Raw genomic sequence first — 114,748 nt, 5'->3', positions numbered from 1 at the left:
CATACTTGCTGTTTTTTTTCTGACAATACTTCAGAGCGTACCGGCGACGGTGTGCTGCGAAGTATTATGCTCTTTAACAATCCGGAACAAGCTGAAAATTTGAAACGACGCACGTCGTGTTCCTCCGTAATAAGGAACACAGCACGATGCGTTCGGGTCTCTCAAAAGCTCATAACACGCAAGCGCAAAACGCCTGTGGGTTGTGAGGTTAAGCGACCAAGCGTACACGGTGGATGCCCTGGCAGTCAGAGGCGATGAAGGGCGTGCTAATCTGCGATAAGCGCCGGTAAGGTGATATGAACCGCTATAACCGGCGATACCCGAATGGGGAAACCCAGTGTGACTCGTCACACTATCATGCAGTGAATCCATAGCGGCATGAGGCGAACCGGGGGAACTGAAACATCTAAGTACCCCGAGGAAAAGAAATCAACCGAGATTCCCCCAGTAGCGGCGAGCGAACGGGGAGGAGCCCAGAACCTGCATCAGCTTGTGCATCAGTGGAAGCGTCTGGAAAGTCGCAGGGTACAGGGTGATACTCCCGTACACAAAGGTGCACAGGTTGTGAGTTCGATGAGTAAGGCGGGACACGTGGTATCCTGTCTGAATATGGGGGGACCATCCTCCAAGGCTAAATACTCCTGACTGACCGATAGTGAACCAGTACCGTGAGGGAAAGGCGAAAAGAACCCCGGCGAGGGGAGTGAAACAGAACCTGAAACCGTGTACGTACAAGCAGTGGGAGCACCTTCGTGGTGTGACTGCGTACCTTTTGTATAATGGGTCAGCGACTTATATTCTGTAGCAAGGTTAACCGTATAGGGGAGCCGCAGGGAAACCGAGTCTTAACTGGGCGTTAAGTTGCAGGGTATAGACCCGAAACCCGGTGATCTAGCCATGGGCAGGTTGAAGGTTGGGTAACACTAACTGGAGGACCGAACCGACTAATGTTGAAAAATTAGCGGATGACCTGTGGCTGGGGGTGAAAGGCCAATCAAACCGGGAGATAGCTGGTTCTCCCCGAAAGCTATTTAGGTAGCGCCTCGTGAACTCATCTCCGGGGGTAGAGCACTGTTTCGGCTAGGGGGCCATCCCGGCTTACCAACCCGATGCAAACTGCGAATACCGGAGAATGTTATCACGGGAGACACACGGCGGGTGCTAACGTCCGTCGTGAAGAGGGAAACAACCCAGACCGCCAGCTAAGGTCCCAAAGTCATGGTTAAGTGGGAAACGATGTGGGAAGGCACAGACAGCCAGGATGTTGGCTTAGAAGCAGCCATCATTTAAAGAAAGCGTAATAGCTCACTGGTCGAGTCGGCCTGCGCGGAAGATGTAACGGGGCTAAACCATGCACCGAAGCTGCGGCAGCGACGCGTAAGCGTTGCTGGGTAGGGGAGCGTTCTGTAAGCCGTTGAAGGTGTGCTGTGAGGCATGCTGGAGGTATCAGAAGTGCGAATGCTGACATAAGTAACGATAAACAAGGTGAAAAACCTTGTCGCCGGAAGACCAAGGGTTCCTGTTCAACGTTAATCGGAGCAGGGTGAGTCGACCCCTAAGGCGAGGCCGAAAGGCGTAGTCGATGGGAAACAGGTTAATATTCCTGTACTTGGTGTTACTGCGAAGGGGGGACGGAGAAGGCTATATCGGCCGGGCGACGGTTGTCCCGGTTTAAGCGTGTAGGTGTGTGCGCCAGGCAAATCCGGTGCACTTTACACTGAGGCGTGACGACGAGGCACTACGGTGCTGAAGTGATAAATGCCCTGCTTCCAGGAAAAGCCTCTAAGCATCAGGTAACACGAAATCGTACCCCAAACCGACACAGGTGGTCAGGTAGAGAATACCCAGGCGCTTGAGAGAACTCGGGTGAAGGAACTAGGCAAAATGGTGCCGTAACTTCGGGAGAAGGCACGCTGGCGCGTAGGTGAGGGGACTTGCTCCCGGAGCCGAGGCCAGTCGAAGATACCAGCTGGCTGCAACTGTTTATTAAAAACACAGCACTGTGCAAACACGAAAGTGGACGTATACGGTGTGACGCCTGCCCGGTGCCGGAAGGTTAATTGATGGGGTTATCCGTAAGGAGAAGCTCTTGATCGAAGCCCCGGTAAACGGCGGCCGTAACTATAACGGTCCTAAGGTAGCGAAATTCCTTGTCGGGTAAGTTCCGACCTGCACGAATGGCGTAATGATGGCCAGGCTGTCTCCACCCGAGACTCAGTGAAATTGAAATCGCTGTGAAGATGCAGTGTACCCGCGGCAAGACGGAAAGACCCCGTGAACCTTTACTACAGCTTGACACTGAACACTGAGCCTTGATGTGTAGGATAGGTGGGAGGCTTTGAAGCGTGGACGCCAGTCTGCGTGGAGCCGTCCTTGAAATACCACCCTTTAATGTTTGGTGTTCTAACGTGGGCCCGTGATCCGGGCTGCGGACAGTGTCTGGTGGGTAGTTTGACTGGGGCGGTCTCCTCCCAAAGCGTAACGGAGGAGCACGAAGGTTGGCTAATCCTGGTCGGACATCAGGAGGTTAGTGCAATGGCATAAGCCAGCTTGACTGCGAGAGTGACGGCTCGAGCAGGTGCGAAAGCAGGTCATAGTGATCCGGTGGTTCTGAATGGAAGGGCCATCGCTCAACGGATAAAAGGTACTCCGGGGATAACAGGCTGATACCGCCCAAGAGTTCATATCGACGGCGGTGTTTGGCACCTCGATGTCGGCTCATCACATCCTGGGGCTGAAGTAGGTCCCAAGGGTACGGCTGTTCGCCGTTTAAAGTGGTACGCGAGCTGGGTTTAGAACGTCGTGAGACAGTTCGGTCCCTATCTGCCGTGGGCGCTGGAGAATTGAGGGGGGTTGCTCCTAGTACGAGAGGACCGGAGTGAACGCACCGCTGGTGTCCGGGTTGTCACGCCAGTGGCACTGCCCGGTAGCTAAGTGCGGAAAAGATAAGTGCTGAAAGCATCTAAGCACGAAACTTGCCCCGAGATGAGTTCTCCCTGAGGCTTCGAGCCTCCTGAAGGGACGTTGAAGACGACGACGTTGATAGGCCGGGTGTGTAAGCGCAGCGATGCGTTGAGCTTACCGGTACTAATGACCCGTGAGGCTTAACCTTACAACGCCAGAGGCGTTTTGGTTGAGAGACAGAAAGAATTTTCAGCCTTGTTTACCGGATAACGCCGTGCGGCCCGAGAGGGCGGTGCGGCAGACAGAATCTGCCTGGCGGCTGTAGCGCGGTGGTCCCACCTGACCCCATGCCGAACTCAGAAGTGAAACGCCGTAGCGCCGATGGTAGTGTGGGGTCTCCCCATGCGAGAGTAGGGAACTGCCAGGCATCAATCAGGTGAAGAAGCCCCGTACGGAAGTACGGGGCTTTTTTACGTCCGTCGTCCGGGGAGGGCGGGGGCTGCCGGACCTCTGCGGGCTTCAGGGCAGAGCTCTGTTGCTGCCTGCCGGTCTCCTCCCTGGTCCGTTTACCTTGCCTCTGCATGTAAAAGGAAAGAATATGTCGTCAGCGGCCCTTTCCTGTCTATGCCTTTTAGCCCATGCTTTGCATCAATCTCTCCAGTGAATAGCTAAACAGACTGCGATCAAACCGCGCTGTTTAAACGTGCGGTTGGCAAAACGGCCTGGATGAAACGGATGCCCACCTCTACAAAGTTCTGCTGATACTTCACAATTGTTCCGCCTGTGTTGTTAGCTGTTTTAAACCGCTGAGCCTGCAACTCACATTCCATCAGCTTCCCCTGTCGTCATGCCCGCGACGGGATTTCTTTCTACCCGTTCAGCGTTCTGAGTGGCTGATATGCAGCGAAAAACGTCTTCGCACGCAAATTCCCTCTCAATCCGTTCATGATGCGGTAAACTACGGCCAGATTAACCCCGTGAAGGCCTTATCATGTCCAGCTCGTATACCTCCTTAAAAGCCGACAATACGCTCGGTCTTGATGTCAGCACACAAATTCGTATTGTCGCCGAAACGCCTGAAGCCATACTTGCGGCATGGCAGATGAGCCAGCGTAACCAGCAACCCTTTTTGATCCTGGGTGAAGGCAGCAATGTACTGTTTCTTGAGGACTTCGCGGGCATTGTGGTACTCAACCGCATCGCTGGAGTTGAAATACGCGACGAGAATGAGCGCTGGAAGCTGCATGTTGGCGCGGGTGAAAACTGGCATCAACTGGTAAAAATGACGCTGGAAAAAGGGATTTCCGGACTAGAGAACCTGGCCCTTATTCCCGGTATGGTCGGCTCTGCACCCATCCAGAATATCGGCGCCTATGGCGTTGAACTGAAAGATGTCTGTGAATATGTAGACGTGCTGAATTTGCAAACCAGCGTCACTGAGCGTTTAAGCCGTGACGATTGCCAGTTTGGCTATCGCGACAGCATTTTTAAACATCAGTACCAGTCGGGCTATACGATTGTTGCCGTCGGGTTTGCATTAACCAAACAGTGGCAACCGGTGCTGACGTATGGCGATTTAAAGACGCTTAATCCGGCGACTGCGAATGCCTGGGATGTGTTTCATGCCGTTTGCCATATGCGACAGAGCAAATTACCTGACCCCAAAATAACAGGCAATGTTGGCAGTTTTTTTAAAAATCCAGTGATTAGCCGCCAGCAGGCTGAAGTATTGCTTAATCACTATCCTGCGATGCCAAATTATCCCCAACCAGAGGGTACGGTAAAACTTGCCGCAGGCTGGTTAATCGATCAGTGTCAGCTTAAAGGCTGTCGCGTTGGCGGCGCGGAAGTTCATCAGCAGCAGGCATTAGTGCTGATTAATGCTGCCGATGCCACGCCAGGCGATATCGTTGCGCTGGCCAAAAAGGTGCGCGCACGCGTAGGTGAGAAATTTGATGTGTGGCTTGAGCCTGAGGTCCGTTTTATCCGGGCACAAGGTGAATGCAATGCGGTTGAGGTGATTGCATGAAAGACCACAGCGTACCGCTAAAGCTTATTGATATCCTGTCAGATGGCGAATTTCATTCTGGTGAGCAATTAGGTGAAACGCTCGGCATGAGCCGCGCAGCAATTAATAAACATATTCAGACGTTAAAAAGCTGGGGCCTTGAAGTGTATACGGTTACCGGGAAAGGCTACAGTTTCCCTGCACCGCTTCAGTTGCTCAATGAAGAGGCGATTCTTGGTCAGCTTTCTCAGCCCGATGTCGCCGTGATACCGGTTATCGATTCGACGAACCAGTATTTGCTTGAGCGTATGGATTCACTGCCTTCAGGTGCCGTTTGTGTGGCGGAATATCAACAAGCGGGACGCGGACGACGCGGGCGGCATTGGTTTTCTCCCTTCGGTGCTAATCTTTATATGTCTATGTACTGGCGTCTGGAGCAAGGGCCTGCTGCAGCGATGGGGCTCAGCCTGGTGATTGGTATTGTGATGGCAGAGACGCTTCAGTCATTAGGTGCGGAGGATGTTCGCGTAAAATGGCCGAATGATATTTACCTCCATGACAGAAAATTAGCAGGCATTTTAGTGGAGTTAACCGGTAAAACCGGGGATGCTGCGCAGATCGTAATGGGAGCGGGCATCAATTTAGCGATGCGAAATGCCGACGCGGCGCAAATCAATCAGGGCTGGATTAATCTGCAGGAAGCGGGCGTAACGCTTGATCGTAACGACCTGGCTGCAACGTTAATCAATCGCCTGCGTGAGGCACTACCTGTTTTTGAACAGGAAGGTCTGGCACCTTTTGTCGCACGCTGGGCAGGCTTAGACAACTTTATCAACCGTCCGGTCAGGTTACTGATGGGCGAGCGGGAAGTTCACGGCATTGCACGCGGCATTGATAATCAGGGTGGTTTGTTGCTGGAACAAGAGGGCGAAATTAAATCCTGGATGGGTGGGGAAATATCGCTGCGTCCCCTTTAAAAGTCTGTAAAGCCTGCTTTTAAGGCAGGCTTTATTGTCGTAACTTATTTTCTCAGGCGGACTTTTTCAACCGCATGATTACCACTTTTGGTCATAATCAAGCTGGCTCTTTCACGCGTAGGAAGAATATTTTCTTTCAGGTTCAGCCAGTTGATCTCTTTCCACAGTGATCCCGCGATCTTGATAGCCTCATCTTCAGGTAACTGTGCATAATGATGAAAATAAGAGTCAGGATCGGTGAAAGCGCCCTGGCGAAATTTCAGAAAGCGATTGATATACCAGTGCTGTAAAAGATCTTCTTCCGCATCGACATAGATAGAAAAATCGACAAAATCAGAAACAAATACGTGGTGCGGATCGTGGGGATAATCCATTCCACTTTGAAGAACGTTTAAGCCTTCCAGAATTAAAATATCGGGTTGTTGCACCACTTTATCCCCATCCGGAATAACGTCATAAATGAGATGGGAATAAACGGGCGCCGTCACCTGCTGGGCGCCAGACTTAAGGTCTGACACAAACTTAACTAACCGATGCATATCATAAGATTGAGGAAACCCTTTTTTCTTCATGAGACCGCGCTCTTTTAGTACCGAGTTCGGATGAAGGAAGCCATCAGTCGTAATTAACTCAACCTTACGGTGCTCAGGCCAGCGGCTGAGAAGCGCCTGTAAAACGCGGGCAGTCGTACTTTTCCCTACCGCAACGCTACCAGCAATACTGATAATGTAAGGGATCTTTTGCCCGTCTGTGCCCAGAAATTGTTCCAGCACAGCCTGGCGACGCACATTCGAACTTATATAGAAATTCAGCAAGCGTGAGAGCGGCAGATAGATTTCCGCCACCTCTTCAATAGAAAGGTCTTCGTTTATCCCTTTTAACTGAGCAATTTCATCCTCTGCCAGCGTCATGGGAACGGAGTCGCGTAATGACGCCCATTGTTCACGGGTGAACTGTAAATAAGGCGTGGTGAGTGATGTCGTTTTATCCATAAGTATACATTTGACTGCAGATTCAAACCAATCTGTACATTTTCACCGAAGATTACTCGGGCACGGTAGCGTAATGAATTGCGGGTCACAGAGTTATTAACGAGAACAATGGGCTGGAGGGTACCACCAGTATAGCTTTTAAAAGAAGTAAAAAATAAACGGGGATAAGCTTTCGTCGGCGCCTCCGCAATTTTAACAAATCCTTGATCAAGAGGCTTGATCTCTGTAATTACAGCATGCGATGTGACAGGTAAATCTTCAGCCCGGTGGGTAGCACGGATCAGGGCACGTAAACGGGCCTCCGCTCATTATCGTATGGTTCACTTAGCCAGCAGCCGGTTAACGAGCGGGTCTTTCATGATAGCGCGTGCAATGAATCCGTGGCTGTCTGTTACTTTATGCCGGACGTTAAGCCGCAAATAAGGTGCGTGTCAGGCGCGTCACTGTTTTGGGGCGTGCTTTCATTCCCCAGGTCATTTGTCTGAACATCCACAACGCACTTTATTGCCTTCAGAGACCAGTCTGCCCCAGGCACGGATACCTTCTGTACTCTCTTTCCCGTGACGAATAACCCTTACCACGACCCTTTCTCTGCCCTCGCATGGCGTGTGCATCAAATACCGTTGCTGCCAACATAAGGCCGCCACAGGCTTTGTGGTGTGCTTAAGCTGTCTGAGGGCCGAAGGAGAGAAGAAGCGCTTTAATCCGCCTGACCGGGTTTCTATGCAGGTTGAACCGGGAGGCACAGCGCGTTCTGACAACAGAAGGGACAAACATAATGACTTTCGGCGGCGTTCCAGTTGGTCGCAGCCGTCATCGGTGCGGACAGGGTGGAATCTGCACATCAAGCATCGGGCCGTTCTCATGTGTCATGTGACTTCTCTGTTGTACGTAGGCAGTACCTGTTCATATGCAACCTCGCTCATCTTCACCGCGTCGACATCAATACACATGCACTCGCGCGCCTGTCAGGCCAGTAACCGAACAGAGCAGCGCTGTCGGCCACAGAAAGCATACAAGCAATGCCTGATTCACGCGTATTGAAAGCGGTATTGTGCCAGTGTCCATTCCCACCTCTTTAGGTGCCAGTACGTTTTCTCTGCAACCCTGTCAACTTAACATCACTCATCGCTTACCCTGTGGTGACGTTTTTGCACAAACAAACCGATATCCACAAACAAAAACCGGCTGTCGATGGAAAACACCGGGCAATAAATAAGCAATCGAGACGAATTTTGCAGGATCAGCAAAAAAAGGGGGCGTGAAAAAAGCCATCCACCAAAGAATGAAATCGTGAAGACCAAATCCAGGGACAGAAGATGACGCGAAAATTTGACCAATAATTGGATGTTATTTCTGCAGAATAGGGGTAAATTGCGATGCTTTGCACAAATAGTAAGCGATAGAACAAAAACAGTGATTTTTTTGTTGCATCCTTCAGCCGACCTTCCTAGAATGCGCGTCACTTGATGCCGGCTTAGCTCAGTTGGTAGAGCAACTGACTTGTAATCAGTAGGTCACCAGTTCGATTCCGGTAGCCGGCACCATCAAGTAGGTGGGATTCCCGAGCGGCCAAAGGGAGCAGACTGTAAATCTGCCGTCACAGACTTCGAAGGTTCGAATCCTTCTCCCACCACCATCTCGACCCTCGGGTTGAGAACAGATAAACAACCTGTTTATCTGGCAGGTGAGTCACTTCTTCTCACCCTGAATTCAGATTGGGTGTAAGCTCAGTCAAAGTCAGCCAGCTTCGCTGGCAGGCTAAGAATAATAGGGGACTTCCCCTGTTATTCACAAGCTACAGAAAGAACAGGTAGCCGAGTTCCAGGATGCGGGCATCGTATAATGGCTATTACCTCAGCCTTCCAAGCTGATGATGCGGGTTCGATTCCCGCTGCCCGCTCCAGATGTGCTGATATGGCTCAGTTGGTAGAGCGCACCCTTGGTAAGGGTGAGGTCCCCAGTTCGACTCTGGGTATCAGCACCACTTCCTTTATCTCCCTCCTGATTTTCTCTGTAACTCCTTGCAGTCAGGCAATGCCTGGTTAATGTGACGATATCTTTGATATATCCGTGTCTTAGAGGGACAAGCGATGGCTAAAGAGCAATTTCAACGTAACAAACTGCACGTAAACGTGGGCACCATCGGTCACGTTGACCACGGTAAAACCACCCTGACTGCAGCAATCACCACCGTTCTGGCTAAAACCAACGGCGGCCAGGCGCGTGCGTTCGACCAGATCGACAGCACCCCTGAAGAAAAAGCACGTGGTATCACCATCAACACTGCACACGTTGAGTATGAAACCCCGTCTCGCCACTATGCACACGTTGACTGCCCGGGCCACGCCGACTATGTGAAAAACATGATCACCGGTGCTGCGCAGATGGACGGCGCGATCCTGGTTGTTGCTGCGACTGACGGCCCAATGCCGCAGACCCGTGAGCACATCCTGCTGGGTCGTCAGGTAGGCGTTCCTTACATCATCGTGTTCCTGAACAAGTGTGACATGGTTGATGACGAAGAGCTGCTGGAGCTGGTTGAGATGGAAGTCCGTGACCTGCTGTCACAGTACGACTTCCCGGGCGACGACACTCCAATCGTTCGCGGTTCAGCACTGAAAGCGCTGGAAGGCAACCCAGAGTGGGAAGAGAAGATCGTTGAGCTGGCTAACCACCTGGACAACTACATCCCGGATCCGGTTCGTGCTATCGACATGCCGTTCCTGCTGCCAATCGAAGACGTATTCTCAATCTCTGGCCGTGGTACTGTAGTAACCGGTCGTGTTGAGCGCGGTGTTGTTAAAGTCGGCGACGAAGTTGAAATCGTGGGTATCAAAGATACGGCGAAATCAACCTGTACCGGTGTTGAAATGTTCCGCAAACTGCTGGACCAGGGTCAGGCAGGCGAAAACTGTGGTGTTCTGCTGCGCGGTATCAAGCGTGAAGACATCCAGCGTGGTCAGGTTCTGGCGAAGCCAGGCACCATCAAGCCGCACACCAAGTTCGAGTCAGAAGTTTACGTTCTGTCTAAAGACGAAGGTGGCCGCCATACTCCGTTCTTCAAGGGCTACCGTCCACAGTTCTACTTCCGTACCACTGACGTGACCGGTTCAGTAGAGCTGCCAGAAGGCGTTGAAATGGTTATGCCAGGCGACAACATCAAAATGGTTGTTACCCTGATCCACCCAATCGCAATGGACGAAGGTCTGCGCTTCGCAATCCGCGAAGGTGGCCGTACCGTTGGCGCGGGCGTTGTTGCCAAAGTTATCGCTTAATTACCGATAATATTTGACGCAATGCACATGGAAAGGGCATCATTTGATGCCCTTTTTGTACGCTGTTTTATAGAACCTGACTCATCAGTGATTTTGCACCATAATCATTGCTGAGACAGGCTCTGTTATGCGGCGCTGGATACCGAGTTACGCCCCAAAAGCTCATTCGGTTTGGATGCCTCGCGATGCGGGGCAGAATAGTTTCTGAATTATTGTGGCAGGTTGGTTTATGAGTGCGAATACCGAAGCTCAAGGGAGCGGGCGCGGCCTCGAAGCGCTGAAATGGGTAGTGGTAGTCTTATTACTGCTTGCGGCGATCGTAGGTAACTACCTCTATCGTGATGTGACGTTACCTCTGCGTGCGTTGGCTGTTGTTATTTTGATTGCAGCAGCAGGCGGCATTGCGCTTTTAACGACCAAAGGCAAAGCGACCGTAGCCTTTGCACGTGAAGCAAGAACCGAAATGCGCAAGGTTATCTGGCCAACCCGCCAGGAGACACTGCATACCACGTTAATCGTTGCCGCGGTCACTGCCGTGATGTCACTGATTTTGTGGGGGCTGGATGGCATTCTGGTCCGTCTGGTATCGTTTATCACTGGCCTGAGGTTCTGAGATGTCTGAAGCTCCAAAAAAACGCTGGTACGTCGTGCAGGCGTTTTCCGGTTTTGAAGGCCGCGTAGCACAGTCGCTGCGTGAGCACATCAAATTGCACAACATGGAAGAGCTGTTTGGCGACGTCATGGTACCGACTGAAGAAGTGGTCGAGATCCGTGGTGGTCAACGCCGTAAAAGCGAACGTAAATTCTTCCCAGGCTACGTTCTGGTTCAGATGGTTATGAATGATGCCAGCTGGCACCTCGTTCGCAGCGTGCCACGCGTAATGGGTTTCATCGGTGGTACTTCTGACCGCCCTGCGCCAATCAGCGATAAAGAAGTTGATGCGATCATGAACCGCCTGCAGCAGGTAGGTGACAAGCCACGTCCGAAAACGCTGTTCGAACCGGGCGAAATGGTACGCGTCAACGATGGTCCGTTTGCCGACTTTAACGGCGTGGTCGAAGATGTCGATTATGAGAAGAGTCGTCTGACTGTTTCGGTCTCCATCTTTGGACGTGCAACACCTGTCGAACTCGACTTCGGTCAGGTGGAGAAAGGCTAACCTTTCTTTCACTATTTGGCTGTTGCAGCAGGCGCGAAATTAAACTATAATTTCGCGCCTTTTGTTTTTATGCGCTGGCAACAGCGTGTAAATCGTTACCACGGGGAGCCTTTTAAAGGCGCTATAACCCAATTGAGGAATTATCATGGCTAAGAAAGTACAAGCCTACGTCAAGCTGCAGGTTGCAGCTGGTATGGCGAACCCAAGTCCACCAGTTGGTCCAGCTCTGGGTCAGCAGGGTGTTAACATCATGGAATTCTGTAAAGCGTTTAACGCCAAAACAGAATCACTGGAAAAAGGCCTGCCTACTCCAGTTGTTATCACCGTATACAGCGACCGTTCTTTCACCTTCATTACCAAAACGCCTCCGGCTGCCGTTCTGCTGAAAAAAGCAGCGGGCATCAAGTCTGGTTCTGGTAAGCCGAACAAAGATAAAGTCGGTAAAGTGACTCGTGCTCAGGTACGTGAAATCGCAGAAACTAAAGCTGCGGACATGACTGGTTCTGACGTTGAAGCGATGACTCGCTCAATCGAAGGTACTGCTCGTTCCATGGGCCTGGTAGTAGAGGACTAAGAAATGGCAAAGCTGACCAAGCGCATGAGCGTTATTCGCGACAAAGTTGACGCGACTAAGCAGTACGATATTGCTGAAGCAATCGCATTACTGAAAGAGCTGGCTACCGCTAAGTTCGTTGAAAGCGTAGACGTTGCTGTTAACCTCGGCATCGACGCTCGTAAATCTGACCAGAACGTGCGCGGCGCGACCGTTCTGCCACACGGTACAGGTCGTTCTGTACGTGTAGCCGTCTTCACCCAGGGCGCAAACGCTGAAGCTGCTAAAGCAGCTGGCGCTGAGCTGGTAGGTATGGAAGATCTGGCTGAGCAGATCAAGAAAGGCGAAATGAACTTTGACGTTGTTATTGCATCTCCAGATGCAATGCGCGTTGTTGGCCAGTTAGGCCAGGTTCTGGGTCCACGTGGCCTGATGCCAAACCCGAAAGTCGGTACTGTAACCCCGAACGTTGCTGAAGCGGTTAAGAACGCTAAAGCAGGTCAGGTTCGTTATCGTAACGACAAAAACGGCATCATCCACACTACCATCGGTAAAGTGGACTTCGATGCTGACAAACTGAAAGAAAACCTGGAATCTCTGCTGGTTGCGCTGAAAAAAGCAAAACCTGCTCAGGCGAAAGGCGTGTACATCAAGAAAGTCAGCATCTCTACCACCATGGGCGCCGGCGTTGCCGTTGACCAGGCTGGTCTGAGCGCAGCGGCAAACTAATTGCTGCTTGAAACGGGCGAAAAATTCACCTAGAATCTTACGCCCGTTGTTCTGCATTCATGCAGATGTCATCGTGAGTAAGTCAGATTGTGCGAACGCAGCGACTGAGTCAGTCGCCTGAAACACAGTAAAGTGTTCAGCAGGCCTTATAAAGGCTGTCAGTGCAGGGCAATCTGAGCCACGATGTACAGCCGAATTTTAGGTTGGAGCCAGGCCTTATCCTGGCCTCCGTCCAAGACCGCAGGAGCTGCACATTTTCGGATGTAATGCTTAATACCCTGCGTAGACGGTGACAGAACCAAAAGAATTTTTCTTTACTGGATTCTGCTCACCGTGTAATAGCGCTTATTTTCCTTCGGGCGAATAAGTGAAGTGAGTTCCGGGGAAATCCATCCCCGGTCAAATCCAGGAGCTAAAGCTAATGGCATTAAATCTTCAAGACAAACAAGCGATTGTTGCTGAAGTCAGCGAAGTAGCCAAAGGTGCGCTTTCAGCGGTTGTTGCGGATTCTCGTGGCGTTACCGTTGATAAAATGACCGAACTGCGTAAAGCAGGCCGTGAAGCTGGCGTTTACATGCGTGTTGTTCGTAACACCCTGCTGCGCCGCGTCGTTGAAGGTACTCAGTTCGAGTGCCTGAAAGACACGTTTGTTGGTCCGACCCTGATTGCATATTCTATGGAACACCCGGGCGCTGCTGCTCGTCTGTTCAAAGATTTCGCGAAAGCGAATGCAAAATTTGAGGTCAAAGCTGCAGCCTTTGAAGGTGAGCTGATCACGGCGGCCAATATTGACCGTCTGGCAACGCTGCCGACCTACGAAGAAGCACTGGCACGTCTGATGTCGACCATGAAAGAAGCCGCTGCCGGCAAACTGGTTCGCACTCTGGCTGCTGTTCGCGATGCAAAAGAAGCGGCTTAAGGCCTCTCTTTTCTTCGTACTTGCTAACGTATAAACTTTTTCTGATTCTTAGGAACAATTGTTATGTCTATCACTAAAGACCAAATTCTGGAAGCCGTTGCCGCTATGTCCGTAATGGAAGTAGTTGAGCTGGTTTCTGCTATGGAAGAAAAATTCGGCGTTTCTGCTGCTGCTGCTGTAGCTGTTGCTGCTGGCCCAGCTGAAGCTGTTGAAGAGAAAACTGAATTCGACGTTATCCTGAAAGCTGTTGGCGCGAACAAAGTTGCAGTAATCAAAGCCGTTCGTACCGCAACTGGTCTGGGCCTGAAAGAAGCCAAAGATCTGGTTGAAGCAACTGGCGTGATCAAAGAAGGCATCAGCAAAGATGACGCAGCTGCACTTGAAGCTGCTCTGAAAGAAGCTGGCGCTGAAGTTGAAGTTAAGTAAGACAACCCTCGGGTTGCAGTCTGAGTAATATCAGACTGATGGCTGGTGACTTTTTGGTCACCAGCCTTTTTGCGCTCCAGGGCCTCAATGGGGTTTCGCACTGTTTGTCCATTGTTGCTCTTCAATATCTTTCTCTATCGACGACTTAATATACTGCTTTCCTGTGCGGGTTCCCTGCCCACGCTGAAGCAATGAAATGATTTAAGCGTGATAGAAAGAGGTATTGCACACACTGCCGGGCAGTGCGTGAATCAAACAAAATCGTGTTGCATGAACTGTCCTGTCAGGACGGACAGCGTGGGTCGACTTGTCAGCTAGCTGAGGAACCCTATGGTTTACTCCTATACCGAGAAAAAACGTATTCGTAAGGATTTTGGTAAACGTCCACAAGTTTTGGACATACCTTATCTCCTTTCTATCCAGCTTGATTCGTTTCAGAAGTTTATCGAGCAAGATCCAGAAGGTCAGTACGGACTGGAAGCTGCCTTCCGCTCTGTATTCCCTATCGCGAGCTACAGCGGCAACTCTGAGTTGCAGTATGTCAGCTATCGCTTAGGTGAACCTGTCTTTGACGTGAAAGAATGTCAGATCCGTGGCGTGACCTACTCGGCACCGCTGCGCGTCAAACTGCGTCTGGTGATCTATGAGCGCGAAGCGCCAGAAGGCACAGTAAAAGACATTAAAGAACAAGAAGTCTACATGGGTGAAATTCCACTCATGACAGACAACGGTACCTTTGTTATCAACGGTACTGAGCGTGTTATCGTTTCTCAGCTGCATCGTAGTCCTGGCGTATTCTTTGACAGCGATAAGGGTAAAACCCACTCATCGGGTAAAGTGCTGCATAACGCACGTATCATTCCTTACCGTGGTTCATGGCTGGACTTCGAGTTTGACCCGAAAGACAACCTTTTCGTCCGTATTGACCGTCGTCGTAAGCTGCCGGCCAGTATCATCCTGCGCGCACTGCATTACACCACTGCTGAAATCCTCGATATCTTCTTCGAGAAAGTGGTGTATGAAATTCGTGACAACAAGCTGCAGATGGAACTGGTGCCAGAGCGCCTGCGTGGTGAAACCGCGACCTTCGATATCGAATCGAACGGCACGGTCTACGTTGAGAAAGGGCGTCGCATCACTGCGCGTCACATTCGTCAGCTCGAAAAAGACGGTATCCAGCACATTGAAGTGCCTGTTGAATATATTGCAGGCAAAGTGGTCTCTAAAGATTATATCGATGAGAACACCGGTGAACTGATTATCGCAGCGAACATGGAGCTGTCGCTGGATCTGCTGGCCAAGCTGAGCCAGGCGGGTCACAAGCGTATCGAAACGCTGTTCACCAACGATCTGGATCACGGCCCTTATATCTCCGAGACCCTGCGCGTCGACCCAACCAACGATCGCCTGAGCGCGCTGGTTGAGATTTACCGCATGATGCGTCCTGGTGAGCCACCTACGCGTGAAGCAGCAGAGAACCTGTTCGAGAACCTGTTCTTCTCTGAAGATCGTTACGATCTTTCTGCTGTCGGCCGCATGAAGTTCAACCGTTCATTGCTGCGTGATGAAATCGAAGGTTCAGGTATCCTGAGCAAAGAAGACATCATCGAAGTGATGAAAAAGCTGATCGACATCCGTAACGGTAAAGGCGAAGTGGACGATATCGACCACCTCGGTAACCGTCGTATTCGTTCAGTGGGTGAAATGGCGGAAAACCAGTTCCGCGTCGGCCTGGTCCGTGTTGAGCGTGCAGTGAAAGAACGTCTTTCTCTGGGCGACCTCGACACATTGATGCCTCAGGACATGATCAACGCCAAGCCTATTTCGGCGGCGGTGAAAGAGTTCTTTGGTTCAAGCCAGCTGTCCCAGTTTATGGATCAGAACAACCCGTTGTCAGAGATTACGCACAAGCGTCGTATCTCTGCTCTCGGCCCGGGTGGTTTAACCCGTGAGCGTGCCGGCTTCGAAGTGCGTGACGTACACCCAACGCACTACGGTCGTGTCTGCCCAATCGAAACCCCTGAAGGTCCGAACATCGGTCTGATCAACTCCTTGTCTGTATATGCGCAGACCAACGAGTACGGTTTCCTGGAAACCCCTTATCGTCGCGTGATCGACGGTGTGGTTTCCGATGAAATTCATTACCTGTCTGCCATCGAAGAAGGTAACTATGTCATCGCTCAGGCGAACACCAATCTGTCAGAAGAAGGTGCGTTCGTTGATGACCTGGTGACCTGCCGTAGCAAAGGTGAATCGAGCCTGTTCAGCCGCGATCAGGTTGACTACATGGACGTTTCGACCCAACAGGTCGTTTCCGTCGGTGCGTCACTGATCCCGTTCCTGGAACACGATGATGCTAACCGCGCCCTGATGGGTGCGAACATGCAACGTCAGGCCGTTCCTACACTGCGTGCCGATAAGCCGCTGGTAGGGACCGGTATGGAGCGCGCGGTTGCCGTTGACTCCGGTGTTACCGCTGTGGCGAAACGTGGCGGTACCGTTCAGTACGTTGATGCATCACGTATCGTTATCAAAGTTAACGAAGACGAAATGTATCCGGGCGAAGCGGGCATCGACATCTACAACCTGACCAAATACACCCGTTCTAACCAGAACACCTGTATCAACCAGATGCCATGTGTATCTCTGGGCGAGCCAGTTGAGCGTGGTGATGTGCTGGCTGATGGCCCGTCTACCGATCTCGGTGAACTGGCGCTGGGTCAGAACATGCGCGTCGCGTTCATGCCGTGGAACGGTTACAACTTCGAAGACTCCATCTTAGTCTCCGAGCGCGTGGTGCAGGAAGATCGCTTCACGACCATCCACATTCAGGAACTGGCCTGTGTGTCTCGCGACACCAAGCTGGGGCCAGAAGAGATTACCGCTGACATCCCGAACGTGGGTGAGGCTGCACTCTCTAAACTGGATGAATCCGGTATCGTTTACATCGGTGCGGAAGTGACCGGTGGTGACATTCTGGTTGGTAAAGTGACGCCAAAAGGCGAAACCCAACTGACACCAGAAGAGAAACTGCTGCGTGCGATCTTCGGTGAGAAAGCGTCTGACGTGAAAGACTCTTCTCTGCGCGTGCCTAACGGTGTTTCGGGTACGGTTATCGACGTTCAGGTCTTCACCCGCGATGGCGTGGAAAAAGACAAACGTGCGCTGGAAATCGAAGAGATGCAGCTGAAGCAGGCGAAGAAAGACCTGTCTGAAGAGCTGCAGATTCTGGAAGCGGGCCTGTTCAGCCGTATCCAGTCTGTCCTGATTTCTGGTGGCGTTGAAGCAGACAAACTGGACAAGCTGCCGCGTGAGCGTTGGCTGGAACTGGGTCTGACTGACGAAGCCAAGCAAAACCAGCTGGAACAGCTGGCAGAGCAGTACGACGAACTGAAGCACGAGTTTGAGAAAAAACTCGAAGGCAAGCGTCGTAAAATCACACAAGGCGATGATCTGGCACCAGGCGTGCTGAAAATCGTTAAGGTTTATCTGGCCGTTAAACGTCAGATTCAGCCTGGTGATAAGATGGCAGGTCGTCACGGTAACAAAGGTGTTATCTCGAAGATCAACCCAATCGAAGACATGCCTTACGATGAGAACGGTACGCCGGTCGATATCGTACTGAACCCGCTGGGCGTACCTTCACGTATGAACATCGGTCAGATCCTTGAGACGCACTTAGGGATGGCAGCGAAAGGTATCGGCGAGAAAATTAACGCGATGCTGAAGAAGCAGGAAGAAGTCGCCAAACTGCGCGAATTCATCCAGCGTGCTTACGATCTGGGCACAGATGTGCGTCAGAAAGTTGACCTGAATACCTTTAGTGATGATGAAGTTCTGCGTCTGGCTGAAAACCTGAAAAAAGGTATGCCAATCGCCACGCCGGTGTTTGATGGTGCGAAAGAGAGCGAAATCAAAGAGCTGTTAGAGCTCGGCGGTCTGCCTTCTTCCGGTCAGATTACCCTGTTTGATGGTCGCACTGGTGAGCAGTTCGAACGTCAGGTAACCGTTGGTTATATGTACATGCTGAAACTCAACCACCTGGTTGATGACAAGATGCACGCACGTTCTACCGGTTCCTACAGCCTCGTTACTCAGCAGCCGCTGGGTGGTAAGGCACAGTTCGGTGGTCAGCGCTTCGGTGAGATGGAAGTATGGGCACTGGAAGCATACGGTGCGGCATATACCCTTCAGGAAATGCTTACCGTTAAGTCTGATGACGTTAACGGCCGTACCAAGATGTATAAGAACATCGTGGATGGCAACCATCAGATGGAACCTGGCATGCCAGAATCGTTCAACGTACTGTTGAAAGAGATTCGCTCGCTGGGTATCAACATCGAGCTGGAAGACGAGTAACCCTCAGTAGCAGGCTTCGGCCTGTAAGCGCAGGGTTAACGCGCTCGCATTTGTACTGGTTATGGGGCGTTCAATTTCGGTTGGACGCCCCTGAGTCTCACTCCGACGGGAGCTAATCCGTGAAAGACTTACTTAAGTTTCTGAAAGCGCAAACTAAGACCGAAGAGTTTGATGCGATCAAAATTGCGCTGGCTTCGCCAGACATGATCCGTTCATGGTCTTTTGGTGAAGTTAAAAAGCCGGAAACCATTAACTACCGTACCTTCAAGCCAGAGCGTGACGGTCTTTTCTGTGCCCGTATTTTTGGACCGGTAAAAGATTACGAATGCCTGTGCGGTAAGTACAAGCGTTTAAAACATCGTGGCGTAATCTGCGAGAAGTGTGGCGTAGAAGTTACACAGACCAAAGTACGTCGTGAGCGCATGGGCCACATTGAGCTGGCATCACCGACTGCGCACATTTGGTTCCTGAAATCACTGCCATCGCGTATCGGCTTGCTGCTGGATATGCCGCTGCGTGATATCGAGCGCGTGCTGTACTTCGAATCTTATGTTGTGATCGAAGGCGGCATGACTAACCTGGAAAAACGTCAGATTCTGACGGAAGAGCAGTACCTTGACGCGCTGGAAGAGTTCGGTGACGAATTCGACGCGAAGATGGGTGCAGAAGCTATCCAGGCGCTGCTGAAAAATATGGATCTGGAGCAAGAGTGCGAGCAGCTGCGTGAAGAGCTGAACGAAACCAACTCCGAGACCAAGCGTAAAAAACTGACCAAGCGTATCAAGCTGCTGGAAGCGTTCGTTCAGTCTGGTAATAAGCCAGAGTGGATGATCCTGACCGTTCTGCCGGTTCTGCCGCCTGATCTGCGTCCGCTGGTACCGCTGGATGGTGGTCGTTTCGCTACGTCGGATCTGAACGATCTGTATCGTCGCGTGATCAACCGTAACAACCGTCTGAAACGCCTGCTGGATCTGGCTGCGCCAGATATCATCGTACGTAACGAAAAACGTATGCTGCAGGAAGCGGTTGATGCCCTGCTGGATAACGGTCGTCGCGGTCGTGCGATCACCGGTTCTAACAAGCGTCCTCTGAAATCTTTGGCCGATATGATCAAAGGTAAGCAGGGTCGTTTCCGTCAGAACCTGCTCGGTAAGCGTGTCGACTACTCTGGTCGTTCTGTTATTACCGTTGGTCCATACCTGCGTCTGCATCAGTGCGGTCTGCCGAAGAAAATGGCACTGGAGCTGTTCAAACCGTTCATCTACGGCAAGCTGGAACTGCGTGGCTTGGCCACCACCATCAAAGCCGCGAAGAAGATGGTTGAGCGTGAAGAAGCTGTCGTTTGGGATATCCTGGACGAAGTCATCCGCGAACACCCGGTCCTGCTGAACCGTGCACCAACGCTGCACCGTTTAGGTATCCAGGCCTTTGAACCGGTTCTGATCGAAGGTAAAGCCATCCAGCTTCACCCGCTGGTTTGTGCGGCCTATAACGCCGACTTCGATGGTGACCAGATGGCTGTTCACGTACCGCTGACGCTGGAAGCCCAGCTGGAAGCGCGTGCGCTGATGATGTCGACCAACAACATTCTGTCACCGGCGAACGGCGAGCCAATCATCGTTCCTTCACAGGACGTTGTACTGGGTCTGTACTACATGACCCGCGACAAAGTGAATGCCAAAGGTGAAGGCATGGTGCTGACCGGCCCGAAAGAAGCTGAGCGTGTTTATCGCGCTGGCCTGGCCGAGCTGCATGCGCGCGTTAAAGTGCGTATCACTGAGTACAGCAAAAACGAGCAGGATGAGTTCGTTGCGAAAACCAGCTTGATCGACACCACCATTGGTCGTTCGATTCTGTGGATGATCGTACCGAAAGGTCTGCCTTTCTCCATCGTCAACCAGGCGCTGGGTAAAAAGGCTATCTCTAAAATGCTGAACACCTGTTATCGCATTTTGGGCCTGAAGCCGACCGTTATCTTTGCTGACCAGACCATGTACACCGGTTTCGCCTACGCCGCCCGTTCAGGTGCGTCTGTTGGTATCGACGACATGGTTATCCCAGCCAAGAAAGTGGAAATCATCTCTGAAGCCGAAGCCGAAGTGGCCGAAATTCAGGAACAGTTCCAGTCTGGTCTGGTTACCGCCGGCGAACGTTACAACAAAGTCATCGATATCTGGGCTGCCGCGAACGAGCGCGTAGCGAAGGCGATGATGGAAAACCTCTCAACCGAGACCGTGATTAACCGTGACGGCGAAGAAGAGAAACAGGTTTCCTTTAACAGCATCTTTATGATGGCCGACTCCGGTGCGCGTGGTTCTGCTGCACAGATTCGTCAGCTGGCCGGTATGCGTGGTCTGATGGCTAAGCCAGATGGCTCCATCATTGAAACGCCTATCACCGCGAACTTCCGTGAAGGTCTGAACGTACTTCAGTACTTCATCTCGACGCACGGTGCACGTAAAGGTCTGGCAGATACCGCACTGAAAACCGCGAACTCCGGTTATCTGACGCGTCGTCTGGTTGACGTTGCGCAGGATCTGGTTGTCACCGAAGACGACTGTGGTACACACGAAGGCATCATGATGACGCCAGTCATCGAAGGTGGCGACGTGAAAGAGCCACTGCGTGAGCGCGTTCTGGGCCGTGTAACGGCAGAAGACGTTCTGAAGCCTGGCACGGCTGACATTCTGGTTCCACGTAACACACTGCTCGATGAGCACTGGTGTGACGTGCTGGAACTGAACTCAGTAGACAGCGTGAAGGTGCGTTCGGTTGTAGGTTGTGAAACCGACTTTGGTGTGTGTGCGCATTGCTATGGTCGCGACCTGGCACGTGGTCACATCATCAACAAAGGCGAAGCAATCGGTGTTATCGCGGCACAGTCAATCGGTGAGCCGGGTACACAGCTGACGATGCGTACGTTCCACATCGGTGGTGCGGCATCTCGTGCGGCAGCTGAATCCAGCATTCAGGTGAAGAACAAAGGTACCATCAAGCTGACCAATGCTAAGTCGGTAACGAACTCAGCAGGCAAGCTGGTGATCACCTCGCGTAACGTTGAACTGAAAATGATCGACGAATTTGGCCGTACGAAAGAGAGCTATAAAGTTCCTTACGGTGCGACCATGGCGAAAGGTGATGGTGAGCAGGTTGCTGCGGGTGAAACCGTTGCAAACTGGGATCCGCATACCATGCCAGTTATCACAGAAGTGGGCGGTTTCATTCGCTTCACCGACATGATCGACGGTCAGACCATTACGCGTCAGACTGATGACTTAACAGGTCTGTCATCGCTGGTGGTTCTGGACTCTGCAGAACGTACCTCAGGTGGTAAAGATCTGCGTCCGGCACTGAAAATCGTTGATGCCAACGGCAATGATGTTCTGATCCCAGGTACCGATATGCCTGCTCAGTACTTCCTGCCAGGTAAAGCGATTGTACAGCTGGAAGATGGCGTGAAGATCAGCTCGGGTGATACCCTGGCGCGTGTTCCGCAGGAATCTGGCGGTACCAAGGATATTACCGGTGGTCTGCCACGCGTTGCTGACCTGTTCGAAGCGCGTCGTCCGAAAGAACCAGCAATCCTGGCGGAGATCAGCGGCATCATCTCCTTCGGTAAAGAAACCAAAGGTAAGCGTCGTCTGGTGATTACACCGCTGGATGGTAGCGATCCATACGAAGAGATGATTCCGAAATGGCGTCAGCTGAACGTGTTCGAAGGTGAACGTGTTGAGCGCGGTGACGTGGTTTCCGATGGTCCAGAGTCACCACATGACATCCTGCGTTTACGTGGCGTGCATGCGGTTACCCGTTACATCACTAACGAAGTGCAGGAAGTTTACCGTCTGCAAGGCGTTAAGATTAACGATAAGCACATCGAAGTCATCGTTCGTCAGATGCTGCGTAAAGCTACCATCATGAGCGCGGGCAGCACTGAGTTCCTGGAAGGTGAGCAGGCTGAATTCTCTCGCATCAAGATCTCTAACCGTGAACTTGAAGCGAACGGAAAAGTTGGCGCAACCTTCGTACGTGACCTGCTGGGTATCACTAAAGCGTCACTGGCAACCGAATCGTTCATCTCTGCAGCATCGTTCCAGGAAACTACACGTGTCCTGACCGAAGCGGCAGTAGCAGGCAAGCGCGACGAACTGCGCGGTCTGAAAGAGAACGTGATCGTGGGTCGTTTGATCCCGGCCGGTACCGGTTACGCTTATCACCAGGATCGTATGCGTCGTCGTGCGGCAGGCGAAGTGCCAGCTGCACCGCAGGTGACTGCTGACGAAGCATCCGCAAGCCTGGCGGAGTTACTGAACGCGGGTCTTGGCGGTAACAACGACGAGTAATCGTCAAACGCCTGATAAAAAACCCTGCTCCGGCAGGGTTTTTTTTGCCTGTGAGATCAGGCTGTCTTGTACAGGCGGCACCGGCATTCATAACGCGTACTGTCGTGAAGAGTGTTTTCCGAAGTCCGTCCTGTTAACGAATTCGACTCACGCCTGTTTCCAGGCGAGCCGTAATTAAAAGCGTTTATTGATATCGCTTCTCTTTAACCCGATATCTTTCAGCGCACTGTCGCTCAGTCTGCATAAAATCATGCGGGTTTCGCGCCGACACTGCCAGCGACGAAAATGATGCCAGATAAAGCGAAACAGGCTGAGTGAAACTGCAAAGGGTTTAGCGCTACGATTTTCCTCATATTCCATGATCCTGCCCTCAGTAAGTAACCTGAGAAATATTTTCATGCAGATACAATTTCCAATACAGATGCACCCGAAGCAATTATTTAACATACAGATTGCCGTCAGCGTGGACTGAATGGTAGAAATACAGGCTGTCTGTACTGTTTTGTCGGGTCATCAACCTGGCTGAGGTCGATCATGACGCGCTATCAACATTTAGCCACATTGCTGGAAAAACGTATTGAACAGGGGTTGTACCAAAGTGGCGAACGCCTGCCCTCCGTTCGGAGTTTGAGCGTCGAACATGGTGTCAGCATCAGCACGGTACAGCAGGCCTATTATCTGCTGGAGCAGAAACAGCTGATTATTCCGCAGGCGCGTTCCGGGTATTTTGTGGCGCCACATAAGGCGATGCCGCCCGTTCCGGCCTTGACGCGTCCGGCGCAACATCCGGTGGAAATTACCCAGTGGGACGCGGTGCTTGACCTGCTTAACAGCCGCCGGGAACAGGATGTACTGCAACTGGGCAGCGGTATGCCGGATTTAACGCAGTCCACACTGAAACCTCTGTGGAAGGCGTTTAGCCGTCAGGCGCAGCAGCAGGAAAGCACGCTGCTGAATTACGACAACCTTTACGGTGTCGCCCGGCTGAGAGAACAAATTGCCCGGTTGATGATCGACAGCGGCTGCCAGCTGACCTCAGAAGATATTGTGATTACCACAGGCTGCCACGAAGCGCTGTCAGTGTCCGTGCGCGCAATATGCCAGCCCGGCGATATCATTGCGGTCGAATCGCCGTCATTTCACGGCATCATGCAGACATTACGTGGGTTCGGCATTCGGGCCATTGAGATTCCGACCGATTCTGTAACGGGAATCAGCCTTGAAGCGCTGGAACTGGCCTTTGATCAGTGGCCGATCAAAGCGGTCGTCGTCGTCCCTAACTGCAACAATCCTCTTGGCTTTATCATGCCCGAAAAGCGCAAGCGCGCGCTGCTGAGTCTGGTACAGCGTTTTGATGCGGCGATCATTGAAGACGATGTTTATGGTGAGCTGGCCTGGGAGTACCCGCGGCCTTCATCCATTAAATCTCTGGATACAGAAGGACGCGTATTGCTGTGCAGCTCGTTTTCCAAAACGCTGGCACCGGGTTTACGTGTGGGCTGGGTGGCGCCCGGACGCTTCCGCGATCGTGTTTTGCATATGAAATACATTGTGACAGGTTCTACCGCCACTCAGCCTCAGCATGCCGTAGCTGACTTTATCCAGCAGGGCCATTACCAGACGCATCTTCGGCGGATGCGCCAGGTTTACCAGCGCAATTACGACACCTTTTCCTGCTGGGTACGGCATTACTTCCCTTGCGGTATCTGCGTCACGCGGCCTCAGGGCGGTTTTTTGATGTGGATTGAATTGCCTGAGGCATTTGATGCGGTGCAGCTCAACCACGAATTACGCAAATCAGGGATCCAGATTGCCGTAGGCTCGCTTTTTTCGGCCTCCGGAAAGTACCGTAACTGTCTGCGCCTGAATTACGCCTTGCCCGCAAGCGGTAAGATTGAACAGGCACTGGCCTTGACCGGTAAGGCTGTCGAGCGGGCGATGGCCGCCTGTGCGCATCAGTCGTCGGCTGACCTGTCCGCCGTTATCGATATCATCGCTTCAGGTGGTGAGAAGCAGGGCCAGAAAGAGGAGGGAACTGGCCCTGGTCAGGCCATCCCGGCCGGACGCCAGTGACTTTAAAGGACAGAAAAAAGCCGCGCCAGTCGCAATGTTCATTGCCGTGCGCGGCTTTCCAGTTTTTACTGCCTGTTGCACAACGTGCGCGTTTATCTGCGCGACAGGGCGGGGTTAATGCCCGGATTCGGGCTCAACAAGCCGTAACAGCTCGCGGGTGGCCGCCCGCCAGTCCTCTGCCTGCGTAATGGCGCTCACCACGGCGATACTGCCGACACCAGTTTCAAGTACCGCCGGAACGCGATCAATGCTGATGCCGCCAATCGCCACGGTAGAGATCCCCTGCAACCGACTCAGATGGCGTTTAAGTTCAGACAACCCCTGCGGAGAAGAGGGCATCACCTTCGTCTGAGTCGGAAAGATATGTCCCAGCGCAATGTAGGAAGGACGCAGCGCCAGCGCCCGATCCAGCTCAGCATCATCGTGCGTGGAAATGCCCAGGCGCAAGCCTGCGTCCAGAATGCGCTGCACATTGGCCACGGCCAGATCTTCCTGCCCCAGATGAACGCCATAAGCCTTATGCTTAATCGCCAGCTGCCAGTAGTCATTAATAAACAGGCGCGCCTGGTAACGCTGACCTGTTGCGATAGCCTGGATGATGGTGGGTTCAACGATCTCATCTGGCAGATCCTTAATCCGCAGCTGAATCGTGCGCACCCCGGCATCCAGTAAGCGTTCGATCCATTCAACGCTGTCGACCACCGGATACAGCCCTAATCGCGGCGCGGTAGCGGGAAAGGCGTTCATTTACTCCTCCTTAATCGCTGTGGCGGGATGGTAGAGTTCACCGCCCCGTTCACGGAAATGATCAGACATCTGCGCCATGCCAACCTCAATAGCCTGCGCTTCCGCTTCCTGTCTGGCAGCATAGTCACGCACTTCCTGCGTGATCTTCATTGAGCAAAACTTAGGGCCGCACATTGAACAGAAGTGGGCGACTTTACCCGATTCCTGTGGCAACGTTTCATCGTGATAGGCCCGGGCTGTATGAGGATCCAGCGCCAGATTGAACTGATCTTCCCAGCGAAATTCGAAGCGCGCTTTCGACATGGCGTTGTCGCGGATCTGCGCCCCCGGATGGCCTTTGGCCAGATCGGCAGCATGCGCGGCGATCTTGTAAGTGATTAACCCCTGTTTCACATCCTCTTTGTTTGGCAGGCCAAGATGCTCCTTCGGCGTGACGTAACACAACATCGCGCAGCCAAACCAGCCAATCATGGCGGCACCGATGCCAGAGGTAAAATGATCGTAGCCCGGCGCAATGTCGGTCGTCAGTGGGCCCAGAGTATAAAACGGCGCTTCATGGCAATGTTCCAGCTGCTCTGTCATGTTGCGACGGATCATCTGCATCGGGATATGGCCGGGGCCTTCGATCATCACCTGTACGTCATATTCCCAGGCTATTTTTGTCAGTTCACCCAGCGTGTGCAGCTCAGCGAACTGTGCTTCGTCGTTGGCGTCCTGAATCGATCCGGGGCGTAATCCGTCGCCCAGTGACAAAGCGATATCGTAGGCTGCGCAAATTTCACAGATGTCGCGGAAGTGTTCATAGAGAAAGCTCTCTTTGTGATGAGACAGGCACCACTTCGCCATAATGGAGCCACCACGGGACACAATACCGGTCAGGCGTTTTGCAGTCATAGGAACGTAGCGCAGCAGCACACCCGCATGGATAGTAAAATAATCCACGCCCTGTTCGGCCTGCTCCAGTAACGTATCGCGGAAAATGTCCCAGTTCAGGTTTTCAGCCACACCGTTGACCTTCTCCAGTGCCTGATAAATCGGAACAGTGCCGATGGGAACAGGACTATTACGCAGAATCCATTCACGGGTTTCATGAATATAGCGTCCGGTCGACAGATCCATGACCGTGTCCGCGCCCCAGCGTGTGGACCAGACCAGCTTTTCTACTTCTTCTTCAATAGACGAGGTCACCGCTGAGTTACCAATGTTGGCATTCACCTTCACGAGAAAGTTGCGTCCAATGATCATCGGTTCGGATTCGGGATGGTTGATATTGGCCGGAATAATAGCGCGGCCAGCGGCCACTTCCTGGCGTACAAACTCGGGGGTAATGTTTTCGGGCAGATGGGCACCAAAGCTGTGGCCCGGATGCTGTTGCAGCAGTACCTCACCACGAATGCGCTCACGGCCCATGTTCTCCCTGATGGCGATGAACTCCATCTCTGGCGTGATGATTCCCCGACGCGCGTAATGTAACTGGGTCACACAGCGGCCGGCTTTAGCACGGCGCGGCGTTGGCAGATGTTCAAAGCGCAGGTGATCCAGTCCGTCATCAGCCAGTCGCTGCTGCGTATACGCCGAGCTAATCTGCGTCAGTTTTTCGCTGTCGTCGCGCTCTTCAATCCAGCGAGCACGCAGTTTATCCAGTCCGCGATGCACGTCGATTTTTGCTGCCGGATCGCCATAGGCACCGGCGGTGTCATAAACCGGCACAGGCTCATTTTCCTGGTAAACGGGCTCATCTTTACTGCCGCCGGTCAATGTAGGGCTAAGCTGGATTTCGCGCATGGGGACACGAATGTCGTCACGACTGCCGGTCAGCCAGATACGTTTTGAGTTGGGAAAGGCACTGCCACCCTGCAGGGAATCAATGAATTCCTGTGCCTGAGCACGTTGTTCGCGACGGGTCGTTTTCGTAGTAGACATAGCAATATTCCAGTAAGTGGGAAGGTTGCTTGTCCGGAGTTCGGAAGGAGTAACGGCACAGCGGGCACCCTGAGTGCGGCGTACCGTAAAAATTTACTCTTGTTCCCTTCGCAGGTTCTAACCTGATCAGGTTCCGCGGATCCCGAATTAACGGTCTCAGCCCAATGGGCACTCCGACAAGATTTGGTTTAACGGTTAATCAGGTCCCGCAAGGACGTGCAACCGTCAAACCCTGACAACATAAAACAGATGTTTTAAAGCCCACTCAGCATAAGGGGGCTTTTTATGAATCACAAGTTATTTACATTTGCGGCACTGTTAAGCAGGGCGGGCAATTTCACTGTCGTTCGCCACAGGCGGAGTCAGGTGATTGTCCCATGCCATTTGGATAAGCTTGTCTTCAAGGGTAAAACGCGCCTCAAGAGCTTCGCCGACTTCTGACAAGGCGTGCTGAAACGTCACATAGTTGTCGTCGTCGATGGCCTGTTGCAGGTGGCCGTCATACAGCTGCATCAACTGCTCGGTATTGGCTTCCAGCGACGGGTAAATCTGCGCGGCAGCCAGCAGCGGACTGGTGCCGTCCATCTCTGCAATCAAACGCTGGTAAAGGCTAAAGTGACCGGATGAAAGATAATCGACCAGCGTGTGGCAAAAGTTATCCAGTGCCTGCTCGTCCAGGCGAGTCAGCGCTTCTTTTTTTGGCTTGATGCCGACCAAATGGTAATAAGAAACCAATAGCTGGCGGCGAGCTGCCAGCCATGAATCTACCAGTTCATTACTGCCACCTACGCGTTGGGTCAGAACGTCTAACTGGTTAAGCATAGTTAACTCCGTATGCGTTATGCACCTTCATATTTCAGATTAGCGATGCGCCAATTGCGCTTGTTCTCCGCGAACCTGTCGGGATAAATAAGCGTGCTGTCGTCTTGCAACCAGAATTATTTGGGTATAGTTGTTCATCTACACACTTAACATCGGGACTTCAGCGTGCGGGTTGACGCTAAGGATGACGAAATAAATGCAATGCGAAATTTCAAGCGTAGACGCTGGATGGTGGATTGTCAGTATTGAACAGAAAATTTGGTTACCGCAAGGCGATTTACCTCACGGAAACGCACAGCAGTTTGGCCTTACCGGGCACCAGGGGCGCGTGATTGGCGAATGGCAGGGAGAGAAGGTCTGGCTGATTTGTGAAACGCGTTCGTCAGATATGTTGTCGTTGCGCCAGTTACTCAACGAAGATCCGGGCCTGTTTCAGCTGGCCGGGCGCGGGGTGCAGTTAGCAGAGTTTTACCGATCCCATCGCTGGTGCGGCTATTGTGGTCATGAGATGCATGCCAGTAAACGCGAATTTGCCTGCCTGTGTAGCCATTGCCGTGAACGTTATTACCCACAAATTGCGCCCTGTATTATCGTTGCTATCCGCCGTGGAGATGAGATCCTGCTGGCCAACCATGCGCGTCATCGTAATAACATTTACACTGTGCTGGCCGGGTTCGTTGAAGTCGGTGAGACCATTGAACAGGCGGTTGCACGCGAAGTGATGGAAGAGAGCAACGTGCGCGTGAAGAATGTCCGTTATGTCACTTCCCAGCCCTGGCCTTTCCCGCAGTCCTTAATGATGGCCTTTATGGCGGAGTATGACGGCGGCGACTTACAGCACGACGGTAAAGAGCTGTTGGATGCCGGATGGTTCCGTTTTGATGCGCTGCCTTTACTGCCTCCACCTGGCACCGTTGCCCGTCGATTAATTGAAGATACCGTTGCCCTCTGCCGCGCTGAGGCGTGAGAGTGCTACACTACTCGCTTGATACCGAGAGAGTCCTGACATGAGTGAACTGAAGAACGACCGTTATTTGCGCGCCCTGTTACGCCAGCCTGTCGATGTTACCCCCGTATGGATGATGCGCCAGGCCGGACGATATTTGCCGGAATATAAAGCCACGCGTGCCCAGGCGGGCGACTTTATGTCGCTGTGTAAGAATGCCGAGCTGGCCTGCGAAGTCACCCTGCAACCATTGCGTCGCTACAAGCTCGATGCGGCCATCCTCTTCAGTGATATTCTCACCATTCCTGATGCGATGGGATTAGGGCTGTACTTCGAAACGGGGGAAGGTCCATGCTTTTCAAACCCCGTAACCTGCCGTGCCGACGTCGATCGCCTGCCTGTTCCCGATCCTGAACAGGAACTGGGTTACGTGATGAATGCCGTACGGACCATCCGTAAGAACCTTAATGGTGAGGTGCCCTTAATTGGTTTTTCAGGCAGTCCGTGGACGCTGGCAACCTATATGGTAGAAGGCGGCAGTAGCAAGGCCTTCACCAAAATTAAAAAAATGATGTACGCCGAACCTGCCACATTGCATGCCATGCTGGATAAGCTGGCCGACAGCGTTATTCTCTATCTCAACGCTCAGATCCGCGCCGGGGCGCAGTCAGTCATGGTGTTTGACACCTGGGGCGGCGCATTGAGTGGCCGCGATTATCGCGAATTCTCGCTTTATTACATGCATAAAATCGTCGACAGCGTACTGCACGAAAACGAAGGCCGTCGTGTGCCGATCACGCTGTTTACTAAAGGCGGCGGTCAGTGGCTTGAGGCCATGGCTGAAACAGGCTGCGATGCACTGGGCCTGGACTGGACTATCGACATCAGTGAGGCCCGCCGTCGTGTCGGGCATAAAGTCGCCTTACAGGGCAATATGGATCCCTCCATGCTGTACGCACCACCGGCCCGTATCGAGCAGGAAGTGGCCAGTATTCTGGACGGTTTCGGCAAAGGTGAAGGCCACGTATTCAATCTGGGACATGGTATCCATCAGGATGTACCGCCAGAGCATGCCGGCGTCTTCGTTGAGGCGGTGCACCGCCTTTCCCGCCAGTATCATCAGGAGTCATAATGGATATTGCTGCACTTCGTGCGGAGCAACAACAGCGTGCCGCAGACGTCGTGCGGCAGGACGATTTTGATGTGCTGCCGCCACGCTTTATTGGTGGCGCAGACGTCGGGTTTGAACAGGAAGGTGCGGTCACGCGCGCGGCGCTGGTTATTCTTGAATACCCGTCGCTGAAGCTGGTGGAGCATCGTATCGCGCGCATCGAGACGACTATGCCGTACATTCCTGGCTTTCTCTCTTTCCGGGAATATCCCGCCTTGCTGGCGGCATGGAATATGCTGGAGCAGAAGCCTGACCTGTTGTTTGTCGACGGTCACGGCATTTCGCATCCGCGTCGGCTCGGTGTGGCGTCACACTTTGGACTGATGGTCGATGTTCCCACCATCGGTGTCGCCAAAAAGCGTTTGTGCGGACGGTTTGAGCCGCTGGACGAGACTCCCGGCAGTCGCCAGCCGTTAATGGATAAAGGGGAGCAAATTGGCTGGGTATGGCGCAGCAAGGTACGCTGTAATCCGCTGTTTGTGGCCACCGGGCATCGCGTCAGCCTGGACAGTGCCCTCGATTGGGTTGAAAAGTGTACTCAGGGCTACCGTTTACCGGAACCGACGCGCTGGGCAGATGCTGTCGCATCACGCCGACCTGCATTTCTGCGCTGGCAAAACGCGCTTTAGCACTGTTTGTAGGGCGCTTTTGCGTTACACTGCGGCCAGCGAAACGAATAAGAGCTCTGTGTATGTTACAAAACCCTGTGCATTTGCGTCTGGCAAAGCTGGAAAGCTGGCAACATCTGACGTTTATGGCTTGCCTGTGCGAGCGCATGTATCCTAATTACATGGCTTTTTGCCAGCAAACTGCGTTTGCCGATCCTGCGCTTTACCGCCGGATTCTCGATCTGATTTGGGAAACGCTGACGGTGAAAGATGCAAAGATCAACTTCGACAGTCAACTGGAAAAGCTCGAAGCTGCGATTCCGGATGGCGATGATTTTGAGGTCTACGGCGTGTATCCGGCCATCGATGCCTGTGTGGCATTAAGTGAAGTGCTGCACGCCCTGTTAAGTGGCGAAACGCTTGAACATGCGATTGAAGTCAGCAAGACCTCCATCACCACCGTGGCCATTCTGGAAATGACTCAGGCAGGCCGCGAAATGACCGATGAAGAGCTGCGGGAAAACCCGGCTGTCATCGACGAATGGGACCTGCAATGGGAGATTTTTCGCCTGCTCGCAGACTGTGAAGAGCGAGACCTTGAATTGATAAAAGGTCTGCGATCCGACCTGCGCGAGGCGGGAATTAGTAACATCGGTATAAAAATTCAGCAATAAGGCGAGAAAACGTGACTTCAGGCCTTAATTAGCGCGCCTGGAGGCTTCACATCAGCCCCCTGTCTGGTCTACATTTGGGGGGCTGAAAATTGTGGCTATCGGTGCGTGCAGGCTGAAGAGTGCCCGAAGTTGGCTTTTCCCTCGCACTCGTTGCTTAGCAAGCGATAAATACACTTTAAGGATAACTTATGAACAAGACTCAACTGATTGATGTGATCGCAGAAAAAGCTGACCTGTCTAAAACCCAGGCCAAGGCAGCGCTGGAATCTACTCTGGCTGCAATCACTGAGTCTCTGAAAGAGGGTGATGCTGTACAACTGGTTGGTTTTGGTACTTTTAAAGTGAACCACCGCGCTGAGCGTACCGGTCGTAACCCACAGACTGGCAAAGAAATCAAAATCGCTGCGGCAAACGTACCTGCATTCGTGTCTGGTAAAGCTCTGAAAGACGCCGTCAAGTAAGACGTCGCATAGCGGTAAAGTTTTAAACAGGGGCGATTTCGCCCCTTTTGTTTAAGGGCCAGCCACCATGACTACGCTGCTTAAGCGCTTTTCTGCCCTGCTTCTCTCCTCACTGATTATCGGGTGCAGTTCCACCCCCGACATTCCCGCCTTTTCCGCCAGTGGTTATCTGGCCGACCGTGGCAGTGTGCGTATCTGGCGTAAGAATACGGATCATCAGTCTGTGCATATTCGTACGCTGTATAACCCGTTTAACAGCGAAAAAAGCGAAACGACAGACTACCGCTGGCTGGGCGATCATCTGGTCAGCGTTGAGCGTCAGGTGAAAGGCGCGCCTCCCGACGATGTCACCCTGCGATTTGACCAGAATGGCAGTCTTAACTTTATGCAGCGCCAGCTTGCTACTCAACGTGAAGCGGTCAGCCCTGATACGGTGGAACTTTATAAGTTTGACGCGCAACGTATGCGGGACGTCAGCGATGCGCTCTTAAGCGGTCGGGTGTTTCTGAAGCAGGGGCACTGGGCAGGGGGCAATGTCGTGGAGACCTGTGACGGCCAAAAGGTGACGCCAGCGTTTGACAGTGAGGCATGGCAGACGCTCACGCATTACCGCCGTCATTCCGCTGGTCCCTTGATGGTTTCATGGCTGGAAGCGCCGGAAGGCGTTCAACTGTTGCGGGTCAGCCACAAAGACGAATGTGCAGATGAGCCCAAAGAGGCGGATTTCTGAGGCATGAAAAAGGGGCACAACGTGTGCCCCTGTCATCGTTACTGGCGACCAATGGCGCGATAGCCGATATCGCGGCGGCAGAAACTGCCTTGCCAGGAAATCGGCTGAGCAAGCGCATAAGCGCGCTTCTGCGCAGCGGCAACGTCATCGCCTAACGCGGTGACGCACAACACACGTCCACCGTTAGTCAGTACGCGGTCGCCTTCCAGACGTGTACCGGCATGGAAAACTTTGCCGTCAGCCGCTTCTTCCTGCGGCAAACCGTGAATCAGTTCGCCGTTCGCGTAGGGGCCAGGGTAGCCACCTGCCGCCAGCACCACACCCAGCGAAGGGCGGGGATCCCATTGTGAGTCTTTTTGATCGAGCTTGCCTTCACAGGCAGCCAGACAGAGATCCACCAGATCCGATTGCAGGCGCAGCATAATGGGCTGCGTTTCCGGATCGCCGAAACGGCAGTTGAATTCGATCACTTTTGGCTGACCGGTCTTATCGATCATCAGCCCGGCATATAAGAAGCCTGTGTAGACATTCCCTTCTGCTGCCATGCCACGTACGGTTGGCCAGATGACCTGGTCCATGACGCGCTGGTGGATTTCATCCGTCACCACTGGTGCAGGAGAGTAAGCGCCCATACCGCCGGTGTTTGGTCCTGTATCCCCATCGCCGACGCGTTTGTGATCCTGACTGGTGGCCATCGGCAGGACATTCTCGCCATCGACCATCACGATAAAACTGGCTTCTTCACCGTCCAGGAACTCTTCGATCACAATACGGTGCCCGGCGTCACCAAAGGCGTTGCCCGCCAGCATATCCTGCACCGCGTTTTCGGCTTCCTGCAACGTCATGGCCACAATGACACCTTTACCGGCAGCCAGGCCATCGGCTTTGATGACAATGGGCGCCCCTTTTTCACGCAGATAGGCCAGCGCAGGGGCGACCTCGGTGAAATTATGGTATTCGGCAGTGGGGATGTTGTGACGCGCAAGGAAGTCTTTCGTGAACGCTTTCGAACCTTCCAGCTGTGCGGCAGCCTGAGTCGGACCAAAGATTTTTAAGCCGGCGGCACGGAATGCATCAACCACGCCAATCACCAGCGGCGCTTCGGGTCCAACGATAGTGAGATCGATCTGTTCACGTTGCGCAAAGGCAAGTAATGCCGGGATATCTGTTGGGGAAATATCGACGTTCTGTAAAGCCGGTTCCAGCGCCGTACCTGCATTACCAGGGGCGACAAAAACGGCCGTTGCCAGCGGCGACTGGGCGGCTTTCCAGGCCAGGGCATGTTCACGTCCGCCGTTACCGATGATTAAAATTTTCATAAAACGCTCCACAGAATTAATGACGGAAGTGACGCATATCAGTAAAGATCATGGCAATACCGTGTTCATCGGCAGCTGCAATCACTTCGTCGTCGCGGATAGAGCCGCCTGGCTGAATGACACAGCTCACGCCCACGGCTGCAGCGGCATCAATACCATCACGGAATGGGAAGAACGCATCGGAAGCCATCGCAGAACCTTTAACTTCGAGACCTTCATCACCCGCTTTGATGCCCGCAATTTTGGCAGAATAGACGCGGCTCATCTGGCCCGCACCTATGCCAATAGTCATATTGTCGCGTGCATAGACAATGGCGTTGGACTTAACGAATTTAGCCACTTTCCAGCAGAACAGAGCATCACGCAGTTCCTGTTCAGAAGGCTGACGCTTGCTGACGACCCGCAACTGGCTGGCATCGACCATCCCGAGATCGCGATCCTGAACCAGCAGACCACCATTCACCCGTTTGAAATCCAGCGCGGCGACACGGCCCTGCCATTCACCACATACCAGTACACGAACGTTTTGTTTCGCCGCCGTGATTTTCAGGGCCGCTTCGGTCGCCGAAGGGGCGATGATCACTTCAACAAACTGCCGGCTGATAATGGCCTGTGCGGTCGCCTCGTCCAGTTCACGGTTAAACGCAATAATACCGCCAAATGCAGAGGTAGGATCGGTCTGGTAAGCGCGCTCGTAAGCCGCCAGAATGGACTCGCCGACGGCCACGCCGCAAGGATTAGCATGCTTTACAATGACGCACGCGGGCTCAGCGAATTCTTTTACGCACTCCAGTGCTGCATCGGTATCCGCAATGTTGTTATAAGACAGTGCTTTGCCCTGCACCTGCTCGGCGGTAGCGACAGAGGCCTCCTGTACATTTTCTTCTATATAGAAGGCGGCATCCTGATGGCTGTTCTCGCCATAACGCATATCCTGCTTTTTAACGAAGTTAAGATTGAGGGTGCGTGGGAAGCGTCCTGCCGGCTGCTCAGTTTCACCATGGTAGGCGGGAACCATGCTACCGAAGTAGTTGGCGATCATGCTGTCGTACGCAGCGGTGTGTTCAAACGCTTTGATTGCCAGGTCAAAACGGGTTTCCAGCGTCAGTGAGTTTTGGTTAGCGTCCAGCTCGGCGATGATGGCCGGGTAGTCGCTGCTCTTTACCACAATCGCCACATCTTTGTGGTTCTTGGCCGCCGAGCGCACCATGGTTGGGCCACCAATATCAATGTTCTCTACGGCATCTTCCAGTGAGCAGTCTGGCTTCGCGACGGTTTGTGCAAAGGGATAAAGGTTAACGACCACCATATCGATAGGGTTGATAGCGTGCTGCGCCATTACCGCATCATCTTGTCCGCGACGTCCCAGAATGCCGCCATGGACCTTCGGGTGCAGCGTTTTAACGCGTCCATCCATCATTTCCGGGAAACCGGTGTAGTCAGACACTTCGATGACGGGGAGCCCTGCCTCTGCCAGCAGACGTGCGGTGCCGCCTGTAGAGAGCAGCTCAACACCACGTTGGGAGAGTGCCTGAGCAAATTCGAGGATGCCGGCTTTATCAGAAACACTGAGCAGGGCGCGGCGTAAAGGACGAGGTTGTTGCATGGTGGTTTTATCCCTTGGCTTTGATTCGCGTAAATAAGAGCGTTACATCAAGTTTGCGAGCTTTCTTCCTCTTTATAGAGAAGTGAAAACGCGAAAACTTCAGGTAACGCCCCGAAAAGGGGCATCCATAGCGTTGCGGGGGCATTGTAGCGAAAACGTTTGCGTGATGCTCGTCTAAATTTGTACGTAACAGGAATGTGGATAACTTTGTGTGTAACTGCGTATAAGGCGGGCTTTTGCTGTGGAATGCAGCGAACAGTCATTTTTATTGAATTTAGCCCTTGTCAGCCTGCGAGAACTCCCTATAATGCGCCTCCATCGACACGGCACAACGGCTTACGGAATGCGGTGTTGAGAGGGTCAGGCAACTGAGCCGCCGGAGAAAAACTTCTGAAAAAGAGGTTGACTCTGAAGGAGGAAAGCGTAATATACGCCACCTCGCAACAGACGGTTAACCCGCTGCTTGCACTGCTCTTTAACAATTTATCAGACAATCTGTGTGGGCACTCGCAGGATTGATATCCGCGTCTCCGGACGCAAAAAAATATCAAGTCTTAAGAGTGAACACGTATTGAAATTCATTACGACGTTTTCCTTGAGCATCGCTGCACTGGTTGCAGCAAATCAAACTTTAAATTGAAGAGTTTGATCATGGCTCAGATTGAACGCTGGCGGCAGGCCTAACACATGCAAGTCGGACGGTAGCACAGAGGAGCTTGCTCCTCGGGTGACGAGTGGCGGACGGGTGAGTAATGTCTGGGAAACTGCCCGATGGAGGGGGATAACTACTGGAAACGGTAGCTAATACCGCATAACGTCGCAAGACCAAAGTGGGGGACCTTCGGGCCTCACACCATCGGATGTGCCCAGATGGGATTAGCTTGTAGGCGGGGTAACGGCCCACCTAGGCGACGATCCCTAGCTGGTCTGAGAGGATGACCAGCCACACTGGAACTGAGACACGGTCCAGACTCCTACGGGAGGCAGCAGTGGGGAATATTGCACAATGGGCGCAAGCCTGATGCAGCCATGCCGCGTGTATGAAGAAGGCCTTCGGGTTGTAAAGTACTTTCAGCGGGGAGGAAGGTGCTGAGGTTAATAACCTCAGCAATTGACGTTACCCGCAGAAGAAGCACCGGCTAACTCCGTGCCAGCAGCCGCGGTAATACGGAGGGTGCAAGCGTTAATCGGAATTACTGGGCGTAAAGCGCACGCAGGCGGTCTGTTAAGTCAGATGTGAAATCCCCGGGCTTAACCTGGGAACTGCATTTGAAACTGGCAGGCTTGAGTCTCGTAGAGGGGGGTAGAATTCCAGGTGTAGCGGTGAAATGCGTAGAGATCTGGAGGAATACCGGTGGCGAAGGCGGCCCCCTGGACGAAGACTGACGCTCAGGTGCGAAAGCGTGGGGAGCAAACAGGATTAGATACCCTGGTAGTCCACGCCGTAAACGATGTCGACTTGGAGGTTGTTCCCTTGAGGAGTGGCTTCCGGAGCTAACGCGTTAAGTCGACCGCCTGGGGAGTACGGCCGCAAGGTTAAAACTCAAATGAATTGACGGGGGCCCGCACAAGCGGTGGAGCATGTGGTTTAATTCGATGCAACGCGAAGAACCTTACCTACTCTTGACATCCAGCGAACTTTCCAGAGATGGATTGGTGCCTTCGGGAACGCTGAGACAGGTGCTGCATGGCTGTCGTCAGCTCGTGTTGTGAAATGTTGGGTTAAGTCCCGCAACGAGCGCAACCCTTATCCTTTGTTGCCAGCGATTTGGTCGGGAACTCAAAGGAGACTGCCGGTGATAAACCGGAGGAAGGTGGGGATGACGTCAAGTCATCATGGCCCTTACGAGTAGGGCTACACACGTGCTACAATGGCGCATACAAAGAGAAGCGACCTCGCGAGAGCAAGCGGACCTCATAAAGTGCGTCGTAGTCCGGATCGGAGTCTGCAACTCGACTCCGTGAAGTCGGAATCGCTAGTAATCGTGGATCAGAATGCCACGGTGAATACGTTCCCGGGCCTTGTACACACCGCCCGTCACACCATGGGAGTGGGTTGCAAAAGAAGTAGGTAGCTTAACCCTCGGGAGGGCGCTTACCACTTTGTGATTCATGACTGGGGTGAAGTCGTAACAAGGTAACCGTAGGGGAACCTGCGGTTGGATCACCTCCTTACCTGAAGATACCTTCGTGCGAAGTGCTCACACAGATTGTCTGATAGAAAGCTGAAGAAGCAAGACGGCTGCGAAGCCGAGACACACGTACGTGTCCCCTTCGTCTAGCGGTTAGGACTCCGCCCTTTCACGGCGGCAACAGGGGTTCGAATCCCCTAGGGGACGCCACTTGCTTGGTGACAGGTGAAAGGTGTCTCCACGAAGTATCTCAAAACTGGCCTCAGGGTCACGTTTGAGATATTTGCTCTTTAACAATCCGGAACAAGCTGAAAATTTGAAACGACGCACATGGTGTTCCTCCGTAATAAGGAACACAGCATGATGCGTTCGGGTCTCTCAAAAGCTTACAGCTTACAAGCAACTGTTATGCAGTAGCGCGCGAGCAGTAAAGAAAGCAAGGCGCGTCGGCGCACAGCCAGCGGAGCGTACTGAAGTACGTGAGCATGGCGAGCACCGCGCAACGATGCATTCTTTACGCGCAGCCGTTACGGTAAACAGATAAACGCCTGTGGGTTGTGAGGTTAAGCGACCAAGCGTACACGGTGGATGCCCTGGCAGTCAGAGGCGATGAAGGGCGTGCTAATCTGCGATAAGCGCCGGTAAGGTGATATGAACCGCTACAACCGGCGATACCCGAATGGGGAAACCCAGTGTGATTCGTCACACTATCATGCAGTGAATCCATAGCGGCATGAGGCGAACCGGGGGAACTGAAACATCTAAGTACCCCGAGGAAAAGAAATCAACCGAGATTCCCCCAGTAGCGGCGAGCGAACGGGGAGGAGCCCAGAACCTGCATCAGCTTGTGCATCAGTGGAAGCGTCTGGAAAGTCGCAGGGTACAGGGTGATACTCCCGTACACAAAGGTGCATGAGCTGTGAGTTCGATGAGTAAGGCGGGACACGTGGTATCCTGTCTGAATATGGGGGGACCATCCTCCAAGGCTAAATACTCCTGACTGACCGATAGTGAACCAGTACCGTGAGGGAAAGGCGAAAAGAACCCCGGCGAGGGGAGTGAAACAGAACCTGAAACCGTGTACGTACAAGCAGTGGGAGCACCTTCGTGGTGTGACTGCGTACCTTTTGTATAATGGGTCAGCGACTTATATTCTGTAGCAAGGTTAACCGTATAGGGGAGCCGCAGGGAAACCGAGTCTTAACTGGGCGTTAAGTTGCAGGGTATAGACCCGAAACCCGGTGATCTAGCCATGGGCAGGTTGAAGGTTGGGTAACACTAACTGGAGGACCGAACCGACTAATGTTGAAAAATTAGCGGATGACCTGTGGCTGGGGGTGAAAGGCCAATCAAACCGGGAGATAGCTGGTTCTCCCCGAAAGCTATTTAGGTAGCGCCTCGTGAACTCATCTCCGGGGGTAGAGCACTGTTTCGGCTAGGGGGCCATCCCGGCTTACCAACCCGATGCAAACTGCGAATACCGGAGAATGTTATCACGGGAGACACACGGCGGGTGCTAACGTCCGTCGTGAAGAGGGAAACAACCCAGACCGCCAGCTAAGGTCCCAAAGTCATGGTTAAGTGGGAAACGATGTGGGAAGGCACAGACAGCCAGGATGTTGGCTTAGAAGCAGCCATCATTTAAAGAAAGCGTAATAGCTCACTGGTCGAGTCGGCCTGCGCGGAAGATGTAACGGGGCTAAACCATGCACCGAAGCTGCGGCAGCGACGCGTAAGCGTTGCTGGGTAGGGGAGCGTTCTGTAAGCCGTTGAAGGTGTGCTGTGAGGCATGCTGGAGGTATCAGAAGTGCGAATGCTGACATAAGTAACGATAAACAAGGTGAAAAACCTTGTCGCCGGAAGACCAAGGGTTCCTGTTCAACGTTAATCGGAGCAGGGTGAGTCGACCCCTAAGGCGAGGCCGAAAGGCGTAGTCGATGGGAAACAGGTTAATATTCCTGTACTTGGTGTTACTGCGAAGGGGGGACGGAGAAGGCTATATCGGCCGGGCGACGGTTGTCCCGGTTTAAGCGTGTAGGTGTGTGCGCCAGGCAAATCCGGTGCACTTTACACTGAGGCGTGACGACGAGGCACTACGGTGCTGAAGTGATAAATGCCCTGCTTCCAGGAAAAGCCTCTAAGCATCAGGTAACACGAAATCGTACCCCAAACCGACACAGGTGGTCAGGTAGAGAATACCCAGGCGCTTGAGAGAACTCGGGTGAAGGAACTAGGCAAAATGGTGCCGTAACTTCGGGAGAAGGCACGCTGGCGCGTAGGTGAAGGGACTTGCTCCCGGAGCCGAGGCCAGTCGAAGATACCAGCTGGCTGCAACTGTTTATTAAAAACACAGCACTGTGCAAACACGAAAGTGGACGTATACGGTGTGACGCCTGCCCGGTGCCGGAAGGTTAATTGATGGGGTTATCCGTAAGGAGAAGCTCTTGATCGAAGCCCCGGTAAACGGCGGCCGTAACTATAACGGTCCTAAGGTAGCGAAATTCCTTGTCGGGTAAGTTCCGACCTGCACGAATGGCGTAATGATGGCCAGGCTGTCTCCACCCGAGACTCAGTGAAATTGAAATCGCTGTGAAGATGCAGTGTACCCGCGGCAAGACGGAAAGACCCCGTGAACCTTTACTACAGCTTGACACTGAACACTGAGCCTTGATGTGTAGGATAGGTGGGAGGCTTTGAAGCGTGGACGCCAGTCTGCGTGGAGCCGTCCTTGAAATACCACCCTTTAATGTTTGGTGTTCTAACGTGGGCCCGTGATCCGGGCTGCGGACAGTGTCTGGTGGGTAGTTTGACTGGGGCGGTCTCCTCCCAAAGCGTAACGGAGGAGCACGAAGGTTGGCTAATCCTGGTCGGACATCAGGAGGTTAGTGCAATGGCATAAGCCAGCTTGACTGCGAGAGTGACGGCTCGAGCAGGTGCGAAAGCAGGTCATAGTGATCCGGTGGTTCTGAATGGAAGGGCCATCGCTCAACGGATAAAAGGTACTCCGGGGATAACAGGCTGATACCGCCCAAGAGTTCATATCGACGGCGGTGTTTGGCACCTCGATGTCGGCTCATCACATCCTGGGGCTGAAGTAGGTCCCAAGGGTACGGCTGTTCGCCGTTTAAAGTGGTACGCGAGCTGGGTTTAGAACGTCGTGAGACAGTTCGGTCCCTATCTGCCGTGGGCGCTGGAGAATTGAGGGGGGTTGCTCCTAGTACGAGAGGACCGGAGTGAACGCACCGCTGGTGTCCGGGTTGTCACGCCAGTGGCACTGCCCGGTAGCTAAGTGCGGAAAAGATAAGTGCTGAAAGCATCTAAGCACGAAACTTGCCCCGAGATGAGTTCTCCCTGAGGCTCCGAGCCTCCTGAAGGGACGTTGAAGACGACGACGTTGATAGGCCGGGTGTGTAAGCGCAGCGATGCGTTGAGCTTACCGGTACTAATGACCCGTGAGGCTTAACCTTACAACGCCAGAGGCGTTTTGGTTGAGAGACAGAAAGAATTTTCAGCCTTGTTTACCGGATAACGCCGTGCGGCCCGAGAGGGCGGTGCGGCAGACAGAATCTGCCTGGCGGCTGTAGCGCGGTGGTCCCACCTGACCCCATGCCGAACTCAGAAGTGAAACGCCGTAGCGCCGATGGTAGTGTGGGGTCTCCCCATGCGAGAGTAGGGAACTGCCAGGCATCAATCAGGTGAAGAAGCCCCGTACGGAAGTACGGGGCTTTTTTACGTCCGCCGTCCGGGGAGGGCGGGGGTTGCCGGACCTCTGCGGGCTTCAGGGCAGATCTCTGTTGCTGCCTGACCGGGCGCGCGAAACCATCATGCCGGAACCCTCCGTCGACTGTCAGCCCATTCTCATCCCGTTTATAGCAACGCGATGAGACGATGGCTTATGACGTATTTCCGCCTCCTTTCCTGAATATAAATAATGTCGTGAAACAGGGTAAGCCTGCCATCATCCCGACGTTATGACATCCGATCTCTTTCAATATCAAAACCAGTAAATCAAACGAACGCGTCACCCCTGCCGTGATCCAAGAAACGGTTATGTCTGTGCTTAACGTGACTTTGGGCGCATTCGTTTTACTGGAAGAAAAGATGGGACGTACAGGGGCTAAATACTGGTGATTTAATTACGTGTTAATGCAGGGAAATATACGTCGGCACGGTAAGATATGAATATAAAAGTTTGAAAAGCCGGTAATTAAAGCGCCGGGAGGCGTTTTAAAACCGGCTTTTTATTTCACTTACTGACATTATTTATATAATTCAGCGGTGACGTGTGCGTAGTTATTCGTGTCAGCACTAATCACTTTAAAATGCTCGCCCTGCTGTTTAGCCTGTCTGGCGATTTTAGAAACCGCGCCATCCAGCGTTAACGAGGTGGCAGAGACCGTTTCTGCGGCGAAACAACCAAAAGACATCAGTGTCAATGCTACAGCCGCAGCGGCTGATGATACTTTATTGATTTTCATAACATTACCCCTTGATTCCGGTTGATGAAGGAGTCTGTCTGGCTCCGTTAAAATCAAATTAGCAAAAGGAACGCGATCTAAAATTAACGTCGTGTGCTCTAATTAATATCAAGCTGATAAGATTAATTGCAGTGTGTAAAAGTGAATATCATCAGGTTAACTGTGTAGGGATTTAATACGGAAATAACATATTTCAACAATGGGGACGTTATTTTGAACTGACATTTTCAGGCCCTAATCATGAGTAAACAGGTTAAATGCACCAGGATAAAGCGTATTTGCTGAGTACGCACTAATCCTGCCGATTTATTCTCATCTTTTGTAGTTTGTCTCAGCTAAAAACATGCCCTCTTAAGTGGATATCAGCATGCAGAGCGATGTCAGGGCATACGCGCATTTCAAGGTCAGCAAACCGAACCAATGGGCTGGCGCTGTCTGTCAGGCGCGCCCTGCATCGAAAATGCCACGACACCGACAGTCATCCCTGCCACGCAGACCCGCGACAACGACAGGTGCATCCACTGTTTACCTTGTCGCGGTGCATCGCTATATAATCAAATACATTACGCTACAGGGGACCTTCATTGAAAATCAGACCGAATCACCTCGTCTTTACAGGCTTACTTATCTTTACCGCATGGAACAGCTACGCCAGCCGCATCGTGACCGATCAGCTTGGTCGTAACGTTACAATCCCGGATCGGGTTGATCGCGTAGTTGTGCTTCAGCACCAGACGCTGAATCTTCTGGTGCAGTTAAATGCGACAGATAAAATCGTAGGGATACTGGCTAACTGGAAACAGCAGTTAGGGGACAATTACGCAACGCTGGTGCCTGAGCTGACGCATAAAGCAATGCTGGGTGATTTGACCCATGTTGATCTGGAAAAGCTAATTGCACTGCATCCACAGGTGGTATTCGTCACCAACTATGCGCCGAAAGAGATGATTGACCAGATCTCCGCACTGGGCATTCCTGTACTGGCGATTTCACTGCGTCACGATGACGCCGGGCAGCAGGGCGAAATTAATCCCAGTATGCAAAATGAAGATAAGGCCTACGATCCCGGGATAAAGGAAGGCATCACCCTGATAGGTGAGGTGGTGAACAGGCAGCAGCAGGCCAAAGCTCTCATCTCAGCAGCCTTTGCGGGGCGTAAAGAGGTGACTGATCGTCTCCACGATCTCCCTGAACAGCAGCGTGTACGCGCCTATATGGCCAATCCCAGTCTGACGACATACGGTGCCGGGAAATATACGGGGCTGATGATGGCCCATGCTGGCGCACTGAACGTGGCAGCATCGACTATTCAGGGTTTCAGGCAGGTCAGCATGGAACAGGTGGTGGTCTGGAATCCGCAGGTAATTTTTGTGCAGAACCGCTATCCGCAGGTTGTTCAGGCGATTCAGCACGATCCGCTCTGGCAGACCATTGATGCTGTCAAACATCACCGTGTCTGGTTGATGCCTGACTATGCCAAGGCATGGGGCTATCCGATGCCAGAAGCCATAGGGTTAGGTGAACTGTGGATGGCGAAAAAACTCTATCCTGACAAATTTCGCGATGTGGATATGCAGCAGCGGGCCGACCGCTGGTATCGCCGCTTTTACCGGACCGCCTATCATGAAACCTCTCCAGATTCTGGCGGCCGGTAGTCTGCGCGATGTGTGGCCGGTGCTGGTTGCCGCGTTCAGCGCGGAATACGGCATAACGACACAAACACACTATGGCCCGGCTGGTTTACTGCGTCAGCGCATCGAACAGGGTGAAGTCGGTGACATGTTTGTTTCGGCCAACCTGCAGCATCCCACAAGCCTGTCGCGACAAGGTCTGGCAGAGGACACCGGTCATTTCATCGATAACAGGCTGTGTCTGACTGCCAGGCGGGAGGATGTCTCTGCAGAAGACGACTGGCTGTCATTACTGCAACGTGATGATTTACGGCTGGCAACCTCAACGCCCCTGTACGATCCCTCAGGGGATTACACGTGGCAGTTATTCGAAAACATTGAGCAGCGATATCCCGGTCAGGGCAGCCGAATCCGGAACAAAGCAAACGCCCTGGTTGGTGGCCCGGACAGTCTGCCTGTTCCTGTTGGCAGACTGGCAGCCCAGTGGCTCATTGATGAAGGCTACGCTGAACTCTTTATTGGCTATGCCAGTTATGCGCCCCGCCTGAGGCATCACCAGTCCCTGCTGGTGCTTAATATTCCCCCTGCTTACAACGTACGGGCGCAATACGGCTGGGCCACTCTTTCACCCTCCGCCATGCCGCTTGCCGCCTTCCTCCATACTGATGAGGCACAGCGTATTTTGCGGCGTTACGGTTTTTTGCCACCGTCTGGTTCCAGAAAGCCCGCACAAGGTAAAGCCTGTCTCTGACCCGCCAGTGCGGGCTGTAACAGTGCCTTGAAACTTTTTCACCTGTCGATATGCAGACTCGACATTTAGCAAAAGAGCCGTTATCTTTGGCTGTCTGGATGTCTAAACGTATATATGGTTACAAGAGGTGATTAAGTCATGCCAATCAGGGTTCCCGATGAATTACCGGCAGTGAATTTTTTACGTAACGAAAATGTCTTCGTGATGACGTCGTCGCGCGCCAGTGTTCAGGAGATCCGCCCACTTAAAGTTCTGGTACTTAATCTGATGCCTAAAAAGATTGAGACCGAAAACCAGTTCCTGCGCTTGCTCTCTAACTCACCTTTGCAGATTGATGTCCAGTTGCTGCGTATCGACAGCCGTGAATCGCGTAACACACCCAGCGATCACCTTAATAATTTCTACCGTAACTTTGAGGACATCCAGCACGATAACTATGATGGCTTAATCGTTACAGGTGCGCCGCTGGGCCTGGTTGAATTTAACGATGTCGCCTACTGGCCCCAGATACAGCAGGTGCTGGCGTGGGCGAAAGATCATGTTACCTCGACCCTGTTTGTCTGTTGGGCTGTACAGGCAGCACTGAATATTTTGTATGGTATTCCTAAACAAACCCGACAGACGAAACTTGCAGGCGTATTTGAACATCAGATTCTCCATCCCCATGCCTTACTGACGCGGGGATTCGATGATAATTTTCTCGCTCCGCATTCGCGTTATGCGGATTTCCCCACTCAGCTGATCACCGATTACACCGATCTGGAATTATTTGCTGAATCGGAACAAACCGGTGCCTACCTGATGGCAAGCAAGGACAAGAGGCTGGTGTTCGTTACGGGTCACCCGGAATATGATGCGTTAACACTGGCGGGAGAGTTTCAGCGCGACTATGACGCAGGGCTGAACCCTGACGTGCCGTACAATTACTTCCCCCACGATGATCCGCAGCGTCATCCACGCGCCACATGGCGTAGCCATGGAAACCTGTTGTTTTCAAACTGGCTGAACTATTACGTCTATCAAATTACGCCGTTTGATCTGCGCCATATGAATCCGACGCTGGAATAAGCGCACTTTCATTACAACTGAACCGTGTTAGCTGGCTGGCAACACGGTTTTTTTTCGCCCTTGAAAAGCTTTGAAAGGCATTACCTAAAGGAAAGTAAAAATAAAACCATAAATTTCAATGCTATAAATATAATATTCAATTAAAATGGAAATAGTTTTTGATTTTACATTTAAAATACATATGCTCTGATCCTGTAGCTCACTAATCACCCTTTTTGTGGATCGACCATGTTGATCTGCCTGTAAACAGGAGAGAGCAAGCATGACAGACTCAGTTATTACCCACGAATTACACTTCCAGAAGCCCTTTTATCATCTTGAAAAACAGCTTCTTACTGAAGAGGCCGTCGCGTTTTTACAGGATCTGGTTATCCGTTTTGCCCCCCAACGCGATACGTTATTAGCGGCGCGACAGGCACGACAAGAAAAGTACGATGCCGGGTCGTTACCTGATTTCGAAATGGAAACGGCTTCCATCAGAGAGCGAGAATGGACGATTCGCGGTATTCCCTCGGATTTACGGGATCGTCGCGTGGAGATTACCGGACCGCCGGATCGCAAAATGGTAATTAATGCCCTGAATGCGAACGTAAAAGTATTTATGGCTGACTTTGAGGATTCCCTGGCACCGACCTGGGAAAAGCTGATGGAAGGGCAGCAAACCCTGCGTGAAGCCGTGGCTGGCACATTGTCTCATACCAGCGAGACAGGCAAGATCTACCAGCTTCGCGCCGATCCGGCTGTCCTGATGTGTCGGGTACGCGGACTGCATCTGTCAGAGAAACATGTCAGCTGGCAGGGCAATGCCATTCCTGGCGGCCTGTTTGATTTTGCACTCTACTTTTTTCATAACGTCACGAATCTCCTGGCGAAAGGTAGCGGTCCCTATTTTTATCTGCCTAAAACGGAAAGCTGGCAGGAAGCGGCCTGGTGGCGAGAGATCTTTAGCTTCGCTGAGGATCGTTTTGATCTGGCGCGAGGCACAATTAAAGCCACAGTCTTAATTGAAACGCTGCCCGCCGTGTTTCAGATGGACGAGATTCTGTGGAATCTGCGCGATCATATCGTAGGCCTGAACTGCGGGCGCTGGGATTACATTTTCAGCTACATCAAAACATTACGGGAACATGAAGATCGGGTTCTCCCTGATCGTCAGTCCGTGACCATGGCTCAGCCTTTTCTGGATGCTTACTCGCGGTTGCTGGTTAAAACGTGTCATCGCCGCGGTGCCTTTGCTATGGGCGGTATGTCAGCGCTTATTCCCAGTAAAGACAGCGCACGTAATCAGTGGGTGTTGCAGCGCGTCAGGGAAGACAAGCAGCGCGAAGCCAGTAACGGACATGATGGCACCTGGATCGCACATCCAGGCCTGGCCGATACCGCAATGGCGGTGTTTAACCAGGCGCTGGGCGATCACCCCAATCAGCTTCATGTTCTGCGCCACGAAGACGCTCCGGTGCAGGCCGAACAGCTTCTGGCGCCCTGCGAAGGCGATCGAACGGAAGCAGGGATGCGCGCCAATATCCGTGTGGCATTGCAATACCTCGAAGCCTGGATTAGCGGCAACGGCTGCGTTCCTATTGACGGCCTGATGGAAGATGCCGCCACCGCCGAAATCGCCCGTACCTCTATCTGGCAATGGATCCATCACAAGAAAACCCTGCGCGATGGGCAGCAGGTCACGGCGTCGCTGTTTCAGCAGTTGCTCAACGATGAGTTGCAAACGCTGCAGATGAATCTGGGTGATAAGACGTTCAGTTCAGGTCGTTATGAGGAAGCAGCGCGATTAATGGCGCAAATCACTACCGAAAACGAACTGGTTCCTTTTCTTACTCTGCCGGGCTATCGCCTGCTTCCCTGACATAAGGAGTGGTTGCCATGACACGTACACAACAGATTCAGCAACTCGAACAAGACTGGCAGGAAGCACGCTGGCAGGGAATTACCCGCCCTTACAGCGCACAAGATGTTATCTCGCTGCGCGGTTCAGTTCTGCCAGCCTGTACGCTGGCCGAGCGGGGTGCCGGTAAACTCTGGTCATTACTTAATGGCAGCGCGCGCAAAGGTTACGTCAATAGCCTCGGCGCTTTAACCGGCGGTCAGGCATTGCAGCAGGCCAAAGCCGGAATAGAAGCCATATACCTCTCTGGCTGGCAGGTCGCCGCCGATGCCAATCTGGCGGGGCAAATGTATCCCGATCAGTCGCTGTATCCGGTGAACTCGGTGCCTGAGGTTGTCACCCGGATTAATCAGACCTTTCAACGTGCCGATCAGATTCAATGGGCCAACGGCATTGAACCGGGCGACAGCCGCTTTATCGACTATTTTCTGCCCATCGTGGCGGATGCCGAAGCGGGCTTTGGTGGCGTGCTGAATGCCTTTGAACTGATGAAGGCGATGATCAGCGCAGGGGCCGCAGCGGTCCACTTTGAAGATCAACTTGCGGCCGTGAAGAAATGCGGCCACATGGGAGGCAAGGTACTTGTGCCTACCCAGGAGGCCGTACAGAAACTGGTTGCTGCACGCCTGGCCGCCGATGTGATGGGTGTTCCCACCATTCTGCTGGCGCGAACGGATGCCGATGCCGCTGACCTGATCACCTCTGACTGCGATGACTATGACCGTCCGTTTATCCGTGGCGATCGTACCGCGGAAGGCTTCTACCGCACTCATGCCGGCATCGAGCAGGCTATCAGCCGCGGTCTGGCTTATGCGCCTTATGCTGACGTGCTGTGGTGTGAAACGTCGACGCCCGACCTGACGATGGCACAGCGCTTCGCCGAAGCCATCCATGCCCGCTTTCCCGGTAAACTGCTGGCTTACAACTGTTCGCCTTCGTTTAACTGGAAAAAGAACCTCGACGACAGCACCATAGCGGCCTTTCAGCAGGCGCTCAGTGAGATGGGCTATCGCTTCCAGTTCATTACCCTGGCCGGTATTCACAGCATGTGGTTCAACATGTTCGACCTGGCACAGGCTTATGCTCAGGGCGAAGGCATGCGTCACTATGTTGAAAAAGTCCAGCAACCAGAGTTCGCTGCCCGGGAGCGGGGGTACAGTTTTTCCTCGCATCAGCAGGAAGTGGGCACCGGCTATTTCGATCAGGTCACCACGATTATTCAGGGCGGTCAGTCCTCCGTTACGGCGCTGACCGGATCGACCGAAGAGCATCAGTTTTGAGTGAAGTCTGTGTCTTTCCCGCCCGGTAACGGTGGGCGGGCTTTTTCAGGAGTGGATTATGCCGCCACGTGAATCCCTAATCGCGCACACCATTCTGCAGGGCTTCGATGCGCAGTATGGCCGTTTTCTTGATATTACGGCGGGTGCTCAGCAGCGTTTTGAACAGGCTGAGTGGCTGGCCGTACAGCAGGCTATGAAGGCACGAATTCATCTTTATGACCACCATGTGGCGCTGGTTGCCGATCAACTGCGCGCACTGAACGGGGCGGCGCACTGGGACGATGCTTTTTGGCTGAAGATCAAAAACCACTATGAAACCCTGTTACCCGGTTATCCGCGTTATGAAATTGCTGAAAGCTTTTTCAATTCCGTTTACTGCCGGCTGCATGGTCACCATGCATTACAGCCGGAACGGTTATTTATCTTCAGCTCGCAACCGCCTGCGCCACAACGTCAGGTTTCGCGTCCACTGGCGCGAACCTATCGGCCCGATCGGGGCTGGCAAACACTGCTGCATGAGGTGCTACGCGATGTGCCTTTGACGCTGCCCTGGCAGGATCAGGCGCGCGATGAAGCCTGGATTGTACGCCATTTGCATGAGGCGTTCTCTTCCGCGCAACTGGCACAGGGCTGGCTGGACGTCTGTTGTGAGCTGTTTTACCGCAACAAAACCGCCTGGGTCGTGGCTCGCCTGCATCTGCCCGACGCTATCCTGCCATGCCTGTTGCCGGTTCAGCGCAGCGAGCAAGGTGAATTGTGGATCGATACCTGCCTGACGGATGTGAACGAGGCCAGCATCGTGTTCGGCTTTGCCCGCGCGTACTTCATGGTTTATGCCCCATTACCCGGCGCGCTGGTCGCATGGCTGAAGCCTGTCTTACCGGGTAAAACGCTGGCAGAACGTTATATGGCCATCGGCTGCCAGAAACATGGCAAAACGGAAAGCTACCGGGAATATCTGCAGGCGCTGGAGCAAACGGATGCCGCCTTTGAGATTGCGCCAGGCATCCCTGGCATGGTGATGCTGGTCTTTACGCTGCCGGGCTTTGATCGGGTGTTCAAAGTCATCAAAGATCGCTTTGCTCCGCAAAAAGAGGTCACGGAAGAGCAGGTAAGGGCCTGCTATCAGCAGGTTAAAGAACATGACCGTGTGGGACGCATGGCTGACACGCAGGCCTTTGAACAGTTTGCGCTGCCGCTCGCACGCATTACGCCGGCACTGCTGGTGGCATTCCAGAATACGATTGCCGGAAAAATGCGTATTGAAGGCGATCGCCTGATCATCAGTCATCTGTGGCTGGAACGTCGTATGCAGCCGCTTAACCTTTTTCTGGCTGAGGCCAGCGACAGCCAACGCGCTCAGGCCATTGAAGAATATGGCAACGCGATCAAACAACTGGCTGCCGCCAATATCTTTCCCGGTGATATGCTGTTTAAAAATTTTGGCATCACCCGTCATGGACGCGTGGTGTTTTATGACTACGATGAGATTCGCCCGATGCAGGAACTCCATTTCCGTGACGTGCCTGCGGCGCGTTATGACGAGGACGAGTTAAGCGCCGAGCCCTGGTACAGCGTTGGGCCAGATGATGTTTTTCCTGAAACCTTTCGTTATGCCCTGTGCAGTGAGCCGAAAGTCGGTGCGCTGCTCCAGCAACGGCATCCGGAACTTTTTGACACGGGCTGGTGGCGCGCCCAGCAGCGGCGCATTGCGCAGGGGCATATTGAGGATGTTATTGCCTGGCAGCCCGCCCAGCGCTTCTGTGTGCGCTATGGCAGCAGGCTTGCACCACGTTATAAAACCCCAGAGCATCCCGACCAGGAACGGGAACCGCTTCAGCCGTCACTCTTTGCCAGCGGCCAGGAGTCAAACAGATAACCATCAAAGTCGAGATCGTCCACGTTGGAAAATTCCAGTAAACGCTGCTTCACATTTTCCAGATGCTGCCACATAGCCAGCTTAGCGGCGCGGGCATCTTTTTTGATCAGCGCGGCAAGAATTTGCCGGTGATCGACCAGCCACGCTTTACGGTATTGGGTATCGCCAAGATGGCTGTGCAGCTGAATCCACATAGGGTTGTTTTCGCGCCACTGCCATGACTGGCGAAATACGTCGACCAGCATACTGTTATGCGTGGCTTCAGCGATGGCCAGATGAAAGTGCATATCACCTTTTTCCGGGTTTCCCAGCGAACACGAGGTCAGCTCGCGTTCTTCCAGCAGCAAAGCCTGACGCATTTTGATGATGTCCGCCCGTGTCGCCTGCAGGGCGGCAAACTCCGCGATATTGCTTTCCAGCAATTGTCGCGCCTGAAGCTGCTCAAACGGGCCGGCATCGTTGTGAAAGGAGGGATTTGCCTCACTAATACGGCATGGAGAGCTGTGCGCTGTGACGTAAATACCGGCTCCCCGTCTGACTTCGATCAGCCCTTCGATTTCCAGCATAATGAGCGCCTCGCGAACGACGGTGCGGCTGACGTTAAGCATGCCAGCCATTTCACGCTCGGGTGGCAGGCGCCCGCCCGGGCGATAGGGCGTTTCCACAATGCGCTGCCGGATTTTTGCGGCGACTTGCTGATAAGGACGTTGCTGAGAGACAGATCTCATAGTGATGCTCCCGTCAGATACCGTTGCGGCAAAAATTTTACCACCTCACGATCGGGATAACAGGGTTCAGCGCACGTTAAGATAAGCAGGCTGACGCGTTGGCGCGCCGTTTTATTCTTTAATTAACAATAAATTGCGAGAATAATTAAAAGCGGCATCAAGAGATGCCACTTTGGAAACATACAGGCTACTTCATCTGATGATTTGTTACTTCAGCATGAAGTCATATTGCATACCGGCTTTCACATCCCAGTAATTGAGCCGGTCACCCAGTGAGCTACCGGGGCGCTTCTCCCTGGCTCTGTCGGCGGCAATATACATGTTCAGGCCTTTAAACGGGCCCTCTGCAACGTTGTACAGGATCGCGCCCATCAGGCCCACTCCGTTGATTCTGGTATGGCGCTGTTTGTCTTCATAACCGTGAGTAAGAATCGGGCCCAGCATAACGCCGACGTTCGGGGTGAAGAAATATTGCCCGCCAAGCTGAACAGACAGCATGCCTTCTTTATTGCGATCAATACTCAGCGAGTCGGGATAGCCAATATCCGTATAGATAATGCGACCATCAATATCATGGGTAAGCTTACCCACGGCACCAAATAACCGGGCATTCGCAAACGAATAGGTTAATCGCCCGGAAATCAACGCCGTCTCATGGTGATAACTGAGAGGCTTACTCATCCCCTCAGCCTGACCATAAAAACCCATCAGCTCCCATTTGAGTGCGCGATCGTCAGCAAAGGCATAGGTTTTTTCGACGATGCTTTGCACCTGAGTCGATACATCTTGTTGATAAGAGGCACCCAGTGAATACCGCGAAGAAGCATCGTGCCAGGATCCCACCAGATAGCCGCGGCTCCGATGGGGATGGTATTTCCCTGTTGTGCTGTTAATCACGCCTTCATCACGCACGCCCGTGGCAGAGTCGACATAATAGAACGCGCGCTTACGCCACATTGACCAGAATTCCAGATTCTCTGTCGCCTCAAAGTGGGCCAGTGCACCTTCAGAAATTGTCTGTATCGTGCGTGACGAATTATCGGCGATCAACGGGATGCGCCAGGGCAGGCTGCCGTAACCATAATCCGTCCCAAACCGCCCGAGCGTCAGGCGAAGATTCTCTGCCGGTTTAAGTTTGACCGCGCCAATGGCCACACCAAAGCTGTCGTGGCCGTCCAGATAATAGCGGGTGCTCCAGCCGGCGTTTGCACCCAGCTTGTACACATAATACGCTCCCGCGCTCACGCCGATGACGTCATTGTAATAGCGCGTATTCACATCAATCAGCCCACCCTGTACCCAGGCGTAAATATGACGATCTGAACCCGCGCTGGGTTTGTCGGCCCGCCGAAAATCGTTTTTCAGACGAATGCGCAGGCTGTCCTCATCGTCATTAATCGCGGCAGCATAAAGCGGAGAGGACGGGAAAAACAGGCTGACAAGCAGAATGCAAAATAGGGCAATTTTCATCACGTATCCATACCGTATGTGAACAGAGCCGGATGACGTCGGGCCGGGCGGTTATCCGCATGCCTTGCGTTTTACCTTTCCTGACCCGCGTCAACCCGACCAGATTAAGGCCGGGTGCATTTATCCTGTTGCCAGACCTGCTCGTAGTCGTAGCCCGTCAGGGCTTTCACGACCTCTTTGGTTTCGAGTGTGCAGTCGGCTTTATCGCCGCCTGCCTTGAGGCGATCAATTTCATTCACCAATACCCGATGCGTTTCGCGTGTCAGTTTAAATTTGAAGGTCATATATAAACTGATCAGTAACAGACCGCCGGTGCCGAAGACCAGGAGCCCGGTAATCGCATTGAGCGCACTTTCCGGTTGAATTAACTGGCCTTTAACAAAATGATTGTGTTCCAGTACCGCACCCACCACCATAATGGCGACGGCCACGGTACTTTTTCGCATCAACGTCATGACGCCAGCAAAAACGCCTTCGCGCCGCTGACGCGTGACCATTTCATCCACATCGGGAATAAAGCTGTAAATATTCCAGGGGATAAAGTAAAGCCCCGCACGGCCAAAACCCAGCAGGACAAAAATGAGCGTGGTCAACCACCATGACGACACTGCCGAATGGCCGATAAACATTAAAATCAGATAACCCAGCACACCTAAAATACACAGGTAGGAAATACGCATGGCGTAGGCGGGCCTGACATTCAGTTTATCCAGCATAAACATGAAAAGCAGCGTGGAAGGAATGGAGACGGACGTCGCAATGGAAAGATAGGCCGACGCGTTTGCCGCATCCAGATTTAAACCGTAGACAACAAAGTAAACGAAGACAGCAATAAAAATATCCAGTGCAGTAAATGAAGAGATATAGATAATTAAATGTTGTCTGAATATTTTTATTTTGAATGTTGTCATTAACTCGACAAACATATTTTTCAGGTGGCTCAATAATCCGAGGCTGGGACCCGTATTGCGCCGTTCAAACTCTTCCAGGTTCATATCTTTTGACTCCCAGGTACAATACCAGGTAATCAACACCACAATAAAGAACAGGCAGGAAAACATAATACCGGTGTAGGTATAGGTCAGCGCCGAATCCTGGCCAAAATACTGAATCACAATGCCCGGCACCGAAGCGGTCAGGAAGGTTCCTACCTGAGAAAATGTCAGGCGGATGGCGGCCATCCGTGTTCTTTCACCAAAATCATTGGTCATCTCTGCCGCCAGGGTTTCCCACGGTACCAGCACCATGGCAACCAGCAGTTCTACCGCCAGGTAGGTACCAAGGTAGTACCAGTAGTTCATGTCGCTGACCCAGACCAGCGCGTAAACAAACATCATTGGCGCGCTGATGAGCAGGAAGAAGCGACGGCGACCAAAGCGCTTACCCAGCCGGGTACTGCCGAATTTATCGGTGATATATCCCATCACCGGACTCAGAATGGCATCAATAATACGGGCAATAGCAAAAATTGAGCTGGCTTCCAACATTGAAAGCCCACAGAACGTCGTATAAAAAAACAGTAACCATGTACCGATTAAAGCCATGGACCCACCGCCAAAAATATCGGTAATGCCATAGCCAATGGCGGTGCCTGTCCCTACTTTTCTGCGCACGGGCTGTGCTAACGTTGTCATAATATTCCCTTAATAAAATCGGAGTGGCGCTCAGACGCATTCAGGTGTCGTATAAGCGTGAAAAAGTAATGCGAACTTTTAAATAAAGCTCTAAAGAATAAACAACGCGGGTGTGTGTTTGCGTTGTCAGTCTTTAATGCAGGTGAGTATTTTTTGTTAAATAAATAGTAACTTTTAACGCCGTTATTTAGCGTGGTAAATTTTGGTTGACCAGAATAATGCCCCGCTCTGTGTTCTCTAAAAGGCGCGCTGTTATTTGTACTGATGCGTTAATACGCGTATTTTCGGCGTAGAGCATGGTAATCATTCTGCCCTTTTAAAAAAAAGAGGTCGGTCACAAATACTATGGATGCCGATAAGGTAGACTCAAATTCCCTATTGGTTGACCAGTTGAAAAGGGGAGAGAGTTATTATGTAAGGCGTGTGTTATTTAATGATGAGATGTTATCTAGTTTAACCATTGTGGTTTGGTTTTTATTTTTCATTATTAAATTATCTAAGTGAATACATTCTTTAAAGATTAAATATTGCCTGAGATTGGATGTTTTATCTTTCTCACTACTTCTGATTAAAAAAGGACTTCATTATGTTTTATTTTACCTCTGGACTCTCTCCTGCCCCGGCAAAGTTCGAAGCCGCAATGGATGCGGTTATTGATCATGCGATTAATAGCCAGCGTGTTGTGGGTACCACAGTGATGGTGGCTCAGGCGGGAAAACTGATTTATCAACGGGCGGCGGGGTGGGCGGACAGAGAGCAAAATAAAGCCATGTCTGTGGATGCGATATACCGTCTTGCGTCACTCACCAAACCCATTGTCAGCCTGACCGCCATGCGCCTGATCGAGCAAGGGGATATCACACTGGACGACGATATCACCCGCTGGCTTCCGGATTTCCGTCCCTGCCTTGAGAACGGTGAGCCAGCCACTATCCGGGTGCGGCATTTGCTGAGCCATATGTCAGGTTTACGCTATCGTTATTCCGCCCCGGCGGATTCGCTTTATCACTCACGCAATGTGTCAGACGGCATCGACTATCAGCCCGGACTCACCCTGGAAGAGAATCTGCAGCGCCTTGCGGGCACCCGGTTACAGTTCCGTCCCGGCACCGGCTGGCGTTATTCCTTGGGCATCGATGTCCTCGGTGAAATCATGGTGCGGGCGACCGGTAAAAGCCTGCCAGAACTGGTGAATCACCATATAACGAGCCCACTGGGGATGGCAGACACGCTGTTTAGCGTCAGAGACGCGTCGCGATTAACCACGGTCTACACGGACGACAACCCGGTGCCTTCAGTCATGCGTGATAATCAGCAGATCCCTTTCGGTGAAGGCGCCGCGATTTTTAGCCCCGGCCGTATTTTCAAACCCGATGCCTGGCCGTGCGGCGGCGGCGGTATGGCAGGAACGGCCCTCGATTTTATGCAAGTGCTGGAAACCGTCCGGCGTGAAGGCGCGCCGCTAATCACGCGTGAAAGTTTTGACTACATGACGCAGGAACACGTGACGGCAAACTGGGCTACGCAGGGGCCGGGATGGGGATTTGGTGTGGGCTGGGCACTGCTGGTGGATCCGGATGCTGCCCTGTCGCCTCAGTCAGCCGGTACGCTGTCGTGGAGTGGAGCGTATGGACACACCTGGTTCGTGGATCGTCAAAACGCGCTGTGCGTGGTCGCCATGACCAATACCACACCGGAGGGGGTGAATGGGCAGTTTCCTGTGATGGTGCGTGATGCCGTCTATAAAGGTTTACTAAACACCTGATATGACAGGCCATCAGCCACTGGCGCGCTGGATCGCGCCAGTGATCTACGCGTCGATTTCCGGACTCGCGCACGGTGCAAAGCCCGTTCCTTAACGACCACTGTAGGCCTGGGTAACCTGGCGCGCTTCCCGAATGACCAGCGCGCCCAGTTCGGTAATGCGATCGTCAGTCATGCGGGCAATTGGACCCGAAATCGACAGCGCGGCAAAAGGCTCGCCGTGTTCGTCATAAATGGGTGCCGCCACGCAACGCAAGCCGAGCGCATGCTCTTCGTCATCGAAAGAAAATCCACGGGTACGTATTTGTGCCAGGTTAGTTTTCAGGCTCTGCGGAGACATCAGCGTATTGGGTGTGTAGTAATGCAGGCCCTTCTGGTGCAGCAGCGCGGTCACTTTGTCGTCGCTGAGATGGGCAAGAAAGGCTTTGCCCGCTCCGGAAGCATGCATGGGCAGCTTGCCGCCGATCGGTGCGGACATGCGCATGAGCTGCGTGCACTGTACCTGGTCAATAATGACCGCCTGGAAGTCGCTCAGGTCCAGCACCGCCAGATTGACCGTTTCGCCCGAACTCTCCATCAGTGAACGTAACACCGGATGCACCAGCGCCAGCAGGTTGCGGCTCTGCAAAAAACTGCTTCCAACCACAAACGCATGCGCGCCGATTGTCCAGAAACCCAGATCGCCCACCTGGCGTACAAAGCCCTGCTGCTGCATTGTGGTCAGCAGACGATGGGTGGTCGAGTTTGGTAAACCCGCCTGTTGTGCCAGTTCGGTAAGTGCCACGCTACCCTGTGAACTGGCGATCAACTCCAGCAACGTCAGCCCCCGTGTCAGTGACTGAACCTGACCGCCAGCCGGAGCGGGAGGTGCCGACGTGCTGCGAGGTTTTTTACCGCGTTTGGCGACAACATGCGTAGCCATAGAGTCTCTCCTTTCACATAGTGGAAACCATTTTCGTTTTAATCACCGTAAATGCAAACGCTGGTGCGCTGGTCAGACCTGCTCTCCGTCTCCGCAATCCGCCGGGCCTGGCCGGATGTGAAGGCACACGCTGGAATGAAACCTGTGGGGGTAATTTGTGATGTGGTCAGGCGCGTCAAGGTGAGGCAGATATTTTAGTCATCCTGCCAGCCGCTATGTTGCGGTGGCGCAAAGCCAGCGCGATCGGGTGGAAGATTATGCGGCTGTAAAAACACATCGGTGAGCGGCGTGGCGCGCGGGCCTTTCAGCTGAGGACGACGCAGACAAAAAAGAAGGCAGCCCGCAGGCTGCCCTCTTTATCAGTTGAACCGCGCATCGCGATCCGAGGTCATGTCATACAGCTGGTACTTGCGTCCCAGCATCTGACCGCCATCGCGGGTGAGCGGAACCCAGTTAATCTGCGCACGGCCACGCGTTGGCGTCACGGTAAACAGATCCATTGGGATGGAAATGTAGAAACCTTTCGTAAAGTCGCCTTCGCCGTACTGCTGAGAGGAGACATTGGTTTTGGTCGCATAGACGCCGACCATGACGCCGCTGTCGAAGCGTTTAGAGACATCCAGCGTGACGCCTTTATCCTTCGCCAGATACTGGCCGATACTGGCCTTAACCAACACATCTTCCGCAAACCACGGCCGCCAGTAACCTGTCAGGTTGCCGGTCGGGGCTTCGTAATGCGTAAACCGCATCATATCGTTCCAGTCACGCTGGCGCACATAGTTGGCGTCTACGCCCACCGCCCAGTTGCTGTCCACCGGACGATAAAGCACTTCGCCCCCGACACCACCGTACATGGTTTCCAGATAGCCGCCATAGACCTGGCCGTAGAAACCATTGCCCAGATAATCCATGTAGTTAGCCTGCAGATCGTTGACGTAAACGTTGTTCTCAACGTAGTCACGAATATGCGTACGCACGCGGGGCAGGGTGGAATCGGCGGGGGCACCGTTGTAATTGAATTTGTTATAGTTATTTGCCACGTTAGCAAACAGGCTGCCACTGACCAGCAGATGATTGGTCAGCCAGTAATCGACGTTGCCCATGACGCCGACCTGATACAGATAAAAGCTCTCCGGGCCGCCGACAGACTGATTGAGTACCGGAGACAGATCGTAATCCAGGCGATCTTTGCGAATAAACATCCCCTGCTCGGTCTGACCCGGATCGACCGGATTTTTGCGTACCTGCTGCAGAGACTGCTCGTGTCCTAACGGGTAGCCAGTCAGATCATTACGCAGGCTGGCAACGGACGTTTCTGTCGTCACCTGCGGCATATTGAAGCGCGACTCTGTGACGTTAATCGTATCGATGCCGTCCGGCAGGTTGTTCATGATGATACGATTGGCGCGGTCGACCCCTTCGCGGGTATCGCGATATTTGGTCTGCTCGCCCGATACATACAGCGTATTGCCTTTGGTCTGGATTTTCGGGCCCGCCAGGCCTGCGTCGTACTTCAGCGCAGACAGCTGATTGCCTGTCACCGTGGTCTCCAGCAATTTCGGCTGCGGATGCGGATCATAGGCCGGTTTAGGGCTGTCGATATGATCCTGATGCATATCGTTAAAGTTAGTCCGGATGGTAAAGCCGAACATAAAGGTATTGCCGCGCTCATAGCTGGCATTGATATCCGCCCAGTCAGTTACGCGGTAGATCGCACCGACGTTAACTTTACTGCGCTGCGGCAGGCGTCCGGCAAAATCATCTTTATAATCATTGCCTTCATATTCCACTTTCAGGCGCAGCGGCTGCCACGGCGTTTGGTATTCAATACCGCCGAACACGGCAGAAGGGCCGTGAAACATCTGAGAACCGTTAATCGAGCCAGCCTGTCCCACGCCCGGGCGCTGACAGAAGCTGTCGCTGTAAGAGCAGAAGGGGTTGGAAACGGTTCCGCTGTTGCCCAGATAGCCCCAGCCAAAGCCCAGCGTAAAGTCAAAGGGCCCCCAGGCTTTGGTGGCGACCAGATATTCACTGTCAAATAAGCCGGTACCGCCAAGATCGCGCGTACCGAACGAGACTTCAGGTAACCAGTATCCTTCCTGCCACAGCCGCAGTTTCAGATCGAAGGCTTTATCTTTATAGCTTTGATTACCACTGAAACTCTCTACCGCACTGTAACGTCGTGTCCGAACATCGGTGTAGCGCACAGTCGTTTCCAGCCAGGGGAAAAGCTGTAATGAGGCGGAATAGTAGCGATACTGGTCATTATCGCGGAAGTTAAGGCTGAATTCGCCTTCTCTTGCCATTCGCGCGGTCGGTACCTGCATCAGCCCTACGCCGCCGAAATCAGACTGTGACGGCGTGACGGGCGCCTCATACATTTCCGCCTGCGCCTGGCAGGCGCTTGCTACTGAAACAGCCAACAGGCTGAGAAGATAACGTTTTTTCATCAGTCTGGTATCCGGTGAGTCAGAACAGAAACAAGGCGGCTATTCAGATCGTCAAAGGCGCCTGGCAGGCTCCATGAGGAAAAGCCCACAAAAATAATGCTGCCAGGTTCAGGTTCGACATGGCGATGGTTCCAGTAAGCAATCGGGACGTTCTGCGTCGTTCCGTCTGGCGCAATCACAACCGCGAAATTGCGTTCTGCGCCGGCCAGCCGTGGATGGTCACGCAGATATTCCCGCACGGACTTGCCCGGTTGCCAGGCTTCGCGTCCGGCTCCGGCAATCGCGCCCAGCAGCAGCACATGATGACTGGGCTGAGTGAGATAGAGATCATAACGCCCGTCCAGGCGGCGGTTGTCTGCTGAATGCAGCCGGATGCGATCAGGATCCAGCGTGACGAACTGACGGCCCGTCACCTTCATGTTGCTGAACTGCCGAATCACCGCGTCAATGGCGGCGGCTTGTTCACCACTGCTGTCGGCCCGCCAGGTACGCAGCGCGGCCAGGGCCTGCTGATACTGCTGCCGGGCCTGGGCTGTCGCTCCCTGCTCAGCAATCACGGCCCGTCGCCAGTCGGTTTGGGCCATTAATGCGGGCTGCGTCACCAACTGCGCCAGATTTTCGACCTGATTGAGCTGCACGCTGGCGGTGTCCTGCGGGGCATGGACGGTAACCTGACCTGCGGCACGGGCACCCAGACTGGTAAGCAGGCTCACGCCTGCCAACAATAGCGTTATTTTTTTCATGATTTCGCCGGCTTCAGAATGGTGATTTCAACAGGGAAGGTATCGGCAGCAAGCATCTGTCGGGATTGCACGACCTGACCGCTGCTGTTATCGATCCAGAACGTGTTTTGCCACTCACGGCCAAGGCTGTCGATACGTAACGCCTCATGCCAGACGCGGCAGGGGATGCGATTTCCGGCAATCGTCAGAACTTCATCATCGCCACGCTCGAAAGTGGAACTGACGGTGGCGCTCTGGAATTTGCCCTGCCCGGTCCACTGCACAATCCGCGTCCAGTGCTGGCCGTTGGTCAGCGACAGGCCTTTCGCCAGCGGATCCTGTTGCAGGTTACTGACGTTCATCAGGTTGTCGGGCAGGCCCAGCGTTTTAATCAGCCTGCCGTGGGCCGTTACCAGCATGGACTGGTCACGCGTAATCCATTTTTGCTGGCCGTTTTCGTTGTAACCCAGCACGACAAAAATGCGTGGGCCGTCATTAATGCGTGCATACAGGCTGGCGTAGGGCAGCGCATCAATTTCCTGAGGCGTGACAGTGACATCTTTTGGCCCTTCGATGGCCATTATCACCGTCTGTTCGAGTCCTTTTTGCGTTTGTGTACAGGCCTGCAGCAGCAGGCAAACGAGCAACAGCGGAAGTTGGCGCACAATGTGTCCCTGATAAATGATGCCAAAGTAAAAATAACCACACGAATGTGTGGTTATGATTAATGCTCCCATACCTCTGTTCTTTCAGCTGCCGACACGCTGGCATCCTCGTCGCAACACACTCACCTGCGTAAATGCATCACGACTCACACGTTCGCGGCCTTGCTGCAGCCTAAAGAATCAGGGTACCCATCAACGTGTGGTGCCCGTTGTGGTCGTGGTAGTTGTACCCGTATTTGCCCCGTCACCACCGCCAGAAGCGGCAACGCCGAGTCCTACTAACGCGCCGAGCACGCCGATACCTACAGCGGTAGTCGTACCTGCGGAGATTGTCCCCGCCTGTGCGCCTGCTGCGGCACCAGCTTCTTCCGGTGCCGCATAAGCGCTGGAAGAGACGGCGACGAGTAATGCCAGACCGGCAATCATGCGTTTTTTCATAACAACACCTACATTGGTTGAATGAAGGATTGCTATCCAACACATTCGCGAAACAGAATAAACGGTTATCGCAAACCGAAGGACAGACCCATTATGGGCGCGTCCAGTATAGGGCAACAAAATACCAGAGTTGAGTAGTCTTAAAACCTGGTAAATGACGCGTAAAAAAACGGGGCAAATTAAGCGGATTCAGCGTTAACTTATTTTAAATTGGTGGATTTACCGTGAAAGGCCGGATATTTGTCTGTGAGTAAGAGGAAAGCAAAGCGGTTTCTACTTATTTAGTATCTTTTGGTACGGAATGAGAATAATCGGAATTACCTGAATAAGCGTAAAATCCAATCGCCTTATAAAACAAGAGGTAAGAAGCATTGGCTTACCGTTTTAGATCCGGTTTTTAGTAGGGTGATGCGCTCTGCGCAGCGCGAGGTTCAGAATTGCCGCAGTGCATTTTAAGAATTTTCCAGTCTGCCAGCAGGCTTTTCAGATAAAAAGCAGCGTGCCCGATCGTGATGACAAAAAAAAGGCGGCCGGCAGGCCGCCTCTGTCACTATACGATTAGCGCCATTTCTTGTAGCAGTTAATTAAGGCGTTAGTCGAACTGTCATGACTGGTAATATTACTGTCATCTTCCAGCTCCGGCAGAATACGGTTAGCCAGCTGTTTGCCTAATTCCACGCCCCACTGGTCAAAGGTGAAGATATTCAGAATTGCCCCTTGGGTGAAGATCTTATGCTCGTAGAGCGCAATCAGCGCGCCCAGGCTGAATGGCGTGATTTCGCGCAACAGAATTGAGTTGGTCGGGCGGTTCCCTTCAAACACTTTAAACGGCACGATGTGCGCGACAGATTCCGCCGATTTACCCGCATCAGTAAATTCTTTCTGCACCACTTCGCGTGACTTACCAAATGCCAGCGCTTCGGTCTGAGCAAAGAAATTCGACAGCAGCTTAGGATGGTGATCGGCCAGGGCATTGTGGCTGATGGCAGGTGCAATAAAATCGCAAGGTACCAGTTTGGTGCCCTGGTGAATCAACTGATAGAACGCATGCTGGCCGTTGGTGCCGGGTTCACCCCAGATAATCGGGCCCGTCTGATAGGTCACCGGCTGGCCTGTGCGATCAACGTACTTCCCGTTCGACTCCATATTTCCCTGTTGGAAATAGGCTGCAAAACGGTGCATGTACTGATCGTAAGGCAGGATAGCTTCGGTTTCCGCGCCAAAGAAGTTGTTATACCAGATACCAATCAGCGCCAGCAGAACGGGGATATTCTTTTCGGCTGGCGTGGTAGAGAAGTGCTTATCCATGGCATGCGCGCCACTCAGCAACTGCTCAAAGTTCTCAAAACCAATCGACAGAATAATGGACAGGCCAATGGCCGACCACAGCGAATAGCGGCCGCCGACCCAGTCCCAGAACTCGAACATATTGTCGGTATCGATACCAAATTCGCCCACGGCTTTAGCATTGGTGGAGAGCGCAGCAAAGTGCTTCGCAACGTGTTGTTGATCGCCGGCCGTTTTCAGGAACCAGTCGCGTGCGCTGTGCGCATTGGTCATGGTTTCCTGGGTGGTAAAGGTTTTTGACGCCACCAGAAACAGCGTGGTTTCGGGGCTGAGGTCTTTCAGCGTTTCGGCGATGTGCGTACCGTCAACGTTGGACACAAAATGCATGTTCAGGTGGTTTTTGTACGGGCGCAGTGCCTCAGTCACCATAAACGGCCCCAGATCGGAACCGCCGATACCAATGTTCACCACATCGGTGATCGGTTTGCCGGTGTAACCTTTCCAGTCACCGCCAATAATGCGCTCGGAGAAGCTTTTCATTTTCGCCAGCACCGCGTTGACTTCAGGCATCACATCTTTGCCATCCACCTTGATTGGCGTATTGCTGCGGTTGCGCAGGGCGACGTGCAGGACGGCGCGATCCTCCGTCCGGTTAATTTTTTCGCCCGAGAACATGGACGCAATCGCGCCGCTTAAATCGGTTTCTTTTGCCAGGGCCAGCAGTTTATCGAGCGTCTCCTGCGTGATGCGGTTTTTCGAGAAATCTACCAGCATCTGGTCGTCAAAGGTGGCTGAGAATTTAGCAAAACGATCGGCATCCTGGGCAAACAGGTCGGCGATTTTCGCCGTTTTCATCTGTTCATAATGCTCTTGCAGCGCTTTCCAGGCTGCGGTTTGGGTCGGATTGATATTTTTCATGGCAACACTCTTGTTGATATTAAGAACCGTCATTCCATCGGGGTCGCATCGTACCCGGTTAGCATTTCAGTATGACCACAGTTGCAACTGAAAGGAAAAACTTTGTCAGTGCGATGGTGTCAGCGCACGAATACAGCCCGTTTCGCAGTGGATGATGCGGCAATCATTCGGACTGTTTCCATGGGCGAAAGGCTGAAAAGTATGGCGCAACGGCAGCCCACGAACATTGTGCCGCATCAGAATGTGACGACGTTGCTGAAGCCATTTAGCACTGTAGTCGCAGAGATTAGGCAAAATTTGTTATCCGGTGCGCTCTGCATGAAAAATTGTCCCGTGACGGTCATTGACAGCAGGGCCAGAAATCGCTAAATCTATGCGCGCTACTTGCGCACCTGTGCGCAAGCCAGAAGAGGCGCGTCGACCAGGCAGTGTGTTGGAGGAACCGTATCCAGAGATAACACATCAGGGGGAGCGACGCCGAGGTGGTCAACATCACGGTGTGTTGGCTGTCGGCTACAGGGGCTGAATCCCCTGGGTTGTCACCAGAAACGTCCACAGTCGGACGTTTCGCAAGGTGGAGCGCTTCTGGGTGACTCGTCTATTCGATTTTACCCGTTTCTGCTCTTTCCTTGTGCTTAGGCTGAATTACTGTTTCTCATCTCTTAACGGGTGAGGGCAACGTATCCTGACACGAGGTCATACAATGTCTCTGAATCTGAATGTAGCGAAATTTGGCGGTACCAGCGTTGCCGATTTCGATGCCATGAACCGTAGCGCCGATGTGGTGTTGCAGGACAGCAATACCCGGCTGGTGGTGCTTTCTGCCTCTGCAGGCATCACCAATCTGCTGGTCTCCCTTGCCGAAGGTCAGGAGACATCGCAACGCGCGGCGCAGCTCGATGATATCCGCCGCATTCAATATGCCATCATCGATCGCCTGAACAATCCAGACGTTATCCGCGATGAAATCGACCGCATTATCGACAATATCGGCATGCTGTCTGACGCCGCCGCTCTCGCCACCTCCAGCGCCTTAACCGACGAACTGGTCAGCCACGGCGAACTCATGTCGACTCTGCTGTTTGTCGAGATCCTGCGTGAGCGCGGGGTCAATGCGGAATGGTTTGACGTGCGTAAAGTCATGCGCACCAACGATCGCTTTGGCCGTGCGGAGCCTGATGTCGCCGTACTGGCCGAGCAGGTCAGTGTGCAGTTGCAGCCGCGCATTGCCGCCGCTCTGGTGGTCACGCAGGGCTTTATCGGCAGCGAAGAAAAAGGACGCACCACCACGCTGGGCCGCGGCGGCAGTGATTATACGGCCGCCCTGCTGGGTGAAGCATTAAACGCTGCGCGCGTGGATATCTGGACAGACGTACCGGGCATTTACACCACCGATCCGCGTGTAGTCCCGGCTGCTAAACGTATTGATGAAATCACTTTTGAAGAAGCGGCTGAAATGGCCACTTTTGGTGCCAAAGTTCTGCATCCTGCCACGCTGCTGCCCGCTGTCCGTAGCGACATTCCGGTGTTCGTCGGCTCCAGTAAAGATCCTGCAGCGGGCGGTACGCGCGTGTGCAATGAGACGGCGAATCCGCCGCTGTTCAGAGCGCTGGCGCTACGTCGCAAGCAAACCCTGGTCACGTTGCACAGCCTGAATATGTTGCATACGCCGGGCTTCCTGTCTGAAGTGTTCAATATCCTGGTGCGTCACAACGTGTCAGTGGATCTGATTACCACCTCGGAAGTCAGCGTCGCGTTGACGCTGGATACGACCGGCTCGACTTCAACCGGCGACCATCTGCTGAGCCAGGCGTTGTTAACCGAGCTCTCATCCCTGTGTCGGGTGGAAGTAGAGGAAAACCTGGCGCTGGTGGCCATAATCGGCAATGAACTGTCGAAAGCCTGTGGGGTAGGTAAAGAGGTGTTTGGCGTACTTGAGCCCTTTAACCTGCGCATGATTTGCTACGGAGCCAGCAGCTATAACCTCTGCTTCCTGGTGCCAGGTGACGATGCGGAAAGTGTGGTGCGTACGCTGCACCACAACTTGTTTGAATAAGCGCCGCTGACATCAAAAGAAAGCCGGACCCTGTCCGGCTTTTTACTGACCGGCTGTGATGCCGCCGGACATCATTCCACGCACGTCGCTGATTTTGCTAAAAGGATGTTTGTTGATGCTTGCCACCTTAACCCGTCTGTTCCCCCTGTGGGCCGTCCTGTTGTCTGTCGCGGCTTACTACTCGCCCACCACCTTTCTGGGTATTGGCCCGTGGGTCGCGTATCTGCTGATGCTGATTATGTTCGGTATGGGCGTCACGCTGAATATCAATGATTTCAAACGCGTCTTAACCCGTCCGGCACCGGTGCTTGCAGGTACATTCCTGCACTATCTGGTGATGCCCCTGGCGGCATGGGCGCTGGCAAAACTGTTTAACATGCCGCCCGATCTGGCTGCCGGGATGATTCTGGTGGGCAGCGTTGCCAGTGGAACCGCCTCGAACGTGATGATTTATCTGGCAAAAGGCGATGTGGCGCTCTCGGTGACCATCTCCTCGGTGTCCGCACTGGTCGGGGTATTTGCCACGCCGCTGCTGACCCGTTTTTATGTGGATACGCATATTCAGGTTGATGTTGCCGGTATGCTGCTGAGCATCATCAGGATCGTCGTGATCCCTATCGGGTTAGGGTTGATCATTCACCACACGTTTAACGGTCTGGTTCGTCGGGTAGAGCCTTATCTTCCCGCTTTTTCAATGGTGTGTATTCTGCTGATCATCAGTGCTGTGGTCGCCGGTAGCCAGAGCTTTATTGCCTCGGTTGGCGTGATGGTGATCGCCGCCGTCATGTTACATAACGCTATTGGTCTGCTCGGCGGTTACTGGGGCGGCAAGCTGTTTGGCTTTGATGAATCTACCTGCCGCACGCTGGCGCTGGAAGTGGGCATGCAGAATTCAGGGCTGGCGGCGACGCTGGGTAAACTGTATTTCTCGCCACTGGCTGCACTGCCGGGGGCGTTGTTTTCCGTCTGGCACAACCTTTCCGGTTCCCTGCTGGCGGGCTACTGGTCCGGTAAGCCCACAGATAAAAAGCCGTCATCCCGTCCCTGAGAGACACAGTGCGAAGGCCAAACGGCCTTCGCACTTTCTTTAGTCATAATCCCGCTCATCGTCAGGCTGCTCCAGAACCGTGTAAGCGACCGCGCAAAACAGCGAGTTCAGACGCTTCATATCGCCCAGCAAGCCCAGGTGCAGCGAACTGGTTTCAATGCTCTGAATGTTCTGCTGATGTAACCGATCAACATGCGAGTGTGAATAGCGGCGTATTTTCAGGCGAAAGCGGTGTTTGGCGCGGCGTAGCCGCTTAGCGCTGGTAACATCGTGAGATAAAAATACCGACAGGCTCAGCCGTAGATTCGCGATAAGCTGCTCATGCAAGGCTTCCAGCTCTTTCAGGCCCTCGGGCGAAAAGGTTCGCCGGGCAGCCAGAGATTTATCGGCGACGTCCCCGCTCATGCGCTCGATAATGTCACCGGCCTGCTCCAGATTCAGCGACATTTCTATGATTTGCCCCCAGCGGCGGGAATCCTCCTCTGATAAATCCTCTTTCGGCATGCGCGCCAGATAGAGTTTGATGGCGGTATACAGGACATCCACATCATCATCCAGCCGCCGTACCGTGCGTTCTGCCCGCGACTCGCCGCGCACCACCTGCAGAAACGTATCCAGCATCTGCTCCAGCACGTCGCCCATACGCAACGCTTCGCGCGCAGCATTCACCAGCGCCAGAGCGGGCGTATCCAGCGCGCTGCTGTCAAGGTGTCTGGGTTTTAGCGTGACGTCACTTTCGGCATCGTCCGCAATCAGTCGACGGCACAGGCGTGCCATCGCATCGGCAAAGGGCACCATGATAATGCAGCGAAACAGGTTGTAGAAAACGTGAAAGAAGATCACCAGCTCTTCGTCATTAACGGGCAGTTTATCCAGCCAGCCCGCTACGGTTTCAACAAAGGGCAGAATTATTACACAGCCCGTCAGCTTAAACAGAAAGCTGCCCATTGCAACGCGTTTCCCGGCCGCATTGGATCCGCTGCCGTTAATAACCGCCAGTAGGCCGCTGCCCAGGTTCGCGCCGATCACCAGGCACAGGGCCACCTTGAAGGCGATCACGCCTGTGGCGGTCAGTGTGGCGGTAATCAGCACAGCGGCGAGACTGGAGTAGCTGATAATGGCAAAGACCGCTCCGAGCAGAGCGTCCAGCATTACGTCACCGGTTAAACTGGAAAACAGAACCTGCACGCCAGCCGCCTGGGTAATCGGTCGGGCGGCTTCAACAATCAGCTGTAGCGCCAGCAGAATTAACCCCAGACCTATGCTGGTCCGGCCAAGCTGACCTGCCCGGCTTTGTTTGCGACTCAGGAAGAAAACCACGCCAAAAAAGATAAACAGCGGGGAAAGCCAGGAGAGATCGAATGTCAGGACGCGCGCCATAATGGCCGTACCGACGTCAGCGCCCAGTATCACTACCAGAGCGGGTGTCAGGCTGACAAGATTTTGAGCCACAAACGAGGTAACCAGCAGCGTGGTGGCATTACTGCTTTGCACCAGCATCGTTACGCCGATACCGGCAAGAAACGCCATCGGCTTCTTTTCCACGCTGCGACTGAGCACCCGGCGCAAATCGGCCCCGTAAACGCGCATAATGCCGGAGCGCGTAATGTGCGTGCCCCAGACCAGAAGCGCAACGGCAGACAGTAAGTTAAGCAGGGTTAACACGTAACGTTGCTCCTCAACCATCAGGCTTACGGCATGACAGATTGCCAGCCTGATGGAGAGCGCAATCTGCGAACATGGCTGCCGGACGTTGCGAACTTTTTTCCAGTGTTTTAAATGACCTGCGCAGCGTCGGCCCCTTTAAATGTAGACCACTCTGCGGATACCTCACGACAAATCCGGCTGGCCTCAGGCGGACCTTTCCCGCCGCGCGCGGCCGGTGCGCTTTTTTCTGTGGTCAGTGAAGGGCATGGCGACAAAGTCAGTACGGCAGGGGATCAGCGGAATAACGGCAACAGAAGGGCGGGTTGTGCCGTTTGCCCAACCCGCCAGACCCGGGGCGGCAGTTTACTGTATTCCTGCCGCCAGAAGCGGGAAGAGGGTCAGAGCGAAACCTGTGCCAGCAGATCGTGATGCACCGGCTTGTCATGAGGAACGCCGAGCAGTGTACACAGCGTGCCGCAGAGATCGGTTTGTTGCAATTCCAGCCCAGGCTTTAGCGAGAACCCGTCACCAAAAACAAACAGGGGAACGGTCGTTTCCTCCGGCAGCATGCCACCATGTGAGCGGTCGTCGTTCATGCCATGGTCGGCGGTCACCATCACCTGATAGCCTTCTGCCAGCCAGCCAGGCATCCATTGCGACAGGTAACCATCCGCCATGCGTGCCCGGTTACGATACTGGGGCGAGGACAGGCCATGTTGATGACCGGCATAATCGATATTCATCGGATGGATGAGGAGGAAGTCCGGGTTGTGCCGCAACCTCAGGCTCTCGGCATCTTCAAACAGGTGCGAATCGGGGTAACTGTCGTCAACGTAAAAGTGCCCGAACTGGACAGGCAGGGCCGGCGCTTCGGTATGACGATCGCGCGCGGGCTCGAAAGGGCTGCGGTTGTAAAGTTCACTGATCCAGTGATAAGCCGCTGCGGCGGTGGTCAGGCCCGCATCACGCGCATAGTGAAATACGCTCTGTTCGTGACTCAGGCGGTTTACCCCGTTGTGGATGATTCCACTTTGCACAGGCGCAACACCGGTCAGAATGCATTCATACAGCGGACGCGACAGAGAAGGCAGTGCACAGGTGAGATGATAATAATGCCCTTTACCTTGCGCACATTCTGCGTGCAGATAACCCATCGCATGATGGGCAACGTGATGGCTCAGGCCGTCCAGAATCACCAGAATTGTTTTCATGTTGTCCTCTCTTGCTGCGGCGTCTTCACGCCACAGGGGGCGTTTGTCTGCGTCTCTGACGTCGGGCTGTTTTAACGCCGCCAGCGCAACGCCGTCCGGCCGCATCTTAATAGTTGAGTAAGTGCACACTAACCTGACGTAATCCCGTAACCGTTAATGCGGAACAGATTAAGCCTGGCCGGGCCTGAACGCCGCTGTTGGCAGCGCGGAGGCCAACGCAACGTGCCGCCTCAGGACGCTTATCCATTGAGTCGGGTATGGAAGCGGGCGCTAACTGACTGCCGGGGTTGAAAAACCGAGCCAATGTAAATGTCGGATGTGAAAACCGTATGACAGGACGGCACGACGGAGTGGGTCTGCCAGCCGATATGATCGGTCTGTCCGGTTTGCTTTCATCAAAAGACAGGTTCGTACGGTCCCGGCGGTATAACCCAGGATGCCGGGGCTGGCATTCCATCGCGCAGTCTGGTGATTTGAAAGACGCTGTTAAGTAAGCCTGACGGCTATATTGTGATTTACGTCACACTAAAGCATGATAATGCCAGAAAACATCCCTTTATTTTCGAGGCGTGAAATGAGTGATAAAAACCCGATAGCACAAAAGATAGCGCGCCTGATGCAATGGGTGCTGAATGCAGGATTGCTGATTCTGGCGTTCATTTTAATGGTCTTCCTGGGCAAAGAGACGGTCCATTTAGCCAACGTCCTGTTCAGCACGGGCGAGCAGGCGTCCTCTTATCTGCTGATTGAAGGCATTGTGATTTACTTCCTTTACTTTGAGTTTATTGCCCTCATCGTGAAGTACTTCCAGTCGGGTTACCATTTCCCGTTACGCTACTTCGTCTATATCGGCATCACGGCTATCATCAGGCTGATTATCGTCGACCACAAAAATCCCTTTGATACGCTGTGCTACTCCGCTGCCATTCTGCTGCTGGTTATCACCCTGTGGCTGGCAAACAGTAACCGGCTTAAGCGCGAATAACCTCGCGTTTGCATGACGGACGGGTGTGCCGTGAATCGCTCTGCGCTAAACTACCTGCCTGAAAATTTTTGGGGGAAAGTGTCATGACGCAAGACCCGCTCCGTTTATTACGTTCACTCAACTGGCTGGCGCTGGACGGTGCTGCTCTGTCGCCATCACTTCGTGACTGGCTGATGGAGGAGGACTCTATGACCAGGCGCTTCGAACAGCATTGCCAGAAGGTCAGGGTGGAGCCCGTTCGTGAAGGGTTTATCCACGCTGACGAATTAGGTGACGAAGGTGCGCTGTTACCCGCTGATCAGCGCTTCTGGCTGCGTGAAGTGATCCTGTATGGCGACGAACAACCCTGGCTGGCGGGACGCACGCTGGTGCCTGAAAGCACCCTGAACGGTCCCGAAGCGATGTTGCAGCAGCTCGGAACGCGACCGCTGGGACGTTACCTGTTCTCCTCTTCAACCCTGACCCGCGATTTTATCGAGCCCGGTAACGTTGAATCGCTATGGGGACGTCGGTCGCGCCTGCGTTTATCGGGGAAGCCCCTGCTACTAACCGAATTATTTTTACCGGCGTCGCCGGTTTACCGTTACCAGGGTTAAGGATTTGACCTGTGCAAAACAGACAACAAATGACCAAATGGCAGGCTTACAGCCGCCTCATGCGAATTGATAAACCTATTGGCACACTGCTGCTGCTGTGGCCGACGTTGTGGGCGCTGTGGCTGGCTAACAGGGCGATGCCGCCGTTACCGGTACTGATCGTGTTTGTCGCGGGCGTATTTGTCATGCGTGCAGCTGGCTGTGTGATTAACGATTATGCTGACCGCAAAGTCGACGGCCATGTGGAACGCACAAAGCTCCGGCCACTGGCCAGCGGTGCTGTCACGGCGAAAGAGGCTAAAATTCTGTTTGTGGTACTGGGGCTGATCGCGTTTGGCCTGGTACTGAGCATGAACCTGATGACGATTATGCTTTCTGTTGTCGGACTGGCGCTTGCCTGGGTTTATCCTTTTATGAAGCGCTATACGCATTTGCCGCAGGTAGTCCTGGGCGCCGCATTTGGCTGGGCAATTCCCATGGCCTGGGCTGCGGTTAGTGAGTCCTTACCTCTGGTTTGCTGGCTGGTCTTTCTCGCCAACATTTGCTGGACGGTGGCCTACGATACGCAATATGCCATGGTGGATCGCGAGGACGACCTGAAGATTGGCGTGAAGTCCACAGCCATTCTGTTTGGCCAGTACGACAAATTGATTATCGGCCTGCTGCAACTGGCGACGCTGGGGCTGATGGCGCTGGTAGGGACACGGCTGCATCTGAATGGGGCGTTTTACTGGACGCTGTTACTGGCGGGCGGTTTATTTGTTTATCAGCAAAAACTGATCGCAAAGCGCGCGCGTCAGGCCTGTTTCCAGGCGTTTCTGAATAACAATTATGTAGGGCTGGTTCTGTTTCTCGGCGTGTTAATGAATACTCCGCCGTTCTCAAACCTGTTATAGGGCAGGCACCGAACGTAGCGCCAGTGCGATGCACAGTGTGAGGTTCAGTAAGCAATAAAAAAGGCGACCAGTCAGGTCGCCTTTTTTGTCATGCCAGCACGTTAGCTGTGTGCAACGGCGCTCTCGATGGTCATACGGACATCGCTGGTGACCAGTTCTGCCAGAATGTGCCAGGTCGCCAGCGTCTGCGCCACATCCGCATCGCCACTGTCGCTGATATAGCCTTCATCGCGCAGGGTCAGTACCAGTGTAGAGAACACCGCTTTATCGAAAAACTCAGGCGCATTGATGCCATGCAGTACGCTCAGGCGCTGGGCCAGCGTGCGGCTCTCTTTTTCCAGCGTGCCGCGGTTGATGGTGGGCTTGGCGCTGAGAATCGAGAAGGTGATGGCGTAACGTTGCAGCGTTTCACGTACACCGGCAGCCAGCAACTGCAGCGTACGGTAACGTGCCGTGTTGAACGACAGCAGACCTGCCTCAACGGTAATCAGTCCCTGGCGCGCCAGCTCCTGGCATAAGTCAGCCAGCAGCTGCGGCAGCTGGTCGTTGCCCCAGCGCAGGAACAGCTCGCTCTTCAGCATGGGGTAAATCAGGCTGACCTGGCGCAGCAGTTCGGCTTCGCTCAGGTTACGGTGCTGCTGGATGATGGCCGCAATCAGAGAGGGCATCACCAACATATGGTGGATGTTATTCCGGTAATAGGTCATCAGTACCGCCTGCTCGCGCGGCAGAATAATGATGTCGCCGATACTGTCCTTCTCACTCTCAAACTTGTTCATACTCAGCGCGTGATCCAGCAACGCTTCCGCAGACATGTCAGGCAAAGTGGCATCCGGCGAGTAGGGCACATTACGTAATAACTGGGTATAGCACTCCAGCTGCTCAATCAGCTGTTCACGGGTCAGTGAACGCTGGCGGGAAGCGAGCAGTGCCGTTACGCACAGGTTCATGGCGTTCGCGGCACCGGCTTCATTAATACGTACCATGATGGTGGCGGCGATATCATTGGCCGTTGGCGTTAACCAGCCCGGACGTTGCGCTTCAATGGGATCGATAGACTCACGCCATTCCGGTACGCGCTTGTTCAGATAGTTGATCAGCGGCAACGGCTCACCAAAGTTCACATAACCCTGGCCCAGGTTGCGCAGCTTACGCAGGCCGCGCACCATCTGCATAAAGCCTTCTTTCTCTTTTGCCGCACCGCGTAGCTCTTTAGCGTAGGTACCCACTTCCATTACATGTTCATAACCGATGTAAATGGGCACTAACGTGATAGGTCGCGTGCCGCCGCGCAGCATGGCCTGCAGCGTCATAGAGAGGGTGCCGGTTTTCGGATCCAGCAGTCGGCCGGTACGTGAGCGTCCACCTTCCACGAAATACTCGACGGAATAGCCGCGGGTAAAGAGCTCGCCAAGGTATTCACGGAACACGGTTGAATAGAGCTTGTTGCCTTTAAAGGTACGACGAATAAAGAAGGCACCCAGACGACGGAAAATCGGCCCGGCAGGCCAGAAGTTCAGGTTAATCCCTGCGGCAATATGCGGCGGAACCAGGCCCTGGTGATACAGCACATAAGACAGTAGCAGGTAGTCCATATGGCTGCGGTGGCAGGGCACATAAACAATTTCATGGCCGTCCTGCGCCAGCTGACGTACCCGCTCACCGCCGTTAACGTTGATCCCCTGATAGAGTCGGCTCCAGAGCCAACCCATCACGCGGTCGGTGATACGAATCGCTTCGTAGGAAAAGTTGGCCGCAATTTCTTCCATCATTTCAATGGCGTTTTGCTGCGCTTTCTCATGGGAGATTTTCTTGCTACGCGCCTCGTCTTCCACAGCTTTTTCAATCGCCTTCGACTGCAACAGGCGATTGAATAAATCCTGGCGAGCCGGCAGGCGCGGTCCCACCGCAGCCAGGCGCTGACGGGCAAAATGGATGCGCGCTACGCGAGCCAGCTTCTGCGCAATCGACTTGTCGGTACCGTGTTCGGTCGCCATACGACGCAGGGAGACCGTGGGCGAAAAACGCACAAAACTGTCGCGGCCATGCCAGAGAACGGCAAAGAATTTTTGAATGCCGTTAAGGAGCCGCAAATGAGGCGGATGATCGTCGCCCTGGACTTCCCGACCTGGCGCACGGCCAAACATGACTGAAACCGGTAACATCTGAACATCAAGTTCAGGATTGCTGCGGTGCAGATCAAGATACTCGTGGAAGATTTTGACCGATTCAAGGCTGGGCACGAAATAGGGGAACACACGCGGACCGTCATTGATAAAGACATGACGCGGCAACAGGGCGCCGTCTATCTCCAGCGGAATAAGCGGATCAGGCAGATCGTGCCGGATACACTGCGCGCGTAAAGTCAGGAGATCGGCCTTTGAATCATAAGGCAGGACATACATAATAGGCCGGGTAGGATCCAGCCCGTGTTCGGACACGGGATCAGCCGGAATGGCCTTACTCTTTACCAGAAATGAAAGGGGTAAGTTCAGCAATTTATAAAAAATTTTACGCCAACCTGACATAGACAACATGAAGCCTCTTGTTAGCAAAGCGGCGCAAGCATATCAGAACGCGCAGCAAAAATCTGTGACAGCGACAATTGTGCGCTGCCCGGTATTGACGTCAATCCTTTGAAAAGAGTTCCTTTATCATGACAAATAATGTCACCGGCATTACCCGGATTGTGAAAGCGGCTGGCTACTCATGGCAAGGTCTTCGCGCCGCCTGGCAGCATGAAGCTGCCTTCCGCCAGGAAGCCGTAATTTCACTGGCGGCAATTATCCTGGCCTGCTGGCTGGATGTCGATACTATTTCGCGCATCCTGATGATTGGCGCGGTCATGCTGGTGATGATTGTTGAAGTTCTGAACAGCGCCATCGAAGCGGTGGTGGACCGCACAGGGCAGGAACGTCACCCTCTTGCCGGCCGAGCCAAAGATATGGGATCGGCCGCTGTTTTGCTGGCAATAGTACTGGCCCTGTTCGTTTGGGGAACGCTACTTTGGTCGCATTTGCGATAAGCATTCCATCTCCCGTCAAATTACTGATTTTGGCCTGACTTTTGGTTTCCATTTCACCAATACCTGTATATACTCACAGCGACTGTATAAACAACCAGGGGGCGGGATGAAAGCATTAACCAGCAGGCAGCAACAGGTCTACGACTTGATTCGCGACCACATTAATCAAACGGGCATGCCGCCTACGCGTGCAGAAATTGCTGCGCAACTGGGCTTCCGCTCACCTAACGCGGCAGAAGAGCATCTGAAAGCGCTGTCGCGTAAAGGCGTGATTGAAATCGTCTCTGGTGCGTCCCGCGGTATCCGTTTGTTAATGGAAGAAGAACCTTCAGATGGCCTGCCACTCATTGGGCGCGTTGCGGCGGGTGAGCCGTTGCTGGCCCAGGAACATATCGAAACCCACTACAAAGTGGATCCAGACATGTTCAAGCCCTCTGCCGATTTCCTGCTGCGCGTTAGCGGCATGTCAATGAAAGACATTGGCATCATGGATGGTGATTTGCTGGCCGTGCATAAAACGCAGGAAGTGCGTAATGGTCAGGTGGTGGTAGCGCGCATTGATGACGAAGTCACCGTGAAGCGCTGGAAAAAACAGGGATCAGTGGTGCATCTGTTACCTGAAAATACGGATTTTGAGCCTATCATTGTCGATACACGTGCGCAGTCGCTGACGGTTGAAGGTCTGGCGGTTGGCATCGTACGTAACGGTGAGTGGTTATAAATCCTCTTAAGGTTGGCTCTTTACGTCAACCTTGACGTTACCCAGTCTGCCCCTGTTTTGCCGCTGTGGGTTCATTTGCAACACCAGCGGCGCATTGCACGGACGTTACATGCGCTTCCTGACAGCTACCGATAAAAAACTGTGGCGGCTGGCGCTGCCCATGATCCTGTCAAATATCACCGTTCCTCTGCTCGGCTTAGTCGATACAGCCGTTATTGGCCATCTCGACAGCCCGGTTTATCTGGGCGGCGTTGCGGTCGGGACGACCGTTACCAGTTTCATCTTCATGCTGCTGCTTTTTCTGCGTATGAGCACGACAGGCCTGACGGCTCAGGCGTTTGGCGCGGGCGATAAAACGGCGCTGGCGCGCGCATTGGCACAGCCCCTGATCATTGCCTTACTGGCCGGCAGCCTGTTTATTGCCCTGCGTCATCCTGTTACGGCATTAGCAACCCGCTTTATCGGCGGAGAGGCCGCCGTGCTTGAGCAGGCTGCGCTGTTTATCCATATTCGCTGGCTCAGTGCGCCCGCCATGCTGGCTAACCTGGTGATTCTGGGCTGGCTGCTGGGCGTACAGTATGCCAGAGCGCCGGTCATCCTGCTGGTGGTGGGCAACGTTATCAATATTCTGCTGGACCTCTGGCTGGTGCTGGGGCTGCACTGGGGCGTAGCCGGGGCTGCAGCCGCGACGGCTATCGCGGAATATGCGACGTTGCTGGTCGGGGCACTTATGGTCTGGCGCGTGCTGGCGCTGCGCGGCATCACGCTGCACAGTCTGGTCCATAGCTGGCGTGGCGATATCCACCGCCTGCTTCGCCTGAATCGCGATATCCTGCTGCGTACCTTACTGTTACAGCTTTGCTTTGCCTCTCTGACCGTGCTGGGAACGCGTATCGGACCTGATGTGGTGGCGGTAAATGCCATCCTGCTGATGTTCATGACGTTTACCGCCTATGCGCTGGATGGCTTTGCTTACGCCGTCGAAGCCTTTGCTGGTGAGGCACACGGCGCAAAGGACGGCAGCCGGTTGCAACTGGTATGGATTGCTGCCTGCCGTCAGGCACTGTCAGTCGCGCTGTTTTTCTCCCTGGTCTATGCTGTTTGTGGCTATCAGATCGTGGCTCTCCTGACATCGATTCCCGCACTTCAACAGGCGGCTGAGCGCTTTCTGCCGTGGCAGGTTGTCATGCCGCTGGTTGGCGTCTGGTGCTATCTGCTGGATGGCATGTTTATTGGTGCGACCCGCGGAAGAGAAATGCGCAACAGTATGGCGATTGCCGCACTGGGCTATTTCCTGACGCTGTTAACCGTGCCTTTTATCGGTAATCACGGTCTATGGCTGGCGATAGCCGTTTTTCTGGCGCTTCGCGGCCTGTCACTTTGGCTGGTCTGGCGCAGGCACTGGCGCAATGGCACCTGGTTTAGCGCCTGAGCAACTTGCCTGAAATATGACGCAGGCTACATAAAATTTTCATTTTTTCCGGCAAAACTGAAATTAGCTACTACAATTATCTTTGAATGGCGCTATTAAATAGCGCTTTATATCGTAATTTTTCCTGATGGCAAAATAAAACGAAATCGAAGGATGACGTGGAGGTCTGCAATGAATAAAGACGAAGCGAGTGGTAACTGGAAACAGTTCAAAGGAAAAATGAAAGAGAAATGGGGCAAGCTGACCGATGATGACATGCAAGTCATTGAAGGTAAACGCGATCAGCTGGTCGGCAAAATTCAGGAACGTTACGGCTACGCGAAAGACCAGGCAGAGAAAGAAGTAACGGACTGGGAAGGTCACAACAAGGATTACCGCTGGTAATCACGTTATTCAGGGATGCTCCTACCCGGGCCGGTACGCTCATGCCGGCCAGACCGCACAAGGATGTGCAATTAACTTCGTTTAGTGCGTTTCTTCCCGTCAGCCTGATGGTCATGATCACAATGTTCATGCTGTTCACAGGCTTCAACTTCCGCACAGTTTTCACATAACCCGTGCGCCTCTATCACGCTATGCCGTAGGACAAAGCTTGCCTCTTGCGCCAGCGATGCGATGATTTTTTCTGCGCCCTGCGCCTGCTTTTCCGTGACCACTGCACAGCGATCGCAGACCAGCATCACCGATGTATGGGCGGGTGCGTCGAAATGGTGACACATCACATAGCTGTTATTGGACTCGACGCGGTGGATAAAACCCTGCTCAAGAAGAAAATCCAGCGCACGGTAGACGGTAGGAGGCTTGGCCTGGGGCTCACTGACACGCAACTGATCAAGCAGGTCATAAGCACTGATCGATCCTGGCTGTCCGGCCATCAACCGCAGGACCTCTGCGCGCTGGGTCGTCAGGCGTACACCGCGCTGTAAACACAGTTTCTCAGCCTGGGTCATGATTTGCTCTGGCGTCATGGTTGACATGGAATTTCTCCGTTTGACAGGTGATGTTATCTTATCACATTAATGATACGTACGATGCACCTTGCCTGTCTGCACCTCCTCCCTTTATCCGTGCTTATCTGTTCCTTACGACTTTGCGCCCGTCTGCGATGCCAATATATGTCAGAATGTTTGTAAATATTTTTTCCTTTTGCTTTACATCTCACTGAGTTAAGAACTAATGTTTAAAAGTTCTTAATAAAGTGCTGGTCCCGGCCTCCTTCTGTTAACGCTTTTTGGACGGTAACCAGACATAACGGATCGAAAAATAATCAATCAATGGAATTGCGCCACTATTTACTCTGAATTCACAGCAATAAAGCGTTAGCCATCCTCCACAATGGGGCTAACAAACTATTCGGTCGTTAATGTTTTAACGGCAATTTTTCAGGTGATGATAAGCAAATGGCAAAATTAACCGTCCCACGTTCCGTTCTGGTTTTCCCTGCAGTGTTTAATGCTCTGGTTTTTTCATCATCCGCGCTGGCCGCGGGAACCTGGTACGATGCCCGTAACGATGCAATGGGGGGAACGGGCGTGGCGTCCTCTACCTACGGGTCTGCCGTTTTAGCTAACCCGGCGTTAATGACCAAAGCGAAGCCCGATGACAACGTCAGCATCATTTTTCCCAGTGCGGGCGCGCAAATTACTGATAAAGACAAGATGGTCGATAAGATCGATAACATTACTGACACGGTAAATCGCTATCAGGATCTGTTTGATAATGCCTCGACGTTAGAGCTGCTGCGCCGTATTCCTGAGATTCAGGCTGCGTCAGGGGATCTGGCCAATACGCTCAGAGATTTACGCGGTAACAAAGCCAACGCGACAGCAGGTGTCGCGATTGCAGTCACCGTTCCGAATGAAACGCTGCCTTTTGCCTTTGTCACCAAAGCCTATGGTACGGCGCATGTCCGCGCGAATGTAAAAGAAGGCGATATCGTTATTTTACAAGGCGTGGCTGACGGAACGTTTGCCGGTATTCCTGGCGGTGTATTTGGTCTGCCTAATGTACAAAACTTGCTGGGCTCCAGCGCGAACGGGCTGGCTGCGCTAAATACCGATTATGGTATCGCCGTTGCCCATGAGTTCACGATTGCCGGCCATCCGGTGTCGATTGGTGTGACGCCTAAGCTGCAAAAGACCTGGCTGTATAACTATTCCGCCAGCGTTTATAACTACGATAAAAACGATTTACGGGATGGCCGCTACCGCAGCACCGAAAGCGGGTTCAACGTTGACGCCGGCCTGGCGACGGTATTCGCAGAAAACTGGACATTAGGCGTGACCGGACAGAACCTGGTATCACGTGACCTGCAAACCAAAGAGGTGAATGGCTATCAGGATACCTATGAAATCCGTCCATTAGTGACGGCGGGTTTAGCCTGGGATAAAGGGCCGGTAACGCTGACAGGCGATGTTGACCTGACCGAAACGCACCGTTTCAAATCTCAGGAAAACAGCCAGTATGCAGGCGTGGGCGCAGAATATCGCGTACTGGACTGGTTACAGTTACGCGCCGGTTATCGCGCAGATATGCGTTCCAACGACGAAAATGTGGCGACCGCAGGTTTTGGGCTGTCACCATTCAACAATTCTGTGCATCTGGATCTGGCAGGCTCGGTGGGGCAAAACAATACCTGGGGTGCCATGGCGCAACTCGGATTTAACTTCTGATTCCGTGCCATTAACGGGCGGGCGATACCTTGTCGCCCGCCCTTATGCTATCCTTGCGCAGAATATCATCACTGTTAACCACCGGATCGACTGCGCTTCATGACCGACACTTTTTCCTCCCAACGCTTCTCTGTTGCCCCCATGCTCGATGGGATTTACTGCTTATTCATATCAATAGCTTAATTGTTTTAGGGGTGCTATTGGGGTGCCAATATTTTCAAAGCATTCTTTTAAGTTCTTCTTTAGCTTCTTTTCTTTTTCTGTCGATAAACTCTGCCAAATCGCTGACGTGTACCATGCGGGGTGACTTCTGCCCATTCCCGATGCGGAATGTTGGAAGTGGCAGATCACCACAGCCAGCTTTTTTATCGGCTGTCGCCGGCTTCATGCCAAGATAGCGTTCTGAGATATCAGACAGAGGGATCGTTGAGGTTTCGAACTCTGCCATAAGCAAAAACATTGTATTCATCTAACACCTCTGCCCTGTAGAGCATTAATCACTTCAACCTGAATGGCCGCCTTAATTCTCACTTCCGGCCAGCCATCACGAAACGCAATGTGCAGCATTTCGTTAATACGTGTCGCTGCATCCAGTGCAATGCTGTCATGCTCGTAGCTGACGGCTGGCAACGTGATCCCACGCCCTGTTGCACGCTTAATTTTCAGATAGCCTTTACGCTCCAGCGCGTTAATGTGGTTCACCGCTGAATTTGGTGATTTCCAGCCCATTCCTTCGGTGATTTCCAGAATGGTCGGCGACAGACCATTTTCCCGAATAAAGCCCCGGATGAAGCCGAGCGTGCGCTGCTGCGTGTCAGTCAGTTTTTCCACTGTTCACCTCCGGCGCGACTGCCAGCATTGAGCGATAGATTTCCTTATGGTTAACGATAAACAGAGAGTCATCTTCTTTATCGAACACCACGTCTTCTGAGTCCTGAGCAGCCAAAACCATTTCTACTGTTGGCTCTACCGGAACCAGTTTCCAGCCCGGAATAATTTCAGGAATATTTTGTTGTCCGTTCTGTAGTTCATAAACTGCCTGCCAGATTTTCCAGCCCCAGCCTGTGGCACAATATCTTCTCAGTTCTTCCTGTTCTGGCGCATGCCACCAGGTCGAGGAGATTTCGTATTTCTTATCCATCACACCGCCCCTATTGCCTGCTGAACCACACGATGCCCGCGCTGGCGTGCCTTTTTCTTTGGCTCGATGCGTACCGGTGCGACCTGTGGCCGCGCTGGCTCCGGTTCGCGCTTTCCGGTGCTGCGCCTGTAGTTCTTGCGCATATCCCAGACCAGCCAGTTTGTGTAATCGCGGCCGTCATCGATTTTGACGCTGGCTTTCACCAGCTCGTTGTTGAGGTCTGCCATGTTGTGCTCAGTCATTACCCACCGCCTTCCTCAAAACTTCCTGCAAACGCTGCTCAGCGATGGCCTGAGCCAGAACGCGACAGCTCAGCAAACTTTCCTTTGACACCTCGCCCCGCAACAGTCTGAGCAGTTCTTCACTCTCAAACTGGCTGCGCATACGGTTCATCTGCTTTTCTTCATGACGCAAAACAGAAAGCCGTTCAGTAATCCTGCTCTGCGTTTTACGCCAGGCTCTGAGGGCGTCATGCGTTCTGCGGTAGCGACCAATATCAAATTCGTCGATTTCTTCCAGGCGCGACTTAATGCTGTCGATTGTTTTATTAGTAATGGCCAGCGCCTTTAGGTGATCGGCGATACCATCCAGCCCTTCAATATTGATGCGACCGTTAGGTAGTTGAATATCACTCACTGTGCCACCTCCCGCATTACTGCTTTGTATGCCCGTAAACCACGCTTAACCGGCCCGCTGATAACCGTCTTGCGAATAAAGATGCCTGACGTGCTGGTCCGGACATCAGCAGAAAGCAGGGCAGCGTCAACCGCCCGCCGGTGCCTGCGATACTCGAACAGGCTGCTGGTGATAGTCAGCGTTGCCGTGGCTCCGTTGTCTCTGAAATCAAACTTCATCCGATCACCCTCGCAAGCAGTCGAGCCGTGTAAATGAAAGAGTAAAACCCCGCTGTTAATCCCAGCCCCGCGAGGCTGGAAAAGAACAGGGTGAACATGACCAGCTCAGCAACTTTTTTCATTTGCCACCGCCTTTAAGCACCATCGATACCTGACCGGCTTTATCCAGCGCTTCGATCATCAACTGACGCTTGCCTTTGGTTTTCTTACGTCCATTCATAATCAGGCTGCAAATGGTCAGCAATTCCGCTTCCTGTTGCTCATCACGTGAAACGATATTGCGCAGCTCTTGAAAGCGTCCGGTCAGATGCGCGAGAGAGGGCATATTCTCCAGACTGATATGGCTACTACCCGACTTGAAGTCGATGAACGCCTGATTAACGTCAAGCTGGAAGTCGGCGCGAATCCATCCCGCGTAAGACACTGCAATCAGTTCGTGCGCATAAGTTCCCGGTGAAGTTCCGCCATGCGCAGATTCGACCACTTTCTGAGCAAAGCCCGAATTAGGGCTTTGGTTGTTTTTCAGCAACTTATATTCAAGCTCACTAATAAGTTCTTTAGCCTGTTTGGTGTCGAGCCATTTTGATGGGCGCTTATGCTCGCCCTCACCGCTGGCTTTATGCAGAGTGTTCAGGTTGTAGCGCCCAAACTCATCAAGCGGAATTTCAACGCCAACCACTACCGGGAGTTTGTTAATCATGCTTTCACCTCTGGGAAGTCCTCGATGCTGTAACGCATAGGCATGACAACGAACTGAGCGTTACCAAACCTTTCCATTACTGAGCGATCGAACATGAGGCGGCATGCGGTTGTTTCACCGGATGGTGCCAGACGAACACGAATGAGGTCGCTGCCTTTGCCAAACATTTTCAGCGGGTAGCTGAGGTAATGAGCACTCAAAGCCGGGGTGGCGCTTTCATCGACATCCTTTGGGATAACCCTGTCCATGTCAGGGAACCGGCCTTCAAGGGTTTTGATGACAGTAAAGCCAATTCTTTCGCCAGCTTCGTCACGATGCACAGCGTAGGGTTCTTTACTGAAATGAATCTCAGTAGTTTCTGCACGAGCCGGAACCGCGCCGCCAAACCAGACGATGACGTCTTTATTGGTTTTAAAGCCGTGTTCCATCCGAAGCGCAACGTGGCCATTGGTTGCCTCCAGATACTGTGGCGTGATATGCACTCCCTCCAAATAATAACGAGGGTCTTTTCTGGCAACGCAAACCAGCGCGGCGCGAAGAAGGCCAGAATTAATAACCAGTGTTTTACTCATCGCCTTCTTCCTCCAGTTTTTCTGTATCCTGATCGGCCAGTTCGTCAAGCGCGGCATCGAATTGCTCAGCTTCGTGATAAGTAGCAATGCGGATAGATTTAAACGTTGGTGAGGAAAGTTCCTCCTTGCTGTTAAGAATCCCCACTACCGCCGAAACTGCCGTTCCTGTCTCGCTGCTGCCCTGGCAAAAAATGGAATACTCACGGCGATCACCCAAACGATCGGTAACCATGAAGGTGACGCGGTACCAGACCTGCATAAGTTCGTTTTTCATTTCATCCTCTCAGTAAGGTTTCTGGCTGTAGAGTTCGTCGCGCATAGCAACCCATGCATCATGTTTCTTTTTCCAGATCGCAATCTCACGCTGGCGAGTCAGCAGCCTCATTACCCGCCGGTGGGTGCGGTGGTGGGCGTTCCAATAGCCTTCTGTAAGGGATCCGCGCTGGTTGACGTAGACGCCTTCGTGCAGAATGCGCTGTGTGGGCTCATGGGTCGGAATGCCGGCTTTGCCGAATGTGCCAGCCACCATGAAATGCACCAGGTTATTGATCGCAGCGCTACGGCTCAAAAAACGGCGTCGGCGACCGTGACGTGTCACAACATAGACGGTTGAATCGCACGCCTTAAAAGCGTCAGTAAGAAGATTTTTGTTGTTAACTGTTTTCATTTTCCATCCTTAACGTTTTTGTGAGCCGTGATTTGGGTGAAATCCATAGCGAGATTCAGCGTTTTTTCTGGCATTGACAGCGGATTTAAATTCTCTAAATACGCCTAAATAAATTTGCTTCTTATTAACAGTTATATATGCTCGCCAGCGATGTTTTCTTTGAGACCAGCTAATTCCCGTGCAGCCTGATGTATTGGTTTCGCTTATTCTTGCGTTACGACAATTTTCCGTGATCGAGCAGGTTCTTAAATTTTCAATTCTGTTATCCAATGTGTTCCCACTGATATGGTCAATGATCATTGGCTCATCGCCTGTTTTCAGTTTGTAAATGATTCTGTGCACATAAAATAAAACGCCATCCAATCTTACAACCCTGTATTTTCTATTTTCGGCGACCGAAACAGTTGCAATCGATCCTGCAATTTTCTTACTGAACTTAGTGTTGAATTGCTTCTGCTGGCTGGCATTAATGAAATGCTCCAGCGGCCTTTCCTTCCAGATTAACGCTCCATTTTTCCGCCCATATTCAAAGCAATCCATCAGATATTCTTGCCTTGGTAGCTCATTCAATTTGGACATTTAACCTTCGCTCATAAATTTTATTCATTAACTGCCAGTCTTTGCCGTTATTCCGCGACAGCAGACGCCAACGCGGATTAACTGCCAGACTGAGGTAGCCGGTGCTGTGAATGCGCCGTGCAAATATCCGGTGCTTCCGGTACTGCGATAATTTCTTTGTTGCCTGAACGATTACCCATTCAGGCGCTTTGAAGGTGGTTAGGCTCATTTATCACCACTGCTGGCGAATGCTTCCTCTGCAACGTTTTCTATAAGCCCATTCATGAACTCGACACCGACAGAAGTTAACCGGTCTTTGTTTTTATTGAGGCAGTTCTGGTAATGCCCTCTAATTTGGTTATCTGCATCGTCACGCGAAAATGATTCATAAACAGCCGCCTCGAAAAAATGAACGAGACCGCCAATCAGCTTTGTTTCATTAATCTGTAACTTGGCCGATTCACCATTTGATAATTTTACAGTGCAATACTTGTGACCATTTTTCATCAGCATTGAATTGATAGTCGCAGCTACTAAATAATTACGGTTGTTCTCAAGGATGCTGGTCATTCCGCTTCGTCCTTTTCAAACCCTGCCTTGCAGAAGTGATAGAGTTCATTACTTAAGTTGAGACTCAGGCCTGTCAAAACATCTTTTTCATGATTAGATAGCTGGGAAGAATAGATAACCTGAATTAAAACATTTAACTGCTCAGAAATGTTTTTGGCTTCTTCGAAATTGTCAATTTCCATCACTTCACCCCATATGCAGCGCGGAGAAACAGGTTTGCTATTACGTCATGCTTTGACAGGTGGCAGGTCTGAGCGTGACGGTATGCGGTTGAGTTTTTGATCTTCACGCCCAGCACTCCATTCTACGAGTTGAAACCACGCGCCCAAGAATGACGAGCTTCTCAAAGCCATCTTCGATTAAATAGCTAATGTAATGGCCGTTATTTGGAATTACTTTAATTCCATTTTTAAGAAACTGTAAACGCTTGATGTTTAGTACGCCGTCATAGTTAAAAAGATAAATTCCATCTTCATAAAAATTAATGGCTGAGACATCCACAATCACTTCTGAGCCTGGCTCAATAACGCCAGCCATCGTGTCATCTCGCATGATGCATTTATGTAAATTTCCAGCGTTTGACATTGGATTAGAAACAAAATCAATTACTCGGCTTAATAAGTTCATTATTAAACTCCAAAATTTGCTTAAGCGAATCACGCGCGTTCAGCGTGAGAATAAATCTCTGGTTGAATTTTTAACCCTGTTAAAGGTTATTGGTATCGAATGCAGAAAGATCACTATTTATTGCATCAAGGGAATTTTTCACGAGGTGTAATATTGATGCTAATCTAATGTCACCCTCGGGGTGATCGAGGCTCTCAATTACAAGGTCAAGAGTGCTATTGCAGCAAGAAATCGTTGCTGCAGATGAGGTAAGAAGGTCGCTTGCTTCTTTTCTGTTGATTGAAACTGTTTGTTTGGGTTGTGGTTCTACGCTGATCATCTCATTGGCTCCTGTGCTTGCCGTTGAGATAATAGTACTTAAGGTTTTAGTATTTTCAATACTAAAAAAGAAATTTATTTATAACCAGTGGTTTTAATATTTGTTTTTTAACGTTTTTAATTTTAAAAAAAAGCCGGGAAGCCGGCTTTATAGTGTAACAGTGACTAACAGAATCGATATTTGGCCTCTACTACAACACCTATGATCCTGCAATTGCCATTTATCGGTATAAGTGGATAGCTTGGATTTAAGGGTTTTAGAAATTTCTGACCACTATCAATGACATATTTTTTAAATGTTGCTTCGTTTGTGTCATCAAGTTTGGCTACAACAAGGCTCCCATTTCTCGGTTCCTTTCCTGTATCAACGAGAATTGCCATGCCTTCTGGGATGCTGAGGCCGGTTTGTGATGTCATCGAATCTCCCTGTACGCGCAACCAAAATCCGTTACCCTCTAAGTGCGCATCTGACTCAAGCCATTCGTCTACATCCTTCGCTGAAAAAGGCTCAAATGCTTCCGTCCACGCTCCGGCGCTGACCCAGCTAATCATGGGGTACGAAGAAAAATTCTTATGCGGCATCAGAAAGTCGACGTTCTTAGCATAGACATGCATCGAATGGAGTTCTTTAGCTATTGAAGGGCTTATTTCGCTAACCTCCACAGCTAAAATCCTTGCAAACATAAGGGCTGAACTGATGTTAAGGGCATTTCTCCCATTTAAATAATGCCCCACAGCGCTCTGAGTGATGTGCATTTCATCAGCAATGTATTGTTGGGTAATACCCAGTGATTTTTTCTTTGACTCATACAAGGCCTTTAGACGCTTTGCATCTTCCAGCTGTTCTGTCGTCAGTCGTTTAGAGTTTTTCATATCTTATTTTAATACCTTTAGTTTGAAAATGTCTCCTATCGATAGTACTATGACTTATAGTACCTTTGATACTAAAAATGGACACACAAATGATGACTTTAACGCTTAAAGATTACGTTTCGGAAATAGGCCAGGTTAGGGCGGCTCAGAGATTAGGTGTTACCCAAATTGCAATCAGTAAAGCCTTACGGTCGGGTAGGAGTATTTTTGTCCAAATCGAACCAGATCATATTGCTGCTTTTGAAACCAAACCGTTTCCTTCAAAGCAGAGGGCTGTGCGTGTTCTAACAGGCCCAGACCATGCAGTCTGATTACCTCTCAGCCGTCATGCCAGCCGTTTTCGTCCAGGAAGATGGCAAGTGGATACAGGAGCAGCTTAACGAGCTTCCTGTGTCGATGCGGCATAAGGTAGCCACGCAGTATGCCGAAGTCTATCAGGCTGCATTTGATGCAGAACCGACCCCATACCGCCAGCAGAACGCCGGACGCCGGGAGGCAAACACACGTCTTCGCCTGTACGTGCAGCGTTATCAGAATGCGGCTATGGGGCTGACTGAAAAACCCGCCTTAGCCAGTGACCATGCCCAGCCGGTAGCTGCTGCACAGATCGGCGAGGATCAGTTAGCACAGGGGTGGTGGTGATGCACGAACAGACAGCGGGCACCATCGAGGGCCTTTGTCACTGGCAAGGGAAAAAATCGTCAGGTTTGCACAAGGTAAAAACACAGAAAACCAGGGTCAAGGTCAACTGCGGATCGAGTCTACGAGCACGGGATATAAGGACAAGGAGAGGGGAACTTAACTTTTTCAATAAAAACAGAAGGTTAATCAACATCAAAACGACAGGGTTTGTCGTTTAACATGACAGGGTCTGTCGTATTGTTAAAAATCAATGAGTTACGGGGCTGTATGACGAGATTTTGTCGGATGTTTAATAACCAGACGATGTTTGCCCGCCTGTCGCAGGTGTCACCGGCAGCATTGAGATTGTTTGGTTACCTGGTGGAAAAAACGGACTGGCGGTTGGGAAGTTACATCGCTTCGGGTGACGTGATTACTCAGGCTCTGGGGCTTACTGAGCGCAGCATACAGCGGGCCAATAAGGAGCTTGTTGAGACAGGGTTAATCAGGTATCGCCGGGGAGGGATCTACGCAATCAACCCGGAATTTGTCTGGGGCGGGCGTAGCTGGAACATCGCTAAGGCAAGTTTTTACACGATGGGTAAAAAATCGGCTCAGGTCATAAGCATTGCGGATTTGAAAACGGCGATGAAGGCAGAGCAGGAAGATCTGGAAGGGCGTGAAACCTTGAGGGAGGTTTCAGCCCGCAAACCAAAAGGAACCAGGAAATGCTGAATCTTAAACCGAAGACCAAGCAGGTCACCGCGTTGCAGATGCTACGCGATGACTGGAATGACTATCGCACATTCCTGCTTTACGCACCAGTAGGCTACGGTAAAACGTTTATCTCTGCCTATCTGGCCGACCGTGCGCTTGCCAGCGGTGAACGCACGATGTTTGTAGCGCCTTACCTGACACTGGTACACCAGACGGCGGCGCGTTTCGTCCAGTATGGCATCCCGGAAGACCAGATCAGCTACGTCTGGCGCGACTACAAGCCACATGACCCGGACCGCCTGATTCAGATTGCTTCGGCAGATACGCTGATTCGCCGTGAATTCCCGGACAATATCGACCTGCTGATCGTGGACGAGGCCCATATGAAACGCCGCGCCCTGCTTGAGGTTATCCGCGACAGCGACATTCGGGTGATCGGTCTGTCAGGTACGCCGTTCTCATCCTGGATGGGCCAGTATTACGAGCGCCTCATCAAGCCAACCACGATGAAAGAGCTGATCGGTATTGGTGATTTGAGTCCGTATGAGTTCTACGCACCCACAAACCCGGATCTGAACGGCGTGAAAATGTCCGCAAAGGGCGGCTTCGGAAAGGATTACAACGAGGAACAGCTTGCCGAAATTATGGGCGATTCTGCGCTGGTGGGCGATATCGTCAGTAACTGGCTGCAGCATGGCGAAAACCGCCCGACCGTGTGCTTCTGTGTCAATCAGTCTCACGCCGGATTTATCACGACAGAGTTTAACCGTGCTGGCGTCTCTGCTGAGATCATCATTGACGCCACCCCGTCCGATGAGCGCCGGATGATTATTCACCGATTCGAACAGGGTGCCACGAAGGTAATAGTCAACGTGGGTGTGCTGACGGCGGGTTTTGACAGCGATGTGCGCTGTATTATCTATGCCCGCCCGACCAAATCAGAAATGCGCTGGATCCAGTGTCTGGGGCGCGGTCTGCGCACGGCACCCGGGAAAGACCACTGTCTGATATTCGATCACAGCGGCAGCATACACCGCCTGGGCTACCCGGACGATATCGAGTACGACACGCTGCCTGGCAAAAACGACGGCATGAAGACCGCAGCCGGTTACGGCGAAAGCGAAAAGGCAGAGAAGAAACCCAAAGAGTGCTCACAGTGCCATTTCATGAAACCCGCTGGCGTTTACGTCTGCCCGAAATGCGGATTCAAGCCTGTTGGCGGTGAGAACGTCGAAACGGACACCTCACGCAAGCTGCACAAACTGACAGGCAAGAAGCGTGTTTATACCCGCAGCGACAAGCAGGTGTGGTGGAGCCAGATTAAGGGCTATCAGCGGTTCAGGGCAATGAGCGGCAAAAAGCCTGTATCTGACGGATGGTGCGCCCACACTTTCAGGGAGAAGTTCGGAGAATGGCCTAACGGGCTGTCTGATTACCCGATGGAAACCGGGCCGGAGGTTGCCGGGTATATCAAGGCAAAATTTATCGCATTCAGTAAGTCGCGGGGTGCCGCCTGATGAATACCAGAGACGCCGTGATCGGGCGCTGGCCGGAAGTGTTTAAGGCATTCGGTTTGCCGCCTGTAACGGGTTTAAAACACTGGGCGAAGGAATGTCCGGTCTGTAACCGCAAGGGCAAGTTTCGCATTGATGACAAAGACAGGCGCGGAACGTGGATTTGCAGTTGCGGCAGCGGTGACGGCTGGAAATTGCTTGAACTCACGCAGCAGAAGAGCATTGGTGAACTGTTCGCCGAGGTGGATCAGATTATCGGTAATGTCTGGCAGCATGACGCCAGCGTACCGCAGCGACAAAAGCAGGTCACAACGGTGGATCAGGTGCGTGATGCCGTTCTGCGTAAGTTCTCCGGGATGCAGGGGCTGCGAGACACGCCCGCACAGGCTTATCTCAGCAGCAGGGGGATATTCACTCTGCCTGTGCCGGATGCAGCCAGATACTGCAACAGTCAGCCTCTGCACGCTGGCGGCACGTTTCAGGCGATATGGTCACTGGCAACCGACAGCAAAATGAACCTGTGCTATCTGCACCGCACGCTACTGGACGGTGACAAAAAGGCATCAGTCGATATGGCGAAAAAGCAGAAAAAGCTACAGGACGATAACTATCTGGAATATGCCACCTCAGTTGCTATCCGGCTTTTCCCGGTGGCATCAACGCTGGGTATCGCAGAAGGGATCGAAACGGCCCTGTCGTGCAAACAGCTTTATGGCGTCAATACCTGGTCAGTCATAAACGCAAATTTCATGGAGAAGTTTCTCGCGCCGGCAGGGGTAACTCACCTGATTATTTTTACCGACATGGACAGGCACACAGCAACAGGGCATTCGGCAGCGTTTGCCTGCGCCCACAGAAATTTACTGGCAAAAAACGATATTCAGAAAGTCACAGTGCGCTGGCCGGACTCGGATGATTTTAACGATGTCATCCAGAAAGGTGATCAGGTGCGTGAACTCACATTCAACAAAAAGGCGGCGGCATGAAACTGGAATCAGCACTCAAATATTTCAATCCCAAGAGCCAGCAGTATGACGCCACCACACCCGCTACAGGCAGTGATTCGCTGACCGGAACGGATCTGATGGGCGCGGTGGGGTTTTGTCAGTCTAAGGCACCGTTTGGTATTTCGGCTGTGCTGGCCAAATCCACGGGCAACAACGAGGAAACTTACCGCACTGTTGAACAGCTTTTACAGTATGCCAACCGCACTGCACCAAAGCTGCTCAGGAAAGCCGCTGGCGCAAAGCTGGGGCGTTGTCTGATGGTTCTTTCAAAGCTGGCGTTTGATGAATATGCACGTTCGGCATCATCCACAGCACCATGCCAGCACTGCAACGGCACCGGGTTTAACCACGTCATGCGCAACGTAGTGAAGTATCCAGGCTATATCAGCGCTGTAGACGGCGAGGAAAAGATACCGCCCCGCATTGTTCAGGAAATGGTCAGGGAAAAATGCGATCATTGTGACGGCAAAGGGCGTGTATCTGCCCGTTGTCGCTGCAATGGTACAGGCCGGGTTAGGGATCTGGAAGCCTCAAAGCGCCAGGGTGTACCGGTTGAGAAAGAGTGTGAACGTTGTTCAAGCCGCGGCTATCGTCGTTTGCCGTCGAGCATGGCTTACCGTTCAGTCGCCCTACTGGTCCCGGAACTCACACAGTCATCCTGGTCACGCAACTGGAAGCCATTCTTCGAAATGCTGGTGAGCAAGTGCGAAATCGAAGAAGCGCACGCCGACGCAGTATTCAGGAAAGCCACGAAATAAATTGACATTGCATAAAACTGGCGTATTCTGGCCAGATAGTGGGATATTTATACGCATACACCACTAATCACATTCAAGACCTCGCTTCGGCGGGGTTTTTTTGTGCCTGTAATTCAGGGTGAGAAGCACAGCGGTTGTGCGTTCGGCTGTTAATCGATTGGTCGCAGGTTCGAATCCTGCCTTTCCCGCCAAAAATGCAAACTTAGCTGAGAAGGATTAGCGCTTGCCTGAAGAGCTTGAGAGGGTGGATCGTTACCATCAGTTTGCACCAAATTCGCTCTGGGCAGATATGCCAGGCAGTTAATCGCAGTTGCGTCAGAGCATGTATTCCCATTCAGGGACTTGAAGACCTGTAAATGATTGCGAATCGACAGGCCGCGCTGAGGAATGGCGCGTTGTTGTTTATGTGAATATCATGCCAAGATGGTGGCTGTGATTCGCGCAAGAAAAAAACCGCGTAAGGGAGGAATGTCCTTACGCGGCTGAAACACACTTACAAACACCAATGGTTATCTGGGCAAAACATCCTGTAACGCCCGCAGAGATAGGACCACTTTAAAGTAATATTTTTTTGATAATTAATGCTTAATTTTATTCATATATATGATTTTTAATACATTTACCTATAAATGGTTAGTTATTTTTATTAATTTTGATGATTAAAATGGTACTAATGCGGTGAATCTCCCTAAGCGGCGAGGCTGCCTCAGTGATACAAGATTACTCAGCGTCTTACTCTGCTGAGAGAGTTGGGCACCGGGAGGCACCCGGCACCGCAGACTTATAGCCACAATTTACAGCACTCCAAGGCTCACTCCGGTGGGCCTTTTGTTATGCAAAAAAACCGCTACCGAAGGTACGTGGTAGCGGCTGCTAAGTCAGTTACAGGGTCATCTTTGGATGGGTGGGTAACCCACTGAAGATTATATCCATGTAGTTTAAATGGTTATTAAACGTAGCGGCATCCTTAATTTTTTGCGTTCGCCAATCAACAAACCACTTACCCTTTGACGCTGTGGCGATGCGCAATCTCAACCTGACTGTGAAATTACAGTTTTCCATTCATTGGCTACCCAGCGGCAGGGCTGTGCTTTTTCATTCGACACGAAAAAGGCTAACCGGGCTTGTCCAGTTCAGAAAGTAGACAATTCCTAATTGGACAAGTCCCCGCTTCGGGGGTGGATATGATACGCATGAACCAACACGCAGACACTGCAATCAGCGGGGGCACCTGGATGGCAACTCTTTCAAGCCTCGCCGGAGTCGTGACACTCGACCGGGTGTACATGATCACCGCCGTGGCAGGTTTAGTGATAGCCATCTTTGGGTATCTGGATAAGCGGCGCACTGAAAAGCTGAAGCGTCAGGAAATTGAAGAGAGCATGCGCAGTGAGCGCGAGCGCCTGGAGTTAGACCGCGTTCGTGCTCAGGCGGTGCTTGATTATCTGCAAGGCTCGAAAGACTCCCCAGCGGTTCAGAAATCGCCGGAAGTTATTCAGGGCATAAACAAGGTGCTTGATGCTGCGAAGGAGTAGACATGGCTATTTCACCCGCTTTACGTAAAAGCCTCATCACAGCTGCTGGTGGTGGTGCGTTGGCCATCGCGGCTGTTCTGGTTCCAAGCCTCGAAGGCAATTCCTACACGCCATACCGTGATGCGGGTGGCGTCTGGACTGTATGCAACGGCATCACAGGCCCGGACGTAATTCATGGTAAAACTTATACCCAAAAAGAGTGCGACGCGCTTCTGCAAAAACACCTGCAGCCCTATGCCCGCTCTGTGGAAAGGTCCGTAAAGGTGCCGTCGAATGCATATCAGAAAGCCGCTCTTATCAGTTTTAGCTATAACGTCGGCGTTAATGCATTCGAGCACTCATCGGTACTGCGCAACCTTAATGCTGGCCGCTATCAGCAAGCCTGTGATGGCCTTCGCAGTTGGGTATACGTTGACCGCGTGAGGATTCAGGGGCTGGCTAATCGTCGCGATGTTGAGCGTGAGATCTGTAACTGGAGCCTGAATCCATGACCTGGCTACTGAGTAACTGGCGCGTTGTGCTGGCTTTCCTGCTGGTGGTGTTGATAGCTGCGTTATTGCTGACCGCTGCCCATTACCGTGATTCAACTCTGAGAGTGGAGAAACAGCGCGATGCGGCAATTCAGCAGACAAAATCAGCCGAGGCTGTCACCAACAATGTTATCTCTGCCGTTAGACTGTTTAACGACATTGCTGCCTCAACGCAGGCCCAGAAACAGCAGGCCAACACCGACAGCGAAAACCGCATTGTTGTTATCCGTAAGGCGGTGGAGACAGACAAGTGCGCTGCTCTGCCTGTTCCTGCTACCGCTGCTGACGAGCTGCGCACGCACAGAAACCAGATTCGTTAAGGTTCCACCAGTCCCGATCCCAGTGGAATTAACCGCTGATTGTCCGGTACCGGAAATTCCAGATCCACTTACGTGGGGCAGCAGCCTGGAATTAAACGAACGGCTGTTAACCGTGCTGGGCAACTGCAACAAGGACAAGGCAAGCATCCGCAAAATCGAATTATCCCGACAAGGTAAATAACAAAATGGCAATCAATATTAAATATCGAACCAGCAATCAGGCGGCATTCTACTTTTTTGCTTTTTTGATTATTACCTTTGCTATTGCATTTGGGATGGGTGTTGCCTGGCTTCTATTGTGGGCATGGAATTTACTCGCTGTTACGGCTGGCTGGGCTGCAATTGTGCCCATTTCATGGAAAACAGTAGCAGCAACAATGGTTATTCTCGCAATCGTCCGTTCCATTTCCTCCCGGTCAAAAAATTAAGGATCAGCATGTTTACCACTACCGCACTCATTACGTGGGCGCTGATTGCGCTCGTCACTGGCTTCGCAGCCGGCTGGCTGGTGGGCCTGTTCCGATGGAAGAACAGCCCGAATAAGCCAAAGGAGTTCGTAGCTGCCATCAAAGTCGACTGGCAGGACATTGAAAAGCACGTTGAAGACAAAATCATCGAGCTTAAACAGGAGTGGCTTGCTGAGCTAAAAGAACCCAAAACCGAAGAGGCGCAAAGTGATGCGTCAAAAAAGCCCTAACCGACACCCAGGAGAAACAAATGTCCGAACCACTGTATGACAACACCACTGCGACCACTGCGCAGCCGGTCACAACAGCAACCGATAAAACTGATGCCGTACTGACAAAGGTGAAAGAACTGCTGAAAGTGGCAGGCCATGACGTTGATACCGTATTCGACGATGTGGCTTCACTGGCTAAAAAGCTGGCGTAAGCAATACAGGGTGTTTTCACTGAGAGCACCCGATATTGCAGCATAAAGTTTATGTGCGCCCACGGGCGCTAACCTCACTTTGTAGCAGGATGTTCCGAATGGCCCGATTAACGGTAGAAATTGCTCACCCCAAAAACGCCCAAGTGAATGCTGTGCTGACTGAGATCGAGCGTAAATACGCATTTAAGCCTGCCACACCAGAAACGATTGCTGATATGGAGCGCGAAGCCGCCAGGCTGATTCGCCGCCTTATTACCACCAAAGTGACTTTTGTCAGGAGTTAGTATGGCAAAGCCGGATTGGGAGGCCATCGAATCGGCCTATCGCGCTGGCTTGCTGTCCCTCCGTGAAATTGCAGCACAGCACAGTATCAGTGAAGGCGCTATTCGTAAGCGTGCCAAGCGTGATGACTGGACGCGCGACCTCGCCGCAAAGATAAAAAGTCGTGCCGATGATTTGGTACGCAAACAGGAAGTACGCAGGCAGGTACGCACAGAGGGGAATTTGTCAGAGCGCGTACTCATCGAGGCAACGGCTGAGACAATCGCCCGCGTCAGAATGGAACACCGTGGTGATATCACCCGCGCCCGCCGCCTTGCGAACATGCTGTTTGACGAGCTGGAGGTAGAAACCTCATCTTTAGCTGACTTCGAAAAGCTGGGCGAGCTGATGCTCAGCCCGGATGAAAAAGGCCAGGACAAATTAAACGAGATTTACCACAAGGTGATCAGCCTGCCTTCTCGGGTAAAGTCAGTTAAAGAACTGATAGAGTCGCTTAAAAATCTCGTGGGTCTTGAGCGTCAGGCTTATAACATCGACGATGGCAAAGAGCCGGTGCCGTCACACGGTGAAAGTAACGGCACTGACCTGACAACAGACCAGGCCGCAGAGCTTTACCGCAAGATGATGGGATAAATGCCGGAAATAGCGGTTTCGTTATCTTTTCGGTCTATGCATTTTCGGGCCGCTTTTATGCACCGTTTATGCAGTGACATTTTGCTGTTTTCTCATAGATAACATGGGGAAACACGGCTCAGGCGGTGACATTTCAAACTGGCACGCTGGCAAAGTTCACATTACATCTATTATGTTAAATAGCGTTCAAATCGGAACAATTTCATGCCTGTACCTTTCCCCTTCGATTTCCGTAATCCGGATTACACGCAGGTGTTTGAATGGCGCATGGAGAGGTTGCAGCGTATCAGGCAAAACCCCGGCATGCTGCCCGCGATGAAAGCGTTCTATCGCGATAATCCTGCCCAGTTTATCATCGACTGGGGTATGACGGTTGATCCGCGCAACGTTGAGCGCGGGCTGCCAGCACGCATACCTTTTTTGCTATTCCCCAAACAGGAAGAGTGGATACAGTGGTTTGTCGAGCACTGGCGCACCTCAAAGCCCGGTATTACCGAAAAAACGCGTGATATGGGCATGTCCTGGCTGACCGTGGGCATGGCGGCATCGCTGTGCCTGTTCAACCGCGGCATCATTGCCGGGTTTGGTTCTCGCAAAGAGGAATACGTAGACAAAATTGGTTCGCCTAAGTCGCTCTTTGACAAGGCGCGTAATTTCATTGGCCTGCTGCCCGTAGAGTTTCGGGGAGGCTGGAATCCTAAAGCACACGCCCCGCACATGCGGATCCTGTTCCCTGAGAATGACTCAGCGATGACGGGTGAAGCCGGTGACGGCATCGGGCGTGGTGACCGTACATCATTCTATATCGTCGATGAATCCGCGTTCCTTGAGCGCCCGTACCTGGTGGACGCCTCGTTATCGGCAACGACGAACTGCCGTCAGGACATTTCAACGCCCAACGGTATGGCGAACTCGTTCGCTGAACGGCGTCACAGCGGCAAAATCGACGTATTCACCTTTCACTGGCGTGATGATCCACGCAAGGATGAAGCCTGGTACGACAAACAGGTTGCTGAACTCGACCCGGTGACCGTGGCGCAGGAGATCGACATTAACTACAGCGCGTCTGTGGAAGGTGTGCTGATCCCGTCTGCCTGGGTGCAGGCGGCTGTCGATGCTCACATTAAGCTGGGTATCCGGCCAACCGGGCAGCGAATCGGTGCCATGGACGTGGCCGACGAAGGCAAAGATAAAAACGCCTTTGCCACACGTCACGGTTTTCTGCTTGAAGATGCCGAGGAATGGTCAGGCAAGGGTGACGATATCTTTGGCTCCGTCCAGAAAGCTTTTACCCTCTGCGATGAAAAGAATCTGGAGTCCTTCCGTTTTGATGCGGACGGGCTGGGTGCCGGTGCACGCGGTGACGCAAGGGTTATCAACGAGCAGCGAACGGCACTAAGGCAACGCCATATCATTGCCACCCCGTTCAGGGGCAGCGGTGCCGTGTTCGATCCTGAGGCCGAAGCGGTCAGAGGGGATAACGGACAGCCTGCGCGACTCAACAAAGATTTCTTTGCGAACGCCAAAGCGCAGAGCTGGTGGCACCTTCGCACCCGCTTTCAGAAAACCTACCGCGCTGTCAAAGAGGGAATGGATTATGACCCTGACGAAATCATTTCGATCAGCAGCGCTATGGCGATGAAAGACAAGCTTCTGGTGGAACTGTCGCAGCCCACCTACTCCGTGAATGGGGTGGGTAAGATTGTTGTGGACAAAAAGCCTGACGGCACCAAATCGCCTAACCTGGCTGATTCCGTCATGATTATCTACGCCCCCATGAACACGGCGCTTGATGCCTGGATGCGACTGTAACGAGGAACTATGGCCCGAAAAACAAAATCGCCCGGTATAACGGCGGCCACAGCGGACAGCTACGATAACTTCATGGCCCGCGTGGGGATGCAGCAGCCCAACCAGCACGCTGCGTCAACGTACCGCGCCAATTTCACCAGCCGTAACCGCATGCAGATTGAGTGGGCCTACCGCTCATCGTCCATTATAGGTTCAGCGGTGGACGCTATCGCCGATGACATGACACGCAAGGGGTTGCGTATCACGTCTGAAATCGAGCCTAAAGCCCGCGGCGTGCTGGAATCGCTGTTTGACGATCTGGAAATCTGGGACAGGCTCAACGACATCATCAAGTGGTCGCGCCTCTACGGCGGTGCGGTCGGGTTCATCATGATCGAGGGGCAGGCACCCTTTACGCCATTACGGCTGGAAACCATTGGTAAGGGCAAGTTCAAAGGGATACTGCCGCTTGACCGCTGGATGATAAACCCAAACCTCCAGCTGCGTATCAAGGATATGGGTCCGCACCTGGGCAAGCCGGAGTTTTATGACGTGGTTGCCACGGCGTCCGGCATCCCGGCATGGAAAATACACCACAGCCGCCTGATCCGCTTCGACGGCGTGACGCTGCCTTACCAGCAGGCCCAGACCGAGAACGAGTGGGGCATGTCCATTGTAGAGCGCATCTGGGACAGGCTGACTGCATTTGACAGCGCATCAATGGGCGCGGCACAACTGGTCTATAAGGCGCATCTTCGTACCTATAAGGTGGGCCAGTTGCGTGAACTGATAGGGCTGGGTGGCCCCGGTCTGGATAAGCTTACCAAGCAGATGGACATGATCCGCCTGTTTCAGAGCAATGAAGGCCTGACGCTCATGGATAAAATGGACGAGTTCGAGACGCACCAGTACTCGTTTGCGGGCCTTGATGACATTATCAGCAAGTTCGCCGAACAGATAAGTGGCGCTGTTGGCATTCCGCTGGTGCGCCTGTTCGGCCAGTCGCCAAAGGGATTCTCTACGGGTGACGCTGACCTTGCCAACTATTACGACACCATCAGCACCCAGCAGGAGCGCCGGTTGCGACAGCCGCTGCGTAAGCTGTTCGACGTCATGTACCGTTCAGAGCTGGGCAGTGCGCTCCCTGACGATTTCACATTTGAGTTTAACCCGCTCTGGCAGATGTCGGACGTTGACCGTTCTACGGTTGCCACCAACACCGTTAACGCCATCGTGGCCGCCGTGGATGCGGGACTGATGACGGTCAAAGCCGGCATGACGGATTTGAGGGAAAACGCAGACGTTACGGGCGTGGGCGCATCCATCACCGATGAGGATATCGAGAATGCGGAAGACGAAGCGCCGCCAGGGTACAGCGAACGGACTGACGACCCGGATCCTGCCGAAACAGGCGGAGGCCCGGTACCGGACCAGCCTACGCAGGATAGCGCAGGCGGTGGGCGACATCGTAAATGGCCGCTACGATGGTTCAAATGATAGCGTGACCGACATCATGGACGCGCTTGAGCGTTACAGCGATATCATTGACGGCTGGGCAAACCGTGTGGCGACAGGCTTTGCTGATGATCTGGAGCGCCACAGCGAAAAAGAGTGGCGGCGTAACAGCCTGCTGATTGGTAATGAGCTTCGCCACGTCATCAGCAGCACGTCAGCGGGCCAGGTGATGCAGAGTATCGTCGCCGAACAGGTGAAGTACATCAAGTCTCTGCCGCTGGAAGCCGCTGATCGTATTTATAACATTCAGAACAAGGCGATTGAGGCTGTTGCATCAGGCCGCCGCGCTGACTCATTTGCGAAAGAAATAGCGGCATCCGGTGATGTGGCAATGTCACGGGCGAAACTCATTGCCCGCACCGAAACAGGTCGTGCAGTCACAGCCCTGACGCAGGCCAGAGCGCTGGCCAGTGGTTCGCAGGGTTATATCTGGCGAACGGCGGATGACGGTGACGTGAGGCATTCACATGAGCAGATGGAGGGTAAGTTCGTGAACTGGACTGACCCGCCCACGCTCGATGGCATGACGGGCCATGCGGGTGCGTTGCCCAACTGCCGCTGCTGGTGTGAGGTTGTTTTCGCTGAAACGCGGCCTCCAGCGGAATGAGTAAAGGCGGCAAAACGGGCCTTTGATAGCGGGTTTGCGGAGAACATCAGAAGTGGCGATTTGTTGCAAAAATGTTATCGTCGGAAAACACCTGAATAAGCGAAGTAAAGACGCTTTTTTACGTCTCTGACATGTCATTTCAAATGAGTGCCAAAAGCGATGTTATTGCAAGTTTAAAATGTCACGCAATCCCCCAAAATAGAAATGTCACTTTTGTAGGGAATGGCTTAAATTCCATTTGAAAAAAGATCTTCCTTCTGGCTATTATTTTTAATAATTCATCACTTCACACTCTGCTACGAGGTATGCCATGAACGTTAGTAAATCATCATCAACTCAGCATACTGCTGCCGATGGGCGCATCTATAATGATTCAAAAGGGAGGCCTGTCGGCCTTGCAGGTAAAGTAAACAGAGTTACAAATACCGTTGATGTACCGAAACAATATCCACCACAGACGCCTGAAGATAAAAGACATATGGATATGCTTTTTAACAAGTGCTTCAGTCATGCAGAAAAATACCTACAATCAAAAAAATAGATAACTGATTACTATCAATGGCTAATTAATTTTGTATTCAGTCTGGAGCATATCAGCCAACGCTATCTTTTAAGACTTGCTCTGAACTCTTCTGGATTGACCAGAACAGGATTGATGGCTTTGAGTTGTTCCTGAACACGGGCCTGTGCCCGGCGTTTCGGCATGCTTTTGCTTCGTTCGCGTTTGCCCTGACGGTCCAGCTCATCCATTTTATCCTGTGCCAGTTTCAGCACCGTACCGAGGCGTTTGTTGTCAACTATTTTTCCCTGGTCAATGCAGTCAAGTTTGTCGAACGCATGATATTTCAGTGAGCGGTGGGCATATTTAAAGGCTAAAGTGCCGTCTGGATAGTCATATACCATGATATTTTCGCCAGCAAGGCGTGAGTTTTCTTCTGTCGGTTCAACCAGGTAAATAATTTTGTCATAACGGAATGTCAGTGATTTGGTGAGTTTTCTTGTTTCCTGCCAGGCAAACATGTCATCAAGTTCCTCAACACTTTCAGTGATCGGCCGGTGCAGATTTTTAGGGAATCTGGGCACACGGGCAAAACGACCGTTAAAACTATCAATAAAGGTTTCTAACCAGGCATTGGCTTGCTCAATACTGCAGATCCCTGCCAGACGCATTTCTTTGATAAGCCGGTCCTGTAGCGTCTGATTAGCCCGTTCGACCCGGCCTTTTGCTTGAGGACTGTTGGCACAGATTAGATCCACACCGATATCATGAAGTAACCGTCCGAACTGCGTTGTTCCCGTCTTTGCCCCATTCGGGTGGTTAACACGGAAAACCCCGTGTTTATCGCTGTAAAAAACCAGGGGCTTACCGTGCTTGTCAATGTATTCGCGGGTGGCCAGCATATAATCAAACGCGGATTCGGTTTCCCCGAAACGCAGGTGCATCAGCTGGCCGGTTGCATCATCAACAAAGACGAGCAGACAGCATTTCGGAGCGCGTCCTTCAAACCAGTCATGAGGTGATCCGTCGATTTGGATTAGTTCTCCAAGGCAGTCACGCCGGTTGCGGGGCTGATATACACGAGGTTTACGCCTGACGTAAGGAACCCACAGGCCACTCGCGATCATCCATTTGCGTAGCGTTTCAACGGAAACAACAATCTCGTGCCGTTCTCTGAGCTTTTCTGCTGCCAGCGTTGGCCCGAAATCACTGTAATTTTCATGCAGCAGAGCCAGCACACGCAATCTGAACGACTCCGGCAGATTGTGGTTGCCCTGATTTCCCCGGTGCCCGTGAACCAGCCCCGCAGCACCAGACTCGCGGTAGCAGTTCATAAGGCGCTGAACTTGGCGTTCAGTAAGATCCAGCTGAATGGCTGCATCGCGACGGCGCAAACGTTTTTCAACAACGGCCTGAATGACGCTGGCCCGGTGTAATTCCTTATCTGACATAGTCACCAACATTCGAATGTCCTTTTTGTAGCATAAGATTCATCCCTTATGCCGCAAAAAGTGACATTTCTAAATGGTTAAAAAGTGACATTACTATATTGGTGTCACAAGCGAAGGGCGTGTAAGAATCATTATGTTAAATAAGCCATAAATTACGTCAATTTCCACCCTCATCAATGGTCGCCTCCGGGCGGCTTTTTTTATGCCTGAAATCCGCAGGTGAACTATGAAATACCTTTTCAATTCCCGTCTAGGTGACACGCGATACCGGCTGGCTGATGGCTCACTGCTGTGTAAGGACGTGCCGATCGCCCGGACGGGTAAACAGCTTTACGGCGAGGCGGACTTTCCCGAACTGGAACCGGACGAAGACGGCGAAATCGTCGTCACGCGCACTCCCGAGGAAGTGTTCAGCCCGGAGGCTATGGCTTCATTCGAGGGAATGTCCGTCACCCTCCTGCATCCCGAAGACGATCTCGGCAATCTGCTGTTCGTCGATCCGGAGAACTGGCGCGAACTCGCCGTTGGCCACGTTTCTGACGTGCGGCGCGGCGAGGGTGAACAGTCTGGGCTTCTTCTGGCTGACCTCATCATCAAGGACGAGGTGGCGATAGACGCCATCGAAAGCGGCCTGCGCGAAGTGTCATGCGGCTATGACGCGAAGTACCGCCAGAAAGGGCCGGGCAATGCAGATCAGCACCATATTACCGGCAATCACGTGGCTCTTGTCCCCAAAGGCAGGGCCGGAATTATCTGCTCTATCGGAGACAGCGACACAATGGCAACAGTATCACAGAGCTGGTTTAACCGGCTGAAACGCGCCGTCAAAACCGGCGACATGGATACCATTACCGAAATGACCCAGACCGCCCCACGATCCATTATTGGCGATTCTGACGACCTTCCGGGCGTGGTGAACATTAACCTTTCACCTCAGCAGCCTTTACCGGCTGACCCCAAACCCATCGTGGGCGCAACCGCCGATGAAGACGAGGAAGCGCCGCCTTGGGCGAAATCCATCCTGGCCCGTCTGGACAAGCTGGAAGGCCGTACTGGCGACAGCGATGAGGAAGACAAGGACAAAAACAAGGATAAAACCGGTGACGGTGAAGAAAAGGACGAGAAAGAGGAAAAAGCCACCGGCGATTCCGCTTACCGTGCTGAGCTCATCATGCCGGGCGTCAACCTTGACCGCAGCATGAAGCCCACCGCCTTCAAGCGTGACGTGCTGGCCGCTGCCGATCAGGCGCTGGTACGCCAGATTGTGGGCGATGCGGACGTGCGCAAAATGAACCGTGCATCCGTGAACATGGCGTTTAACGCCGTGGCCGAACTGGCAAAAAGTCGCAACACGTCCACCCGGACGGCTGATGCCAGCCGCACAGTGTCATCCACCATCGAATCCATCAACCAGCGCAACCGCGAATTCTGGGACAAACGGGGTAAATAATTCATGAAAAACGCACTGCTTTACCGCATGGGTGTGGGCTTTGCGGGTGCCGTGTCGCGTCCGCAGGATCTGACCACTGAACCTGCTGTACTGAAAACCGATGCGGCCAGCGCCTTCGTGGCCTACGGGCTGGCGGGCAAGTATGACGGGCCGAATTTTGTACCGCTGGCTGCGGGCGACACCGCTGACAAAATTCAGGGCATGTTTGTGCGTCCGTATCCGACGCAGAGCGTGCCTGACAAGAGCTACCTGCTTGGCGCGGGTTTTGGTTTTGTTGGCGACATCCTCAAACGCGGCTACATGGTGGTGAACGTGGGCGCTGATGCAAGCACGATTACTCGCGGCTCGCCGGTTTATATTCGCAACGCCAACCCGACGCAGACAAGCCCGCTGGGCGCAGTTCTGGCCGCAGCGGAGAACACCGGCACCGCCGACAAGCCACAGATTAATACCCTGGTCATGCCGTATGCCTTCTTCACCGGAGCCGGTGACGCAGACGGCAACGTTGAAATCTCCTACAAGATTTAAGGAACATCCATGCAGAACATGCAGACTTTTGACCGGGCTACGTATGACAGCACCGGCGTTTTCCTCGTCGGTGAGCTTGAGCGCCTGGATCAGACGCTGAACGAACCGCTGGTCCAGTACACCTGGTCGCGCGATATTGACCTGCGTACCGATGTGGCGATTTATGACCAGATTTCGAGCTGGACCAACACCCAGTTCGGCTCGGTCGGTACCGGCGCAAACCCCAACGGTAAAAACTGGATTTCTCAGGAATCCACCGCCTTGGCGGGCGTTAGCGTCAACATCGAGCGCAGCTTCCGCGCCCTGAACACCTGGGGCATGGAGCTGGGCTGGACGGTTGAAGAGCTGGCCGCCGCGCAGCACGTGGGTCGCCCGATCGACACCCAGAAGCACGCGGGCATGCAGCTTAAGTGGAACATGGACATCGATGAGCAGGTGTATATTGGTGACAAAACGCTGGGCGCTAACGGCGTGCCGGGTCTGGTGAATCAGCCGGGCCTCAACACGCAGGCCGCTGCGAAGGTGTGGGCGGGTGGTAAGCCGGATGACATTCGCAATGACATTAACACATTGCTAAACGCCGCCTGGGCGTCTACGGGCTATGCGGTTGTGCCGACTGACCTGCTGCTTCCACCTGAGCAGTTCGCGTACCTGGCAAGCGTCATCGTGTCGTCTGCCGGTAACCAGTCGCTGCTGTCTTACCTGTCCACCAACACCATCGCCTACCATCAGAACGGCGTGCCGCTGAACATCCGCGCGGTGAAATGGCTGAAAGGAGCCGGTGCGAACGGCGTCGATCGGGCCGTGGCTTACACCAAAGACCACAAGTTTGTTCGCTTCCCGATGGTGCCGCTGCAGAGCATTCCGGTGCAGTACCGTGGCCTGTGGCAGATTGTGACCTACTACGGCAAGCTGGGTGCGGTTGAGCCGGTTTACCCGGAAACCATCGCCTACCTTGACGGACTCTGACAGCCAGCCCCTTCGGGGGCTTTTTCATGGTGAGTTATGAGCAAAAACGTTTCGCTGCCCACGATTGCCGATTTCCGGCGTGATTTTCCCCAGTTTGCTGACGAGGCGAAATTCCCCGATACGCAGATCACCTTTCGCCTGACCCTTGCCGATCGCCTGCTTAACGAGAACGTGACGGGCCGAGAGCTTTTTCCGTATTTTGCTGAACTGTTCGTGGCGCATTACCTGGTGCTGTTTGCTGCCGATCGCCGTGCCTCACTAACGGGCGGTGCGGGTGGCTCGACCAACGGCGTGCAGGCGTCCAAGTCGGTGGACAAAGTAAGCGTGAGCTATGACACCGGCTCAACGCTGAATGCTGATGCCGGTTTCTGGAACAATTCACGCTACGGTGCGGAATTCTGGCAACTGATGATGATGTTCGGTGCCGGGGGGGTTCAGTTATGAAATCGGGTCTTGTTCTCCGTGCGGACAATGCTCAGGCGGTGCTCGATGCGCTCAAAACGCTGGGCAACCGCGATGTGCTGGTGGGCATTCCGTCTGACCGTGCCGAACGTTCAGACGGGATGGAAATCAACAACGCCGAACTGGGCTATCTGCACAGCTTTGGCGGCACTATCCGCGTGCCGGAGCACATGACCACCGTTTACCGCCAGATTGCTGACGATGGCAGTTTCAGACGCAACGGGCAGTTTGTGCAGCAGGCGAAAAGCAACTTTGCCACGCAGCACAAAGTCGCTGCCTACAGCGTTCAGCTGCCGCCGCGTCCGTTTCTGCATATGGGGGTGGCGCAGTCGCGCGAAAAGGTGGCTGCGCTGATGAAGCAGGCCGCTTTTGAAGTCCTGAGCGGTAATGCGTCGGCTGCCGAAGCCATGCTGAACCGCGCCGGAACGGAGGCGGTGAATGCTGCCAGAAACGTCATCACGGCCGGTGACCAGCTTACCCCGCTTGCCGAAGCCACGTTACGCGCCCGCCGTAGCCGGGGACGCAGCGGCACAAAACCGCTGTATGACACCGGGCAACTGCTCCGCTCGATCACCTACGTTGTGAGGGATAAAAATGCCGGATCTTGACGTAACAGACATCCTTTTCGATCCCGACTTCTGCGACACCACCTTAGTTGTAAAGCGCCGCAGCATGGCCGTTGATGATAACGGGTTCGGGAAAAATACCGTCACGAGCTCTCCGTTTGCGGGCGTGGTGACGGTAGATAAGTCGCTGGAAAGCCGCAGGCTTGAGGCGGGGCAGGTGGTGCACGGTGCAATCCTTATAGTGACCACCGAACGCCTGACGCAGGGCCAGACCGGACGGGATGCGGACATTGTGACGTATCAGGGGCGCGATTACCGCGTTTCGTTTGTCGATCCGTATACCGCTTACGGCGCGGGCTTTGTTCAGGCGCACTGCGAACTGTTGCCGTTTGACGGAGGAAACCCCGTTGAGCAGTAACACCACTGGGCAACCCGGCTGGCTCACCCCGCAGCAGGCCGCGACCGACTATGACACGCCGCTGGACGTGCATCTGAGCCAGTGGATCCGCAACGTCTCAGGGCTGGCAGCCGGACGCGTTATTGCCCGCTGGCAGCCCGATCAGCCCGCCATTCCCCCGGCTGATGTTAACTGGTGCGCGTTTGGCGTGACGGGCATTGCTGCTGATGCAGGTCCCGCGTTCGTTAATCAGACCGATGCTACTGCCGAACAGTGGCGACATGAGCTGGTGGAGTGCCTGGCGTCCTTTTACGGGCCATCTGGCCAGCAGGTCGCCGCGCAGTTTCGGGACGGGCTCGCCGTGAATCAGAACAACGACACGCTGGGCCAGTGGGGATTAACGCTGGCGGACTGCGACAGCATCCGGCCCGCGCCGGAACTCATCAATAACCAGTGGGTACGCCGTTACGATGTGATGGTTCGCCTGCGCCGCAAAGTGATCAGCACCTGGGGTATCCAGTCGCTGACCGACGTCCCTTTCAGTATTTCAGGAGATTAACCCATGCCGCAGGGCTTACCCGTTTCCAACATCGTTAACGTTGACATCATCATGTCACCGAAGGCGGCGGCGGGCCGAAACTTTGGCTCACTGCTTATTCTGGGAAGCGCAACCGTCATTCCGCTGACCGAACGTATCCGCCTGTATTCCTCGGCGGCCAGCATCGGCACCGACTTTGGCACCAACAGCGAAGAATATCTCGCTGCCGTGGCGTACTTCTCACAGTCACCCACGCCCACGCAGGTTTATGTCGGACGCTGGGCAAAAACGCTGGTGCAGGGCGAAGCCGGCAAGGTGGAAACGCTGGTAGATGGCGTCAACGCCTGCCTGGGCTTTACCAACTGGTACGGTCTCGGGGTGACGTATGACGCCGACCGCAAAGATGATGACCTGCTGCCGGTGTGTGCGGCTATTGAGGCGTCATCTGTAAGCCGCATTCTGGCTGTCACAACCAAAAACACTGATGCTTTGCTGTCTTCCGTAAACACTGATATCGCGTCAAAAGTGAAGGCAGCTAAGTACAGTCGCACGTTTGTACAGTATTCGTCCTCCAGCAACTACGCCGCTGTTTCAGCGTTCGGGCGTGCGTTTACGGTGGACTTCACCGGCAACAACACCACTATCACCCTGAAGTTCAAGCAGGAACCGGGCATTACCTACGAAACACTGAACACCACCCAGGCGGCTGCGCTGGATGCCAAAAACGGTAACGTTTACGTGTACTACGCCAACGACACCGCCATCCTGCAGCAGGGCGTCATGGGCAACGGCGATTTCTTCGACGAGCGCCACGGCCTTGACTGGCTGCAGAACTACGTCCAGACCAACCTGTTTAACCTGCTGTACACCAGCACCACGAAGGTGCCGCAGACCGATGCGGGCAACACCCGCATCATGGCGAACGTGGAAGCCTCGATGGCGCAGGCGGTGAACAACGGCCTGATTGCTCCGGGCATCTGGAACGGCGGCAAACTCGGACAGCTTTCGCCGGGTGACACCCTGACCAAAGGGTATTACGTCTACATGGCCGCGATTTCGTCTCAGGCACAGGCTGACCGCGAAGCGCGTAAGTCGGTACCGGTTCAGGTGGCCTGTAAGCTGGCGGGAGCAATCCACTACGCCAGCGTTCAGATTAACGTCATGCGCTGAGGAAAATAATCAATGAGTGGTGCATACAGTTTTATGGATATCTCGGCCTCGCTGACGGGGCCGACCGGCGTTATTGACCTTGGCTACGGTTCCGCAAACTCCGATGAAGGGATTGTGGTCACCATGTCGGAGGCAAAAAACACCATGACGATCGGCGCTGACGGCGAGGTAATGCACAGCCTGCATGCAGGCAAAGCCGGGACCGTCACCGTCAACCTGCAGAAAACGTCACCCGTAAACAAGAAGTTGTCTCTGATGTACAACGCACAATCGCAGTCTTCTGCACTATGGGGCAATAACGTCATCGTACTGCGCAACAGTGCATCCGGCGACATCGTTACCGCCCGTGCCTGTGCGTTCCAGAAACAGCCTGACTGGAACAATCCCAAAGTGGCCGGCAACGTATCCTGGGTGTTTGATGCGGGCAAAATCGACGAAATCTTAGGGGAGTTTTAACCGATGGAAAAGAAAACCCGCTTTATTGGTGGCGTTGAAGTGGATGCGGACATTGCCCGCACCATTTTGAATGACGTGCTGCCAGTGGTAGCCAGCGTGACGGAAAAAACAATCATGTCGGGTGCAAGCACCGCAACTGTTGTCTTTCGCGCAAAGCTGGCCGCAGAAACGGTGGTGTCGGTTATTGCCGATCTGCTGAAAGAGAAAGCAAAAGCATAACGGAGAAGCTATGAAATTCGAAATCAAAGGTATCCGCTACAGCGCGTCAAAGCTTAGTGTGTTCGACCAGCTTAAAGTGTCACGCAAGCTGCTGCCGTTGCTGGCCAGCTTGCTGGCAGAGTTCGGCAGCATTCAGGCTCTGTTGCCCAAATCTGAGCCGGTGCAGAGCGCAGACACGAAAAAGGTGAAGGGCGCAGACACAGAAAAGGTGAGTGATTTTACCCGCTATGCCCCGGTGTTCGAAAAGCTGCTGCCAGTGGTGGCGGACAAACTCGCGATGCTGAGTGAAGAAGACACCAACGCGATCATTTTTCCGTGCCTGGCTGTGGTACAGCGTGCGCACGGTAAAGACCGCTGGGTACCGGTTGCGCAGGGCAACGACCTGGCATTCGACGATATTGACCTGTTCAGCATGTTGCAGATTGTCGGTCGCGTGGTGGGCGACAGCCTGGGAAATTTTTTGCCCGCACCCCCAGAGAAAGGGACGGAGGGCCAGCAGCCACAGGGCTGACGCTCGACACGTTGCCGGACGGCACCGAAATGATCTGGAAGGTGGCAAAGGCTTTCCGGATCGACTTCAAAGACCTTGAATCGGGCGCCGTCGATTTGTGCCGTATTGCCGAGGGTGCTGATTATCTCGGACTTGAAGAAGACAACGAAGCCCGCATAGCCCGCTGGAGAGCCGCGAATGAACGCTGATGTTATCAAGGATTTTTTGATCTCCCTGGGCTTTCAGGTGGACGAGTCCGGCGCGAAAAAGTTTGACGCCACGATAGCGGCCACCACGCTGCAGGCGGTAAAGCTGGGTGCGGCAGTCGAGGCGGCGGCGCTGTCGGTAGTGGCGTTTACGGCCAAAATCGCCAGCGGCCTGGATAACCTCTACTGGATGTCGCAGCGCACCGGGGCAACGGTGGCGGGTATCCAGCAGATTGGTTTTGCCGTGTCGCAACTGGGCGGTACCGTTGACGGGGCGCGGTCATCGCTGGAAAGCCTCGCCCACTTCATGCGCAACAATCCCGGCGCTGAGGGCTTCCTCAACCGCCTGGGCGTGCAGACCCGCGACGCCAGCGGAAACATGCGCGATATGGCCAGCATTTTTACGGGTGTCGGCGATAAGCTGCGCAATATGCCGTATTACCGCGCCAACCAGTACGCGCAGATGCTGGGTATTGATGAAAATACGCTGATGGCAATGCGCCGTGGCGTAGGCCAGTTCTCCGCGCAGTATACGCAGATGGCAAAGGCCATTGGCTATAACGCCGATGCGGCCGCCGTGAGTTCTAACCGCTTTATGACCTCTTTGCGGTCGTTCGGTGAAATGGCGGGCATGGCGCGGGACAAAATCGGCTCAAACCTTGCGGGCGGTCTGGCGGGCTCCATCGACAGCCTGCGTAAACAGGTCATCGATAATTTCCCGAAAATCGAAGCGGCGCTGACGGGCGGGATAAAACTCATCCTCTGGCTTGCTGACACCATCGGGAAGGTGGTCTTCCGGCTCATCGAGGCGGCGGGCGATATTCGTGACTGGTGGGGAACTCTCGATAAAAGCACCCGCCAGCTTATTGAGATTTTCGGCGCGCTGATGGTTGCCTGGAAATTGCTGAACACAGCATTTCTGACATCGCCAGTTGGTATTGTCACCTCGCTAGGCCTGGCTATCTTTGCGCTGTATGACGATTACAAAGTCTGGAAGGAAGGCGGAAAAAGCCTTATCGACTGGAAAAAGTGGCAGCCGGATATTGACGCTGCCCTGAAAGCCATCAAAGAGCTGAAATCGTCGCTCAGGGACGCGGGCGATCAGGTTGCGCGCCTGCTGAATATCGACCTTAAAAACTGGACGCTGAAAAGTGACATTGCCAGCCTGACAAAACAGTTTGGCGAATTCGGTAAAATGCTGTCGATGATCGGCGACCTGCTCAGTGCCATTAACGAGGGCCGCTGGTCTGATGCCGCCCGCATTGGCAGTCAGATACTGCACCAGGGTAAAGAAAATCCCGATGCGCTGCCTGTCGTGTCATCCAGCGCAAACAATGCCGCCGACTGGTTTAAAGACAAAACCGGCTTTGATCCGCGCAGCATCGGCAAGACCGTTAACGGCTGGTTCGGTGACGGCAAGCGTCCGCAGCCGACAAAAGACGGTGCCGCGCTGCTGGGCTGGATGCAACCGGCGATGCAAAGGCTTGAACAGCTTTACCGGCTGCCGGAAGGTTTGCTGCGCAGTGTGGCAATAGCCGAATCATCCGGTAATCCCAACGCCGTTTCAGGTGCCGGTGCGCAGGGGCTTTTTCAGCTGATGCCGGGTACCGGCCGTGATATGGGGCTGGGCCGTGGTGAAGCGTTCGACCCGATTAAATCCGCGCAGGCGGCGGCAAAGTACCTTTCTCAGTTGCTGAAAGCCAATGGCGGCGACCTGACCAAAGCGCTGGCCTCGTATAACTGGGGCCTGGGCAACGTCCAGAAATATGGCATGGCACTGATGCCGCAGGAAACGCGCAACTACGTTCCCCGCGTGCTCAGCAATATGCCGGGTGGTGGCCACACCGTTAATCAGCAGAACACCTATAACATCTATGGTGGCAACGCTCGCGAGATTGGCGATCAGGTAGGCCGCTCAGTGAATGAGAAAGCGATAAATATTGGTAAAAATAAGGTGGGAGCGGGCTGATGGATATCCTTTCAACGCTTTTCCGGCTTCAGTCGCGCAAAATCGGCATTATCGTTCCCAGCGTCGTGGTGTCTGAGAAACACAGCGATCGCCTGGAGATAACCGAGCATCCTGTTGAGGTGGGCGCTTCCGTTTCTGACCATGCGTACAAGCGACCGTCTGAGGTGGTGATGCAGGTAGGCTTTGCCGGGGGCGGTTCGCTGCTGGATTTTGCCAGCAACCTGACCGCCACATCATTGCTGGGCATCAGCCCGCGCGAGGTGTACGAACAACTGCTTAAGCTGCAGTCTGACCGCATGCCGTTTGACGTAGTAACCGGCAAGCGACTGTACAGCAATATGCTGCTGCAGAATCTGGAGGTCACCACCGACCGCTTCACCGAAAATGTGCTCTCTGCCACGCTCACGCTGCGCGAAATCATCATCACCAGCACGCAAAACATTCAGGTTGCAGACAAATCAAACATGAAAAATGGCGCGTCCACATCGGCGGTAATCAACACCGGGGCTAAATCGCCTCAGCCCGTTAACGTGTCGATCCTCAAGTCATCAGGTGCGTTTGACTGGACGAAAGGCACGACCATTGGCAATGCAATAGGTATTCAGTAATGGCGATGAATGAAATAGGTCTAACCCCTGACAATCAGCAGTACGGCTACAGCGTTAAGGGCGTGACATATCAGTTCCGCATTCTCTGGCGCGATATCTGCTGGGTGTTGGATATTTCAGACATTACCGGCACGGCCATTATATCGGGCATACCGCTGGTCACCGGCACGGACCTGATGGATCCGTTTAATCACCTCGGGCTGGGATTTTCGCTACTGGTGGTCTGTGACGTGCCTGGTCAGGACTATCCAACAGAAACCGATCTCGGTACCCGCAGTCACCTTTACATCATCACGGAGTAATCATGTCACAGAACTGGATGCGTCATTTTGAGCTGCAGGTGGTGGACAAGGACGGCAAGGGCATTGACCTGGGCGACTTCAAGGTGACGTTTAATATCGACTGGTTCAACCTCAGCAGCCAGACGCGCGTCGGAACGTTCCGCATTTATAACCTTGCGCCGGATACCGTGCAGCGCATCATGGGAGAGGAATTCTCCCGCGTCCGGGCGATTGCCGGTTATGACGGTATAGCGCCGGATGTCAGTGCCGATCAGGTCGGCGTGGCGCGGTCTGTCGATGCCAACAAGGTGGGCCAGCAGGACGGGCGCAACTACGGTGTAATCTTCGACGGCGAAATCCGCTATTCGCTGACGGGCAAAGAAAACCCAGTTGATTCGTTTGTGCTCATTCAGGCGGTAGATGCGCACCAAGCGTATTCGACCAGCATCACCAGCATGACGCTGGCGGCAGGCTACACCACAGCCGATGTACAGAAAGCGCTGATGAAAGATTTTGCGGCCAAAGGCGCGGAGCAGGGCAATTTACCGGCAATGCCCTCGACCGTTTTCCCGCGTGGCCGCGTGCTGTTCGGCATGACGCGCGACCTGATGGACAACGTGGCGCAGCAATGCACCGCTACCTGGATGTTCGTTGACGGCAAAATGGAAATGGTGGGCGATAATGAAGTGGTGCACGAAGCGATTGAGCTGAACAGCGATACCGGCCTTATCGGTATGCCGCAGCAGACCATCGGTAACGGCATCAACGTGCGCAGCCTCATCAATCCCAACATCCGGGTTAATGGTCTGATAAGGCTGAATCAGGGTGATGTGGTGATTAACCGTGCCGCGTTGTCGGACAGCGACATCAGCATGTCGCAGGGAAGGATTATCGACCAAACCACCAACGGGAATACGACAACAAGCGGAACCATTTCAAATCCTGCCAGCATCGCTACAGACGGCGTTTATAAAGTAGTCGCTATTATGTACACTGGTGATACCAGAGGTCAGGCGTGGTACATGGACTTAATGTGTGAAGCGCGCGGGGCCCAAGATGTTGTCACCCAGTCTGCTATTCAAAAAGGTGCTTAGCACATGAAAAAATTGGCATTACTTTTGGCTGTTCTTTTACCTGCGATTTGTTATGCCGATAACATGGCTCTCCAATGTGGAGGGTTCAGATTAGATTTAATCCCTGACTCCCTTTTCAAGATCAACGGGCAGACAGTAACATCTCAGAAAATTAAAATGCTTGGTAAAGATGGCACAGGTATGAAAATCGACATGGGCCTGATGCCAGCACGTGATGGCAATAATTACGGTTTCCAGTATATCCATCGACCAGGTAGCGACTCACGTTTTCTCAACGTCCAGCTACTGCAAGCCAGCATGGACGCACCGCGTGTGATCGGCTCGTTCCCGTGCGTGAAAGTGGCGGATTGATCCTTCTCTACAACATGCGATACTCTGGCGCCATTAAAGTATGCATCAACAATAGGTGAGTTTATGATTGGCTTGAGTGCTGCGTTGGCGTTTACACCGCCGAATGCTCCAGCAGTCGATAAATTTATGGAATCCTTCTCCAGAAAGATTGAACGTTCTTTTGGGGAGTTTGACCGTGCTCACTCAGAATCCCTGTCAAAAAAACAAGTCAGGGACATAATGAAGATGGCTTACCAGCGTATCGACCTGGCTGCTTCTAAGGCAGAGGAAGGCAATGCTTATCTGCAAATATTACTGCATGGCTCTGCTGAAGAGATGCAGGAATTGCGTATTGATGATGTAGATCAGGAGCAATTAATCGATATTGCTCAAAGGCTTAATGTAGGAATAAAAAGGCTTAAGTATGCTTTTTTCATGGCCTCCGCCTCTCCTGCTTGGCGCCCACATATGGCTACCTTGAAACATCTTGAGATTAAGACTCTTAACGCATTTAGCGATTATTATAATGCAGTTAAGGGGTTAACGGAAATACTCCCTAATTTCATTGAATCTGATTATCCAGTTGGTATCCAGATTGATAAGATTGAGAATGCTCTATCTGAACCAATGGTGGAACACCCATCTTGGGTCAACTCGGGGGACGATTTTGTAAAATGGATTAAAGGAATGAAGGGGTAGGGATGCAGATCACTGTTTTATATTCAAAAAGTTTCCTTAAAGAAATGGCTTCACTCTCTGATGATGAGTTGAAATTAATTGGTGATTTTACTGTTTCTTTAAATAATACGGGTTTTGATGACTTACCAGGAAGGAATAAACCTTCTACCGGTGTGAGCAAAAGTCATGCGCAGCGTGAAAAGCTAATCCAATTTGCAATCAAAAACAGGCTTTGGCATTACCATATTGGTCATACTGAATACGACAAAAGTAGAAGTTTTGGGGACTGGACATCTAAATATGTAGTTCAATATCAAAACAAAATTAATGAAGTACGTTTTGTTAGTTACGATCCACACCCCCCATTTAAGTTACCACCATCAACCGCCCTTGATTGAACGATGACCATAACCCGCTTTGGCGGGTTTTTTTATGCCCGGAGAAAAGCAAATGACAGTATCCAGCCAGACACGCAGCGGTGAGCTCTCAGAGGTTCTGAAAACTGAGCGCAGCGTGATTAACAATCAACTGCGTGTGGCATTACCTGGAATCGTACAGTCCTTTGATCCCGATACTGTCACGGTGGTGGTGCAGCCTGCCATCCGGTATATCGAGAGGGACAGTGACGGTAATGAGTCTACGCATGATTACC

112 protein-coding genes, 8 tRNA genes, 5 rRNA genes, 1 pseudogene and 2 riboswitches (2 of these 128 cut by a window edge) are annotated in these 114,748 nt (G+C 52.9%); of the genes and pseudogenes, 87 read left to right on the top strand and 39 right to left on the bottom strand.

What is annotated here, in order from left to right; genetic code table 11:
* The 3 genes from GC087_RS21875 to rrf (GC087_RS21865) all read left to right on the top strand — a co-directional run.
* Positions 1-2: transfer RNA gene (locus GC087_RS21875), tRNA-Ala, on the top strand (it extends 74 nt beyond the left edge of the window).
* Between the two features lie 204 nt (positions 3-206).
* Positions 207-3,112, top strand: a 23S ribosomal RNA gene (locus GC087_RS21870).
* A 103-nt stretch (positions 3,113-3,215) separates the two neighbouring features.
* A 5S ribosomal RNA gene (gene rrf / locus GC087_RS21865) occupies positions 3,216-3,331 on the top strand.
* A gap of 256 nt (positions 3,332-3,587) precedes the next feature.
* On the opposite strand, the gene GC087_RS21860 is transcribed toward rrf (GC087_RS21865), so the two are convergent.
* On the bottom strand, positions 3,588-3,734 hold the full coding sequence (locus GC087_RS21860) for a hypothetical protein (RefSeq protein WP_193750332.1): 147 nt from the start codon (positions 3,732-3,734) through the stop codon (positions 3,588-3,590).
* 161 nt (positions 3,735-3,895) lie between these two features.
* Between GC087_RS21860 and murB the strand changes: the two genes are divergently transcribed.
* Both murB and birA read left to right on the top strand, forming a co-directional pair.
* Positions 3,896-4,933, top strand: a complete 1,038-nt coding sequence (gene murB, locus GC087_RS21855; protein WP_058702790.1) for a UDP-N-acetylmuramate dehydrogenase — start codon at positions 3,896-3,898, stop codon at positions 4,931-4,933.
* Positions 4,930-5,889: a bifunctional biotin--[acetyl-CoA-carboxylase] ligase/biotin operon repressor BirA gene (gene birA, locus GC087_RS21850; protein WP_006121490.1), complete on the top strand. Its 960-nt coding sequence runs from the start codon at positions 4,930-4,932 to the stop codon at positions 5,887-5,889. Before murB ends, birA begins: the two co-directional genes overlap by 4 nt.
* Positions 5,890-5,933: 44 nt before the next feature.
* Here the strand turns inward: birA and coaA are convergent, their stop codons facing one another.
* A complete protein-coding gene (coaA, locus tag GC087_RS21845) occupies positions 5,934-6,881 on the bottom strand; it encodes a type I pantothenate kinase (protein WP_006121491.1) in 948 nt (315 codons plus the stop codon).
* Positions 6,882-8,352: 1,471 nt separating this feature from the next.
* Here coaA and GC087_RS21840 point away from each other — a divergent pair.
* The 13 genes from GC087_RS21840 (at position 8,353) to rpoC (ending at position 22,648) form a co-directional block, all read left to right on the top strand.
* Positions 8,353-8,428: transfer RNA gene (locus GC087_RS21840), tRNA-Thr, on the top strand.
* A 7-nt stretch (positions 8,429-8,435) separates the two neighbouring features.
* A tRNA-Tyr gene (locus GC087_RS21835) sits at positions 8,436-8,520 on the top strand.
* 192 nt (positions 8,521-8,712) lie between these two features.
* Positions 8,713-8,787: transfer RNA gene (locus tag GC087_RS21830), tRNA-Gly, on the top strand.
* Positions 8,788-8,792: 5 nt separating this feature from the next.
* Positions 8,793-8,868, top strand: a tRNA-Thr gene (locus GC087_RS21825).
* 106 nt (positions 8,869-8,974) lie between these two features.
* On the top strand, positions 8,975-10,159 hold the full coding sequence (gene tuf, locus GC087_RS21820) for an elongation factor Tu (protein WP_006120578.1): 1,185 nt from the start codon (positions 8,975-8,977) through the stop codon (positions 10,157-10,159).
* Positions 10,160-10,388: 229 nt separating this feature from the next.
* Positions 10,389-10,772 carry a preprotein translocase subunit SecE gene (secE, locus tag GC087_RS21815; RefSeq protein ID WP_006121494.1) on the top strand — a complete coding sequence of 128 codons (384 nt, stop codon included), beginning with the start codon at positions 10,389-10,391 and terminating at the stop codon, positions 10,770-10,772.
* 1 nt (position 10,773) lies between these two features.
* On the top strand, positions 10,774-11,319 hold the full coding sequence (gene nusG / locus GC087_RS21810; protein WP_003848088.1) for a transcription termination/antitermination protein NusG: 546 nt from the start codon (positions 10,774-10,776) through the stop codon (positions 11,317-11,319).
* A gap of 145 nt (positions 11,320-11,464) precedes the next feature.
* On the top strand, positions 11,465-11,893 hold the full coding sequence (gene rplK / locus GC087_RS21805; protein WP_006121495.1) for a 50S ribosomal protein L11: 429 nt from the start codon (positions 11,465-11,467) through the stop codon (positions 11,891-11,893).
* A gap of 3 nt (positions 11,894-11,896) precedes the next feature.
* Positions 11,897-12,601 carry a 50S ribosomal protein L1 gene (gene rplA / locus GC087_RS21800; RefSeq protein WP_006121496.1) on the top strand — a complete coding sequence of 235 codons (705 nt, stop codon included), beginning with the start codon at positions 11,897-11,899 and terminating at the stop codon, positions 12,599-12,601.
* A 421-nt stretch (positions 12,602-13,022) separates the two neighbouring features.
* Complete coding sequence (gene rplJ / locus GC087_RS21795) at positions 13,023-13,520, top strand: 50S ribosomal protein L10 (protein ID WP_003848098.1); 498 nt, start codon at positions 13,023-13,025, stop codon at positions 13,518-13,520.
* A 63-nt stretch (positions 13,521-13,583) separates the two neighbouring features.
* Entirely contained in the window at positions 13,584-13,946 is a 363-nt protein-coding gene (rplL, locus tag GC087_RS21790) for a 50S ribosomal protein L7/L12 (protein ID WP_006121499.1), read from the top strand.
* Between the two features lie 330 nt (positions 13,947-14,276).
* Positions 14,277-18,305 (top strand): DNA-directed RNA polymerase subunit beta, encoded by a 4,029-nt coding sequence (gene rpoB, locus GC087_RS21785; protein ID WP_324029349.1) that lies wholly within the window; start codon positions 14,277-14,279, stop codon positions 18,303-18,305.
* Between the two features lie 119 nt (positions 18,306-18,424).
* Complete coding sequence (gene rpoC, locus GC087_RS21780; RefSeq protein ID WP_033737967.1) at positions 18,425-22,648, top strand: DNA-directed RNA polymerase subunit beta'; 4,224 nt, start codon at positions 18,425-18,427, stop codon at positions 22,646-22,648.
* A gap of 174 nt (positions 22,649-22,822) precedes the next feature.
* On the opposite strand, the gene GC087_RS21775 is transcribed toward rpoC, so the two are convergent.
* Positions 22,823-23,008 (bottom strand): DUF1127 domain-containing protein, encoded by a 186-nt coding sequence (locus GC087_RS21775; protein ID WP_058702173.1) that lies wholly within the window; start codon positions 23,006-23,008, stop codon positions 22,823-22,825.
* 174 nt (positions 23,009-23,182) lie between these two features.
* Here GC087_RS21775 and GC087_RS21770 point away from each other — a divergent pair, with 174 nt between their 5' ends.
* Positions 23,183-24,721, top strand: coding sequence for an aminotransferase-like domain-containing protein (locus tag GC087_RS21770; RefSeq protein ID WP_058702172.1), 1,539 nt, complete (start codon positions 23,183-23,185; stop codon positions 24,719-24,721).
* Positions 24,722-24,835: 114 nt separating this feature from the next.
* On the opposite strand, the gene thiE is transcribed toward GC087_RS21770, so the two are convergent.
* From thiE to GC087_RS21755, 3 genes are all read right to left on the bottom strand, one after another.
* A complete protein-coding gene (gene thiE / locus GC087_RS21765) occupies positions 24,836-25,468 on the bottom strand; it encodes a thiamine phosphate synthase (protein WP_033737961.1) in 633 nt (210 codons plus the stop codon).
* Positions 25,469-27,391, bottom strand: a complete 1,923-nt coding sequence (gene thiC, locus GC087_RS21760) for a phosphomethylpyrimidine synthase ThiC (RefSeq protein WP_033737960.1) — start codon at positions 27,389-27,391, stop codon at positions 25,469-25,471. It lies immediately after the preceding gene.
* An 86-nt stretch (positions 27,392-27,477) separates the two neighbouring features.
* Positions 27,478-27,577: riboswitch (TPP riboswitch) on the bottom strand.
* Between the two features lie 132 nt (positions 27,578-27,709).
* A complete protein-coding gene (locus tag GC087_RS21755) occupies positions 27,710-28,213 on the bottom strand; it encodes an Rsd/AlgQ family anti-sigma factor (protein ID WP_033737958.1) in 504 nt (167 codons plus the stop codon).
* A 196-nt stretch (positions 28,214-28,409) separates the two neighbouring features.
* Here GC087_RS21755 and nudC point away from each other — a divergent pair, with 196 nt between their 5' ends.
* From nudC to GC087_RS21725, 6 genes are all read left to right on the top strand, one after another.
* Entirely contained in the window at positions 28,410-29,180 is a 771-nt protein-coding gene (nudC, locus tag GC087_RS21750; protein ID WP_058702171.1) for an NAD(+) diphosphatase, read from the top strand.
* A gap of 40 nt (positions 29,181-29,220) precedes the next feature.
* Complete coding sequence (hemE, locus tag GC087_RS21745; protein ID WP_039343272.1) at positions 29,221-30,291, top strand: uroporphyrinogen decarboxylase; 1,071 nt, start codon at positions 29,221-29,223, stop codon at positions 30,289-30,291.
* Complete coding sequence (gene nfi, locus GC087_RS21740) at positions 30,291-30,959, top strand: deoxyribonuclease V (RefSeq protein WP_033737954.1); 669 nt, start codon at positions 30,291-30,293, stop codon at positions 30,957-30,959. Before hemE ends, nfi begins: the two co-directional genes overlap by 1 nt.
* Positions 30,960-31,021: 62 nt before the next feature.
* Positions 31,022-31,612, top strand: coding sequence for a YjaG family protein (locus GC087_RS21735; RefSeq protein WP_006121510.1), 591 nt, complete (start codon positions 31,022-31,024; stop codon positions 31,610-31,612).
* A 188-nt stretch (positions 31,613-31,800) separates the two neighbouring features.
* On the top strand, positions 31,801-32,073 hold the full coding sequence (gene hupA / locus GC087_RS21730; protein ID WP_006121511.1) for a nucleoid-associated protein HU-alpha: 273 nt from the start codon (positions 31,801-31,803) through the stop codon (positions 32,071-32,073).
* A gap of 67 nt (positions 32,074-32,140) precedes the next feature.
* On the top strand, positions 32,141-32,803 hold the full coding sequence (locus tag GC087_RS21725; protein ID WP_324029346.1) for a DUF1481 domain-containing protein: 663 nt from the start codon (positions 32,141-32,143) through the stop codon (positions 32,801-32,803).
* Between the two features lie 38 nt (positions 32,804-32,841).
* Here GC087_RS21725 and purD read toward each other — a convergent pair whose 3' ends face one another.
* Both purD and purH read right to left on the bottom strand, forming a co-directional pair.
* Complete coding sequence (gene purD, locus GC087_RS21720) at positions 32,842-34,122, bottom strand: phosphoribosylamine--glycine ligase (protein ID WP_033737950.1); 1,281 nt, start codon at positions 34,120-34,122, stop codon at positions 32,842-32,844.
* Positions 34,123-34,138: 16 nt separating this feature from the next.
* Positions 34,139-35,728 carry a bifunctional phosphoribosylaminoimidazolecarboxamide formyltransferase/IMP cyclohydrolase gene (purH, locus tag GC087_RS21715; RefSeq protein WP_054634702.1) on the bottom strand — a complete coding sequence of 530 codons (1,590 nt, stop codon included), beginning with the start codon at positions 35,726-35,728 and terminating at the stop codon, positions 34,139-34,141.
* Between the two features lie 633 nt (positions 35,729-36,361).
* Here purH and GC087_RS21710 point away from each other — a divergent pair.
* From GC087_RS21710 to rrf (GC087_RS21695), 4 genes are all read left to right on the top strand, one after another.
* A 16S ribosomal RNA gene (locus GC087_RS21710) occupies positions 36,362-37,903 on the top strand.
* Positions 37,904-37,995: 92 nt separating this feature from the next.
* Positions 37,996-38,070 (top strand) — tRNA-Glu (locus GC087_RS21705).
* Between the two features lie 351 nt (positions 38,071-38,421).
* Positions 38,422-41,327, top strand: a 23S ribosomal RNA gene (locus GC087_RS21700).
* 103 nt (positions 41,328-41,430) lie between these two features.
* Positions 41,431-41,546 (top strand): 5S ribosomal RNA (gene rrf, locus GC087_RS21695).
* Together the 16S, 23S and 5S rRNA genes with 1 tRNA gene alongside form the textbook arrangement of a ribosomal RNA operon.
* Before the next feature lie 573 nt (positions 41,547-42,119).
* On the opposite strand, the gene GC087_RS21690 is transcribed toward rrf (GC087_RS21695), so the two are convergent.
* Complete coding sequence (locus GC087_RS21690; protein ID WP_006122329.1) at positions 42,120-42,338, bottom strand: YdgH/BhsA/McbA-like domain containing protein; 219 nt, start codon at positions 42,336-42,338, stop codon at positions 42,120-42,122.
* A gap of 584 nt (positions 42,339-42,922) precedes the next feature.
* Here GC087_RS21690 and GC087_RS21685 point away from each other — a divergent pair.
* From GC087_RS21685 to aceK, 6 genes are all read left to right on the top strand, one after another.
* Positions 42,923-43,993, top strand: a complete 1,071-nt coding sequence (locus tag GC087_RS21685) for an ABC transporter substrate-binding protein (RefSeq protein WP_416383423.1) — start codon at positions 42,923-42,925, stop codon at positions 43,991-43,993.
* Complete coding sequence (locus GC087_RS21680) at positions 43,962-44,720, top strand: substrate-binding domain-containing protein (RefSeq protein ID WP_054688455.1); 759 nt, start codon at positions 43,962-43,964, stop codon at positions 44,718-44,720. Before GC087_RS21685 ends, GC087_RS21680 begins: the two co-directional genes overlap by 32 nt.
* Positions 44,721-44,858: 138 nt before the next feature.
* Positions 44,859-45,788: a homoserine O-acetyltransferase MetA gene (metA, locus tag GC087_RS21675; RefSeq protein WP_033738928.1), complete on the top strand. Its 930-nt coding sequence runs from the start codon at positions 44,859-44,861 to the stop codon at positions 45,786-45,788.
* 262 nt (positions 45,789-46,050) lie between these two features.
* On the top strand, positions 46,051-47,649 hold the full coding sequence (gene aceB, locus GC087_RS21670; RefSeq protein ID WP_205952478.1) for a malate synthase A: 1,599 nt from the start codon (positions 46,051-46,053) through the stop codon (positions 47,647-47,649).
* 17 nt (positions 47,650-47,666) lie between these two features.
* On the top strand, positions 47,667-48,968 hold the full coding sequence (gene aceA, locus GC087_RS21665) for an isocitrate lyase (protein WP_054688447.1): 1,302 nt from the start codon (positions 47,667-47,669) through the stop codon (positions 48,966-48,968).
* A 58-nt stretch (positions 48,969-49,026) separates the two neighbouring features.
* Entirely contained in the window at positions 49,027-50,847 is a 1,821-nt protein-coding gene (gene aceK / locus GC087_RS21660; protein ID WP_324029342.1) for a bifunctional isocitrate dehydrogenase kinase/phosphatase, read from the top strand.
* On the opposite strand, the gene uxuR is transcribed toward aceK, so the two are convergent.
* The 3 genes from uxuR to GC087_RS21645 form a co-directional block, all read right to left on the bottom strand.
* Positions 50,805-51,575, bottom strand: a complete 771-nt coding sequence (gene uxuR / locus GC087_RS21655) for a Uxu operon transcriptional regulator (RefSeq protein ID WP_039339087.1) — start codon at positions 51,573-51,575, stop codon at positions 50,805-50,807. The genes aceK and uxuR overlap by 43 nt on opposite strands.
* Positions 51,576-51,782: 207 nt before the next feature.
* Positions 51,783-53,045, bottom strand: a complete 1,263-nt coding sequence (uidC, locus tag GC087_RS21650) for a glucuronide uptake porin UidC (RefSeq protein ID WP_324029340.1) — start codon at positions 53,043-53,045, stop codon at positions 51,783-51,785.
* 104 nt (positions 53,046-53,149) lie between these two features.
* Positions 53,150-54,679 (bottom strand): MFS transporter, encoded by a 1,530-nt coding sequence (locus GC087_RS21645; RefSeq protein WP_324029338.1) that lies wholly within the window; start codon positions 54,677-54,679, stop codon positions 53,150-53,152.
* Positions 54,680-55,265: 586 nt separating this feature from the next.
* Between GC087_RS21645 and GC087_RS21640 the strand changes: the two genes are divergently transcribed.
* Positions 55,266-56,444 (top strand): serine hydrolase domain-containing protein, encoded by a 1,179-nt coding sequence (locus GC087_RS21640; protein ID WP_324029336.1) that lies wholly within the window; start codon positions 55,266-55,268, stop codon positions 56,442-56,444.
* 90 nt (positions 56,445-56,534) lie between these two features.
* Here the strand turns inward: GC087_RS21640 and iclR are convergent, their stop codons facing one another.
* The 6 genes from iclR to pgi form a co-directional block, all read right to left on the bottom strand.
* Complete coding sequence (gene iclR, locus GC087_RS21635) at positions 56,535-57,365, bottom strand: glyoxylate bypass operon transcriptional repressor IclR (RefSeq protein WP_324029334.1); 831 nt, start codon at positions 57,363-57,365, stop codon at positions 56,535-56,537.
* Positions 57,366-57,724: 359 nt separating this feature from the next.
* A complete protein-coding gene (locus tag GC087_RS21630; RefSeq protein WP_324029332.1) occupies positions 57,725-59,815 on the bottom strand; it encodes a YjbH domain-containing protein in 2,091 nt (696 codons plus the stop codon).
* Positions 59,815-60,558, bottom strand: a complete 744-nt coding sequence (locus tag GC087_RS21625) for a capsule biosynthesis GfcC family protein (RefSeq protein WP_205950967.1) — start codon at positions 60,556-60,558, stop codon at positions 59,815-59,817. The genes GC087_RS21630 and GC087_RS21625 overlap by 1 nt, the downstream gene beginning before the upstream one ends.
* Positions 60,555-61,202: a YjbF family lipoprotein gene (locus GC087_RS21620; RefSeq protein ID WP_006121542.1), complete on the bottom strand. Its 648-nt coding sequence runs from the start codon at positions 61,200-61,202 to the stop codon at positions 60,555-60,557. Before GC087_RS21620 ends, GC087_RS21625 begins: the two co-directional genes overlap by 4 nt.
* A gap of 192 nt (positions 61,203-61,394) precedes the next feature.
* Positions 61,395-61,640, bottom strand: a complete 246-nt coding sequence (gene yjbE / locus GC087_RS21615) for an exopolysaccharide production protein YjbE (protein WP_006121543.1) — start codon at positions 61,638-61,640, stop codon at positions 61,395-61,397.
* Between the two features lie 558 nt (positions 61,641-62,198).
* On the bottom strand, positions 62,199-63,845 hold the full coding sequence (gene pgi, locus GC087_RS21610) for a glucose-6-phosphate isomerase (protein ID WP_033738948.1): 1,647 nt from the start codon (positions 63,843-63,845) through the stop codon (positions 62,199-62,201).
* A 399-nt stretch (positions 63,846-64,244) separates the two neighbouring features.
* Positions 64,245-64,438: riboswitch (Lysine riboswitch) on the top strand.
* Between the two features lie 110 nt (positions 64,439-64,548).
* On the opposite strand from pgi, the gene lysC reads away from it, so the two are divergent.
* Both lysC and panS read left to right on the top strand, forming a co-directional pair.
* Positions 64,549-65,901: a lysine-sensitive aspartokinase 3 gene (gene lysC / locus GC087_RS21605; RefSeq protein WP_006121545.1), complete on the top strand. Its 1,353-nt coding sequence runs from the start codon at positions 64,549-64,551 to the stop codon at positions 65,899-65,901.
* Positions 65,902-66,016: 115 nt separating this feature from the next.
* Positions 66,017-66,949, top strand: coding sequence for a ketopantoate/pantoate/pantothenate transporter PanS (gene panS / locus GC087_RS21600; RefSeq protein ID WP_039339079.1), 933 nt, complete (start codon positions 66,017-66,019; stop codon positions 66,947-66,949).
* A 39-nt stretch (positions 66,950-66,988) separates the two neighbouring features.
* On the opposite strand, the gene GC087_RS21595 is transcribed toward panS, so the two are convergent.
* Positions 66,989-68,614: a Na/Pi cotransporter family protein gene (locus GC087_RS21595; RefSeq protein WP_006121547.1), complete on the bottom strand. Its 1,626-nt coding sequence runs from the start codon at positions 68,612-68,614 to the stop codon at positions 66,989-66,991.
* Between the two features lie 380 nt (positions 68,615-68,994).
* Positions 68,995-69,807, bottom strand: coding sequence for an alkaline phosphatase family protein (locus GC087_RS21590; RefSeq protein ID WP_033739245.1), 813 nt, complete (start codon positions 69,805-69,807; stop codon positions 68,995-68,997).
* A gap of 574 nt (positions 69,808-70,381) precedes the next feature.
* Between GC087_RS21590 and psiE the strand changes: the two genes are divergently transcribed.
* The 3 genes from psiE (at position 70,382) to ubiA (ending at position 72,284) form a co-directional block, all read left to right on the top strand.
* Positions 70,382-70,792: a phosphate-starvation-inducible protein PsiE gene (gene psiE / locus GC087_RS21585; protein ID WP_006121549.1), complete on the top strand. Its 411-nt coding sequence runs from the start codon at positions 70,382-70,384 to the stop codon at positions 70,790-70,792.
* A gap of 83 nt (positions 70,793-70,875) precedes the next feature.
* Positions 70,876-71,388: a chorismate lyase gene (gene ubiC, locus GC087_RS21580; RefSeq protein ID WP_006121550.1), complete on the top strand. Its 513-nt coding sequence runs from the start codon at positions 70,876-70,878 to the stop codon at positions 71,386-71,388.
* 29 nt (positions 71,389-71,417) lie between these two features.
* Complete coding sequence (gene ubiA / locus GC087_RS21575) at positions 71,418-72,284, top strand: 4-hydroxybenzoate octaprenyltransferase (protein ID WP_416383444.1); 867 nt, start codon at positions 71,418-71,420, stop codon at positions 72,282-72,284.
* Between the two features lie 101 nt (positions 72,285-72,385).
* Here ubiA and plsB read toward each other — a convergent pair whose 3' ends face one another.
* On the bottom strand, positions 72,386-74,812 hold the full coding sequence (gene plsB, locus GC087_RS21570) for a glycerol-3-phosphate 1-O-acyltransferase PlsB (protein ID WP_039339074.1): 2,427 nt from the start codon (positions 74,810-74,812) through the stop codon (positions 72,386-72,388).
* 128 nt (positions 74,813-74,940) lie between these two features.
* Between plsB and GC087_RS21565 the strand changes: the two genes are divergently transcribed.
* The 4 genes from GC087_RS21565 to GC087_RS21550 all read left to right on the top strand — a co-directional run bounded on the left by GC087_RS21565 (position 74,941) and on the right by GC087_RS21550 (position 77,846).
* Positions 74,941-75,309: a diacylglycerol kinase gene (locus GC087_RS21565; RefSeq protein ID WP_006121553.1), complete on the top strand. Its 369-nt coding sequence runs from the start codon at positions 74,941-74,943 to the stop codon at positions 75,307-75,309.
* 106 nt (positions 75,310-75,415) lie between these two features.
* A complete protein-coding gene (gene lexA / locus GC087_RS21560; RefSeq protein WP_006121554.1) occupies positions 75,416-76,030 on the top strand; it encodes a transcriptional repressor LexA in 615 nt (204 codons plus the stop codon).
* A gap of 109 nt (positions 76,031-76,139) precedes the next feature.
* Positions 76,140-77,462: an MATE family efflux transporter DinF gene (gene dinF / locus GC087_RS21555; protein WP_324029328.1), complete on the top strand. Its 1,323-nt coding sequence runs from the start codon at positions 76,140-76,142 to the stop codon at positions 77,460-77,462.
* A 171-nt stretch (positions 77,463-77,633) separates the two neighbouring features.
* The gene (locus GC087_RS21550; protein ID WP_006121556.1) at positions 77,634-77,846 is read left to right on the top strand and encodes a CsbD family protein; all 213 of its coding nucleotides are present in this window, start codon (positions 77,634-77,636) and stop codon (positions 77,844-77,846) included.
* Between the two features lie 71 nt (positions 77,847-77,917).
* On the opposite strand, the gene zur is transcribed toward GC087_RS21550, so the two are convergent.
* Entirely contained in the window at positions 77,918-78,439 is a 522-nt protein-coding gene (gene zur, locus GC087_RS21545) for a zinc uptake transcriptional repressor Zur (protein ID WP_058702332.1), read from the bottom strand.
* A gap of 423 nt (positions 78,440-78,862) precedes the next feature.
* On the opposite strand from zur, the gene GC087_RS21540 reads away from it, so the two are divergent.
* Entirely contained in the window at positions 78,863-80,134 is a 1,272-nt protein-coding gene (locus tag GC087_RS21540; protein WP_033738961.1) for a conjugal transfer protein TraF, read from the top strand.
* Between the two features lie 217 nt (positions 80,135-80,351).
* Here GC087_RS21540 and GC087_RS21535 read toward each other — a convergent pair whose 3' ends face one another.
* The 15 genes and pseudogenes from GC087_RS21535 to GC087_RS21465 all read right to left on the bottom strand — a co-directional run bounded on the left by GC087_RS21535 (position 80,352) and on the right by GC087_RS21465 (position 85,823).
* Entirely contained in the window at positions 80,352-80,603 is a 252-nt protein-coding gene (locus tag GC087_RS21535; RefSeq protein ID WP_324029325.1) for a pyocin activator PrtN family protein, read from the bottom strand.
* Complete coding sequence (locus GC087_RS21530) at positions 80,600-80,965, bottom strand: LexA family protein (RefSeq protein ID WP_324029323.1); 366 nt, start codon at positions 80,963-80,965, stop codon at positions 80,600-80,602. The genes GC087_RS21535 and GC087_RS21530 overlap by 4 nt, the downstream gene beginning before the upstream one ends.
* The gene (locus tag GC087_RS21525; protein WP_324029321.1) at positions 80,949-81,275 is read right to left on the bottom strand and encodes a hypothetical protein; all 327 of its coding nucleotides are present in this window, start codon (positions 81,273-81,275) and stop codon (positions 80,949-80,951) included. Before GC087_RS21525 ends, GC087_RS21530 begins: the two co-directional genes overlap by 17 nt.
* Entirely contained in the window at positions 81,275-81,517 is a 243-nt protein-coding gene (locus tag GC087_RS21520; protein WP_324029320.1) for a hypothetical protein, read from the bottom strand. The genes GC087_RS21525 and GC087_RS21520 overlap by 1 nt, the downstream gene beginning before the upstream one ends.
* Positions 81,510-81,911, bottom strand: a complete 402-nt coding sequence (locus GC087_RS21515) for a hypothetical protein (protein WP_324029318.1) — start codon at positions 81,909-81,911, stop codon at positions 81,510-81,512. Before GC087_RS21515 ends, GC087_RS21520 begins: the two co-directional genes overlap by 8 nt.
* Positions 81,908-82,129 (bottom strand): hypothetical protein, encoded by a 222-nt coding sequence (locus GC087_RS21510; RefSeq protein WP_324029316.1) that lies wholly within the window; start codon positions 82,127-82,129, stop codon positions 81,908-81,910. The genes GC087_RS21515 and GC087_RS21510 overlap by 4 nt, the downstream gene beginning before the upstream one ends.
* A complete protein-coding gene (locus GC087_RS21505) occupies positions 82,126-82,251 on the bottom strand; it encodes a sodium:solute symporter (RefSeq protein WP_324029314.1) in 126 nt (41 codons plus the stop codon). Before GC087_RS21505 ends, GC087_RS21510 begins: the two co-directional genes overlap by 4 nt.
* 227 nt (positions 82,252-82,478) lie before the next feature.
* Positions 82,479-82,829, bottom strand: a pseudogene (locus GC087_RS25865) (KilA-N domain-containing protein); the annotation flags it as partial.
* The gene (locus GC087_RS21495) at positions 82,826-83,389 is read right to left on the bottom strand and encodes a hypothetical protein (RefSeq protein ID WP_324030670.1); all 564 of its coding nucleotides are present in this window, start codon (positions 83,387-83,389) and stop codon (positions 82,826-82,828) included. The gene GC087_RS21495 and the pseudogene GC087_RS25865, both read right to left, overlap by 4 nt.
* A gap of 4 nt (positions 83,390-83,393) precedes the next feature.
* A complete protein-coding gene (locus GC087_RS21490) occupies positions 83,394-83,675 on the bottom strand; it encodes a hypothetical protein (RefSeq protein WP_324029310.1) in 282 nt (93 codons plus the stop codon).
* Between the two features lie 9 nt (positions 83,676-83,684).
* Positions 83,685-84,068: a hypothetical protein gene (locus GC087_RS21485; RefSeq protein WP_324029308.1), complete on the bottom strand. Its 384-nt coding sequence runs from the start codon at positions 84,066-84,068 to the stop codon at positions 83,685-83,687.
* A 9-nt stretch (positions 84,069-84,077) separates the two neighbouring features.
* On the bottom strand, positions 84,078-84,647 hold the full coding sequence (locus tag GC087_RS21480) for an HNH endonuclease (RefSeq protein WP_324029306.1): 570 nt from the start codon (positions 84,645-84,647) through the stop codon (positions 84,078-84,080).
* 204 nt (positions 84,648-84,851) lie between these two features.
* Entirely contained in the window at positions 84,852-85,196 is a 345-nt protein-coding gene (locus GC087_RS21475; RefSeq protein ID WP_324029304.1) for a hypothetical protein, read from the bottom strand.
* A complete protein-coding gene (locus GC087_RS21470; protein WP_324029302.1) occupies positions 85,193-85,378 on the bottom strand; it encodes a hypothetical protein in 186 nt (61 codons plus the stop codon). Before GC087_RS21470 ends, GC087_RS21475 begins: the two co-directional genes overlap by 4 nt.
* Positions 85,379-85,481: 103 nt before the next feature.
* Positions 85,482-85,823 (bottom strand): S24 family peptidase, encoded by a 342-nt coding sequence (locus GC087_RS21465; RefSeq protein WP_324029300.1) that lies wholly within the window; start codon positions 85,821-85,823, stop codon positions 85,482-85,484.
* A gap of 218 nt (positions 85,824-86,041) precedes the next feature.
* On the opposite strand from GC087_RS21465, the gene GC087_RS21460 reads away from it, so the two are divergent.
* Positions 86,042-86,239: a hypothetical protein gene (locus tag GC087_RS21460; protein WP_324029298.1), complete on the top strand. Its 198-nt coding sequence runs from the start codon at positions 86,042-86,044 to the stop codon at positions 86,237-86,239.
* A gap of 67 nt (positions 86,240-86,306) precedes the next feature.
* Here the strand turns inward: GC087_RS21460 and GC087_RS21455 are convergent, their stop codons facing one another.
* Complete coding sequence (locus GC087_RS21455) at positions 86,307-87,014, bottom strand: LexA family protein (RefSeq protein WP_324029297.1); 708 nt, start codon at positions 87,012-87,014, stop codon at positions 86,307-86,309.
* A 77-nt stretch (positions 87,015-87,091) separates the two neighbouring features.
* Here GC087_RS21455 and GC087_RS21450 point away from each other — a divergent pair, with 77 nt between their 5' ends.
* The 20 genes from GC087_RS21450 to GC087_RS21355 all read left to right on the top strand — a co-directional run bounded on the left by GC087_RS21450 (position 87,092) and on the right by GC087_RS21355 (position 100,276).
* Positions 87,092-87,325, top strand: a complete 234-nt coding sequence (locus tag GC087_RS21450) for a Cro/CI family transcriptional regulator (RefSeq protein WP_324029296.1) — start codon at positions 87,092-87,094, stop codon at positions 87,323-87,325.
* On the top strand, positions 87,315-87,656 hold the full coding sequence (locus GC087_RS21445) for a hypothetical protein (protein ID WP_324029295.1): 342 nt from the start codon (positions 87,315-87,317) through the stop codon (positions 87,654-87,656). Before GC087_RS21450 ends, GC087_RS21445 begins: the two co-directional genes overlap by 11 nt.
* Positions 87,657-87,941: 285 nt before the next feature.
* A complete protein-coding gene (locus tag GC087_RS21440) occupies positions 87,942-88,370 on the top strand; it encodes a hypothetical protein (RefSeq protein WP_324029293.1) in 429 nt (142 codons plus the stop codon).
* A complete protein-coding gene (locus tag GC087_RS21435) occupies positions 88,364-89,869 on the top strand; it encodes a DEAD/DEAH box helicase family protein (RefSeq protein WP_324029291.1) in 1,506 nt (501 codons plus the stop codon). The genes GC087_RS21440 and GC087_RS21435 overlap by 7 nt, the downstream gene beginning before the upstream one ends.
* Positions 89,869-90,852, top strand: a complete 984-nt coding sequence (locus tag GC087_RS21430; RefSeq protein WP_324029290.1) for a toprim domain-containing protein — start codon at positions 89,869-89,871, stop codon at positions 90,850-90,852. Before GC087_RS21435 ends, GC087_RS21430 begins: the two co-directional genes overlap by 1 nt.
* Positions 90,849-91,631: an antitermination protein Q gene (locus GC087_RS21425; RefSeq protein WP_324029288.1), complete on the top strand. Its 783-nt coding sequence runs from the start codon at positions 90,849-90,851 to the stop codon at positions 91,629-91,631. The genes GC087_RS21430 and GC087_RS21425 overlap by 4 nt, the downstream gene beginning before the upstream one ends.
* Before the next feature lie 116 nt (positions 91,632-91,747).
* Positions 91,748-91,822: transfer RNA gene (locus GC087_RS21420), tRNA-Asn, on the top strand.
* A 5-nt stretch (positions 91,823-91,827) separates the two neighbouring features.
* Positions 91,828-91,902, top strand: a tRNA-Phe gene (locus GC087_RS21415).
* Positions 91,903-92,866: 964 nt separating this feature from the next.
* Positions 92,867-93,166, top strand: a complete 300-nt coding sequence (locus tag GC087_RS21410; protein ID WP_141119364.1) for a hypothetical protein — start codon at positions 92,867-92,869, stop codon at positions 93,164-93,166.
* A 2-nt stretch (positions 93,167-93,168) separates the two neighbouring features.
* Positions 93,169-93,657 (top strand): lysozyme, encoded by a 489-nt coding sequence (locus GC087_RS21405; RefSeq protein ID WP_324029287.1) that lies wholly within the window; start codon positions 93,169-93,171, stop codon positions 93,655-93,657.
* On the top strand, positions 93,654-94,016 hold the full coding sequence (locus tag GC087_RS21400) for a hypothetical protein (RefSeq protein ID WP_324029286.1): 363 nt from the start codon (positions 93,654-93,656) through the stop codon (positions 94,014-94,016). The genes GC087_RS21405 and GC087_RS21400 overlap by 4 nt, the downstream gene beginning before the upstream one ends.
* A gap of 185 nt (positions 94,017-94,201) precedes the next feature.
* On the top strand, positions 94,202-94,444 hold the full coding sequence (locus GC087_RS21395) for a hypothetical protein (RefSeq protein WP_324029285.1): 243 nt from the start codon (positions 94,202-94,204) through the stop codon (positions 94,442-94,444).
* 8 nt (positions 94,445-94,452) lie between these two features.
* Positions 94,453-94,713: a hypothetical protein gene (locus tag GC087_RS21390; RefSeq protein WP_324029284.1), complete on the top strand. Its 261-nt coding sequence runs from the start codon at positions 94,453-94,455 to the stop codon at positions 94,711-94,713.
* Positions 94,714-94,733: 20 nt separating this feature from the next.
* Positions 94,734-94,907, top strand: a complete 174-nt coding sequence (locus GC087_RS21385; RefSeq protein ID WP_324029283.1) for a hypothetical protein — start codon at positions 94,734-94,736, stop codon at positions 94,905-94,907.
* A 98-nt stretch (positions 94,908-95,005) separates the two neighbouring features.
* Complete coding sequence (locus GC087_RS21380; protein ID WP_324029282.1) at positions 95,006-95,191, top strand: hypothetical protein; 186 nt, start codon at positions 95,006-95,008, stop codon at positions 95,189-95,191.
* Between the two features lies 1 nt (position 95,192).
* On the top strand, positions 95,193-95,822 hold the full coding sequence (locus GC087_RS21375; protein ID WP_324029281.1) for a hypothetical protein: 630 nt from the start codon (positions 95,193-95,195) through the stop codon (positions 95,820-95,822).
* 204 nt (positions 95,823-96,026) lie between these two features.
* Positions 96,027-97,634, top strand: coding sequence for a terminase large subunit (locus GC087_RS21370; protein ID WP_324029279.1), 1,608 nt, complete (start codon positions 96,027-96,029; stop codon positions 97,632-97,634).
* Positions 97,635-97,643: 9 nt separating this feature from the next.
* Complete coding sequence (locus GC087_RS21365; protein WP_324029278.1) at positions 97,644-99,110, top strand: phage portal protein; 1,467 nt, start codon at positions 97,644-97,646, stop codon at positions 99,108-99,110.
* Positions 99,070-99,735 carry a phage head morphogenesis protein gene (locus GC087_RS21360; protein ID WP_324029277.1) on the top strand — a complete coding sequence of 222 codons (666 nt, stop codon included), beginning with the start codon at positions 99,070-99,072 and terminating at the stop codon, positions 99,733-99,735. The genes GC087_RS21365 and GC087_RS21360 overlap by 41 nt, the downstream gene beginning before the upstream one ends.
* 310 nt (positions 99,736-100,045) lie before the next feature.
* On the top strand, positions 100,046-100,276 hold the full coding sequence (locus GC087_RS21355; protein ID WP_324028428.1) for a hypothetical protein: 231 nt from the start codon (positions 100,046-100,048) through the stop codon (positions 100,274-100,276).
* Between the two features lie 62 nt (positions 100,277-100,338).
* Here GC087_RS21355 and GC087_RS21350 read toward each other — a convergent pair whose 3' ends face one another.
* Positions 100,339-101,685: an ISNCY family transposase gene (locus GC087_RS21350; protein ID WP_324030623.1), complete on the bottom strand. Its 1,347-nt coding sequence runs from the start codon at positions 101,683-101,685 to the stop codon at positions 100,339-100,341.
* A 226-nt stretch (positions 101,686-101,911) separates the two neighbouring features.
* Between GC087_RS21350 and GC087_RS21345 the strand changes: the two genes are divergently transcribed.
* The 20 genes from GC087_RS21345 to GC087_RS21250 all read left to right on the top strand — a co-directional run.
* Positions 101,912-103,135: a DUF2213 domain-containing protein gene (locus GC087_RS21345; protein ID WP_324029276.1), complete on the top strand. Its 1,224-nt coding sequence runs from the start codon at positions 101,912-101,914 to the stop codon at positions 103,133-103,135.
* 3 nt (positions 103,136-103,138) lie between these two features.
* Complete coding sequence (locus tag GC087_RS21340) at positions 103,139-103,663, top strand: structural cement protein Gp24 (RefSeq protein WP_324029275.1); 525 nt, start codon at positions 103,139-103,141, stop codon at positions 103,661-103,663.
* A gap of 18 nt (positions 103,664-103,681) precedes the next feature.
* On the top strand, positions 103,682-104,632 hold the full coding sequence (locus tag GC087_RS21335; RefSeq protein ID WP_324030669.1) for a DUF2184 domain-containing protein: 951 nt from the start codon (positions 103,682-103,684) through the stop codon (positions 104,630-104,632).
* Positions 104,633-104,668: 36 nt separating this feature from the next.
* Positions 104,669-105,076, top strand: coding sequence for a DUF4054 domain-containing protein (locus GC087_RS21330; RefSeq protein ID WP_324029273.1), 408 nt, complete (start codon positions 104,669-104,671; stop codon positions 105,074-105,076).
* Entirely contained in the window at positions 105,073-105,702 is a 630-nt protein-coding gene (locus GC087_RS21325) for a hypothetical protein (protein ID WP_324029271.1), read from the top strand. Before GC087_RS21330 ends, GC087_RS21325 begins: the two co-directional genes overlap by 4 nt.
* A complete protein-coding gene (locus tag GC087_RS21320) occupies positions 105,689-106,078 on the top strand; it encodes a head-tail adaptor (protein WP_324029270.1) in 390 nt (129 codons plus the stop codon). Before GC087_RS21325 ends, GC087_RS21320 begins: the two co-directional genes overlap by 14 nt.
* Positions 106,068-106,616: a phage neck terminator protein gene (locus tag GC087_RS21315; protein WP_324029269.1), complete on the top strand. Its 549-nt coding sequence runs from the start codon at positions 106,068-106,070 to the stop codon at positions 106,614-106,616. Before GC087_RS21320 ends, GC087_RS21315 begins: the two co-directional genes overlap by 11 nt.
* Positions 106,617-106,619: 3 nt before the next feature.
* The gene (locus tag GC087_RS21310) at positions 106,620-107,765 is read left to right on the top strand and encodes a DUF3383 family protein (RefSeq protein ID WP_324029267.1); all 1,146 of its coding nucleotides are present in this window, start codon (positions 106,620-106,622) and stop codon (positions 107,763-107,765) included.
* Positions 107,766-107,777: 12 nt separating this feature from the next.
* Entirely contained in the window at positions 107,778-108,221 is a 444-nt protein-coding gene (locus tag GC087_RS21305; RefSeq protein WP_324029265.1) for a phage structural protein, read from the top strand.
* Between the two features lie 3 nt (positions 108,222-108,224).
* Positions 108,225-108,440 (top strand): hypothetical protein, encoded by a 216-nt coding sequence (locus GC087_RS21300; RefSeq protein WP_324029264.1) that lies wholly within the window; start codon positions 108,225-108,227, stop codon positions 108,438-108,440.
* A 10-nt stretch (positions 108,441-108,450) separates the two neighbouring features.
* Entirely contained in the window at positions 108,451-108,951 is a 501-nt protein-coding gene (locus GC087_RS21295; RefSeq protein ID WP_324029262.1) for a phage tail assembly chaperone, read from the top strand.
* 29 nt (positions 108,952-108,980) lie between these two features.
* Entirely contained in the window at positions 108,981-109,139 is a 159-nt protein-coding gene (locus GC087_RS21290; protein ID WP_015700135.1) for a DUF6889 family protein, read from the top strand.
* Positions 109,129-111,105 (top strand): transglycosylase SLT domain-containing protein, encoded by a 1,977-nt coding sequence (locus GC087_RS21285; RefSeq protein ID WP_324029261.1) that lies wholly within the window; start codon positions 109,129-109,131, stop codon positions 111,103-111,105. Before GC087_RS21290 ends, GC087_RS21285 begins: the two co-directional genes overlap by 11 nt.
* Positions 111,105-111,713: a phage baseplate protein gene (locus GC087_RS21280; RefSeq protein ID WP_324029259.1), complete on the top strand. Its 609-nt coding sequence runs from the start codon at positions 111,105-111,107 to the stop codon at positions 111,711-111,713. Before GC087_RS21285 ends, GC087_RS21280 begins: the two co-directional genes overlap by 1 nt.
* Positions 111,713-112,015: a phage baseplate plug family protein gene (locus GC087_RS21275; protein WP_324029258.1), complete on the top strand. Its 303-nt coding sequence runs from the start codon at positions 111,713-111,715 to the stop codon at positions 112,013-112,015. Before GC087_RS21280 ends, GC087_RS21275 begins: the two co-directional genes overlap by 1 nt.
* A 2-nt stretch (positions 112,016-112,017) precedes the next feature.
* Positions 112,018-113,088, top strand: coding sequence for a hypothetical protein (locus tag GC087_RS21270; protein ID WP_324029256.1), 1,071 nt, complete (start codon positions 112,018-112,020; stop codon positions 113,086-113,088).
* A gap of 3 nt (positions 113,089-113,091) precedes the next feature.
* The gene (locus tag GC087_RS21265) at positions 113,092-113,439 is read left to right on the top strand and encodes an STY1065/STY2022 family phage-derived protein (protein WP_324029254.1); all 348 of its coding nucleotides are present in this window, start codon (positions 113,092-113,094) and stop codon (positions 113,437-113,439) included.
* A 63-nt stretch (positions 113,440-113,502) separates the two neighbouring features.
* Positions 113,503-114,117, top strand: a complete 615-nt coding sequence (locus tag GC087_RS21260; protein WP_324029253.1) for a hypothetical protein — start codon at positions 113,503-113,505, stop codon at positions 114,115-114,117.
* Positions 114,118-114,119: 2 nt separating this feature from the next.
* Positions 114,120-114,494, top strand: coding sequence for a hypothetical protein (locus GC087_RS21255; RefSeq protein ID WP_064352518.1), 375 nt, complete (start codon positions 114,120-114,122; stop codon positions 114,492-114,494).
* A gap of 52 nt (positions 114,495-114,546) precedes the next feature.
* Positions 114,547-114,748 carry the start of a Gp138 family membrane-puncturing spike protein gene (locus GC087_RS21250; protein WP_064352519.1) on the top strand. 551 nt of this gene lie beyond the right edge of the window, so the window shows 202 of its 753 coding nt (coding positions 1-202); its start codon is at positions 114,547-114,549; its stop codon lies beyond the right edge, outside the window.

The sequence above is a fragment of the Pantoea sp. JZ2 genome, from assembly GCF_035191405.1.
Classification (GTDB): domain Bacteria; phylum Pseudomonadota; class Gammaproteobacteria; order Enterobacterales; family Enterobacteriaceae; genus Pantoea; species Pantoea stewartii.
The sequence above is the reverse complement of the archived record's forward strand: the minus strand, read 5'-3'. Positions and strand labels throughout refer to the sequence as shown.

Coding starts and splice junctions, on each gene's coding strand:
- GC087_RS21510 (WP_324029316.1), bottom strand. CDS start 82,129: ATGAAGTTTGATTTCAGAGACAACGGAGCCACGGCAACGCTGACTATC.
- GC087_RS21860 (WP_193750332.1), bottom strand. CDS start 3,734: ATGGAATGTGAGTTGCAGGCTCAGCGGTTTAAAACAGCTAACAACACA.
- GC087_RS21260 (WP_324029253.1), top strand. CDS start 113,503: ATGATTGGCTTGAGTGCTGCGTTGGCGTTTACACCGCCGAATGCTCCA.
- aceB (WP_205952478.1), top strand. CDS start 46,051: ATGACAGACTCAGTTATTACCCACGAATTACACTTCCAGAAGCCCTTT.
- GC087_RS21405 (WP_324029287.1), top strand. CDS start 93,169: ATGGCTATTTCACCCGCTTTACGTAAAAGCCTCATCACAGCTGCTGGT.
- yjbE (WP_006121543.1), bottom strand. CDS start 61,640: ATGAAAAAACGCATGATTGCCGGTCTGGCATTACTCGTCGCCGTCTCT.
- rpoB (WP_324029349.1), top strand. CDS start 14,277: ATGGTTTACTCCTATACCGAGAAAAAACGTATTCGTAAGGATTTTGGT.
- GC087_RS21280 (WP_324029259.1), top strand. CDS start 111,105: ATGGATATCCTTTCAACGCTTTTCCGGCTTCAGTCGCGCAAAATCGGC.
- hemE (WP_039343272.1), top strand. CDS start 29,221: ATGAGTGAACTGAAGAACGACCGTTATTTGCGCGCCCTGTTACGCCAG.
- rplA (WP_006121496.1), top strand. CDS start 11,897: ATGGCAAAGCTGACCAAGCGCATGAGCGTTATTCGCGACAAAGTTGAC.
- GC087_RS21485 (WP_324029308.1), bottom strand. CDS start 84,068: ATGAAAACAGTTAACAACAAAAATCTTCTTACTGACGCTTTTAAGGCG.
- uidC (WP_324029340.1), bottom strand. CDS start 53,045: ATGAAAATTGCCCTATTTTGCATTCTGCTTGTCAGCCTGTTTTTCCCG.
- GC087_RS21465 (WP_324029300.1), bottom strand. CDS start 85,823: ATGAACTTATTAAGCCGAGTAATTGATTTTGTTTCTAATCCAATGTCA.
- coaA (WP_006121491.1), bottom strand. CDS start 6,881: ATGGATAAAACGACATCACTCACCACGCCTTATTTACAGTTCACCCGT.
- GC087_RS21310 (WP_324029267.1), top strand. CDS start 106,620: ATGCCGCAGGGCTTACCCGTTTCCAACATCGTTAACGTTGACATCATC.
- GC087_RS21430 (WP_324029290.1), top strand. CDS start 89,869: ATGAATACCAGAGACGCCGTGATCGGGCGCTGGCCGGAAGTGTTTAAG.
- GC087_RS21770 (WP_058702172.1), top strand. CDS start 23,183: ATGACGCGCTATCAACATTTAGCCACATTGCTGGAAAAACGTATTGAA.
- pgi (WP_033738948.1), bottom strand. CDS start 63,845: ATGAAAAATATCAATCCGACCCAAACCGCAGCCTGGAAAGCGCTGCAA.
- ubiC (WP_006121550.1), top strand. CDS start 70,876: ATGACGCAAGACCCGCTCCGTTTATTACGTTCACTCAACTGGCTGGCG.
- purD (WP_033737950.1), bottom strand. CDS start 34,122: ATGAAAATTTTAATCATCGGTAACGGCGGACGTGAACATGCCCTGGCC.
- GC087_RS21335 (WP_324030669.1), top strand. CDS start 103,682: ATGCAGACTTTTGACCGGGCTACGTATGACAGCACCGGCGTTTTCCTC.
- tuf (WP_006120578.1), top strand. CDS start 8,975: ATGGCTAAAGAGCAATTTCAACGTAACAAACTGCACGTAAACGTGGGC.
- GC087_RS21625 (WP_205950967.1), bottom strand. CDS start 60,558: ATGAAAAAAATAACGCTATTGTTGGCAGGCGTGAGCCTGCTTACCAGT.
- GC087_RS21270 (WP_324029256.1), top strand. CDS start 112,018: ATGTCACAGAACTGGATGCGTCATTTTGAGCTGCAGGTGGTGGACAAG.
- nudC (WP_058702171.1), top strand. CDS start 28,410: ATGCAATGCGAAATTTCAAGCGTAGACGCTGGATGGTGGATTGTCAGT.
- GC087_RS21365 (WP_324029278.1), top strand. CDS start 97,644: ATGGCCCGAAAAACAAAATCGCCCGGTATAACGGCGGCCACAGCGGAC.
- GC087_RS21735 (WP_006121510.1), top strand. CDS start 31,022: ATGTTACAAAACCCTGTGCATTTGCGTCTGGCAAAGCTGGAAAGCTGG.
- uxuR (WP_039339087.1), bottom strand. CDS start 51,575: ATGAGATCTGTCTCTCAGCAACGTCCTTATCAGCAAGTCGCCGCAAAA.
- zur (WP_058702332.1), bottom strand. CDS start 78,439: ATGTCAACCATGACGCCAGAGCAAATCATGACCCAGGCTGAGAAACTG.
- GC087_RS21475 (WP_324029304.1), bottom strand. CDS start 85,196: ATGACCAGCATCCTTGAGAACAACCGTAATTATTTAGTAGCTGCGACT.
- GC087_RS21505 (WP_324029314.1), bottom strand. CDS start 82,251: ATGAAAAAAGTTGCTGAGCTGGTCATGTTCACCCTGTTCTTTTCCAGC.
- GC087_RS21640 (WP_324029336.1), top strand. CDS start 55,266: ATGTTTTATTTTACCTCTGGACTCTCTCCTGCCCCGGCAAAGTTCGAA.
- murB (WP_058702790.1), top strand. CDS start 3,896: ATGTCCAGCTCGTATACCTCCTTAAAAGCCGACAATACGCTCGGTCTT.
- GC087_RS21300 (WP_324029264.1), top strand. CDS start 108,225: ATGGAAAAGAAAACCCGCTTTATTGGTGGCGTTGAAGTGGATGCGGAC.
- GC087_RS21480 (WP_324029306.1), bottom strand. CDS start 84,647: ATGTCCAAATTGAATGAGCTACCAAGGCAAGAATATCTGATGGATTGC.
- GC087_RS21345 (WP_324029276.1), top strand. CDS start 101,912: ATGAAATACCTTTTCAATTCCCGTCTAGGTGACACGCGATACCGGCTG.
- GC087_RS21370 (WP_324029279.1), top strand. CDS start 96,027: ATGCCTGTACCTTTCCCCTTCGATTTCCGTAATCCGGATTACACGCAG.
- rplJ (WP_003848098.1), top strand. CDS start 13,023: ATGGCATTAAATCTTCAAGACAAACAAGCGATTGTTGCTGAAGTCAGC.
- ubiA (WP_416383444.1), top strand. CDS start 71,418: ATGACCAAATGGCAGGCTTACAGCCGCCTCATGCGAATTGATAAACCT.
- GC087_RS21410 (WP_141119364.1), top strand. CDS start 92,867: ATGGCAACTCTTTCAAGCCTCGCCGGAGTCGTGACACTCGACCGGGTG.
- GC087_RS21425 (WP_324029288.1), top strand. CDS start 90,849: ATGAAACTGGAATCAGCACTCAAATATTTCAATCCCAAGAGCCAGCAG.
- secE (WP_006121494.1), top strand. CDS start 10,389: ATGAGTGCGAATACCGAAGCTCAAGGGAGCGGGCGCGGCCTCGAAGCG.
- GC087_RS21340 (WP_324029275.1), top strand. CDS start 103,139: ATGAAAAACGCACTGCTTTACCGCATGGGTGTGGGCTTTGCGGGTGCC.
- GC087_RS21490 (WP_324029310.1), bottom strand. CDS start 83,675: ATGAAAAACGAACTTATGCAGGTCTGGTACCGCGTCACCTTCATGGTT.
- GC087_RS21725 (WP_324029346.1), top strand. CDS start 32,141: ATGACTACGCTGCTTAAGCGCTTTTCTGCCCTGCTTCTCTCCTCACTG.
- GC087_RS21400 (WP_324029286.1), top strand. CDS start 93,654: ATGACCTGGCTACTGAGTAACTGGCGCGTTGTGCTGGCTTTCCTGCTG.
- GC087_RS21255 (WP_064352518.1), top strand. CDS start 114,120: ATGCAGATCACTGTTTTATATTCAAAAAGTTTCCTTAAAGAAATGGCT.
- metA (WP_033738928.1), top strand. CDS start 44,859: ATGCCAATCAGGGTTCCCGATGAATTACCGGCAGTGAATTTTTTACGT.
- GC087_RS21445 (WP_324029295.1), top strand. CDS start 87,315: ATGCAGTCTGATTACCTCTCAGCCGTCATGCCAGCCGTTTTCGTCCAG.
- GC087_RS21395 (WP_324029285.1), top strand. CDS start 94,202: ATGGCAATCAATATTAAATATCGAACCAGCAATCAGGCGGCATTCTAC.
- GC087_RS21550 (WP_006121556.1), top strand. CDS start 77,634: ATGAATAAAGACGAAGCGAGTGGTAACTGGAAACAGTTCAAAGGAAAA.
- GC087_RS21630 (WP_324029332.1), bottom strand. CDS start 59,815: ATGAAAAAACGTTATCTTCTCAGCCTGTTGGCTGTTTCAGTAGCAAGC.
- aceA (WP_054688447.1), top strand. CDS start 47,667: ATGACACGTACACAACAGATTCAGCAACTCGAACAAGACTGGCAGGAA.
- plsB (WP_039339074.1), bottom strand. CDS start 74,812: ATGTCAGGTTGGCGTAAAATTTTTTATAAATTGCTGAACTTACCCCTT.
- GC087_RS21645 (WP_324029338.1), bottom strand. CDS start 54,679: ATGACAACGTTAGCACAGCCCGTGCGCAGAAAAGTAGGGACAGGCACC.
- GC087_RS21435 (WP_324029291.1), top strand. CDS start 88,364: ATGCTGAATCTTAAACCGAAGACCAAGCAGGTCACCGCGTTGCAGATG.
- GC087_RS21450 (WP_324029296.1), top strand. CDS start 87,092: ATGGACACACAAATGATGACTTTAACGCTTAAAGATTACGTTTCGGAA.
- GC087_RS21470 (WP_324029302.1), bottom strand. CDS start 85,378: ATGGAAATTGACAATTTCGAAGAAGCCAAAAACATTTCTGAGCAGTTA.
- GC087_RS21390 (WP_324029284.1), top strand. CDS start 94,453: ATGTTTACCACTACCGCACTCATTACGTGGGCGCTGATTGCGCTCGTC.
- GC087_RS21275 (WP_324029258.1), top strand. CDS start 111,713: ATGGCGATGAATGAAATAGGTCTAACCCCTGACAATCAGCAGTACGGC.
- nusG (WP_003848088.1), top strand. CDS start 10,774: ATGTCTGAAGCTCCAAAAAAACGCTGGTACGTCGTGCAGGCGTTTTCC.
- hupA (WP_006121511.1), top strand. CDS start 31,801: ATGAACAAGACTCAACTGATTGATGTGATCGCAGAAAAAGCTGACCTG.
- GC087_RS21755 (WP_033737958.1), bottom strand. CDS start 28,213: ATGCTTAACCAGTTAGACGTTCTGACCCAACGCGTAGGTGGCAGTAAT.
- rplK (WP_006121495.1), top strand. CDS start 11,465: ATGGCTAAGAAAGTACAAGCCTACGTCAAGCTGCAGGTTGCAGCTGGT.
- GC087_RS21440 (WP_324029293.1), top strand. CDS start 87,942: ATGTTTAATAACCAGACGATGTTTGCCCGCCTGTCGCAGGTGTCACCG.
- GC087_RS21350 (WP_324030623.1), bottom strand. CDS start 101,685: ATGTCAGATAAGGAATTACACCGGGCCAGCGTCATTCAGGCCGTTGTT.
- GC087_RS21455 (WP_324029297.1), bottom strand. CDS start 87,014: ATGAAAAACTCTAAACGACTGACGACAGAACAGCTGGAAGATGCAAAG.
- GC087_RS21320 (WP_324029270.1), top strand. CDS start 105,689: ATGCCGGATCTTGACGTAACAGACATCCTTTTCGATCCCGACTTCTGC.
- lysC (WP_006121545.1), top strand. CDS start 64,549: ATGTCTCTGAATCTGAATGTAGCGAAATTTGGCGGTACCAGCGTTGCC.
- GC087_RS21565 (WP_006121553.1), top strand. CDS start 74,941: ATGACAAATAATGTCACCGGCATTACCCGGATTGTGAAAGCGGCTGGC.
- GC087_RS21520 (WP_324029320.1), bottom strand. CDS start 81,517: ATGACTGAGCACAACATGGCAGACCTCAACAACGAGCTGGTGAAAGCC.
- iclR (WP_324029334.1), bottom strand. CDS start 57,365: ATGGCTACGCATGTTGTCGCCAAACGCGGTAAAAAACCTCGCAGCACG.
- GC087_RS21535 (WP_324029325.1), bottom strand. CDS start 80,603: ATGAATACAATGTTTTTGCTTATGGCAGAGTTCGAAACCTCAACGATC.
- dinF (WP_324029328.1), top strand. CDS start 76,140: ATGCGCTTCCTGACAGCTACCGATAAAAAACTGTGGCGGCTGGCGCTG.
- panS (WP_039339079.1), top strand. CDS start 66,017: ATGCTTGCCACCTTAACCCGTCTGTTCCCCCTGTGGGCCGTCCTGTTG.
- GC087_RS21285 (WP_324029261.1), top strand. CDS start 109,129: ATGAACGCTGATGTTATCAAGGATTTTTTGATCTCCCTGGGCTTTCAG.
- GC087_RS21380 (WP_324029282.1), top strand. CDS start 95,006: ATGGCCCGATTAACGGTAGAAATTGCTCACCCCAAAAACGCCCAAGTG.
- GC087_RS21330 (WP_324029273.1), top strand. CDS start 104,669: ATGAGCAAAAACGTTTCGCTGCCCACGATTGCCGATTTCCGGCGTGAT.
- GC087_RS21525 (WP_324029321.1), bottom strand. CDS start 81,275: ATGGATAAGAAATACGAAATCTCCTCGACCTGGTGGCATGCGCCAGAA.
- rplL (WP_006121499.1), top strand. CDS start 13,584: ATGTCTATCACTAAAGACCAAATTCTGGAAGCCGTTGCCGCTATGTCC.
- GC087_RS21690 (WP_006122329.1), bottom strand. CDS start 42,338: ATGAAAATCAATAAAGTATCATCAGCCGCTGCGGCTGTAGCATTGACA.
- lexA (WP_006121554.1), top strand. CDS start 75,416: ATGAAAGCATTAACCAGCAGGCAGCAACAGGTCTACGACTTGATTCGC.
- GC087_RS21355 (WP_324028428.1), top strand. CDS start 100,046: ATGAACGTTAGTAAATCATCATCAACTCAGCATACTGCTGCCGATGGG.
- GC087_RS21375 (WP_324029281.1), top strand. CDS start 95,193: ATGGCAAAGCCGGATTGGGAGGCCATCGAATCGGCCTATCGCGCTGGC.
- GC087_RS21325 (WP_324029271.1), top strand. CDS start 105,073: ATGAAATCGGGTCTTGTTCTCCGTGCGGACAATGCTCAGGCGGTGCTC.
- psiE (WP_006121549.1), top strand. CDS start 70,382: ATGAGTGATAAAAACCCGATAGCACAAAAGATAGCGCGCCTGATGCAA.
- birA (WP_006121490.1), top strand. CDS start 4,930: ATGAAAGACCACAGCGTACCGCTAAAGCTTATTGATATCCTGTCAGAT.
- purH (WP_054634702.1), bottom strand. CDS start 35,728: ATGCAACAACCTCGTCCTTTACGCCGCGCCCTGCTCAGTGTTTCTGAT.
- GC087_RS21305 (WP_324029265.1), top strand. CDS start 107,778: ATGAGTGGTGCATACAGTTTTATGGATATCTCGGCCTCGCTGACGGGG.
- GC087_RS21265 (WP_324029254.1), top strand. CDS start 113,092: ATGAAAAAATTGGCATTACTTTTGGCTGTTCTTTTACCTGCGATTTGT.
- GC087_RS21540 (WP_033738961.1), top strand. CDS start 78,863: ATGGCAAAATTAACCGTCCCACGTTCCGTTCTGGTTTTCCCTGCAGTG.
- nfi (WP_033737954.1), top strand. CDS start 30,291: ATGGATATTGCTGCACTTCGTGCGGAGCAACAACAGCGTGCCGCAGAC.
- aceK (WP_324029342.1), top strand. CDS start 49,027: ATGCCGCCACGTGAATCCCTAATCGCGCACACCATTCTGCAGGGCTTC.
- GC087_RS21290 (WP_015700135.1), top strand. CDS start 108,981: ATGATCTGGAAGGTGGCAAAGGCTTTCCGGATCGACTTCAAAGACCTT.
- GC087_RS21590 (WP_033739245.1), bottom strand. CDS start 69,807: ATGAAAACAATTCTGGTGATTCTGGACGGCCTGAGCCATCACGTTGCC.
- GC087_RS21385 (WP_324029283.1), top strand. CDS start 94,734: ATGTCCGAACCACTGTATGACAACACCACTGCGACCACTGCGCAGCCG.
- GC087_RS21775 (WP_058702173.1), bottom strand. CDS start 23,008: ATGGAATATGAGGAAAATCGTAGCGCTAAACCCTTTGCAGTTTCACTC.
- thiE (WP_033737961.1), bottom strand. CDS start 25,468: ATGAACGCCTTTCCCGCTACCGCGCCGCGATTAGGGCTGTATCCGGTG.
- GC087_RS21295 (WP_324029262.1), top strand. CDS start 108,451: ATGAAATTCGAAATCAAAGGTATCCGCTACAGCGCGTCAAAGCTTAGT.
- thiC (WP_033737960.1), bottom strand. CDS start 27,391: ATGTCTACTACGAAAACGACCCGTCGCGAACAACGTGCTCAGGCACAG.
- GC087_RS21680 (WP_054688455.1), top strand. CDS start 43,962: ATGAAACCTCTCCAGATTCTGGCGGCCGGTAGTCTGCGCGATGTGTGG.